This window comes from Alphaproteobacteria bacterium, assembly GCA_033344895.1.
Lineage (GTDB): Bacteria > Pseudomonadota > Alphaproteobacteria > UBA8366 > Aestuariispiraceae > Pacificispira.
This window is the reverse complement of sequence record JAWPMN010000001.1, coordinates 2,097,501-2,212,843: the sequence shown is the minus strand read 5'-3', so window position 1 is coordinate 2,212,843 and position 115,343 is coordinate 2,097,501. Positions and strand designations below refer to the sequence as shown.

Annotated in this window: 103 protein-coding genes, 2 tRNA genes and 2 rRNA genes (2 of these 107 cut by a window edge); 44 read left to right on the top strand and 63 right to left on the bottom strand. The window is 62.3% G+C overall.

Annotated elements, in window-relative coordinates:
- Both R8L07_10805 and R8L07_10800 read left to right on the top strand, forming a co-directional pair.
- Positions 1-522: the 3' portion of an arylesterase gene (locus R8L07_10805; protein MDW3206018.1), read on the top strand. 159 nt of this gene lie to the left of the window's left edge; only the last 522 of its 681 coding nucleotides appear in the window; the start codon falls outside the window, past its left edge; the stop codon is at positions 520-522.
- Between the two features lie 16 nt (positions 523-538).
- The gene (locus tag R8L07_10800; GenBank protein ID MDW3206017.1) at positions 539-1,684 is read left to right on the top strand and encodes an FIST C-terminal domain-containing protein; all 1,146 of its coding nucleotides are present in this window, start codon (positions 539-541) and stop codon (positions 1,682-1,684) included.
- Positions 1,685-1,706: 22 nt separating this feature from the next.
- Here the strand turns inward: R8L07_10800 and R8L07_10795 are convergent, their stop codons facing one another.
- Entirely contained in the window at positions 1,707-2,456 is a 750-nt protein-coding gene (locus R8L07_10795; GenBank protein MDW3206016.1) for a hypothetical protein, read from the bottom strand.
- 183 nt (positions 2,457-2,639) lie between these two features.
- On the opposite strand from R8L07_10795, the gene R8L07_10790 reads away from it, so the two are divergent.
- The 3 genes from R8L07_10790 to gabD all read left to right on the top strand — a co-directional run bounded on the left by R8L07_10790 (position 2,640) and on the right by gabD (position 5,953).
- On the top strand, positions 2,640-3,692 hold the full coding sequence (locus R8L07_10790) for an NADP(H)-dependent aldo-keto reductase (protein ID MDW3206015.1): 1,053 nt from the start codon (positions 2,640-2,642) through the stop codon (positions 3,690-3,692).
- A gap of 44 nt (positions 3,693-3,736) precedes the next feature.
- Positions 3,737-4,297: an RNA 2',3'-cyclic phosphodiesterase gene (gene thpR / locus R8L07_10785; protein ID MDW3206014.1), complete on the top strand. Its 561-nt coding sequence runs from the start codon at positions 3,737-3,739 to the stop codon at positions 4,295-4,297.
- Between the two features lie 204 nt (positions 4,298-4,501).
- Positions 4,502-5,953: an NADP-dependent succinate-semialdehyde dehydrogenase gene (gene gabD, locus R8L07_10780; GenBank protein MDW3206013.1), complete on the top strand. Its 1,452-nt coding sequence runs from the start codon at positions 4,502-4,504 to the stop codon at positions 5,951-5,953.
- Positions 5,954-6,189: 236 nt separating this feature from the next.
- Here the strand turns inward: gabD and R8L07_10775 are convergent, their stop codons facing one another.
- The 5 genes from R8L07_10775 to upp form a co-directional block, all read right to left on the bottom strand.
- The gene (locus tag R8L07_10775) at positions 6,190-6,684 is read right to left on the bottom strand and encodes a class I SAM-dependent methyltransferase (protein ID MDW3206012.1); all 495 of its coding nucleotides are present in this window, start codon (positions 6,682-6,684) and stop codon (positions 6,190-6,192) included.
- Positions 6,685-6,773: 89 nt separating this feature from the next.
- Complete coding sequence (locus R8L07_10770; GenBank protein ID MDW3206011.1) at positions 6,774-7,988, bottom strand: MFS transporter; 1,215 nt, start codon at positions 7,986-7,988, stop codon at positions 6,774-6,776.
- Positions 7,989-8,115: 127 nt separating this feature from the next.
- A complete protein-coding gene (locus R8L07_10765; GenBank protein MDW3206010.1) occupies positions 8,116-8,607 on the bottom strand; it encodes a DUF2937 family protein in 492 nt (163 codons plus the stop codon).
- A 94-nt stretch (positions 8,608-8,701) separates the two neighbouring features.
- Positions 8,702-9,484 carry a dienelactone hydrolase family protein gene (locus tag R8L07_10760; protein MDW3206009.1) on the bottom strand — a complete coding sequence of 261 codons (783 nt, stop codon included), beginning with the start codon at positions 9,482-9,484 and terminating at the stop codon, positions 8,702-8,704.
- A 92-nt stretch (positions 9,485-9,576) separates the two neighbouring features.
- The gene (upp, locus tag R8L07_10755; GenBank protein ID MDW3206008.1) at positions 9,577-10,227 is read right to left on the bottom strand and encodes a uracil phosphoribosyltransferase; all 651 of its coding nucleotides are present in this window, start codon (positions 10,225-10,227) and stop codon (positions 9,577-9,579) included.
- A 244-nt stretch (positions 10,228-10,471) separates the two neighbouring features.
- On the opposite strand from upp, the gene R8L07_10750 reads away from it, so the two are divergent.
- Positions 10,472-13,714, top strand: coding sequence for a hypothetical protein (locus tag R8L07_10750; protein MDW3206007.1), 3,243 nt, complete (start codon positions 10,472-10,474; stop codon positions 13,712-13,714).
- Between the two features lie 42 nt (positions 13,715-13,756).
- On the opposite strand, the gene R8L07_10745 is transcribed toward R8L07_10750, so the two are convergent.
- From R8L07_10745 to R8L07_10720, 6 genes are all read right to left on the bottom strand, one after another.
- Entirely contained in the window at positions 13,757-14,281 is a 525-nt protein-coding gene (locus tag R8L07_10745; GenBank protein ID MDW3206006.1) for a hypothetical protein, read from the bottom strand.
- A gap of 225 nt (positions 14,282-14,506) precedes the next feature.
- The gene (locus R8L07_10740) at positions 14,507-15,094 is read right to left on the bottom strand and encodes an amino acid synthesis family protein (protein MDW3206005.1); all 588 of its coding nucleotides are present in this window, start codon (positions 15,092-15,094) and stop codon (positions 14,507-14,509) included.
- Between the two features lie 39 nt (positions 15,095-15,133).
- Positions 15,134-15,997: a UPF0280 family protein gene (locus R8L07_10735; GenBank protein ID MDW3206004.1), complete on the bottom strand. Its 864-nt coding sequence runs from the start codon at positions 15,995-15,997 to the stop codon at positions 15,134-15,136.
- A 4-nt stretch (positions 15,998-16,001) separates the two neighbouring features.
- A complete protein-coding gene (locus R8L07_10730; protein ID MDW3206003.1) occupies positions 16,002-17,510 on the bottom strand; it encodes a 6-hydroxynicotinate reductase in 1,509 nt (502 codons plus the stop codon).
- Complete coding sequence (locus tag R8L07_10725; protein ID MDW3206002.1) at positions 17,507-20,263, bottom strand: molybdopterin cofactor-binding domain-containing protein; 2,757 nt, start codon at positions 20,261-20,263, stop codon at positions 17,507-17,509. Before R8L07_10725 ends, R8L07_10730 begins: the two co-directional genes overlap by 4 nt.
- Positions 20,260-21,126, bottom strand: a complete 867-nt coding sequence (locus R8L07_10720; protein MDW3206001.1) for an FAD binding domain-containing protein — start codon at positions 21,124-21,126, stop codon at positions 20,260-20,262. Before R8L07_10720 ends, R8L07_10725 begins: the two co-directional genes overlap by 4 nt.
- 432 nt (positions 21,127-21,558) lie before the next feature.
- On the opposite strand from R8L07_10720, the gene R8L07_10715 reads away from it, so the two are divergent.
- Entirely contained in the window at positions 21,559-23,313 is a 1,755-nt protein-coding gene (locus R8L07_10715; protein MDW3206000.1) for an EAL domain-containing protein, read from the top strand.
- Positions 23,314-23,392: 79 nt separating this feature from the next.
- Here R8L07_10715 and phaR read toward each other — a convergent pair whose 3' ends face one another.
- The gene (phaR, locus tag R8L07_10710) at positions 23,393-24,013 is read right to left on the bottom strand and encodes a polyhydroxyalkanoate synthesis repressor PhaR (protein MDW3205999.1); all 621 of its coding nucleotides are present in this window, start codon (positions 24,011-24,013) and stop codon (positions 23,393-23,395) included.
- 443 nt (positions 24,014-24,456) lie between these two features.
- On the opposite strand from phaR, the gene R8L07_10705 reads away from it, so the two are divergent.
- Both R8L07_10705 and R8L07_10700 read left to right on the top strand, forming a co-directional pair.
- Positions 24,457-25,752 (top strand): alpha/beta fold hydrolase, encoded by a 1,296-nt coding sequence (locus R8L07_10705; GenBank protein MDW3205998.1) that lies wholly within the window; start codon positions 24,457-24,459, stop codon positions 25,750-25,752.
- A gap of 146 nt (positions 25,753-25,898) precedes the next feature.
- A complete protein-coding gene (locus tag R8L07_10700) occupies positions 25,899-27,071 on the top strand; it encodes an acetyl-CoA C-acetyltransferase (GenBank protein ID MDW3205997.1) in 1,173 nt (390 codons plus the stop codon).
- A gap of 60 nt (positions 27,072-27,131) precedes the next feature.
- Here R8L07_10700 and R8L07_10695 read toward each other — a convergent pair whose 3' ends face one another.
- Positions 27,132-27,731 carry a TetR family transcriptional regulator gene (locus R8L07_10695; GenBank protein ID MDW3205996.1) on the bottom strand — a complete coding sequence of 200 codons (600 nt, stop codon included), beginning with the start codon at positions 27,729-27,731 and terminating at the stop codon, positions 27,132-27,134.
- 52 nt (positions 27,732-27,783) lie between these two features.
- Between R8L07_10695 and R8L07_10690 the strand changes: the two genes are divergently transcribed.
- The 13 genes from R8L07_10690 (at position 27,784) to R8L07_10630 (ending at position 37,674) form a co-directional block, all read left to right on the top strand.
- Complete coding sequence (locus R8L07_10690) at positions 27,784-28,197, top strand: DUF1330 domain-containing protein (protein MDW3205995.1); 414 nt, start codon at positions 27,784-27,786, stop codon at positions 28,195-28,197.
- Positions 28,198-28,303: 106 nt separating this feature from the next.
- On the top strand, positions 28,304-28,708 hold the full coding sequence (locus R8L07_10685) for an ACT domain-containing protein (protein ID MDW3205994.1): 405 nt from the start codon (positions 28,304-28,306) through the stop codon (positions 28,706-28,708).
- Positions 28,709-28,770: 62 nt separating this feature from the next.
- Positions 28,771-29,712 carry a nitrilase gene (locus R8L07_10680; protein MDW3205993.1) on the top strand — a complete coding sequence of 314 codons (942 nt, stop codon included), beginning with the start codon at positions 28,771-28,773 and terminating at the stop codon, positions 29,710-29,712.
- A complete protein-coding gene (locus R8L07_10675; protein ID MDW3205992.1) occupies positions 29,684-30,712 on the top strand; it encodes a histone deacetylase family protein in 1,029 nt (342 codons plus the stop codon). Before R8L07_10680 ends, R8L07_10675 begins: the two co-directional genes overlap by 29 nt.
- A gap of 168 nt (positions 30,713-30,880) precedes the next feature.
- On the top strand, positions 30,881-31,084 hold the full coding sequence (locus R8L07_10670) for a twin transmembrane helix small protein (GenBank protein MDW3205991.1): 204 nt from the start codon (positions 30,881-30,883) through the stop codon (positions 31,082-31,084).
- Between the two features lie 3 nt (positions 31,085-31,087).
- Positions 31,088-31,651, top strand: a complete 564-nt coding sequence (locus R8L07_10665) for a cob(I)yrinic acid a,c-diamide adenosyltransferase (GenBank protein MDW3205990.1) — start codon at positions 31,088-31,090, stop codon at positions 31,649-31,651.
- Between the two features lie 2 nt (positions 31,652-31,653).
- Positions 31,654-31,938, top strand: coding sequence for a hypothetical protein (locus R8L07_10660; GenBank protein MDW3205989.1), 285 nt, complete (start codon positions 31,654-31,656; stop codon positions 31,936-31,938).
- A gap of 7 nt (positions 31,939-31,945) precedes the next feature.
- A complete protein-coding gene (locus R8L07_10655) occupies positions 31,946-32,698 on the top strand; it encodes a hypothetical protein (protein MDW3205988.1) in 753 nt (250 codons plus the stop codon).
- Between the two features lie 177 nt (positions 32,699-32,875).
- Complete coding sequence (locus tag R8L07_10650) at positions 32,876-33,628, top strand: electron transfer flavoprotein subunit beta/FixA family protein (GenBank protein ID MDW3205987.1); 753 nt, start codon at positions 32,876-32,878, stop codon at positions 33,626-33,628.
- Between the two features lie 24 nt (positions 33,629-33,652).
- Positions 33,653-34,585, top strand: a complete 933-nt coding sequence (locus R8L07_10645; GenBank protein MDW3205986.1) for an FAD-binding protein — start codon at positions 33,653-33,655, stop codon at positions 34,583-34,585.
- Between the two features lie 192 nt (positions 34,586-34,777).
- The gene (locus R8L07_10640) at positions 34,778-36,436 is read left to right on the top strand and encodes a PAS-domain containing protein (protein MDW3205985.1); all 1,659 of its coding nucleotides are present in this window, start codon (positions 34,778-34,780) and stop codon (positions 36,434-36,436) included.
- 148 nt (positions 36,437-36,584) lie between these two features.
- Positions 36,585-37,202, top strand: a complete 618-nt coding sequence (locus R8L07_10635; GenBank protein MDW3205984.1) for a hypothetical protein — start codon at positions 36,585-36,587, stop codon at positions 37,200-37,202.
- A gap of 67 nt (positions 37,203-37,269) precedes the next feature.
- Positions 37,270-37,674 carry a rhodanese-like domain-containing protein gene (locus R8L07_10630; protein MDW3205983.1) on the top strand — a complete coding sequence of 135 codons (405 nt, stop codon included), beginning with the start codon at positions 37,270-37,272 and terminating at the stop codon, positions 37,672-37,674.
- Positions 37,675-37,685: 11 nt separating this feature from the next.
- On the opposite strand, the gene R8L07_10625 is transcribed toward R8L07_10630, so the two are convergent.
- From R8L07_10625 to R8L07_10615, 3 genes are all read right to left on the bottom strand, one after another.
- Positions 37,686-38,864, bottom strand: coding sequence for an ATP-binding protein (locus R8L07_10625; protein MDW3205982.1), 1,179 nt, complete (start codon positions 38,862-38,864; stop codon positions 37,686-37,688).
- 213 nt (positions 38,865-39,077) lie between these two features.
- Entirely contained in the window at positions 39,078-40,232 is a 1,155-nt protein-coding gene (locus R8L07_10620) for a hypothetical protein (protein MDW3205981.1), read from the bottom strand.
- A gap of 93 nt (positions 40,233-40,325) precedes the next feature.
- The gene (locus R8L07_10615) at positions 40,326-41,237 is read right to left on the bottom strand and encodes a LysR family transcriptional regulator (GenBank protein MDW3205980.1); all 912 of its coding nucleotides are present in this window, start codon (positions 41,235-41,237) and stop codon (positions 40,326-40,328) included.
- 117 nt (positions 41,238-41,354) lie between these two features.
- Between R8L07_10615 and R8L07_10610 the strand changes: the two genes are divergently transcribed.
- Entirely contained in the window at positions 41,355-42,833 is a 1,479-nt protein-coding gene (locus R8L07_10610; GenBank protein ID MDW3205979.1) for an MFS transporter, read from the top strand.
- Here R8L07_10610 and fumC read toward each other — a convergent pair.
- Both fumC and R8L07_10600 read right to left on the bottom strand, forming a co-directional pair.
- Complete coding sequence (gene fumC / locus R8L07_10605) at positions 42,830-44,227, bottom strand: class II fumarate hydratase (GenBank protein ID MDW3205978.1); 1,398 nt, start codon at positions 44,225-44,227, stop codon at positions 42,830-42,832. The genes R8L07_10610 and fumC overlap by 4 nt on opposite strands.
- Positions 44,228-44,402: 175 nt before the next feature.
- The gene (locus R8L07_10600; GenBank protein MDW3205977.1) at positions 44,403-44,963 is read right to left on the bottom strand and encodes a TetR/AcrR family transcriptional regulator; all 561 of its coding nucleotides are present in this window, start codon (positions 44,961-44,963) and stop codon (positions 44,403-44,405) included.
- Positions 44,964-45,010: 47 nt separating this feature from the next.
- Between R8L07_10600 and R8L07_10595 the strand changes: the two genes are divergently transcribed.
- A complete protein-coding gene (locus R8L07_10595; GenBank protein ID MDW3205976.1) occupies positions 45,011-45,538 on the top strand; it encodes a dihydrofolate reductase family protein in 528 nt (175 codons plus the stop codon).
- Positions 45,539-45,706: 168 nt separating this feature from the next.
- Here R8L07_10595 and R8L07_10590 read toward each other — a convergent pair whose 3' ends face one another.
- Both R8L07_10590 and R8L07_10585 read right to left on the bottom strand, forming a co-directional pair.
- Entirely contained in the window at positions 45,707-46,270 is a 564-nt protein-coding gene (locus tag R8L07_10590) for a hypothetical protein (protein MDW3205975.1), read from the bottom strand.
- A 946-nt stretch (positions 46,271-47,216) separates the two neighbouring features.
- Positions 47,217-47,306 (bottom strand) — tRNA-Ser (locus tag R8L07_10585).
- A 216-nt stretch (positions 47,307-47,522) separates the two neighbouring features.
- Here R8L07_10585 and R8L07_10580 point away from each other — a divergent pair.
- The gene (locus R8L07_10580; protein ID MDW3205974.1) at positions 47,523-47,852 is read left to right on the top strand and encodes a hypothetical protein; all 330 of its coding nucleotides are present in this window, start codon (positions 47,523-47,525) and stop codon (positions 47,850-47,852) included.
- A 32-nt stretch (positions 47,853-47,884) separates the two neighbouring features.
- Here R8L07_10580 and lepA read toward each other — a convergent pair whose 3' ends face one another.
- Together lepA and R8L07_10570 are read right to left on the bottom strand one after the other, a co-directional pair.
- Positions 47,885-49,690 (bottom strand): translation elongation factor 4, encoded by a 1,806-nt coding sequence (gene lepA / locus R8L07_10575; GenBank protein MDW3205973.1) that lies wholly within the window; start codon positions 49,688-49,690, stop codon positions 47,885-47,887.
- Between the two features lie 160 nt (positions 49,691-49,850).
- Positions 49,851-51,476 carry a diguanylate cyclase gene (locus R8L07_10570; GenBank protein ID MDW3205972.1) on the bottom strand — a complete coding sequence of 542 codons (1,626 nt, stop codon included), beginning with the start codon at positions 51,474-51,476 and terminating at the stop codon, positions 49,851-49,853.
- Positions 51,477-52,022: 546 nt separating this feature from the next.
- On the opposite strand from R8L07_10570, the gene R8L07_10565 reads away from it, so the two are divergent.
- A complete protein-coding gene (locus tag R8L07_10565) occupies positions 52,023-53,267 on the top strand; it encodes a mandelate racemase/muconate lactonizing enzyme family protein (protein ID MDW3205971.1) in 1,245 nt (414 codons plus the stop codon).
- On the opposite strand, the gene R8L07_10560 is transcribed toward R8L07_10565, so the two are convergent.
- Together R8L07_10560 and R8L07_10555 are read right to left on the bottom strand one after the other, a co-directional pair.
- Positions 53,264-53,722: a GNAT family N-acetyltransferase gene (locus tag R8L07_10560; protein ID MDW3205970.1), complete on the bottom strand. Its 459-nt coding sequence runs from the start codon at positions 53,720-53,722 to the stop codon at positions 53,264-53,266. The genes R8L07_10565 and R8L07_10560 overlap by 4 nt on opposite strands.
- A gap of 96 nt (positions 53,723-53,818) precedes the next feature.
- A complete protein-coding gene (locus R8L07_10555) occupies positions 53,819-55,408 on the bottom strand; it encodes a hypothetical protein (protein MDW3205969.1) in 1,590 nt (529 codons plus the stop codon).
- A 111-nt stretch (positions 55,409-55,519) separates the two neighbouring features.
- Between R8L07_10555 and R8L07_10550 the strand changes: the two genes are divergently transcribed.
- Positions 55,520-56,584 (top strand): COX15/CtaA family protein, encoded by a 1,065-nt coding sequence (locus R8L07_10550; GenBank protein MDW3205968.1) that lies wholly within the window; start codon positions 55,520-55,522, stop codon positions 56,582-56,584.
- Positions 56,585-56,605: 21 nt separating this feature from the next.
- Here the strand turns inward: R8L07_10550 and R8L07_10545 are convergent, their stop codons facing one another.
- Positions 56,606-57,061 (bottom strand): DoxX family protein, encoded by a 456-nt coding sequence (locus R8L07_10545; protein MDW3205967.1) that lies wholly within the window; start codon positions 57,059-57,061, stop codon positions 56,606-56,608.
- A 161-nt stretch (positions 57,062-57,222) separates the two neighbouring features.
- The gene (locus tag R8L07_10540; protein ID MDW3205966.1) at positions 57,223-58,947 is read right to left on the bottom strand and encodes a methyl-accepting chemotaxis protein; all 1,725 of its coding nucleotides are present in this window, start codon (positions 58,945-58,947) and stop codon (positions 57,223-57,225) included.
- A gap of 165 nt (positions 58,948-59,112) precedes the next feature.
- On the opposite strand from R8L07_10540, the gene R8L07_10535 reads away from it, so the two are divergent.
- The 8 genes from R8L07_10535 to R8L07_10500 all read left to right on the top strand — a co-directional run bounded on the left by R8L07_10535 (position 59,113) and on the right by R8L07_10500 (position 69,411).
- Complete coding sequence (locus tag R8L07_10535; GenBank protein MDW3205965.1) at positions 59,113-61,149, top strand: hydantoinase/oxoprolinase family protein; 2,037 nt, start codon at positions 59,113-59,115, stop codon at positions 61,147-61,149.
- Complete coding sequence (locus tag R8L07_10530; protein MDW3205964.1) at positions 61,146-62,825, top strand: hydantoinase B/oxoprolinase family protein; 1,680 nt, start codon at positions 61,146-61,148, stop codon at positions 62,823-62,825. Before R8L07_10535 ends, R8L07_10530 begins: the two co-directional genes overlap by 4 nt.
- Before the next feature lie 116 nt (positions 62,826-62,941).
- Positions 62,942-64,156: a glycine C-acetyltransferase gene (locus R8L07_10525; GenBank protein ID MDW3205963.1), complete on the top strand. Its 1,215-nt coding sequence runs from the start codon at positions 62,942-62,944 to the stop codon at positions 64,154-64,156.
- Between the two features lie 19 nt (positions 64,157-64,175).
- Positions 64,176-65,204, top strand: a complete 1,029-nt coding sequence (gene tdh, locus R8L07_10520; protein MDW3205962.1) for an L-threonine 3-dehydrogenase — start codon at positions 64,176-64,178, stop codon at positions 65,202-65,204.
- Positions 65,205-65,261: 57 nt separating this feature from the next.
- Complete coding sequence (locus R8L07_10515) at positions 65,262-66,815, top strand: trimethylamine methyltransferase family protein (GenBank protein MDW3205961.1); 1,554 nt, start codon at positions 65,262-65,264, stop codon at positions 66,813-66,815.
- Positions 66,816-66,918: 103 nt separating this feature from the next.
- On the top strand, positions 66,919-67,824 hold the full coding sequence (locus tag R8L07_10510) for a LysR family transcriptional regulator (GenBank protein ID MDW3205960.1): 906 nt from the start codon (positions 66,919-66,921) through the stop codon (positions 67,822-67,824).
- Between the two features lie 127 nt (positions 67,825-67,951).
- Complete coding sequence (locus R8L07_10505) at positions 67,952-68,239, top strand: UxaA family hydrolase (GenBank protein MDW3205959.1); 288 nt, start codon at positions 67,952-67,954, stop codon at positions 68,237-68,239.
- Positions 68,240-68,241: 2 nt separating this feature from the next.
- Entirely contained in the window at positions 68,242-69,411 is a 1,170-nt protein-coding gene (locus tag R8L07_10500; protein ID MDW3205958.1) for a UxaA family hydrolase, read from the top strand.
- Between the two features lie 271 nt (positions 69,412-69,682).
- On the opposite strand, the gene R8L07_10495 is transcribed toward R8L07_10500, so the two are convergent.
- From R8L07_10495 to R8L07_10475, 5 genes are all read right to left on the bottom strand, one after another.
- Positions 69,683-70,519, bottom strand: a complete 837-nt coding sequence (locus R8L07_10495; protein MDW3205957.1) for a hypothetical protein — start codon at positions 70,517-70,519, stop codon at positions 69,683-69,685.
- Positions 70,520-70,628: 109 nt separating this feature from the next.
- The gene (locus tag R8L07_10490; GenBank protein ID MDW3205956.1) at positions 70,629-71,222 is read right to left on the bottom strand and encodes a helix-turn-helix domain-containing protein; all 594 of its coding nucleotides are present in this window, start codon (positions 71,220-71,222) and stop codon (positions 70,629-70,631) included.
- 61 nt (positions 71,223-71,283) lie between these two features.
- On the bottom strand, positions 71,284-72,060 hold the full coding sequence (locus tag R8L07_10485; GenBank protein ID MDW3205955.1) for an IclR family transcriptional regulator C-terminal domain-containing protein: 777 nt from the start codon (positions 72,058-72,060) through the stop codon (positions 71,284-71,286).
- Between the two features lie 7 nt (positions 72,061-72,067).
- A complete protein-coding gene (locus R8L07_10480; protein ID MDW3205954.1) occupies positions 72,068-73,489 on the bottom strand; it encodes a glutamine synthetase family protein in 1,422 nt (473 codons plus the stop codon).
- Between the two features lie 25 nt (positions 73,490-73,514).
- A complete protein-coding gene (locus R8L07_10475; protein ID MDW3205953.1) occupies positions 73,515-74,846 on the bottom strand; it encodes an aromatic ring-hydroxylating dioxygenase subunit alpha in 1,332 nt (443 codons plus the stop codon).
- Positions 74,847-75,010: 164 nt separating this feature from the next.
- On the opposite strand from R8L07_10475, the gene pobA reads away from it, so the two are divergent.
- Positions 75,011-76,195, top strand: a complete 1,185-nt coding sequence (pobA, locus tag R8L07_10470) for a 4-hydroxybenzoate 3-monooxygenase (GenBank protein MDW3205952.1) — start codon at positions 75,011-75,013, stop codon at positions 76,193-76,195.
- A gap of 73 nt (positions 76,196-76,268) precedes the next feature.
- Here pobA and R8L07_10465 read toward each other — a convergent pair whose 3' ends face one another.
- The 11 genes from R8L07_10465 to R8L07_10415 all read right to left on the bottom strand — a co-directional run bounded on the left by R8L07_10465 (position 76,269) and on the right by R8L07_10415 (position 87,886).
- Positions 76,269-78,542: a hypothetical protein gene (locus R8L07_10465; protein MDW3205951.1), complete on the bottom strand. Its 2,274-nt coding sequence runs from the start codon at positions 78,540-78,542 to the stop codon at positions 76,269-76,271.
- Positions 78,539-79,639, bottom strand: coding sequence for a hypothetical protein (locus R8L07_10460; protein MDW3205950.1), 1,101 nt, complete (start codon positions 79,637-79,639; stop codon positions 78,539-78,541). The genes R8L07_10465 and R8L07_10460 overlap by 4 nt, the downstream gene beginning before the upstream one ends.
- Before the next feature lie 218 nt (positions 79,640-79,857).
- Positions 79,858-80,685: a 3-keto-5-aminohexanoate cleavage protein gene (locus tag R8L07_10455; GenBank protein MDW3205949.1), complete on the bottom strand. Its 828-nt coding sequence runs from the start codon at positions 80,683-80,685 to the stop codon at positions 79,858-79,860.
- Positions 80,686-80,727: 42 nt separating this feature from the next.
- Entirely contained in the window at positions 80,728-81,318 is a 591-nt protein-coding gene (gene pcaG / locus R8L07_10450; protein ID MDW3205948.1) for a protocatechuate 3,4-dioxygenase subunit alpha, read from the bottom strand.
- Positions 81,319-81,321: 3 nt separating this feature from the next.
- Entirely contained in the window at positions 81,322-82,023 is a 702-nt protein-coding gene (gene pcaH, locus R8L07_10445) for a protocatechuate 3,4-dioxygenase subunit beta (GenBank protein ID MDW3205947.1), read from the bottom strand.
- Between the two features lies 1 nt (position 82,024).
- Complete coding sequence (gene pcaC / locus R8L07_10440) at positions 82,025-82,429, bottom strand: 4-carboxymuconolactone decarboxylase (GenBank protein ID MDW3205946.1); 405 nt, start codon at positions 82,427-82,429, stop codon at positions 82,025-82,027.
- A gap of 227 nt (positions 82,430-82,656) precedes the next feature.
- Positions 82,657-83,415, bottom strand: coding sequence for an ABC transporter ATP-binding protein (locus R8L07_10435; protein MDW3205945.1), 759 nt, complete (start codon positions 83,413-83,415; stop codon positions 82,657-82,659).
- 8 nt (positions 83,416-83,423) lie between these two features.
- Positions 83,424-84,179, bottom strand: a complete 756-nt coding sequence (locus tag R8L07_10430; GenBank protein ID MDW3205944.1) for an ABC transporter ATP-binding protein — start codon at positions 84,177-84,179, stop codon at positions 83,424-83,426.
- A 2-nt stretch (positions 84,180-84,181) separates the two neighbouring features.
- Entirely contained in the window at positions 84,182-85,351 is a 1,170-nt protein-coding gene (locus tag R8L07_10425) for a branched-chain amino acid ABC transporter permease (GenBank protein MDW3205943.1), read from the bottom strand.
- A 5-nt stretch (positions 85,352-85,356) separates the two neighbouring features.
- On the bottom strand, positions 85,357-86,394 hold the full coding sequence (locus R8L07_10420) for a branched-chain amino acid ABC transporter permease (GenBank protein ID MDW3205942.1): 1,038 nt from the start codon (positions 86,392-86,394) through the stop codon (positions 85,357-85,359).
- 145 nt (positions 86,395-86,539) lie between these two features.
- Complete coding sequence (locus tag R8L07_10415) at positions 86,540-87,886, bottom strand: substrate-binding protein (GenBank protein ID MDW3205941.1); 1,347 nt, start codon at positions 87,884-87,886, stop codon at positions 86,540-86,542.
- 289 nt (positions 87,887-88,175) lie between these two features.
- Between R8L07_10415 and R8L07_10410 the strand changes: the two genes are divergently transcribed.
- The 4 genes from R8L07_10410 (at position 88,176) to R8L07_10395 (ending at position 93,319) form a co-directional block, all read left to right on the top strand.
- Positions 88,176-89,846, top strand: a complete 1,671-nt coding sequence (locus R8L07_10410; protein MDW3205940.1) for a short-chain fatty acyl-CoA regulator family protein — start codon at positions 88,176-88,178, stop codon at positions 89,844-89,846.
- Positions 89,847-89,945: 99 nt separating this feature from the next.
- Positions 89,946-90,314, top strand: a complete 369-nt coding sequence (locus R8L07_10405) for a response regulator (protein ID MDW3205939.1) — start codon at positions 89,946-89,948, stop codon at positions 90,312-90,314.
- Complete coding sequence (locus R8L07_10400) at positions 90,311-90,580, top strand: hypothetical protein (GenBank protein ID MDW3205938.1); 270 nt, start codon at positions 90,311-90,313, stop codon at positions 90,578-90,580. The genes R8L07_10405 and R8L07_10400 overlap by 4 nt, the downstream gene beginning before the upstream one ends.
- A gap of 21 nt (positions 90,581-90,601) precedes the next feature.
- Positions 90,602-93,319: an ATP-binding protein gene (locus R8L07_10395; protein MDW3205937.1), complete on the top strand. Its 2,718-nt coding sequence runs from the start codon at positions 90,602-90,604 to the stop codon at positions 93,317-93,319.
- Positions 93,320-93,351: 32 nt separating this feature from the next.
- Here R8L07_10395 and R8L07_10390 read toward each other — a convergent pair whose 3' ends face one another.
- Positions 93,352-93,828 (bottom strand): YbaK/EbsC family protein, encoded by a 477-nt coding sequence (locus R8L07_10390; GenBank protein MDW3205936.1) that lies wholly within the window; start codon positions 93,826-93,828, stop codon positions 93,352-93,354.
- Positions 93,825-95,417 (bottom strand): choline dehydrogenase, encoded by a 1,593-nt coding sequence (locus R8L07_10385; GenBank protein ID MDW3205935.1) that lies wholly within the window; start codon positions 95,415-95,417, stop codon positions 93,825-93,827. Before R8L07_10385 ends, R8L07_10390 begins: the two co-directional genes overlap by 4 nt.
- A 103-nt stretch (positions 95,418-95,520) precedes the next feature.
- On the opposite strand from R8L07_10385, the gene R8L07_10380 reads away from it, so the two are divergent.
- Positions 95,521-96,531 (top strand): NAD(P)-dependent alcohol dehydrogenase, encoded by a 1,011-nt coding sequence (locus R8L07_10380; GenBank protein ID MDW3205934.1) that lies wholly within the window; start codon positions 95,521-95,523, stop codon positions 96,529-96,531.
- Here R8L07_10380 and R8L07_10375 read toward each other — a convergent pair.
- On the bottom strand, positions 96,528-97,388 hold the full coding sequence (locus R8L07_10375; protein MDW3205933.1) for a TauD/TfdA family dioxygenase: 861 nt from the start codon (positions 97,386-97,388) through the stop codon (positions 96,528-96,530). The two genes, R8L07_10380 and R8L07_10375, sit on opposite strands and share 4 nt — an antisense overlap.
- A 167-nt stretch (positions 97,389-97,555) precedes the next feature.
- Between R8L07_10375 and R8L07_10370 the strand changes: the two genes are divergently transcribed.
- Positions 97,556-98,527 carry an MBL fold metallo-hydrolase gene (locus R8L07_10370; protein MDW3205932.1) on the top strand — a complete coding sequence of 324 codons (972 nt, stop codon included), beginning with the start codon at positions 97,556-97,558 and terminating at the stop codon, positions 98,525-98,527.
- Between the two features lie 77 nt (positions 98,528-98,604).
- Here R8L07_10370 and R8L07_10365 read toward each other — a convergent pair whose 3' ends face one another.
- From R8L07_10365 to R8L07_10310, 12 genes are all read right to left on the bottom strand, one after another.
- Complete coding sequence (locus R8L07_10365; protein ID MDW3205931.1) at positions 98,605-98,991, bottom strand: hypothetical protein; 387 nt, start codon at positions 98,989-98,991, stop codon at positions 98,605-98,607.
- A gap of 92 nt (positions 98,992-99,083) precedes the next feature.
- Complete coding sequence (locus R8L07_10360; GenBank protein ID MDW3205930.1) at positions 99,084-99,842, bottom strand: glycosyltransferase family 2 protein; 759 nt, start codon at positions 99,840-99,842, stop codon at positions 99,084-99,086.
- A 105-nt stretch (positions 99,843-99,947) separates the two neighbouring features.
- Positions 99,948-100,679, bottom strand: a complete 732-nt coding sequence (fabG, locus tag R8L07_10355; protein MDW3205929.1) for a 3-oxoacyl-ACP reductase FabG — start codon at positions 100,677-100,679, stop codon at positions 99,948-99,950.
- On the bottom strand, positions 100,676-101,113 hold the full coding sequence (locus tag R8L07_10350; GenBank protein ID MDW3205928.1) for a hypothetical protein: 438 nt from the start codon (positions 101,111-101,113) through the stop codon (positions 100,676-100,678). The genes fabG and R8L07_10350 overlap by 4 nt, the downstream gene beginning before the upstream one ends.
- Positions 101,110-101,892 (bottom strand): beta-ketoacyl synthase chain length factor, encoded by a 783-nt coding sequence (locus tag R8L07_10345; protein ID MDW3205927.1) that lies wholly within the window; start codon positions 101,890-101,892, stop codon positions 101,110-101,112. The genes R8L07_10350 and R8L07_10345 overlap by 4 nt, the downstream gene beginning before the upstream one ends.
- Positions 101,889-103,085, bottom strand: coding sequence for a beta-ketoacyl-[acyl-carrier-protein] synthase family protein (locus R8L07_10340; protein ID MDW3205926.1), 1,197 nt, complete (start codon positions 103,083-103,085; stop codon positions 101,889-101,891). The genes R8L07_10345 and R8L07_10340 overlap by 4 nt, the downstream gene beginning before the upstream one ends.
- Complete coding sequence (locus R8L07_10335; GenBank protein ID MDW3205925.1) at positions 103,082-105,382, bottom strand: MMPL family transporter; 2,301 nt, start codon at positions 105,380-105,382, stop codon at positions 103,082-103,084. Before R8L07_10335 ends, R8L07_10340 begins: the two co-directional genes overlap by 4 nt.
- Positions 105,379-105,951 carry a LolA-related protein gene (locus R8L07_10330; protein ID MDW3205924.1) on the bottom strand — a complete coding sequence of 191 codons (573 nt, stop codon included), beginning with the start codon at positions 105,949-105,951 and terminating at the stop codon, positions 105,379-105,381. The genes R8L07_10335 and R8L07_10330 overlap by 4 nt, the downstream gene beginning before the upstream one ends.
- Positions 105,935-106,840, bottom strand: coding sequence for a hypothetical protein (locus R8L07_10325; protein MDW3205923.1), 906 nt, complete (start codon positions 106,838-106,840; stop codon positions 105,935-105,937). The genes R8L07_10330 and R8L07_10325 overlap by 17 nt, the downstream gene beginning before the upstream one ends.
- Positions 106,837-108,456, bottom strand: coding sequence for an AMP-binding protein (locus tag R8L07_10320; protein MDW3205922.1), 1,620 nt, complete (start codon positions 108,454-108,456; stop codon positions 106,837-106,839). Before R8L07_10320 ends, R8L07_10325 begins: the two co-directional genes overlap by 4 nt.
- Positions 108,453-109,085, bottom strand: coding sequence for a hypothetical protein (locus tag R8L07_10315; protein MDW3205921.1), 633 nt, complete (start codon positions 109,083-109,085; stop codon positions 108,453-108,455). The genes R8L07_10320 and R8L07_10315 overlap by 4 nt, the downstream gene beginning before the upstream one ends.
- A gap of 6 nt (positions 109,086-109,091) precedes the next feature.
- Positions 109,092-109,361, bottom strand: coding sequence for a phosphopantetheine-binding protein (locus tag R8L07_10310; protein MDW3205920.1), 270 nt, complete (start codon positions 109,359-109,361; stop codon positions 109,092-109,094).
- A 179-nt stretch (positions 109,362-109,540) separates the two neighbouring features.
- Here R8L07_10310 and R8L07_10305 point away from each other — a divergent pair, with 179 nt between their 5' ends.
- A complete protein-coding gene (locus tag R8L07_10305) occupies positions 109,541-110,269 on the top strand; it encodes a YdcF family protein (protein MDW3205919.1) in 729 nt (242 codons plus the stop codon).
- On the opposite strand, the gene R8L07_10300 is transcribed toward R8L07_10305, so the two are convergent.
- Both R8L07_10300 and R8L07_10295 read right to left on the bottom strand, forming a co-directional pair.
- On the bottom strand, positions 110,262-111,611 hold the full coding sequence (locus R8L07_10300) for an NAD(P)/FAD-dependent oxidoreductase (GenBank protein ID MDW3205918.1): 1,350 nt from the start codon (positions 111,609-111,611) through the stop codon (positions 110,262-110,264). The genes R8L07_10305 and R8L07_10300 overlap by 8 nt on opposite strands.
- A gap of 194 nt (positions 111,612-111,805) precedes the next feature.
- Positions 111,806-112,054: an EF-hand domain-containing protein gene (locus R8L07_10295; GenBank protein MDW3205917.1), complete on the bottom strand. Its 249-nt coding sequence runs from the start codon at positions 112,052-112,054 to the stop codon at positions 111,806-111,808.
- A gap of 279 nt (positions 112,055-112,333) precedes the next feature.
- Between R8L07_10295 and R8L07_10290 the strand changes: the two genes are divergently transcribed.
- The gene (locus R8L07_10290) at positions 112,334-112,804 is read left to right on the top strand and encodes a hypothetical protein (protein MDW3205916.1); all 471 of its coding nucleotides are present in this window, start codon (positions 112,334-112,336) and stop codon (positions 112,802-112,804) included.
- 432 nt (positions 112,805-113,236) lie between these two features.
- Here R8L07_10290 and R8L07_10285 read toward each other — a convergent pair.
- The 3 genes from R8L07_10285 to R8L07_10275 all read right to left on the bottom strand — a co-directional run.
- Positions 113,237-113,313: transfer RNA gene (locus R8L07_10285), tRNA-Met, on the bottom strand.
- A gap of 42 nt (positions 113,314-113,355) precedes the next feature.
- Positions 113,356-113,471, bottom strand: a 5S ribosomal RNA gene (gene rrf / locus R8L07_10280).
- A 171-nt stretch (positions 113,472-113,642) separates the two neighbouring features.
- Positions 113,643-115,343, bottom strand: a 23S ribosomal RNA gene (locus R8L07_10275); it runs 1,037 nt beyond the window's last position.

The window sequence follows — 115,343 nt, the reverse complement described above, 5'->3', positions numbered from 1 at the left end:
GGTTACGGCCTGTCCAGGCAGGACAGCTTTCCGGCCCGGCTGGAAGCGGAATTGAAGGCGCGCGGTTATGACGTGCGCGTTGTGAACGGTGGCGTTTCCGGCGACACATCCAAGGCCGGGCTCGGCCGCGTGGACTGGCTGTTCGCGGAAAAACCGGATCTCATGCTGCTGGAACTGGGCGCCAATGACGGGTTGCGCGGTCTGCCGCCGGAACAGACCGAAGCGAACCTAGCCCAGATCATCGAGAAATCGCAGTCCGCCGGTGTCCCGGTCCTGCTGACCGGGATGATGGCGCCCCCCAATCTCGGACGCGAATACGGTGCGGCTTTCAATGCGCTTTATCCCCGGTTGGCGGAAAAATATGGCACGGCCTTCTACCCCTTCTTTCTGGAGGGCGTCGCCGCCGAGGCGCATCTGAACCAGGACGACGGGATGCACCCCAACGCCGAGGGCGTTCAGGTGATCGTGGAGCGAATTGCCCCGAGCGTCATCGAAGCGCTCGAATCCGGGAACGGATCGTGACGACGGGAAAGCCACAATGAGTGGCCCCATCCCCTTCATTGCCGCCCAGGCGTCCAGCGATTCCTGGCAGCAGGCCATCGGCCAGATTCTCCCCGTCCTGCAAAAATGTGGACCGGAACACCGACTGGGCCTGATCTACATGACCCCGGAATTCGCTTCCGAGTTCGCCGATATCGAGGTGCTGCTGAGACAGTCCACAGGCGTTCCACACTGGGTCGGCACCATCGGTTTCGGCACAATCGGCACAAACCGCAGCGGGTCGCTGGACGAATGCTACGGCACCCCGGCCGTTTCCGTCCTGTTGTGTCCGTTCGCGGAAGATGCATTCCGCATATTCTCCGGCGTACGTGGGGAATCCGACCGTATCAGCGCGACCCATGAAGAGTGGCTTGCGCAGTACGGTCCGCCGATGATCCTGGCACACGGCGATTCCGACAACGGCCTTCTGGGCGGGATCATCGACGATATCGTGCAGGAGACGGACGGCTTCCTGATCGGCGGGTTGAGTGTCGGTCACGGGAATGGATCGCAGGTCGCGGACGGCGCCGATGGACAGGGGCTCAGCGGCGCCATGCTGTCGCTGTCGGAACTGCCGATCCAGACTGCCCTGAGTCAGGGATGCAGCCCAATCGGGCCGGTTCACACCGTTACTGCCGGTGAGGAACATGCCATCTTCGAACTGAACGGGCGACCGGCCCTCGACGTCTTCAAGGAAGATATCGGCGAAATCCTGTCCCGCGATCTCAATCGCTGTGCCGGATATATTTTCGCGGCCCTGCCGGTCGCGGGATCCGACAGCGGGGATTATACCGTGCGCGACCTGCTCGCGATCGATCCCCAGCATCGTGCACTTGCAGTCGGGGCCAGCATGCGGCCCGGGGACGGAATCATGTTCTGCCGTCGTGATCCGGTCAGTGCGACCGCGGATATGCGCCGCATGCTGGGCGATCTGAAATCGCGAATCGGCGACCGGCCCGTGCGCGGCGGTGTCTATGTATCCTGCGCCGCCAGGGGGCCGAACCAGTTCAGCGATCCGGCCCTGGAAACCCAGTTGATCGAGGAGACATTCGGCGCTTTCCCCCTGACCGGCTTCTTCGCCAATGGCGAATTCAGCCGCGACCGCATCTACACCTATACAGGCGTCCTGACGCTGTTCCTTTAGCCGATATCGTTATTCCTGCTTGTCAGGAGGCTGCCGACAGTTTGAAGCGCGAGGAGCACGAATGACTGTCGATCCGGCCTTCCACGTTCAGACCGCTAATGGTGCCGGTCACCGCAAACCCCGACCCCTTCCCGAACAGATTCTCTTCGAAACTGAACTTTGACCCACTCACCTTTCCGGACATTGTTTCGACGGTACCGCCTGCCCCTGTGAAGTCGAATTCCAAAGTGATCACGCGGTTGTAGTAGCGCGCTTTGACCGGAAAGACTTCACCCTTCTCACAGACCTGAGGCCCTGGCTCATTGCCTTCGCTTCGAGGTGTCGCCCCTTCACCGATGAAGCGCCCGGCATAGGCCGATCCGCGCCCGACCGGCACCGGCTCCACGGCGTTGTCGGACGATTGCCTTTTGTTATGATTGACGCTGTACAGGCCGTCCGGTTTGCCTCGGCGCCAATCTCCAGGGCTGTCCCAGACGATCTGTTTGCCGCGGGCAAATACCATACACTTGGATTTATGCCGTTTTTCGCACTCGTAGATTATCTTGGTATCGGCGAGGGCCTCACAGTGGCCCTGGTAGTTCCAAGGACAGTAATAATAGAAAGACTTTGCGCCATCCTCGGTGACGGCGAAGCTCATCGGCGTCTCACGGGAAATATAATGATCGTAGTTGCGTAGGGCACCGTCGCTGAACTGGATCGGCCCGCTGCCGGTATAGCCGCCGCGGCAACCCGCAGCACCTAGAACAAGCAATAAAACTACGAAAATGCGCATACCTGCCCCCCCAATTTGATCATCATCAGATAATAATGAATGAACCGAGCAACTCAACCTATTCGGGCACCTCTCTTCTGATTTCCGGACTTTGCCTTTTCACAAGGCGTATGAACCCCATATCTTGAGAAAGGCCCCGCCGACACCGGGGCCATTTTCTTTGTACCGGAGGGGATCTTATCGATGCGCTACAACAAGCTGGGACATACCGATATCGACGTCAGTGTGATTTGCCTGGGCACCATGACCTGGGGCGAGCAGAACACCGAAGCCGAGGGGCATGCCCAGATGGACTACGCGTTGGATCGCGGCGTGAACTTCTGGGACACCGCCGAACTCTACGCCATTCCGCCCCGGGCGGAGACCTATGGCCGGACCGAGGAGATCATCGGCACCTGGTTTGAAAAAACAGGGCGGCGATCGGACGTCATTCTGGCGTCGAAAGTCGCAGGACGCGCCGGCCGGCTGCCCTATATGCGTCCGCACCTGCATGGCGGCGAAACCAGACTGGACCGTCAGTCGATCCTGGAAGCCTGCGACGCCAGCCTGAAACGGCTCAAGACCGACTATATCGATCTCTATCAGTTGCACTGGCCGGAACGGGAAACCACCTCCTTCGACTCCGTGACCTACTCCCACAATCCCGAGCAGGACGGCTTTCCGATCGAAGAGAGCCTGCGCGCACTGGAGGAACTGGTGCAGGCCGGGAAGGTCCGATATGTCGGCGTCTCAAACGAATCGGCCTGGGGGGTCATGGAGTTCCTCCGGTTGGCGGAAACAGCCGGACTGCCGAGAATCGTCTCCATTCAGAACCCCTACAATCTGCTGAAACGGGAGTATGAGTACGGCCTGGCGGAAGTGTCCTGCCGCACCGGGGTTGGCTTGCTGGCCTACTCGCCCCTGGCGATGGGAACATTGTCCGGCAAGTATCTCGACGGCGCCAGGCCCGAAGGTGCGCGCTTGACCCTGTTCAACGAATACTTCCCGCGATATCAGAGTGATAGGGCTGTCGAAACGATCCGGAAATACGTCGATGTCGCCCGCCGCCACGGCCTCGATCCGGCGCAGTTGGCGAACACCTTCGTCAACACCCGGCAGTTCACGACGGCGAACATCATCGGGGCCACGAATCTGGACCAGTTGAAGACCGCCATCGACACCGGAGACATGACCTTGTCCGACGATGTCCTGACCGACATCGAAGCCATTCACAAGGAGACGCCAATCGGGTATTAAGGGTGTGGGGTCGATTTTGACCCCATATATAGTGGAGGCGCGCCATGATACGGCTATTCGTCGCCCTGCCCGTGCCAGCGGATGTTCGGCACGTGCTGACCGGGTTGCAGAACGGACTGCCCGGTGCCCGCTGGACCGATCCCGAGAACTTCCACCTGACACTCCGCTTCATCGGCGAGATCGATTTCGGCATGGCCGAGGATCTCGCACACACTCTGATGCGGATCGATGCCCCCGGCTTCGATGTCACGCTGGACGGTCTCGGCTGGTTCGGCAACAAGCGAAAACCCAGTGCCCTGATTGCCAATGTCCGCAAAAATGACGGGCTTCTGCATCTCCAGCGAAAGATCGAATCCGCGGCGGTACGTTGCGGATTGCGGCCAGAAAGCAGAAAGTTCCATCCGCATATCACGTTGGGACGCCTGAAGACGACCAGCATCGACTGTGCGGAGCGTTTCGTCGCCGAAAGGCGGCTGCCGCGCAATCTGGGCTTCGATGCTGATCGGTTCGTGCTGTATTCCAGCTTCCTGTCGCATACCGGGTCGATCTACACGGAAGAGGCGGACTACCCGTTACGGTTCATGACCTACGCCGCCGCGGAATAGCGCGGCCCTGGAACTTAATACGCCCCGGACGCAGCGGCAACGTTGCGTCCGGTCCGGTGGTCACAGATCTTTCCCCGCCCCATCCCTTGCCATGCCTGCCTCGGCGGAGTACCGATTCCGTCCGAGATTTATCGCGGCGCGACCGAAAGACCGCCGCCACGCAAGAAAAGGGTGGACATCATGAATGAGATCAAGACCAAGGGCCTGAGCCTCAAGGACCCGAGCCTGCTGAAGCAGCAGGGTTACATCGACGGCCAGTGGGTCGACGCCGACAGTGGCGAGACCATCGATGTCACCAACCCGGCGACCGGCGAAGTTATCGCCACGGTGCCGAAGATGGGCGCCGACGAAACCCGACGTGCCATTGAGGCCGCCAACGCCGCCTGGCCGGCCTGGCGTTCCAAACTCGCCAAGGACCGCGCCGCGATCCTGCGCCGCTGGTTCGAACTGATGCATGAAAATGCCGACGATCTGGCGCTGATCATGACCAGCGAACAGGGCAAACCCCTGCCGGAAGCCAAGGGTGAGGTCGCCTACGGCGCCTCCTTCCTGGAATGGTTCGCCGAGGAAGCAAAGCGGATGTACGGCGATGTCATCCCGCAGCATCAGGATGACAAGCGCATTGTCGTCATCAAGCAGCCGATCGGCGTCACGGCCTTCATCACGCCGTGGAACTTCCCGATTGCCATGATCACGCGCAAAGCCGGTCCGGCGCTGGCCGCCGGCTGCCCCGCCGTCGCCAAGCCCGCGTCCCAGACGCCGCTGTCGGCACTGGCGCTTGCCGAACTGGCGGAACGCGCGGGCGTACCGAAAGGTGTTCTGTCCGTCGTCACCGGCTCGGCCGGCGCGATCGGCGGTGAGATGACCGGCAACCCGATCGTGCGCAAGGTTTCCTTCACCGGCTCGACGGAGATCGGCAAGATCCTGATCAAGCAATGCGCCGACACGGTGAAGAAGGTATCCATGGAACTGGGCGGCAACGCACCCTTCATCGTCTTCGACGACGCCGACATCGACGCGGCGGTTGATGGCGCCATCATCTGCAAGTTCCGCAACGCCGGTCAGACCTGCGTCTGCGCCAACCGGATCTATGTCCAGGACGCGGTCTACGACGAATTCGCCGAGAAACTGGCCGCGAAGGTCAAGGCGCTGAAGATCGGCAACGGTGTCGATGACGGCGTCGTCATCGGCCCGCTGATCGACATGTCCGCGGTGGACAAGGTCGAGGAACATCTGGCCGATGCGACGTCGAAAGGGGCGAGTGTCCTGACCGGCGGTCAGCGCCATGCACTGGGCATGTCCTTCTATGAGCCCACGGTCCTGGCCAATGTCACACAGGACATGATGGTATCGAAGGACGAGACTTTCGGCCCGCTGGCCCCGCTGTTCCGCTTCAAGGACGAGGATGAAGTCGTCGCCATGGCGAACGATACGGAGTTCGGCCTGGCCTCCTATTTCTATGCCCGCGATATCGGCCGCGTCTGGCGCGTCGCGGAACAGCTGGAATACGGCATGGTTGCCCTGAACACCGGCATCCTGTCGACCGAGGTCGCGCCGTTCGGCGGCGTCAAGGAATCCGGCCTGGGCCGCGAGGGTTCCAAGTACGGCCTCGATGAATTCTGCGAGATGAAATACATCCTGATGGGTGGCGTGTAGGCGCCTTATCCCCCTCTCCCTCCGGGAGAGGGGGGCACCGCCACGGTCGGGTGGGGGCATGCGGCACCGAGAGGTCGCCGCGAAGGCTTTTGCTTTCGCAGAAGCACGGCTAGGTTCAATGCGTGTCTTGGGCGCTTTGATTGGGCCCCAGCCTCCACCGTGTTCCTGCGAAAGCAGGAACCTTTCAATATCCGGCACAGACAGCTACCGCCATTGAGATGGCGGCAGTCGGGTCGTTAGCCCAGATAGCGGTAGATGTAATACCGCTCCGGATCCATGTCGGCGGGCTTTTCCAGTTCCACCGAACCGTCGACCGGCACCGGCTGGTCGCTGAGGATACGGGCCCCCGGGGCCAATAGCGGCTTGAGGGCCGGGGCCAGGATCGTGCGTCCGAAATCGATGCTGGCCGGTTCGTCGCCATTGCCGACATCGCTGTGAACCAGGATCGCGCGCGGCCCCAAATCTTGCGCGGCCCGTTCCAGCTGCTCGATCACATGTCCCAGATACAGTCGGTTGTCCGGCGGAATGCAGCCGGGATGCGCGCGGACTTCCCGCTCGAAGACATAGATGTCACGGCCCGGCATGTTTTCACGCAGATGGTCGTAGGTCCGGCCGTTGCCGAGCCCCAGCTCCAGGACGATGCCGTCCTTGTCCGCGACGTCCGCCATGGCGTCGTTGAGCAGCCGGCGCTGCGCATCCATCCGGCGGATGAAGGATTCCAGTCGTGACATGGGAAAAGACTCTCTCGGGAGGCGCGGGTTACGGGTCCCTATGTAGCCCGTCCTCCCGATTTGCCAAGTCACAAACCGGTCGCACCGGATCACGCGGGCTGGAGCTTGCGGTTATCTTCGATCGGCAGATGGACCAGGGCAGCGAACAGCCCAAGTGCGGCACTGGCGATCCACATCAGATCGTAGTTTCCGAAGCGTTCGATGAATTCCCCGGCCATGACCAGCCCGATGAAACTGCCAACCTGGTGGCTGAAGAACACGATGCCGAACAGCATGCCGACATTGGCGGGACCGTGCAGCTTGGCGACAGTCAGGCTGGTCAGCGGCACGGTCGACAGCCACAGCAGCCCGATGACCGCGCTGAACGCGATCAGCACGAATTCGGTGACCGGGATGAAAAGCAGCGCCAGGGCGGCAACGCCGCGCAGGAAGTAGATCATCGCCAGTGGATATTTCGGCCGGAACGACCCGCCGATCTGTCCGGCCACGATCGTGCCGATGATGTTGAAGGCACCAATGACCGCCAGTCCGTAGGTCCCGGTGCTCTTCGGCAGGCCGCAGAGGACCGCAAAATTCGGCAGGTGCACGGCGATGAAGGCCAGGTGAAACCCGCAGACGAAGAAGCCGGCGATGAGCAGCAGGAAGCTGCGGTCGGCCATGGCGCGGCCGAGCACCTCGCCCAGTGCCTGACCCGGCGCAGCAGCCGCCGCCACCCGTTCCGCCTCGGTCGGGCGGCTTTCGCGGCGTATCAGGACCGTCAGCGTCGCGGCCGCCAGACAGATCGCCCCCATGACCAGGAAAGCGTCGATCAGGCCGAAACTCTGCAGGAAAACATCGCTGAGCGGTGAGAAGACCAATTGGCCGAAGCTGCCCCCTGCCGTCGCGATGCCCAGGAAGAGCCCGCGCCGTTTATCGCTGGTGGTACGGCCGATCGCCGCCAGAATGACAGGAAACCCGATCGCGGCCTGGGCCATGCCCAGCGCAATCCCGGCGGATGCACCGAACAGCAGATAGCTGTCCGAATAGGCCGTAACCGCGAGACCACCGGCGTAGAGCACTGCACCGGCGAACGCCACCGGCGCCGCACCGTACCGATCCGACAGACGCCCGGCGAAAGGCTGCGCGGCCCCCCATACGAGATTCTGGATGGCGAGGACGAGCGAGATCGAGCTGATATCGAATCCGGTGGCTTCCGGCATCGCCGGCAGAAAGACACCGAAGGAGATGCGCGCGCCGAAACTGACGGCCAGCAGCAGGAACCCTGCCAGCAGCACCAGGATGGCATTGCGATCGTTCGTGGACATGGATCGGACTCCCAGTTTCGCGCGCGGTTCAGGGGTGATACGCCCCATTCCGTCCGGCGTCTCGCGAAATCTGCGCAAGAATATTTCGCCGTCAGGTCACGGGTGTCCCCTTGAAACGGCGCGCGGGCTAGGCCTCCCGCACCCTGCGCCACGGCAGCAGACTGCCAAGGGCGGCCGGCAGAAGGTATCCGATCATGAACCCGGCAAAGGTATGGACGGCCCCGGAAAACGAAATCGGCACGGCCGGCACAAAGGCCTTTGCCGTATTGGTCGCAATGTCGGGTTCCAGATGGAATGCCGTTTCCAGGACAATCATGTACCAGGGCGCATCGATCAGGCGCTGATAGGCGGCCTCCAGACGCTGCCGCCGCGCCAGGGTCGCCAGCATGGCGTCGCCTTCTCCGCGAACGATGTCGTCCGGATTACTCTGGAAGTGCCGGACATAGTCATAGCGATCCATGCCGGCCTTTTCCGCCCGTTCGTCCAGCGCCGCGATCTGAAGGGTCAGTTCATCCAGTGCCCCGCCGACGCGCTGGGTGTACTGCTGATGGAATTCCGGAAACTGCGACATCGCCACCGCGAACAGCAGCGCAAACAGGATATGCAGCTTCTTCAGCATCGGAACGGCCCCCACCCAATTCGACAGCGGGGATCATAGACCGACTCCGCCCCAGATTGCCAAGTGCTGCGTCACCACGTTTCGGACTGATGCCTCAGCTTTGCAGGTTCTGCGCCAGGAATCCGGTCGTCCGGTCCCAGGCCAGGGCGGCGTCTTCCTGATCGTAACGGGCACTGGTCGGGTTGGCGAAGGCATGATCGGCCTCATACCAGTAGACCGTCAGGCTCTTGCCGGCATCGGCCATCGCAGCAACGAAGCCGTCGACCATGGGTTTGTTGATGAACTTGTCCTCGGTCGCGAAATGTCCCAGCACCGGACCGGCCAGGGGAGCCAATTCCTCCGCCGTCTTGTTGACCCGGCCGTAATAGACGACCGTCGCATCGACGGGGCTCGCCAGGGAGGCATTCAACGACCATCCGCCGCCGAAACACCAGCCGCAAGTGCCGACCCTGCCTGTTCCGGCCTCATGGGTCTTCAGGAAATCCGTCCACATAGTGCAGGTCTCGACCGCGGTCTGCGGATCGTCGCCCACCTTGCCGATCAGGGCGCGCGCGCCGTCCGGATCGGTCGCGACCTCGCCATCCATCAGGTCGATGGCCAGCGCGATATAACCCTGGGCGGCAAAATCGGCCGCAACCGCCTTGATCTGGTCGTTCAGGCCCCACCATTCATGAATCAGCATTACCGCCGGGGCGGGTGTCGTCGCCGGCATCGCCAGGGATGCCGTGACCGTCTTGCCGCTAGCGGTTTCGCCCTGCAGGTCGGTCAGGCCCGCCGCCGCTGCGCGCGCCAGTTCGGGGTTCGCCAGTACCGTCGCCAGCGGCAACGTGCCCAATCCGGCGCCCATACCCTTGATGACATCCCGTCTTGCGAACATGACTTTCCTCCCTGATGACACAAGTTGCGGCCCGCAGTGTGCCGCCGTTCCGGGAAAGATTTAAGTCACGAATACGCGACGAAAAGGACCGGTCAGCGGGTTCCGAACAGCCGATCCCCCGCATCGCCCAGGCCGGGAATGATGTAGGCCTTCTCATTCAGCTTCTCGTCCAGAGACGCCGTATAGACCGCGACGCCGGGATGGGCATCGGCGAAGACCCGCATTCCTTCCGGGGCGGCCACAAGCGACAGGAAGCGGATGTTCTGTTCCTCCACGCCGCGATCGACCAGTACTTTCACCGCATGGGCGGCGGAATTGCCGGTCGCCAGCATCGGGTCGCACAGGATGAAGAGGCGGCCGCCCGGCTCCGGCAGATTCACGTAGTACTCTTCCGGCATCTTGGTATCCGGATCGCGATAGACGCCGATATGCCCGATCCGCGCCGATGGCATCAGTTCCAGCAATCCGTCGACCATGCCCAGCCCGGCCCGCAGCACCGGTACGATCGCCGGCTTCCGACCCGCCAGAACCGGCGCACGCATATCCTGCAGCGGCGTTTCGATGTCGACCTTGGTCAGGGGCACGTTACGGGTGATCTCGTAACCCATCAGAAGGGCGATTTCCTTCAGAAGGGTCCGGAACATGTTCGTCGGCGTGTCCTTCTTCCGAAGGAATGTCAGTTTGTGCTGCACCAGCGGATGATCGACGATGTGCAGGGAGGGAAAGTCTTTATGCGTGCGCATGGCGGCGGGCGCTCCTCTGGCTTTCCGGCGGCGGGGACGGCGCGGGCGGCTGGTCGGACTGAATGTAGTTGCGAGGCCGCAGAATAGTGTGCGGCGGCGGTTGGAACAATCGCGGAAATGCCCTTTTTACCCTGGCGGATGGTGCCGGTCCCACGGGTCGGGTATGGTGGTTTTTTATGGCAATCTGTGAAGAATCGCCGATTCTGAGGACTTATTCGCTGTTTCGTAAGGATCACATTCGCTGATGAGCGACGACAAGGACCGCGCCGCCGCCAATGCAAACGCTCCCGGCCGAGCCAAGGTGGCCCGCTTCCCGGGCGGCAGGCGGTTCGGGGATTCGGCCGTACCGGAGGATGTCCAGCGTCTGGCCGACAAGGCCCAGCGCCGCTCGCGGATCGTCGGGCTGGCGGCGGCGATCGTAACCGTCGGCTGGATCGCGATGGCCGGCAGCTACCTTCAGGAGCTCGGCGGTCTGCAATTGATCGACGTCCTGCTGCCCCATGAGATCGGGGCGATTGCCACCGGGTTCGTCTTCCCGCTGATTCTGTTCTGGATATTCGCTCTCTACATCCGGCGGTCCGAGGATGTCCGCATCCATACGGAAATGCTGCGCCGGCAGATGGACCTGCTGACCGTCCCGGTGGAACAGAACGATCTGCGGGTGCGGCGCGTCGCCGACATGCTGCGCGATCAGGCGGACCGACTGACCCAGGCCGGCGATGTGGCGATCGCCAATCTGGGCGACCTGGCGGATGCACTGCGGGAGACTACGGACCTGCTGGATTCCGCCGCTCACCGGGCCGAGGACAAGGCCAGCGACATGCGCAAGGGGCTGTCCGCACAGGCAGATCGCCTGGAAAGCGTCGCGGACCGCATGGAGCGACACCGGCGCGAGATCGAGGAATCCGTCGAGACCCAGTCGGAAACGCTGATGAAGGCGGCGACCAACGTCCTGGAAACCACGGATTCGGTCACCGCATCGCTGAAGATTCAAGCCTCGGACACGGTCGCTGCGTCGGAACGGGCGGCCGAGGAAATCCGCAGCATCGGCGATCTGTTCCAGGATTACACCGACCGGCTGACCCATGCGACATCCGTTGCGGAGAAGCAGAGCGCCGGCGCCCGCGACACCCTGGACGGCAGCATCAAGGCACTGGGCGACGCGTCCGACAACGCCCGGGAGAGCGCGTCCGCCATTGCACGCAATCTGAAGGAAGAGGTCGACCGGATCGGCGCCCGCCTGAAGGATGCCTTCGAGCGGCAGACCCTGGAGATGACCGGGTTCGCGGACCGCAGCGAAAGCCGCATCACGCAGTTGAGCGAGATCCTGACCCGGCAGGCCGGCCTGCTGGAGGAATCCGTCGCCCAATCGCTGGCCCGCCTGGACGAAGGCATGACCGAAAGCCTGAACCGGGCCACCGACCGCGTCGACGGCATCGCCGATTCGACGGACGAGACCGCCGCCCGCTTCGGCAGCCGTCTGGACGAGAGCGTCGGCACGGCGAAGGCCGATCTGGACAAGGCGCTTCAGCGCACCGAACAGCAGATCGAGGAAATCACCCTGTCATTGCGACAGCAGTCGGAAGACCTGACCAAAACGACCGACGGTCTGGCGACCCATTCTGACACCGTTCGCAGTTCCGTCGCCCGCCAGATGGAGGAGTTCACGGCCCTGATTGCCGCTCTGGCGGAACAGGCCGACGCGGTGAACGCGGAAAGCGACCGGCAGCGCAAGGGCCTTGCGGCGACATCCGAACAGGCGACCGCGCAACTGCGGGAAATGGGGGTCGCACTGCGCGAACAAGCGGGTGAGATCGCCAAGGCGAGCGATCTGGCGGCTGCCCGGTCGGAATCGATCCGCGCTTCCTTGCGTCAACAGGCCGGCGAACTGACCGCGGCGTCGGAGGCCACCGCCAAGCAGGCCAAGGAGATCGAAAGCCTGCTGGCCCAGCGCCTGTCGGCAATCAAGGACGCCATGGCGGAAGGCATGGAGACCCTGGACGATACGTTCGACCCGGCGATTGCACAGACCCGCGGCATGGTCGAAATGCTGAAGAAGCAGAGCCATTCCCTGCGCGAGGCCGCCGACTGGTCGGCCAGCCACGCCCAGCAGCTAGGCGAAGTGCTGACCAAGAATTCCAACGCCTTGCGCGAGGCGGCCGATCGGGCCACGGGCCAGATTCGCGAAATCCGGCACGGTCTGCAGCACGAGACGTCGGAGTTGGAACGGGTTACGGACAAGGCGAGTGGCGACGCGATCGCAATCCGCGAACGGCTGGCCGCCGATGCGGAGGCGCTGCGGGCGCTGGCGATTCAAATGGCAGAACAGCGCGAAGCGCTGGACAATCACGCGGAAAGCCAGGCGGCAACCCTGCTTGAAGCGTCGCGCACCGCCGTCGAGAAGGGCGGCGAACTGGACCGGATGCTGCAGGCGCGGGTCGAGGATATGGCGGCGATCACCGACGAGGTCTCCCGCCGCCTGACAGAGGCCGGCGGTCTGTTCCGCAGCGAGACCGGCGAGATGCGCCAGGCGACGCAGACGGCGCTGACCCTGCTGGAGCAGGTCGGTCAGACCTTCCACAACCAGGCCGAACAGCTCACCACCGCTTCGGTGCAGGCCGGAATGCAGATCGCCGACAATCGCGAAGCGCTGAAGCGTCAGGCCGACGCGCTGACCGGTGCGGCCGAGGCCGCATCACGCTCGCTGCAACTGATTTCCGATGCCTTCGCGCAGCAGGCGGAGGGGGTCGAGGAACGGACCGAACTGACCGCGGAGCGCGTCCGCGCCCTGATCGAGATGTTGCGCACCCAGTCCGGCGACATCGCCGCGGCCGGCGATCTCGCGAACCAGCAACTGGCCCTGGTCGGCCGGACGCTCAGCGAGCAGGTCTCGGCGCTGGAACGGGCGGCGGGGGCCTCCAAGGGACAGTTGAAGGACCTCGTCGACACCCTGTCCGAACGGACGCAGCAGATGATGAAGGCCGTCGACGAATCCGAAGTTCGCTCGTCGCGCGCCGCAGAGAAGTTCCAGGGCCAGGTCGAGCGCCTGACCGAGGCTTCGCTGCGCGCCGAGGAACAGTCGGAACAGATCAAGCTTCAGGAGGAGGAACAGCGCCGCGACCTGTTCCTGAAGACCGCGCGCTACATCGTCGAGGAACTGAATTCGATCTCCATCGACCTGACCCGCGTGCTGCAGGGCGAAGTGCCCGAAGCGGACTGGCGGCGTTATGTGAAGGGCGACCGGACCGTCTTCACCCGGACCCTGCTGCGCACCCGTCAGGCCTCCATCGTCAAGACGGTCATGGACAAGATCCGCCACGACCCGGACGCCCGGAAATACGTGCTGCGCTACATCGACCAGTTCGACCGCCTGCTGTCCGAAAGCGAGATCACCGACCCGGAGCACCTGCTGCACTCCACCTTCCTCACCTCGGATGTCGGCAAACTCTACATCCTCCTCTGCCGCGCCACCGGGCGGGAGGAGTGACAACGATCGACGTCAAGGTCGGGGCAGTTCAATGTTTTGCGGCTAACCGTCCTCAGCTACCACAAAACTGACGTTGCGCCCTTCCCTGTCACTGCCGACTGCAGAAAGTGGCTCGACGTCCTTCCCGGCCTCAATCTTTCCGGTTGCGATCAGGCCGTCCCGACAAATGACGCCCCAAGAGCCGCTTCTCCCGGCGTCGGCGCGGTTCAACTCGCCAAGACAAGCGCCACGAGACGTTGTCACCAGCTCCAAGCGCATTGCTTCTCTTTCCGGGTCAATACGGATGTTGCCGACGCCCTCTTCGCCCCCCCAGATTACATCCAGGTAACGATACCTCGCATGGTCGCTTTCCATGTCTTCGGCTGTAGGCACACTGATGCGACGCTGAGAATTGGTTCCCCAAACAATGTCCCGTCCAAGTGCGTAAATGAGGCATCGCTTGCCGGTTTCCCGTTCGCAATGATGGACGATGTCAATTGCTACCAGCCCCCTGCAGGCCAGGTTCGTCTTGAGCAAGCAGGTCACGCCATTGGCGTCGGAGCCATCCTCCGTGACCGCGAAACCCATAGGCACCTTCGCAGTCATATATCTCTGAAGCTTCTTCTGAACGTCCAAGGACAGTGTGACCGGTCCACTGCCTATCAGAGACGCCCCGCTATCCGGCCCCCCGGTCGACTGGCATCCCGCGGTGATGATACAGCCCAAAAGGACTGCAGCCAAAGATCGATACATGAATGCCCCCCTCTCTCAGAAGGGGAATGTAGCAAATGACGGGAGCGCCACAACCGGACACTACCTCTGGCCGTCGCCGACCGAGATCTGGTCCTGGGTCAGGCCGCCCATGCGGGCGTGGATGCGGCCGCCGTCGGTCATGGCAAGAACGAACATCAGTTCCTTCGCGCGCGGGGCGTCCGCGACCTGAACGGTGACGGTGGAGAAGTGGCTGCGGACATAGGCGGCGTTGATGTGGTGGATCGGCACGTCGAGGCTGGTTCCCGCAACACCGACCTTCTTGGACGACGGCACGATGGCCTTGGCATCGCCCAGCAGACGGCGCATCGCATAACCGCCCGGCACATGCCACAGCGCCCCGTGCTCCAGTTCCCCGTCGATCCCGACTAGCGAGCCCTTGCCATAGGCCTCGACCCGGTCCGCCGGGCAGTCCAGCGCCTTCAACAGTGCCGCTGCCATCTCGTCGCCCAACGGCTTCAGGGGCTCCATGCCTGCCTGCACATCCTCGACATAGCCGCCGGCATAGGGGTTGGCGATGATGGCGGCGGACCAGGCCACGGCGACCGGGCGATCCGGCGTCGGGCCGAATTCGTGGCGGATCTCCTCGCGATGGGTAACCAGTTTACGGATGGCGACGTCGAAGCTCATGGCGGTTTCCTCGGGCACTTGGTTTTTCGGTTTAAGTGGTCAGTCGGGAAAGTTCAGGGCGGGCGGCGCCAGCGCGCTCATCGCACCGACGATTCGGCTTTCCCCGCGTAGAAACAGGATTGCATCTTCGATGGCGCCTTCGCGGCGATAGGACTCGGCGCGGCTGACCCCGCTGTCCAGCGCCCGGGCCACGGCATCCATCCGCATATGGCCGACGGCGACGGTGACCGGACGATCCCCCAGATCGCTGTCCGGGTCCAGCGCACTGGCCGGTTTGCGTTCGATGGCGGGGTGATCGATGTCGACGGCGCTGGCAATCATGGTAGCCGCTGCATCGGCACTGGCCGCATCGCGCGCAAGCACCGTCACCGCATCCGCAATACCAAGGGAATGGGATCGGCCGGCCCGGCCGCTTGTGGCCACGCCGCGCACCGGGCTGGCGGCATCGATCTTCAGGCGCCCGCCCGCCGTCCCGCGTTCCAGATCGGAGATCAGGCCGATTTCCATGACCTGGCCCGGGGTCAGATGGAAGGCAATGTCGCCGCCATCATTGACATAGGCCTTTGCCAGACCGGCTGCACCGGTCATGGCCTCCAGCACGTGGTCCGCAACCGCTCCGGCCACGGCTGCCATGGGGGTCACGAAGGCATCACCGGGCAGGGCATTCACCGCGCGGTGCATGCGCCGCGCAACCGGGCCGGACGGCGCGGGTCCTTTCGCCTGCCGCAAGACCGGCAGTTCGGACACCAGCATGTCGAGCAGATCCGCAAAACAGGCCTCTGCGGCGGCGTAGGCGGCTTCCACCGCACCCGCGTCGCCGATCGCCTCCGCGATCAGGTCGATCGGTCCGTGTTGCAGATGCAGTCTGTTGCCGTCTAGCCGTGCCGCGGCAGGACCGGTCATGACGTCAATCGCCTCCAATCGGCCAGGGATTGGTCGCGGGCCAGGTCTCGGCACGCAGGGCGACCCGGCCATCCGTCAGATCGGCCAGCGGCACGATCGACCCGGTATGACCGCCCAGCCGCGCAAAGTCGTCGCGCGGCAGAGTGAATTCCAGCGGCGCCACCAGCGCCGGTGTGGGCACAGAGCCGAAACTGTTGTCTGGCATCCTCATGACGTCGACCATAACCGTGATCCCGCCACCGGGCCAGACGTAGCAGGGGGCACCGCCCATCGTGACCCGGGTAAGCGCATCGCGTACCGAGCGCGTCAGTCGGACCGGATTTTCAGTGACACCGGCGCGCAGACTGCCGCCGGCCCCGGCAACGAAGGCGACCGAGCACAGGGCGGGTTCGCAATTCTCCGCAATCCGGTCGACGACAATCTGCAGGGGCCCCGGCATTTCCTTCGGAACCGGGGTCAGGTCCCCGTCCAGTTCGCAATAGATCGCATCCTCGCCGGTCGTACTGACCATCAGCAGGCGCAGACCGGGCCAGGCGGTCTTTGGATCGATCTTCTGGATGATCGACAGCGGGTCGGTGATATCCGTCCCCCCCCAGCCGGATCCCGGCGCCGCGACCTGAAAGTACCGACCGGGGGTCGATTTCCGCCCGCGCACCCGGATGCCTGCGGGTTTCATGTCCAGATAGGCCCCGGCCTGATGCTCGCTCAAGACCCCGGTGATGTGATCGTCGACGACGATGACTTCATCGACATGACCGTGCCATTGCTGGGCGAAGATGCCGATGGTCGCGGAACCGCAGCCGACGCGCATGCGCTCTTCGGCCTCGCCATCGACGATCGGCGCTTTGCCGGCCTGCACAACCACCTTTGCGCCGCCTTCGATTTCCAGTTCGACCGCGTCCTTGTTGCAGAGCGACAGCATGGTGGCGCAGGTCACGACGCCTTCCTTCTTGGAACCGCCGGTCAGGTGTCGCACGCCCCCGAGGGACAGCATCTGAGAGCCGTATTCCGCCGTTGTGACATGGCCGACGGGTTCTCCATTGCACAGGACGCTGGCCTGTTCCGGACCGAGATGACGGTCGGTATCGATCTTCACCTTGACGGAGCAGTAGCTGAAAATTCCCTCGGTGACGACGGTGACGGTATCGACCCCCTGCCAGCGGCTGCCGACGATGAAGGGGGCCGGCTTGTAGTCCGGATAGGTCGTCGTCGCACCGATACCCGAAACAAAGACCGGCGCGTCGGCGGTCAGCTTACCGGACCAGTTTTCCCCATCCTTCAGAAAGGGGACCAGTTCGCCGGTTTCGTTCTCGACCGTCTTTCCCATCAGCACCAGCGGGTCGGTACGGACCAGGACCCCGCCTTCATTGGCGTAGCGGTCGCAGGCGCCGCTGCGCCCCTCGCGAATGCGGCACAGGACCGGACAGGCGTCGCAGCGGACGATATCCGCATCCTTTTCCTTCGGGTCGACCGGGGCGGCCTCTACCGCCGGGGCAACACGCGTTTCCGTCATTTCGAGGCCTCCCGGATCGCGTCCAGAACCCGGTGCGGCAGGGCCGGAACCCGGGTAATGCGTGCCCCCGTCGCGTGACGAATGCCCCCCAGAATGGCCGGCGCCGTCGGAATCAGCGCGGGCTCACCGATCCCCTTCGCGCCGAAGGGCCCTTCCGGATCTTCGACTTCGACCAGAATGCACTCGATGTCGGGCATGTCGCCGAAGGTAGGGATCAGATAATCGTGCAGGTTTTCCGTACGACCCGGTAGATATTCCTCCATCAGCGCCAGGCCCAGCCCCTGAGCGATACCACCGTGAATCTGCCCTTCGACCAGCGTCGGATTGACCGCGCGGCCGACATCATGCGCCGCCACCATGCGGCGGACCTTGACCGTCCCCAGCTCGATATCGACCGAGACCTCCGCAATCTGCGCCGCGAAGCCGTAGGAGATATAGGGAATGCCCTGCCCGTCGTGATCGAGCGCCGTGGTAGGGGGGTCGTAGGTGCCCTCGCCTTCCAGCACGGCACCGGACGGTCCCTCAGGCAGGTCTCGCAGGTCCAGATGGCGGACCGCGCCATCCGATTCCTCGATCCGCAACACGGCGCCGTCGGCGACGATTCTGGCCTCCGGCCCTGCATTGCCGCGCTTCAGGATTTCGGCGCGAAGGGCCGCGCCGGCGGCCTGTGCCGCGCGGCCGGAAACCAGTGTCTGCCGGGACGCGGAGGTCTTTCCGGCATCGTAGGTCAGGTCCGTATCCCCGGTGACCTGACGGATCAGGGAAACCGGAACGCCCAGCGCGTCGGCACAGATCTGCGGCATGATCGTATAGCTGCCCTGGCCGATATCGACCGCGCCGTTATACAGGGTGAAGACACCGTCCCGGTCAACCGTCACCCGCATGCGCGAGGGATTCGACATCGAGGTGTTCCCGCAGCCGTACCACATGCAGCCGATGCCGACACCGGTCCGGATTGGTCCCTTCGCCCCGGCATTGGCAGCCTCCGCGGCCGCACGCCAAGCCCGCCAATGCGGCCGAACAGCCTCCAGACATTCCGCCAGTCCGGAGGACGGGCCCATGACCTGGCCGGTGGCGGTGGTATCGCCTGGACGGATGGCGTTGATCAGCCGGAATTCCAACGGATCGATGCCCAGCTTCAACGCCAGATCGTCCATCAGGGTCTCGCCCGCGATCGCCCCCTGCGGCACACCGAATCCCCGGAAGGCGCCGGAAGGCGGGTTGTTGCTGTGCAGGGCGCGGCTGGTCGCCCGGACATGCGGCACCCGATAAGGCCCCGTGGCATGGACCGGCACGCGCCCTGCCACGGTCGGCCCCCAGGACGCATAGGATCCGGTGTCGAAATCGGCATGGAAGATCATGGACGTCAAACGCCCATCCCCGTCCGCCCCAAGACTGGCCTCGACCAGGGCGGGATGGCGCTTGGTGCTTGCGCGCATGGAATCCGGCCGTGAATAGACCGTTCCGACCGGCCTTTTCAGGAGCCAGGCCGCGACCGCCAGGATCGGTTGAACACCGACATCCAGCTTGCCCCCGAAACCGCCACCGCAGGTCGCGGGCACGATCCGAACATCGGCGTCGGTTATGCCAAGAACGTCGCGGACCTCCTCCTTGTCCATATAAGGCGCCTGGGTCGACGCATAGACTTCGATCCGGTCACCGATCCGAACCGCGTAACCGGCCTCCGGCTCGATATAGGCGTGCTCTACGAAGGCGGTGCGGAACCGGCCGTTCGAGGTCGCAACCGCTTCTGTCATTCCCGCTTCGGCATCACCGCGCACGACGCGGCCCCGGATCAGGGTGTTTTTCTCGGGCTGATCGGGATGCAGTGCCGGTGCATCCTCCGCTGTTGCCATCTCCATATTCGTGACGGCAGGCAGGGCTTCCCAGGAGATCGGGATATCCGAATCCGGTATCTGCTCGATCGTTTCGCGGTCGCCGACCAGCGCCAGGACCGCATCCCCGCGATACAGCACACGGTTTTCCGCCAGAACCGGCTGATCCTTGATATGGGGATAGATGCCGTAGCCGTTTCGGCCCGGAATATCCTTTGCGGTCAGCACCCGAACAAGGCCGGGCCATTTTTGATGAAGCGGTGCAAAATCCCCCAAAGTGAACCGCGCATGGGCATGGGGAGACCGCACGACACGAAGGCTGAGACAACCGTTCGGCCATTTGTCGGCACCGTAGGTCTCCCGGCCTGTCAGCTTGCCGCTCGCATCCATACGCGTAATGCGGCTGCCGACGGCATGTCCAGAATCGGGGTTTTCCGGAACCGGCCCGTTTCCGGCGGTATCCAGAACGGCTTCGACAATCTTCGTATATCCGGTACAGCGGCACAGGACCCCGCCGAGCGCGTCCATGACCTCCTGCCGCGGCGGGTTCGGAGATTTCGACAGAAGCGCCGCCGACGCCATGATCATTCCGGGTGTACAGATCCCGCATTGGGCCGCGCCATGCCGATCGAACGCATCGCGAAGGCGGTCGAGGATCGGATTGTTTTCCGCCTCCGCCGTGACGATTTCCGCACCCTCCGCCTGTCCGGCCGGAACCAGGCAGGCACAGACCTGCTCCCCATCCAGCAGCACGGTACAAGCCCCGCAATCCCCGGCGTCGCAGCCGATCTTTACCGACTGCACGCCCAGACCGTCGCGCAGGACGCGGCTCAGCCGTGTCTCGCCGGATTGGGAGACCCGGTGAGACACCCCGTTCACGGTCAGGGACAATGTGTCCTTCAGCGCGACGTCGCTCATGCCGCCTCCTTCGCATCGAAACGTGTGCTCAGATCCGTCAGCAGCCGACGAACCAGGATTTGTGCCGCCTGCCGACGGTAGTCGGCGCTGGCCCGGGGATCATCGATCGGGGTCAGATGATCGAAATGACCTGGATCGACCACAGCGGCGGGATCGTCCCGGATGGCTCTGCCGACCAGCGCCTCTTCCAGATCGGGCAGTCGGCGGGCGACCTCGCTGCAGGCGCCGACGGAGACCGCGGCGCCGGCAATCCGGTCCGCCGCATCGACCTCCAGAACCCCAGCGACCATTGCAATGGATATGACCAGGTAATGACGCGCCCCAAGCTTCAGGAAGGCGCCGCGCGAATTGGCTGCGGGCTTAGGAACCTCAATTCCGGTGACCAGCTCCGTCGCGTGCCGGGCGGTCTGACGGTAACCGGTCAGAAACGCCGACAGCGGCAGGCGACGCTCCCCGTCCAATCCAGCCAGGACGACCGTCGCGTCCAGGGCCATGAGCGGCGGGATGCCATCTGCGGCGGGGGATGCGTTGCACAGATTGCCAGCGACCGTGCCGCGATTCTGAATCTGCCGCCCGCCAACTTCCGCCGCGGCGGCCTTCAGCCCATCGAATGCCGCCGGAAGCGCGTCCGATTCCCGGATTTCCGACCAAGTGGTGTTCGCCCCGATCCGGATAATGTCGTCCCGGATCGAAATGCCGCGCATCCCTTCGATCCTAGAGACATCCAGCACCGGCTCCGCCGGCCCCGGCTGAACACGGGCTGGGAAATGATCCGTCCCCCCGGCAACGATACGTCGGTTTGAATCCGCGCTCAGAATCTGTAGTGCCTGCGCAAGGTCTGTCGGCCTTAGATATGTCCCCATCACGGCCATACTCCCGAAACCCTGTTATTGATTTTTGTTTGTGTACATATGAAGTGTGCGCCGGAATGTTCCGGCTCGCAACAGGGAATTCCTTTCATCCGCAAATGCCCGGTATCCGAATACTGACCCACACAACCCCGGTAACGATTTATTAAGTATAACAGACCAGTATCCTCGAACCATCGGAGCGAACGGGCTGGCACACCACCTCCAGGATCGATAAAAAATATCGCATCACGTGTAGTCGCCCAATCCTTCGAGCGATGCAGGAAAGTTTGAACAAACCTCAATAACACCTTGAAATTAATTATGAATAGGGGCACAGTCCCATCGGGTCGTTCTTGAGGACGGGAGATATTCGGGGGTGAGAGGGTCTAGGCCCTCTGTTTGTGTGCGTGATACATTCATGCAGTCCTTAAGGAGGGTGCCCGGTTGCCTAAGAACGGGTCGAAATCGCGGGAGTCCGATACACTTGCCGGGCTGGCTCTGGGAGCTTCCGGCGACCTGGGTTATCGCTGGAACCTGAAGGATGACCGGATCGACTGGTTCGGAAATCCGAAGATCGCGCTCGGCACCACCTCCTTCGATGAAATCCTGACCGGTGAGAACTTCGGGGAACGCATCAACCCCGAGGATCTGGCGCGGCGTCTGCAGGTGCTGAATCGTCATTTCGCTACCGGCAAGGCCTATGACTGTGAATACCGCATCCGCCGCAAGGACGGCGCCTTCTGCTGGGTACATGACCGGGGTGGCGCGGTTTACGACAAGTCCGGCGCGCCGGACTGCATGTATGGCACACTGCGCGTCGTTACCGGCCGCAAGCAGCAGGAGAGCCTGCTGGAACACCGGGCGAACTACGACGATCTGACCGGCCACCTGAACAAGGTCCGCCTGCGCGAGGCCCTGCAGAACGCCCTGTCCTATAATGAACGCTACAAGGTTTCCGGCGGCTATCTGGCGATCGGGATCGATAAGCTGTCGATGATCAATGACGGCTATGGCCACGAGACCGCCGACGCCGTGATCATCGGTGTCGGGCAACGGATCGAGCGCTGCCTGCGCGTCACCGACGTGATCGGCCGGATCGGCGGGGACCGGTTCGGCTGCGTCCTGTCCCATTGTGACGAACAGGGGCTTCAGATCACGGCGGAAAAAATTCTGGATTCCTTCCGATCGAGCCCGATCGAGACACCAAGCGGCCCCGTTCACATCACTGTTTCCGTCGGCGGAACGCAGATTCCGGGCTTCATCCGGACCGCCCTGGACGCCATGACCGGCGCCGAAAGCGCCCTTTCGGAAGCGAAGAACCAGGGACGAAACTGCTTCATCGCCTATCAGGTAACGGAAGAACAGCGCCTGCGTCAGCGCACCAATATCGCGTTGGGCGAGAAGGTCATGAAAGCGCTGGACGAGGGCCGCATTGTCCTCGCCTATCAGCCTGTCGTCGACGCCGGATCGCGGGAGATCGCCTATTACGAGACGCTGATCCGGATGATTGACGACGATGGCAAGATCGTCTCCGCCGGCCAGTTCATTCCGGTGGTCGAGAAACTGGGCATGATCCGCCCGCTCGACCTGCGGGCGCTCGAACTCGCCGTAACCGACCTGCGAAACCACAATGAGGTCCGCCTGGCGGTCAATGTTTCCAGCCTGACGGTGACCGACCCGGCCTGGCTGCGAACCCTGGTCAGCCTGATCAAGGGACGCCCCGACATCGCCAAGCGGCTCACGATCGAGATTACCGAAACCGCGGCATTGGAAGACTTCGACGTAACCGCGCGCTTCGTCAGCTCCGTCCGGGATCTGGGCTGCAAGGTTGCGCTCGACGATTTCGGGTCCGGCTATACCTCCTTCCGACACATGAAGTCGCTGACGGTGGATGTGGTGAAGATCGACGGCGCCTTCGTGACGGATGTCGCGACAAACCGGGAAAACCAGATGTTCATCCGAACCCTGCTGGGTTTGGCGGACGGGTTCGGATTGCAGACGGTCGCGGAATGCATCGAAACCGGTGAAGAGGCCGACATTCTGACGACAGAGGGTGCAGATTATCTGCAGGGCTGGCATTTCGGGAAGCCGGAGGTCGAACCAGAATGGCGGGTCGGCAAGAAGCCGAAACGCGGCGCGGCGCGGTCCGGACGTGCGACGAATGTCGTCTCTCTGCACGCCAAGGGCAAAAAGGCCTGACCGTCCCCGGGGAACGGTGACGGTCCGCTACGGCATCTGCCTCAGTTTTTTTTGAAACGACCGGCGGTGCGCCGACAGATCAGGACTTGCCCTCCTTCAGGGCCCGCAGCTGCTTCTGCATTTCCTCGACCTGTTTCTCCAGCGCCTCGACCTTTTCGCTGCCGGACCGGGCCTTCCCTTCGGTTTTTCCCGGCGCATCGCCTTCGCCGCCGAACGGCGAGAACATCTGCATGGTGCGCTCCAGCATGGCCATGTTCTGCTTGCCGATTTCCTCAAACGAGCCGAACGGGAAGACCGAGCCGAATGTCTCCTGCATGTAGTCCTGCATCTTCTCCTGATTTTCGGAGAAAGAGCGGATCGAGAAATCGAGATATTGCGGCAGCATCATGCGATGCATGTTGTCACCGTAGTATCCGATCAGGCTGCGCAGAAAGCTGATCGGCAGCAGGTTCTGGCCGTTCTTGCTTTCCTCTTCGACGATGATCTGCGTCAGGACGGCCCGCGTGATGTCTTCACCGGTCTTCGCATCATAGACCGCGAACTCGATACCTTCGCGTACCATCTGGGACAGATGATCCAGGGTCACGTAGCTGCTGGTCGCCGTATTGTAGAGACGACGGTTCGCGTACTTCTTGATCGTAATCGGATCGCCTTCCGTACCGGAGGACGATTTGCCGCTTGTCGGCTTTTCCTGGTTCATCTTACCAAACCCCGCTTGACCGTACGCTTCACCCCCGTTTCGGAGCGCGACGGACTTCCTTATGGTCAAAGTGTGCACCCGTCCGCGCTGCGGTGCAATAGGCGCATGTCGGTTTTCGCCAGCCCTGCTTTATGTCTATAGTCGCCGCATCATGACACGGACCAAGAACAGCAACGGGGGGCCGGACGGGCCCGAGGATTTTGCAGATCTGGCGCGGCGTTTCGCGGATTTGTGGCAGGATCAGCTTTCCGCGATGGCCGCCGACCCGGCGCTTGCGAAGTCAGTTCAGGAGTCCATGGCGCTGTGGCAGCAGGCAACCCAGGGGTTTCCAGGCGGCGGTCCGGCAGCGATGTCCGACCCGACCGCTGCCTTTCAGAATGCCGCTGCAGCATGGGCCGGAAATCTGAACCCCGGACCGGTTTCCGACGAAGGCAGGCCAGAGCATGAACACAGTACCGCCGAAGCCCCGCCCCGGCCCAAGACCGCTTCCGATCCATCTGACGGCGGCGAGCGGATACTACACCAGCTTGATCGCCGCCTCGCTCGCATTGAAGAACGGCTCGATCGCCTGGAATCCGGGGCTGGCGAAGGACGCGTCCGCGCTGACCGCGGACCTGACCGAAAGGCTGCAAAAAAGAGCAGCGCAAAGCGCGCGTCAACCAGACGCGGCAAACCGTCAAAATGACTTCACGCTAGCGGTAGAGCTTGAGGCGCGGCGACGGCTCGGCCGGATGCTGGACGGCATTCAGGCCTATCGCGCCCACCCCTATCACCGACAGGTCCCCGACCCCGATGTCCTTTGGCAGGAGGGCACGACGCGTTTGCTGGACTATCGACCGTTCCGCGCCGGACGTAGCACCCGGCGTCCCGTGGTCCTTATCCCGTCGCTGGTCAACCGCGCCCACATTCTGGACCTCCGGGAGGAACGCAGTCTGGCCCGGTGGCTGGCAGCACGCGGCCATTCGGTTTTTCTCGTCGACTGGGATTCGCCCGGTGCCGTCGAACGGGATTTCACGTTGAGCCATTATGTCGCCCGTCTGCAACGCGCCCTTGTTGTCGCCGCCGAACATGCCGGCACCTCTACGGCGGCCATCGGCTATTGCATGGGTGGACTTCTGGCCCTCGCCGCGGCGCAGGGCGCTGAAGACCATGTCGACGCCCTAGTCCTGATGGCGACTCCCTGGGATTTTCATGCTGACCGCCCCGATCAGGCCCGAGGACTGGCCGCCCTGATGCCTGTCATGGAGCCGACGCTCTCCGTTCTGGGGGAGATGCCGCTCGACATGCTGCAAACCCTCTTCGCGGCGCTTGACCCCACTCTTGCCCTGCGCAAGTTCGCCGCCTTTGCCGCGATGGACCCATGCGATGAGAATGCGACCGCCTTTGTCGCGCTGGAGGACTGGCTCAACGACGGGGTTGCGCTGGCCGCGCCCGTCGCCCGCGAATGCATCACCCACTGGTATGGCCGGAACACGCCGGGCAAGGGTCAGTGGCGGGTGGATGGTCGGCCCGTGCTGCCGGATAACTGGCGCAAGCCCGCCCTGTCCATCATTCCGGCTGCGGACCGGATTGTCCCGCCGGCCTCGGCCTCAGCGCTGGCGCATGCCCTGCCGCGGGGCATGGCGATCACGCCCAGGGCAGGGCATATTGGCATGGTCACCGCGCGTAGCGCGCCGGATCGGGTTTGGCGCCCCCTGGCCGAGTTTCTCGACGATCCGGACGCGCCGGCAAAGGCATAGTGCCGGTTCGGCCCGGATTGGACGGTTGATCCATCGCAATGCACCGGTTTATTGTGCGGCGCAACAATGGTTGACGAATGGGGGCGGCAGCGCCTTCGATGGCCGCACGCTTGCGGCATAACAACGTCTGACAGGAGGAACCCCAGATGACCGATATCGTTATTGCCAGTGCGGCCCGCACCCCCGTCGGCAGCTTCAACGGCGCGTTGAGCGGCGTTGCGGCCTCCTATCTCGGCACGGTTGCCATCAAGGAAGCCCTGAACCGCGCAGGCGTTGCGCCGGAAGAGGTCGATGAAGTGATCCTGGGGCAGATCCTGACGGCCGGCACCGGGCAGAACCCGGCCCGCCAGGCGGCGATCGACGCCGGAATTCCCTATGAGAAGACCGCCTATCAGATGAACCAGCTCTGCGGCTCCGGACTGCGCGCTGTTGCCCTTGGCATGCAGTCGATCATGGCCGGCGACGCCAGCATCGTCGTTGCGGGCGGTCAGGAAAGCATGAGCCAGGCCCCCCATTGCGCGCATCTGCGCAACGGCCAGAAAATGGGCGACATGAAATTCGTCGACACCATGATCAAGGACGGCCTCTGGTGCGCCTTCAACGGCTATCACATGGGCAACACGGCGGAAAACGTCGCCCGTCAATGGCAGTTGACGCGCGAAGAGCAGGACGAGTTCGCCGTCGCCTCCCAGAACAAGGCCGAGGCCGCCCAAAAGGCCGGCAAGTTCAAGGACGAAATCGCGCCGGTCACGATCAAGACACGCAAGGGTGAAACCGTCGTCTCCGAGGACGAGTATCCCAAACACGGCACGACCATCGACAACCTGGCCAAGCTGCGCCCGGCCTTCGACAAGGAAGGAACAGTGACGGCGGGCAACGCATCGGGCATCAATGACGGCGCGTCCACGGTCGTCCTGATGACCGCCGATGAGGCGTCCAAGCGCGGCATTACTCCGCTGGCGCGGATCGTGTCCTGGGCCACGGCCGGCGTCGATCCGGCGATCATGGGCACCGGCCCGATCCCGGCGTCACGCAAGGCCCTGGAAAAGGCCGGATGGTCCGTGGACGATCTGGACCTGATCGAGGCCAACGAGGCTTTCGCGGCACAGGCCCTGGCGGTCAACAAGGACATGGGCTGGGATCCGTCGAAGGTGAACGTCAACGGCGGCGCCATCGCCCTGGGCCATCCGGTCGGCGCATCCGGAAACCGCGTGTTCGTCACATTGCTGCATGAGATGATCAAGCAGGATGCGAAAAAGGGCCTGGCCACGCTTTGCATCGGCGGCGGCATGGGTGTCGCGATGTGCGTCGAGCGCTGATCGCGCAATAGTCCAACCAATTTCGGATCGCCCCGCCCTCTCGGCGGGGCGTTTCGCTTTTCAGGCGCATGGCGGCGCCAGCAGGACCTTGCGGGCGGCCTGTTTCAGTCTGGCCGTCGCCCGTTCCGGCGGCCAATTGCAGTCGCTTACCAGAAGGTCCCAACTCTGGACCGATATCGTGGTCCAGAGGTAGTCCGACGCCTCCGCAACCTCCCATGCGGGGTCAAGCCGTCCTTCCGCCCGAACGGTTTCAAGCAACTCAGCCAGGAAAGCGCGTAGCGCGTCCATGCGGTCGGTCCAGGCAGCGGCCGCATCCGCGTCCTGCATGCGTGTCCGGATCAGGACACTGGCAACGGGATGGATCCGGGGCACGAAGTCAAACCAGGCATCCAGGCAGGCGTCGAAACGGCTATCGGCATTCGATTGCGCCATGGCGTTGCCGAAGGCATCCCAGATATCGAAACGAAAATCGGCATGTCGGACAAGCGCCACCAAAAGCGCGCCGCGCGACGGAAAATGCGTATAGACCGCCTGGCGTGTCCTGCCCGCAGCGGTCGCGATCTCCGCCATCGAAACAGCGTCGCCCCGGGCCGAGACCAAAGCCCAGGCAGCATCCAGGATTTCTTCCCTCGTACGTTCAGCCTTTGATTTTTTTGACATCTGTCAATTTCTCATTATTTTACACGCGTCAAAAAAATACGGAGCGCCAACCATGAACGCAACCACTTCGATCGAAAGTCACATTGATGCCCTTGCCGCCGCATTCGGCGACGGCAGCGACGGCGCGGCCCCGACCAAGGCACAGTGGCGTCGGATACTGGACCGTCCTTCAGATCAGCCCGTCACATTGTTGAACCTGTTCAAGATTCGCGACCAGTCCGCGTTCGACCGCTACGCCGAAACCAGCATTCCTGCCATGCAGAACGCCGGCGGGAATTTTCTGATGATCGCCCCCTGCGCCGGTGCGTTTCTGGGGGAGGAGGAAGATTGGGACCTGATCGCAATCGGCAGCTATCCCGACCGGGATTCGCTGCTGCGGCTGTTTGAAAACCCGGTATATCAGGCGGCTTTTCCAGATCGGACAGTGGCATGTTCGAAGCAGAAGGTCGTGATCTGTAATACCTAGGCGGCCACCCGTTGTCGCCGGGTCAGCTCTCGCCGGGTAGTTTTCGCTTGGCCATGTCCAAACGGGACGGTAGCCATGAATCCAGCCAATTTTCGGAATCAGGGCAATGACCGGCGAGAGCGATCTGAGAAAACTGATTGTCGAGATGGAACCGACGCTGGATCCGCAGACATATGTCTTCGCGTCGGTTCCCTCCGATTTTGTCATCGCGGAAAAGCCATTGCTGCGATTTCAGGAGGACGAGGGCGACACGCTGATCCTGTCCGAAACCTCCGCCCGACAGGCCGGCCTGAACGATACCCGTCAGTTCAGACGCATAACCCTGAGCGTGCATTCAAGCCTGGAAGCGGTCGGTCTGACGGCCGCCTTCGCGCATGCGCTGGCGCGGCACGAAATCTCGGCCAATGTAGTCGCGGGGTATTTTCACGACCATATTTTCGTACCCGCCCCGGATGCGGACGCAGCCCTCGAAGCGCTGAAATCTCTCTCCCGCGAGGCAGGCGCCGATTGATATTTGCCCGCACGGGGATACGGGTCTAGGCTGTTTGTGATCACAATTTGAGGATCCAGACCATGACCGAGACCGTATCGATCACCCTATGGGCAACGAATATGGGCCGGACGCTTTCCGGACCGACGGAATGGCTCGACAGCCTGGACACCGTTGCAAAAGAATCGAAGGACTCCGGCAGCGACCTGCTTGTCGTGCCGGAATATGTCTCGGAAATCTGGCTGACCTATGCCGGGCCGGATATCGATGTCCGCAAGGAACCGGCCCGCATGGCCGAGGCGGCGGACGCCCTGCTCGACGGCACGCAGAAAATCGCGGACAAGCACGGTATTGACATCATGGCCGGTACCTGGCCGGTTCCGGACGGCAAGGGCGGGTTCAACAATGGCGCCCATCTGTTCACGGTCGGCGGGGACCGGCCTCTCATACAGCCCAAACTGTGCATGACGCCGCCGGAAAAGGACCCTGCCTCCTGGGGTATCCGCCCGGGTAGCGGCATGCGGGTGTTCGACTGGAATGGTCTGCGCTGCGCCATCGTCACCTGCCTGGATATCGAATTGCCGGCGCTCTCGGTCAAACTGGCGCAGACCGCACCGGACCTCGATCTGATCCTTTGCCCGTCCATGACAGAGCGGCTGTCCGGCTACAGCCGGGTCTTCGGTTGCGCAAAGGCACGCGCGGTCGAACTGATGACGACGGTCGCCGTTGTGGGCGCGATCGGCGCCACGCCACTGAAAGACCCGCGCCCGAACGTGTCCGGCGCGGCGGTCTATCTCCCCTGCGAGGCGGATCTCGGCTTTGACGGCCGGTTCGCCGAAATCGGGCCGTTCAGCGAAGCACCGAAAGACGATCCGCTGGGTCCGCGCCTACACGCGCGGGATATTCCCGTCGGAAAGGTCCGGAAACTGCGCGAAAATCAGCCGGAAGTATGGCCCGGCGCATGGTCGGCCGACAGTCTCGTGATGGAAACCGGCAATGCGGACCGTCTACAGCGATCGGCATAAGGCCTATCGACCGAAATTCGATATCGTGAACGGGGTCGTCACGGAGACGGCCTCGCCCTGGCGCAATGCCGAAATCGTCCTGGATGCGCTGCGCCGTGATCTGAATGCGGAGATACTGACCCCGGCCGATCATGGAAGGGCACCGATCGGATGGGTTCATGACCCGGCTTATGTCGCGTTTCTGGAGACCGCCTGGGACGAATGGGTGCGCGCCTATGGGGATGCCGGCGAGGCTCTGCCGCTGGCCAACGTCCAGCGCGGCATGCGGCAGGCGGTGCCGGAGACGATCGAAGGCAAGCTGAGCTACTATGCATTCGACACCGGCACACCGATCGGCCCCGGCACCTGGGAGGCCGCCTACTGGTCCGCCCAGGTCGCGGTGGATGCGGCACGGCGCCTCGCCGCGGACCGCGAAGCGGTATTCGCCCTTAGCCGGCCCGGCGGGCATCATGCCGGCTATGACTATTACGGGGGATACTGCTTCCTGGCGACGGAGAGCCTGGCGATAGAAACCCTGTGCCGGGAAGGCGTCGGCAAAATCGCGTATCTCGATGTCGACTACCATCACTGCAATGGAACCCAGGCGATCTTCTATGAACGCGATGATGTCCTGACGGTCTCGATCCATTGCGACCCGCGGCACGACTATCCCTATTTCTCGGGCTTCGCGGATGAGACCGGCACCAGACGTGGTGCGGGGTGCAACCTGAACATCCCGCTTCCACCCGGCACGACCTGGTCGGAATTCGACCCGGCGCTTGCCCGCGCGCAACAGGCCATCACCGATTTCGGCGCCGATGCACTGGTGGTGCTGGCAGGTGTCGACACTTTCGAAAAGGACAGCATCTGCAAGTTCGAGCTGGTTCTCGACGATTTTCCGGGGATTGGGAGGGCGATTGCCGACCTGGACCTGCCGACCGTCTTCGTGAAAGGCGGCGGGTATTGCGAAGAAGGCCTGGATCGTTGCGTGACCGCAATGCTGGGCGGCTATATGGCATGACGCCGATCCCTGCTACACCGGACAAGCCGCGCCCCGGTCCCGCGGCGGCGGGGTGAGCAATTGGGGTCAGGACGCTGTCCAGCGCCTGTCCATTCCAAATCGCGACGGGGTGTCGCGCATCGTGCTAGGCTCTTTCCGAAGGGCCCGTACCGAGCTAAATGAGTCGACATGACAATATTTGCAATCATCCTGATGGTCATCGCCATGGTCGCAACGGTCGGAATCCTGTTTACCGGGATCATCGCCATGGCGCGCGGCGGCGAGTTCAACAACAAATGGGGCAATCGCCTGATGCGCTATCGCATCCTGGCGCAGATGATCGCGCTGGCGATGTTCGCGGTTGCCCTGGGTCTGTTGCGCAGCGGGAGCTGACCATTGGTCACACTGTCGAAGATCTATACCCGCGGCGGCGACGCGGGACAGACGTCGCTGGGCGACGGGTCCCGCCGCGCCAAACACGATCTGCGGGTCGAAGCCTACGGAACCGTGGACGAAGCCAACGCCGCCATCGGCATGGTGCGTCAGCACACAACGGGCGAGATCGACGACCTTCTGTCACGCATCCAGAACGACCTTTTTGACCTGGGCGCCGACCTTTGCACGCCGGAGGGAACGGAACGTCGTTCCAGCGCCCTGCGCGTCGAAGCCAGCCAGGTGAAGGCCCTTGAGGACGAGATCGACCGCTACAACGCGTCCCTGGAACCGCTGAAGAGCTTCGTTCTGCCGGGCGGAACGCCGGCGGCGGCCTATCTGCATCTGGCCCGCACGGTGACCCGCCGCGCGGAACGTCTTGTCGTTGCGTTGGCCGAAGCGGAAACGGTCAACCCGGAATCGGTGAAGTATCTGAACCGGCTGTCGGACCTGTTTTTCGTTTTGGGACGCTATGAGAATGACGGCGGCAAGGCCGATGTTCTTTGGGTCCCCGGTGCGAATCGCTGACCATGGATAGCGGGCTCATCGAACTGGCGCAGATGACCATTCTTGGGCTGTTGGCCCTGTGCTGTGTCATCGGCGTGGCGCTGCAATTTTTTGCCTGGCGGCATCTCAAGCCCGGCATTCCGAGATTCGGCCACAAGGACTCCCTGTTCAAGAAGAAGGCCGAATACTACACCGACGAAGGCCTGCACTATATCGAGCTGCAGAAGCGCGTCATGTACGTCATGTTGGCCCTGTTCTTCCTGTTCATCGCCTCGATCGAGTTCTCGGCGACCGAGCCGCCGCAATAGGGCGGCCATGATCCTGGAAGCACTGGAGTACCTGACCACGCCCTGCCCGACCTGGGCGCGGCGTCTCGGCTATCTGTCTGAAGCCATCGCGATACGGCACCGGTCCCGGCGTTGCGCGGCCGCTTGGGCGGACCATCAGCGCAATACAAGAACCGCCATTCTGGACACCCTCCCGGAGAATTGCGGTACCGCAGTGATCCTAGGGGCCGGCCAATGCCTGGACGTACCGCTGGATGCCCTTTCCGACCGCTGCGCCCGGGTCGTCCTGATCGATGCGGTGCGGTTGCGGGGTCTGTCCCTGCCCGCCAATGCGGAGTATCGTCTGATGGATGTCCAGGGCGCGGCGGAGAAACTGTTTCGGGGCCAATCGTTGTGGGAACGGCCACAGAGTGCGCTGCAGGCCTTCGAGGACGCCGATTACGTCGTCTCGGTCAACCTGATCTCTCAACTTCCCATCCTGCCATTGCGGGCGATCGCAAGACGCAATCTGTCGACACCGATCTTCGAACATGGCGTCTCCGGCCAGATCATGCGGGACCATGTGCGCGACCTGAAAGCTCTGCCCGGCAAGGCCGTCGTGATCGGGGACGCGCGACGAACCCACCGCAACCGGAAGGGCGACATCGTCGACGCGGAAAACCTGGCTGCACAGGCCCTTCTGCCCGCGCCGGAACGACACTGGACCTGGCCCGTCGCACCGGTCGGAGAACGCCAGGACGGCCTGTCGACGGAGACCATTGTCGGTGTCTGGGTAGTTTGATCTTTTGCGCCCCGATGTCGCAAAGCGGCGCAAATTCGGCCCTTCCACGCTTGACCGGGTCACTGTGGCCTCCTAAACATCCGCTTCGATACTGCGTGGGCTCCCTTCTCTACGGTGGGGGCCTCCGATTTGAGGGGCTGATGCCCGAGCGTTCAAACGAAGAGGGAGCGCGCCGCAATGAAGGTCTTGGTGCCGGTTAAGCGCGTCGTCGACTACAACGTCAAAATCCGTGTCAAAGCGGACCAGACGGGGGTCGAGACCGCGAACGTGAAAATGTCGATGAACCCATTCGACGAAATCGCCGTCGAACAGGCAGTTCGCATGAAAGAGGCCGGTCAGGCCGAAGAGGTCATCGCCGTTTCCATCGGCCCGCAGCAAAGCCAGGAAACCATCCGCACCGCGCTCGCCATGGGCGCCGACCGCGGCATCCTGGTCCAGCACGATGGCGAAGTCGAACCGCTGGCCGTTGCGAAGATCCTGAAGGCCGTCGCCGAAGCCGAAGGCCCGGGCGTTGTCCTGTGCGGCAAGCAGGCGATCGATGACGACGCCAACCAGACGGCACAGATGCTGTCCGCGATGTTGGGCTGGTCCCAGGCGACCTTCGTATCCAAACTGGAAATCGGCGACGGCGAAGCCACCGCGACCCGTGAAGTCGACGGCGGCCTGGAAACCATCAAGGTCAAGCTGCCGACCGTTTGCTCCGTCGACCTGCGCCTGAACGAGCCGCGCTATGCGTCGCTGCCGAACATCATGAAGGCCAAGAAGAAGCCGATCGACACGAAGACCCCGTCGGATCTGGGCGTCGACCCGACCCCGCGTCTGCAGACGATAAAGGTTGTCGAACCGCCGCCGCGTCAGGCCGGTGTGAAGGTCGCCGACGTGGCCGAACTGGTTTCGAAGCTTCGCAACGAAGCCAAAGTCATCAGCTAAACCGCACCGAAAAGGAGAAAGCAGATGGGCATTCTGGTCATCGCGGAACATGACGGTGCGGAAGTCAAACCGCACACCCTGAACACCGTTGCCGCGGCACAGGCCGCCGGTGGCGACATTACCGTTGCCGTCATCGGATCGGGCTGCAAGGCCGCCGCCGACGCCGCCGCCAAGATTGCGGGCGTCACGAAGGTCCTGTTGGCCGACAGCGGCGAATACGAAAACCAGCTGGCCGAAGCGATTGCCCCGGCGATCGTGAAAATGGCCGACGGTTACGACGCGATCATGGCCCCGGCCAACACCTTCGGCAAGAACGTCATGCCGCGGGTCGCGGCCCTGATGGACGTTCAGCAGATCTCGGAAATCTCGGCGGTGCTGGGCGACAAGACCTATGAGCGTCCGATCTATGCCGGGAATGCCATCGCGACGGTGAAATCGGCCGAGAAGGTCGATGTCCTGACCGTGCGCATGACGTCCTTCGACGCCGTCGAAGCCGAAGGCGGCAGCGCCGCCATCGAAGAAGTCGGCGGAACGGGCGCGCAGGACCTGACGTCCTATGTCGGGCAGTCGGTCACCGAGAGCGACCGGCCGGAACTGACCTCTGCCAAGATCGTCATCTCCGGCGGTCGCGGCATGCAGTCGGGCGACAACTTCGCCATGCTGGAGAAGGTTGCGGACAAGCTGGGCGCCGCCGTCGGCGCCTCGCGTGCGGCGGTCGATGCCGGTTTCGTCCCGAACGACTATCAGGTCGGCCAAACCGGGAAAGTCGTTGCACCGGATCTCTACATCGCGGTCGGCATCTCGGGCGCGATTCAGCACCTGGCCGGCATGAAGGATTCGAAGGTTATCGTTGCCATCAACAAGGATGACGAAGCCCCGATCTTCCAGGTCGCCGATTATGGATTGGTCGCAGACCTTTTCGAAGCGGTCCCGGCCCTGGAGGCTGAGCTCGGCTGACCCGGCACTTGCCTTGATTTTGAAGAGGGGGCGGCCCGACGGGCCGTCCCCTTTTTGTTTGTCCTTGCCCCCGCTTGGCCGTTAACGTTTTAGATACGCAGCCAGATCTACGATGCCGGCAGGGTGACCGGGATCGGGACCGGGCGCACGCAGTATGCCGCACATGACACGAGTGCGGTCGAGGTGGGGAAGATGACCGCGGGACGGGAAGACAGGCATGAAGGCCCGGCCGAAGACTCGGGCCCGATCCTTCGGGATGTCATCGAGCATCTTCACCAGGGCCTGAGCTATTTCGATCAGAACCTGAACCTGGTTTGCTGCAATCGCCAGTATCTGCGACTGCTGGACTTTCCTGAATGGATGGGAGCACCCGGCACGCCGGCGGAGACATTCCTGCGCTACAATGCCGAGCGCGGAGAATACGGTCCCGGCGACATCGACACGCTGGTCCGGGAACGCCTGGAGCTCGCCCGCCGCTTCGAACCTCATCGGTTCGAGCGGCGGCGTCCCGACGGGTCCGTTCTCCTGATCGAGGGAAATCCCGTCCGTGCCGGTGGCTTCGTGACCACCTATACCGACATCTCGGCACTCCGGAATTCGGAGGACGAACTGAAACTCGCCAATGAGGCACTGGACGAGCGGGTCCGGGCCCGTACCGCCGAGCTGGTCGAACGGGAGCGGGAACTGAGCGACAAGACCGTTATCCTCGAAACGGTGATGCAAAGCGTGACCAACGGCATCACCATGGTGGACAACGACCTGAACGTTCTGCTGGCCAATGCGCGCGTGCTCGAGATGCTGGACCTTCCCGCCCGGTTCGCGACCCCCGGGACGACGTTTGAAGATATCATCCGGTACAACGCCCTTCGCGGTGAATACGGACCCGGAGACCCCGACGAGCAGGTAAGGGTCCGTCTGGAGGCCGCCCGCCGGTTTGAGCCTCATTCCTTTGTCCGCGAACGCCCCGACGGCACCAAGATCGAAATCGTTGGACGCCCCGTGCCTGGCGGCTTCGTGACAACCTATACCGATGTGACGGAGCAGAAGCGTGCCGAAGTCCTGCTGCGGGAAGCCAATGCCGAGCTGGAACGCCGGGTCGAGGAACGTACGAGGGAGCTGACCGAAGCCAAGGAACGCGCCGAGCGCGCGAACCGGGCGAAATCGAACTTCCTGGCCCAGATGAGCCATGAGCTCCGGACACCTCTGAATTCGATCATCGGCTATTCCGATGTCGTCCGACAGGAAATGTTCGGGCCGGTCGAGAACGACAAGTACCGGGAATACATAAACTCCATTCACTGGTCCGGCAGTCATCTTCTGGAACTGATCAACGACATTCTGGAAATGGCCCGCATGGAATCCGGCAAGACCGATATCACGGACGAACCGGTGGATCTGAAGGAGGCGGTGCAGACGGCACTGGTCACCGTCGCGGAACGATCCGAAGCGAAGAGTCAGGAACTGGAATCCGATCTGAGCCTGTATTCGGGCCGGATTCAGGCCAATGCGAGACGGCTGCATCAGATGCTGCTGAACCTGTTGTCCAACGCGGTGAAGTTCACCCCGGAGAACGGCCGGATTCTGGTTTCCACCCGGCGCCGCAAGAATGGTGGCATCACTGTATCTGTAACGGATACGGGCCCGGGAATCCCGGAAGAGGACATCGCCAGGATCATTGAACCCTTTACACAAGTTCGAACGGGGCGTGCCAATCAGGAAGGGACCGGATTGGGATTGTCGATCGTAAACGGCTTGATCGGCGAACATGGTGGCCGACTGTCGGTCCACAGCACCTTTGGCGAGGGAACCCGGATGGACCTGGATTTCCCGCCGGCACGGACATTGGATTAGGCTCGTCTGGCGACAATCCAGAACCCTTGAATACCATGCGGAGGGTTGAAGGCGCATTTGATGTCGATGGCCATTCCGCTTGCATTCATACTTCGAGCCTCGCTATCACTGTTACCGTGACATTTTTTGGGGTTATCTTCTGGGTGGCATGGCAGTTCCTTACAATCCCATAAGCTTTGCGGACATTCAGGTTGAGGCAACCCGTCTGGCGGCAGGCGACACATCCACCATTGATGCCTGGTTCGCGTCGACCGACATAAGCCGGCCCGTCATTGTCTGGGATCCGAACCGAACGGACCTCGTGACCGATCCGATCGTCTTTCTGTTCGACTACTGGAAAGCCCGCGTCCCGGAAGGCGAAGTCGGAATGCGAGCAAGCGACCTGGCTCCTTTCGATCTGGTTCCTGCGCTGGGTTACATCATCCTTCTCGAGATTTTGGATGGTGGACGGGATTTCCGGTATCGCCTGTTCGGTTCGAAGATCGCGGAGATCGCCAAATTCGATTCCACGGGATTGCGCATTTCCGAGACCAAGGCGCATCCCCTTATGAAGGCCTTTTTCAGCACGGTCTACGACGCCGTTCTACAGAAACGGAAGCCGATCTATACCGAACACAACCCGCCGCCAAACCTGACGATCGCGACCTGGCATCGGCTGGTGATGCCCCTGCACGATGGCAACGGAACGATTACCAAGTTTCTGGTCGGTAACGTACCGACGCCCTATCATGAACCCGAAGTTCGAACCGCCAAGATGTTCGACTAGGGTCGCGGCGAACCCCATATATGACGAAATGTCAGTTCGTTGCAGACCCAACTGGAGAGGATGAGGCATGACAAAGAAACTCAACAAGAGTGCCGCCGATCTGGTCGCCGCCGCCCGTGACCGCATTGAAGAAATCAGTTCCACCGACGCCATTGCCATGGCCGATGACGAGAATGTCCTGATCGTTGATCTGCGTGACATACGCGAGCGGCAGCGCATGGGATATATCCCCGGCAGTTTCCATTGCCCCCGCGGGATGGCCGAATTCTGGGTCGATCCGGAGAGCCCGTATTTCAAACCCGAATTCGGACAGGACAAGCTGTTCCTGTTCCACTGCGCGTCCGGTTGGCGTTCGGCGCTGACCGTCGCGACCCTGCAGGATATGGGCATGGAACGCGTCGCGCATATTCGGGACGGCTTCAAGGGCTGGTCCGAAGCCGGCGGCCCCATCGTCGCGCCGGAATCGGACTGAACGACCGGCCGCTATTCGGTGCGGACAGCATCGAGCGGCAGAACGATCGTGACCGTCGTGCCCTGGCCGACCTTGCTGGCAAGGCGGATCGAGCCACCATGCAGATCGATGAATCGCTGCGCAATCGGCAGACCCAGCCCGGCCCCCTCGACCGAAGAGGCCAGCGCCTGGGTCAGCCGACCGAAGGGCTGAAACACGCGCCCGATCTGGTCTTCGTCGAGGCCGATACCCTGATCGCGCACGCTGAGGTGAAGTCCGTCGTCGTCAAGGTCCGCCCGAACGCGGACCATACCTCCGGCAAGTGAATATTTGACGGCGTTCGACAACACATTGATGAAGGCCTGCATGACCTTCCGCCGATCGGCGTATAGGCCGACCGGCACCACGGCTCCGTCCAACTGCAGGTCGATGTCTCCCCGGTCGGCGATGGTTTTCATCATGCTCATGCATTCCCGGATCAGATCGCCCAGATCGAAAACCTCACGATTGATCTCCAGGGTACCGGCCTCGACCTTCGCAAGGTCCAGAACATCTGAGATCAGCGCCAGAAGGTGATGTCCGGATTGTCGGATATCCGCGAGATAGCGGAGGTGGCGCTTGTTTTCGACCGCACCGAATACCCCCATCTCCAGCGCTTCCGACAGACCAATGATCGCATTGAGCGGGGTTCGCAATTCGTGGCTCATCTTGGCCAGAAAGGTCGACTTCGCGATGTTGGCGGCCTCGGCGGCGGCGCGGGCATGCTCCAGCGCCAGGGTTGTTTCCTTCAGCTCGGTGATGTCGGTCGCGAATCCGGCAATGGCACCGCTGGGCGTCCTGATCTTCACGATGCGAAACCAGCCGCGATCCCGATAGAACCTGTCAATGGGTGTGCCGTCCGCCTCACGCTGCGCCCGAAGTCGGTCCTGAATGTGGGCTTCCATTTCCTCGGGCGGAACAGTCAGTTTGGCGGATTCACGGATCAGATCGGCGTAATCGATGCGGCCGCCGGGTGTTTCTCGCTCAAGCTCGGGAAACGCTTCGCCATGTACCCAGCGATAAAGTTCGTTACAGGCGATGAGCTTGTCATTTTCGTCGTAGACGGCGACCGGTCCAGGAAACTCCTGGATCGACTCGCGCAGAATTTTGGCATCCCGCTCATGCAGGGCCGCCTCGACCGCCTCCAGCTTTTTATTCGCCCGTTGCGACAATGTGGTTCCGCCTCGCAGCGTGTTCGCCCTGCGCCGAAGCCTATTGCCATTCGGGTCTCAGGACGCACCGGCACACCGACAGCCGATTGGCATGTCGCCAGCTGGCTCTCTCCAGAATTACAAGAATTTCTTTAGAAAGGGTGAACTCTCGTGCGGTGGTTTTATTTCACGAACCATTTCTCCCCCGGATCGCTCGCGCGGGATGGCACCCCGTTAGAGTGCGATCTGCTTGTCGTTGGACCGGGCCCGAAGAATGGCATCGCAGACCTTCAGCAGGCGTTCGTTGACCTCATAGTTCAGTCGCATGCCCGTCGCGGCTTGCATATACCGCTTCCAGGTGCCGATCACCTGCGCCAGCACCCCGTTGCACCCGCCGAGAGTCCAATAGTACTTCTCCGCTCCCATCAGGAACTTCTGGAACTCCTTCGGCTTGTCGTGATCGATGAAGTCCCGGTAACTCTTCTGATAGCGGTTCAGAATCAGCGAAATGTTGTTGCTGACATTCAGGATCTTCGACGTGACCGACTTTCGGAACATGTCGATCTGCTGCTTCTCCTGGGTCGAGAGTTTGGCATAATCGCTGGGAGTCGAGGCGTCGCTTTTCAGCCAGGCAACGAGTTTACGCGAATCCGACTGGCGCTGATTGAACTCGTTGTCGAAATAGGCCACGCCTTTCCACGCGGAAAAGACCTTGGGCGCATCCGAAATGCCGATACCGAACGCCGCGATGAAATGGGCGCCGGTTTCTGCCTGCGGATCCCAGATCGTCTCCAGGAACTGCCGTGACGAGTTCTCGATTCGGCCTTCGTGATTGAGATTCAGCGCCTTTGCCACAATCGGCTTCAGCTTGGCCTGGATCAGGCCCCGGACCTGCTGAGCATCCTCTTCGGAAATCGAAACATAGCTCGGGTCGATATCGGTTCCGGCCAGATCGAAAGCTTCCTTGACCAGAAAGGGATCGAAGGAGGGGCAGTTCTCCAGAATCCCCAGTTTCTCCAGATCCGGCTGACGGACCGACTTTTCGATCTTGAACCCCAGATACCGCTCCGACATTTCCGGAAACTTGTCGTCGTCCATGAAGATTCCAAAGCCGCCCAGGCGCACATCCTTGGCATCCTTGGGTACAAAGATGGCAGTGCGGATCGGCTTCTTCTCGGACTTGTCCGTCAGAAACTCTTCCAGTCCCGGGATAATATTCTCGCTGGGAGCCTGCGCCGCGTCGAAATTCGGATACTTGAATATGATTGTGGTGTTCAGCGTCTCATTCTCGAAAAGGCGGTCTTCCTTGGGGAGTTCCCGGGACAGTTGGTTAACCTTCAGGGCAACGCTGGGGGACGCAAAGATAACGGACTCAAGGGTGGGATTCATTTGGGGCTCACGGTCGACAAGGTGGGGGCCGCAATCTGCAGGGAATCCGTTGAGTATTCGTTAAGGAATGAAGGGAATTTTTTGGGATTCGCCTCAAATGCCGGGCACCGGTGAGCCCCCCGTGCAGACCTGCCGGACACAGTCCCGCAGCCAGCGATGCGGTGGGTCGGCCTCCATGCGGGGATGCCAGAAAAGCGACACGGTGATTCCCGGCATCTCGAAGGGCAAAGGGAAAATCTCAACACCGTCCCGCAGGGCCGCCGTCTGCCGCTCCGGCACGATTGCGATCAGGTCGGAGCCGCGCACAATGGCCAGGGCACCCGCAAACTCCCCGACGGCGGCGGCGATCCGGCGCGCATGACCGGTCGCCGCCAGCAGCACGTCGACCCGGCTCCCCTCCTCTCCACGCCGGGAGATCGCAACATGCCGACCGTCTGAAAAAAGTGAGGGTGTCATCCTGTCCCGCAGGATCGGATGACCCTTCCGGACGGCCCCTACGAAACGATCATGAAACAGGGCCTGCGCCCGAATCTCCGGCCCGGTCTCAGGTCCGATCACGCCGGTATCCAGATCGATGAGGCCGTCGCGCAGCGGGGCGCTGTCCTTGCCGGACTTCGGTACGAAACGCAGCCTGACAAACGGCGCGTCCCGCGCAACACGCGACAGCAGCGCCGCCCCGAAACTTTCCACAAACCCGTCGCGGACCCGAAGGGTGAAAGTCCGGTCCAGGGACGCGAGATCGGGAAGCTCCTGCTGGCTTAACACGCCTTCCGCTTCTTCGACCAAGAGGCCCACCCGGGATCGCAGTTCAACTGCGCGGGGTGTCGGGACAAGCGCCCTGCCGGCCCGAACCAGAAGCGGGTCCCCGGTGGTTTCCCGCAACCGGGTCAACGCCCGGCTCATTGCCGAAGGGCTGAGCCGCATGCGCCGTGCGGCACCGGCGACGCTACCTTCCTGCAACAGGGCATCCAGGGCGGTCAGGAGATTCAGGTCGGGGCGCGCCATGGTCATGACTTTCGTTAATTGCGTTTGGCGCAACATCAAACTGCATTTCATGCGCGTTCCGCAACACACGAACACCCGCTATCTCTGCCGCAAGCTCGAACGCGATGGAGAACGACAATGAAGAATCCAGCCGATGCACTCCCGGAACACGATTGGCACCCATCGGAGCGGAGCACCGCCTGGACCATGATTTGCCTGTCCATGGCCATGCTCAGCGCCTCTATGGGCGTCAGCATTCCCAACGTCGCCCTTCCCATCCTGGCCGAAACCTTCCGGCAGCCGCTCGACATGGTTCAGTGGGTCGTCCTGGCCTATCTGCTCGCCCTGACCGTCTCCATCGTCCTTGTCGGGCGGTTGGGCGACAGGGTCGGACGGCGGCGGGTCTTTATGGCCGGATTGACGCTCTTTGCCGCCGCTTCCCTGGGCTGTGCCCTTGCCGGAACAGTGTGGCTTCTGATTGCCGCGCGTGTCCTGCAGGGAATAGGCGGTGCCGTGCTGATGGCGCTCACGATCGCCATGGTGCGCGACGCGATTCCGGCAGCCCGCACGGGACGGGCCATGGGAGTACTCGGCACGATGTCGGCGGTCGGCACCGCCCTGGGCCCATCCCTGGGCGGTGTGCTCCTCCAGGTGTTCGGCTGGCAGGCCCTGTTCGTCGCCCTTGTTGTCCCGGGTCTCGGGGCCCTGCTTCTCGCCCGGCGCGGTCTTCCCGCGAACGTCCCCGCCCCACGACAAGAAGCCCGGCCGGACTGGCTGGGCGCCCTGTTTCTGGCCCTGACCCTGACGCCCCTTCTGATCGCGGTAACCGGAAGTGTCGACCGGCAGGGCACGGGCCTGCTCGTGCTCGTCGGAATGTCTGGATTGCTGCTTTTCCTGCGCACGGAGGCTCGCAGCAAGGCCCCGATTGTTCCATTATCCGCATTCCAAAGCGCCGCCCTGTCGGGCGGCATGACCGCCAACATCATCGTCTCCGCCGTCATGATGACCACCCTTGTCGTGGGGCCGTTCTATCTGGCTCTGGGGCTTGATCTGCAACCGGCCCTGATCGGTCTGGTCATGGCGGTCGGACCGGCACTATCGGCGTTCAGCGGGGTACCTGCCGGGCTCGCCGTCGATCGGTTCGGTGCAGGCCCTGCGCTGATCGCCGGTCTGGCGCAGATGTCCCTTGCCGCAATCGCCCTGGCATTCCTGCCGGGTCAGTTTGGGCTGGCAGGCTATCTCTTCGCGATCGCTCTGCTGACGCCGGCTTACCAACTGGTGCAGGCCGCCAACAACACGGCGGTCATGACTGCCGCGGGAGAGTCCGAACGTGGCGGCCATTCCGGGCTTTTGAGTCTGTCCCGCAATCTCGGACTTATGACCGGCGCATCGATCATGGGTGTCCTCTTTGCCCGTGCGGCAGGAACTGTCGACGGTACGCCGCCCTCCCCGGAAGGCGTGCAGACCGGCTTGGAGGCGACATTCGGGATCGCCGGGTTGCTCATCGCCGCCACGGCCCTGCTGCTGGTCTTCCTGCAGGGGATCGGAAAGAGGCGATCCGTGTCGGGCCAGCAACGCCCGACGCCGCACGAAGGAAACCCGCCCCGACGCGGCTAGTCGCCGGGCCCGATCATACGCTCCGGCCGAACCAGTTCGTCGAATTCCGCCGCGCTGACATAACCCAGGCGCAATGCCTCTTCGCGCAAGGAGGTTCCGTTCTTATGCGCCGTCTTCGCGATCTCCGTCGCCTTGTCGTAGCCGATGGCCGGCGCCAGCGCGGTGACAAGCATCAGGGATCTTTCCATCAATTCTGTAATATTGTCTTCATTGGCCTCGATTCCCGAAACGCATCGGTCGGCGAAGCTTACGGCGGCATCGGACAACAGCCGGATGGACTGCATCATCGCCTGGGCCATGACCGGCTTGTAGACGTTCAGCTCGAAATGTCCCTGGCTGCCGGCAAAGGACATCGTCGCCTGGTTGCCATGGACCTGGGCGCAGACCATGGTCATTGCCTCGCACTGGGTCGGGTTGACCTTCCCCGGCATGATCGAAGACCCCGGCTCGTTCGCCGGCAGGGCGAGTTCGCCGAGACCGGAACGCGGTCCCGATCCCAGGAAGCGAATGTCATTGGCAATCTTGAAAAGCGAAACGGCGACCGTATTCAAGGCACCATGGGCGAAGACATAGGCGTCGTTGGCCGCCAGCGCCTCGAACTTGTTGGGCGCCGTCCGGAAGGGCAGGCCCGTCAGTCTGGCCACTTCCGCGGCGAAGGCCTCTGCAAACCCTTTCCGGGTATTCAGCCCCGTCCCCACGGCGGTGCCTCCCTGGGCGAGATTGTACAGCCCTTCCAGTGCCGCCTCGACCCGCTCGATCCCGAAGGCGACCTGCGTCGCATATCCGCTGAACTCCTGCCCGAGGGTGAGCGGCGTGGCATCCTGGGTATGGGTGCGCCCGATCTTGACGATGTCGACCCATTGCTCCGATTTCGCCGCCAGCGCTTCCTTCAGATGCTTCAGCGCCGGGATCAGGCTCTGCCGGATTTCACTTGCCGCCGCGATATGCATTGCGGTCGGGAAGGTATCATTCGAGGACTGGCCCATATTGCAGTGATCGTTGGGGTGAACCGGATCCTTCGAGCCGATTTCTCCCCCCATCAGTTCGATCGCCCGGTTCGCGATCACTTCATTTGCGTTCATGTTGGTCTGGGTCCCGGAGCCCGTCTGCCAGACGACCAGAGGAAAGTGATCGTCGAAACGCCCGTCCGCGACCTCCCCCGCGGCCTGTGCGATGGCCTTCGCGCGCTCCGAATCCAGTTGGCCCTGCGCTTCGTTGACCCGCGCCGCCGCCTGCTTGATGACACCGAGCGCATGGATAAGGGGCCGCGGCATGGTCTCCCCGCCAATGGGAAAATTAATCAGGGAGCGGGCGGTCTGCGCGCCGTAATACCGGTCGGCGGGCACGTCGAGCACGCCAAAGGAATCGGATTCCCTACGGCTGGACTGGGTCATGAAATTCTCCCGATGGAATGAACGGGGGGCGGTCGACAACTGACCTGCCCTGGAAGGCTCTTTGGATATTTAGGCATTTCCCACACGGTTTGAAGCCGCACCCGTGGGATTCTCGTAGGCAGGCCCTGTTGCTAGAACCTGCTCGCCGAAAGTGACGCCGCCCCAGATTGATCGATTATATGTCCCGGTCGTCCAGCCAACCACGCAACAGGGTCCTGATCGCCGCTTCGGCGGTATCGTGCCGGATAAAGGCCCACCACGTATGTGCCCCCTGCCAAAGGCACGCCATCTGCCAGCCCAGGCGATGCGCTTCGGCTGGATCATTCGACAACCGACGGCCTAACGCCTCGGCAAGCCGGTACCCCCAGGCGGCCCCGCGAGCGCGCAGGACCGGGTCGCGTAAATCCTCGCGCAACAGCAACAGACCGTCCGTCGCATTCCGCTCAGCGTGTTCCGGCGGCATCAGTCGCATCAGGAGGTCGATCGCCCCCTCGGGCGTGACCGGCTCCGCCGCATCCGCTGCCGCCGTTGCCTCATCCAGTCGATCCCAGGCACGCAGCAGAACAGCCCGGATCATGGCCTCCCGATCACCGTAGCGTTGCACCAGGGTCGACGGCGAGAGGCCGCAGGCCCTGCCGGCGCGGCCGAAGGTCAGGTCCGCGGGTCCGACCTCCATGACGGTCTCCAGCAGAATGTCCAGAACGCGCTCGTCGGAAATCGTCTTGCTTCTTGCCATGCAGTTTTATAAACGAACAGTCATTTATTAATCAAGGAGAAGAAATCTTGGCGCGCATTCTCGGCTATATCGCCGCCAGCCTAGATGGCATGATCGCCGCAGAGGGGGATAACCTCGACTGGCTCTTCAAGTACGACGGCATGGAAATGGGCGAGCATGACCATCATGCGTTTCTCGAACGCATCGGAACGGTGGTCATGGGCCGCGGCACCTATGATTTCATCGACAGAGATCCCTCGCCTTGGCCTTATGGCGGGCAGCGCGTCATTGTCGTCACATCGCGGCCCATCGAAGATTCGAAAGGGGCGCTGCAGACACGCCAGAATGTCGACGCCCTGATTGCGGAACTCCGTGGGTTGGACGACGGCGACATCTGGATGCTGGGCGGCGGAAAGCTGCAAATGGCGTTCCTGGAACGCGGCGCACTGGACGAGATCGAAATCTACGTCATTCCCGAACTGGTCGGCGGCGGGAAACCGCTCTTCCCTTTGACCGGATATCGGGCCAGCCCGACCCTCGTCAGCGCCAAGGAAATCGACAAAGGCTGTGTGAGACTGCATTACAGGTTCAATTGAGGTCGGGCAGGTTGCCAGGGCCCTCCACCGCCGACGGCCGACAACCAGGGGCGGACGATCCGGGGATCGCCATTCAGAATGCATTCGGGGTCACCAAGCCCTTGATGGTTCGGAACGCCGCGCCTGGTCGGCATTTCGACACCGGAAACCGGTTGGTGTGCTCTGGCGTCAGTTCACGTCGAGCCGTTTGATACGCTTGGCGCTTGCGGCGATGGTCGGGTTTCCCATCAGCTGATCGTAGACCTGATTGTAGCCCTTGATGAATCCGGGCGTCGCCTCTTTGGGGTTCAAGATCAACCGCCTTTTGCCGGACCAGTTGTTTGCGGGAATGTTGAAGATATGCACTCCGCAGTATGTCGAATCATACGGTGCGGCAAGCCAAGGATCGCGCGCAGCGCCGAGCTGGTGCCAGTGTGACCGGGGCCGCAGGACTTCATACACCTCCGTGTAAAGATCCTGATATTTTTTGGGGATGCGGCGGGAATCACCGAACACCTGCAGGAAAAAATCCAGTGAAGCCACCCACTTCCCGAAGGCTTCGGAGATACCCTTCTTCGCCGCACTGCGGTCCTGCAACAGAATTTGACGGGATGCGTCCAGATTCCGACCGTAAAGCATCATCGTGTCGAACAGCAGTGTCTGAGCCTGATGAAAATTCTGCATCTGTTGCTCCTGCTGCCTCTGATAGGCAACAGGATTGGCCTCTTCCCAGGGAGTGAGCCGGCGCACCATTCAAGACGTCCTTTCATTGGTTGCAAGCCATCGCGGCATCGAAAGAATTAGCATGAATTGCGGCGCCGTAAATTCTCTTCGCTGCGGCGTATCCTTGCCGATGTCAGGGCTTACCCCCCAGAGGATTCGTGCCGGTAGGAGGGCAGGGCCCGCGCCGCACAGCGACTTCCAGGATCGAAGTGGGCTGCGACAACTCATCGCGTAAAACCGCCTCCGAGCCTGTCACGGTGGCCTGCACTCGCCAGAGGCGGGCTTTCTGATCCGATTCAGTGATGCCCCAGGTCGATGATGCTCGACCGAACTGATCCCAACGTGACCCTTGGTGCGCCTGGATTGCATAGAAACATGTGGGAAACTCCGGGTGAGTGAATGCCGCGGTCGCAAGCGTCCAGACAAACGAGCAGCGAAGTGCGCGCGTACGGAGCCGAGGGAGCACCTGAAAGGGTGCGAGTTCCGGATCGGATGCCCTCAGCCTTTTGGGCTGCTTGCCCAGGAAACAAACCTTTTCAGGCGTCGGCCCGCGGGAAATGGTCCCCGGACCAATGCATTTACCTGCCTGTATTCATGCCGCGTTCATGCCGGCCAGTTTCCCGACAACCGTCGCCAAAGACCTAGCCCCAACACGTTGAGCGCGCTCGATTAACATCTCGTTTGGGATGATCTCAGAACTGCCGATTCCAAATCCATCGTCAGCCGGCACTCGAGAGCGTTCGTCGCCTGGCAATGGTCGGGTCGATGGTTGATAGGGCGCCCCAAACCTCGGAAAGAGGTTAGATCATTTGTCACCCATCGCCTGAAATGGACGGTGTCGCGCTGCAGGACGACAAGATGGGTTCCGAGCGCCCCCATTCACGATTACTCCTGCATCGGGTTTCTGTGCCGCCACAGGAGGTCACCAAAGTCCGTCTACTGCAGCGCTAGGATCGCAAATGATCATTCGAGGCACTGGCGGAGAGAGGGGGATTCGAACCCCCGAGGGGCTTCCACCCCAACACGATTTCCAGTCGTGCGCCTTAAACCGCTCGGCCATCTCTCCGGATCGTCATCCCGGCTTGCGGGATGCGGCGCCTTTTTGAAGGCGGCGGAACATACCCAATGCTTTCCCGGCGGGCAAGAGGCGGAATGCCGAAAAATGACCGCCGCTTCCGGCCGATTTCCGGTCGAAATTCGATCGAAATCCGGGACTTTGGTTTGCGGAATAAATCATGATAGGGTCCTTGCCGAATCAAGACCTTACCATGGGAGGCGCCGCATGGCCGTCCTTCGCTTTCTTGGCCGGCTGTTCACGCTTCTCGCCCTCTTCCTGCTGGGACTGGGCATCTATATCTGGCTGGACGGGCGCGCCACGGACAAGGCGGGGCAGGTCTGGTTCGAGACCAGCCAGTTCACCCTGAACTACGCCCAGGTCATCATCCAGCGCCATCTCGGTCTCGACCGGTTCTGGTTCGACAGCGTGCTGCCCTATCTCCAGCGGCCGGCCTGGGAGGCCATACTCTGGGCCGTCATCGCATTGCTGATCGCCGGCGGCATCCTGATTTACCTGGGTCGAAGCCGCCGGCGTAGGACCGGAGGCTTCAACTAGGGCTGACGCCTGCCGACGCCGGCCAGCAGCGATCAGTTATCCCCCATCTTGAGGGCTTCCAGGAAGGCGGATTGCGGGATTTCGACCTTGCCGAACTGCCGCATGCGCTTCTTCCCTTCCTTCTGCTTCTCCAGCAGCTTGCGCTTTCGCGTGATGTCGCCGCCGTAGCATTTCGCGGTCACGTCCTTGCGCAGCGCCCCCAGCGTCTCGCGCGCGATCACCTTGCCGCCAATCGCCGCCTGCAGCGCGACCTTGAACAGCTGCCGCGGGATCAGGTCCTTCAGGCGCGAACAGATGTGGCGGCCGCGGTATTCCGCCTGGCTGCGGTGCACGATCATGGCCAGCGCATCGACCGGATCGCCGTTGATCAGGATCGAGACCTTGACCAGATCGCCTTCACGATATCCGGTCATCTCGTAATCGAAGCTGGCATAGCCGCGGCTCACCGATTTCAGACGGTCGTAGAAGTCGAACACGACCTCGTTCAGCGGCAGGTCGTAAACCACCATGGCGCGGTTGCCGACATAGGTCAGTTCGCGCTGTTCCCCGCGCTTTTCGGTACACAGCGTCAGGACCGGGCCCAGGAACTCGTCCGGCACCAGGATCGTGGCCTTGATCCAGGGTTCCTCGATCGTGTCGATATGGGTCACGTCCGGGAAGTCGGCCGGATTGTGCAGGTCGATCCGATCACCGTTGTTCAACGAGATCTGATAGACCACCGACGGTGCCGTGGAGATCAGGTCGAGATCGTATTCGCGATTCAGCCGCTCCTGGATGATTTCCAGATGCAGCAGGCCCAGGAAACCGCAGCGGAAGCCGAAGCCCAGCGCCGCAGAGGTCTCCATTTCCGAATGGAAACTGGAATCGTTCAGCGCCAGCTTCGACATGGCGTCGCGCAACGCCTCGAAATCCGAGGCATCGACCGGGAACAGGCCGCAGAACACGACAGGCACGGTCGGCTTGAAGCCCGGCAGCGGCCGGTCCGTGGGCCGCTTTTCCTCCGTGATCGTATCCCCGATCTTGCAATCCGCCACGGCCTTGATGCCGGCGGTGATGAAGCCCATTTCGCCCGGACCGAGACTGTCGACCACCAGCCCCTTCGGCGTGAACACCCCGACCCGGTCGACGTCATGGGCCGCGCCGGTGGAGAGCATGCGGATTTTCTGGCCCTTCTTGATCGTGCCTTCGACCACACGAACCAGGGTGACGACACCCAGATAGGCATCGTACCAGCTGTCGACCAGCATGGCGCGCAGCGGTGCGGCCGGGTCTTCCCTGGGCGGCGGCGGCAGGCGCTGAACGATCGCTTCCAACAGATTGTTGACCCCAAGCCCGCTTTTGGCAGAGATTTCCAGCGCCTCGGAACAGTCGAGCCCGATGACGTCCTCCACTTGCCGCTTGATGCGTTCGGGCTCCGCGGCGGGCAGGTCGATCTTGTTCAGGACCGGCAGGATTTCCAGGTCGTTGTCCAGTGCCAGATAGACGTTGGCCAGGGTCTGCGCCTCGACCCCCTGGGAGGCGTCAACCACCAGCAGCGCGCCTTCGCAGGCGGCAAGCGACCGGCTGACCTCATAGGAGAAGTCGACATGGCCGGGCGTGTCCATCAGGTTCAGCGTATATTGGATGCCGTCCTTGGCCGTATAAAGCAGACGCACGGTCTGCGCCTTGATCGTGATCCCGCGCTCGCGCTCGATATCCATGGAATCGAGCACCTGTTCCTTCATCTCCCGGTCGGTCAGCCCGCCACACAGCTGAATCAGCCGATCGGCCAGGGTCGATTTGCCGTGGTCGATATGGGCGACGATGGAGAAGTTACGAATGCGGCTTTGATCGGTCATGTCTGGATTTCGATTCGAGCAGGGGCGGCTTCATCGCGCGCCCGGAATGGCGCGCAAAATAGGGCCGGCGACCGCAACTGGCAATCCTTGTGACGGACCGCCCCGGTGGGGCCGGTCCCCCGGACCGAATCCACCGCAAGGCAGACAATCGATTACCGGCCTATCCGTTGGAAATCTCGGCGACTTCGCCATGGCGAACGACCCGGTTCCGCCCGGACTGCTTGGCGTGGTAGAGCGCGGCATCGGCCCTTTCCAGCAATATGTCCTTGCTCTCCACGTCCGCGTCCAAACCCGCGACGCCGAAACTGCAGGTAACGCGAAATACCTTCCCGTCGGCGGCAAATTCCATATCGGCGATTTCGCCGCGGATCCGTTCCAGGAAGCTCATGCAGGACGCCTCGGCACTTTCCGGCAGGGCGAGACAGAACTCCTCCCCGCCGAGGCGGGCCAGGATATCGGAGTCACGGATTGTCGATTTCAGATGCGACGCCACGCGTTTCAGGACTTCGTCCCCCGTCGAATGACCATAGGTGTCGTTCACCGACTTGAAGTGATCGAGGTCCAGCATGACCACTGTCAGGTCATGCGCATGTCGTTTCGCGCGGCCGAACTCCTGAGCGTAGCGTTCATCGAAATGGCGACGGTTCCGCAGACCGGTGAGCGGATCTTCCGTTACCAGATTCTCCAGCATCCGGTTCGCATCGTTGAGTTCCCGGGTACGTTCCTCGACCTTGGCCTGAAGCGACTCATTCAACTCCTTGAGCGCCTGCACCATGAAGGCGAAATGCGTCGCCAGATCCTTCACCTCCCGCCAGCCGCCAAGCTCCGGGGGTGGGTCAAAGCGCCCCTTGGCAACCTTCGACGTATGGGCCCTCAACTTCTCGATCGGCCCGGACACGAAAACCGACAGCAACACACCGACACATATCGCGACCACAATAATGATCACTTCGGCAACCAGGATCAGCGTGTCGTTCCGGCTGACGAGGCTGCTGACCTCCGCCTCGTTGACCTTTGCCACCAGCCCCCAGTCGAGCCCGGGAATGTAGCGCGTGGACGCCATGACGGGCGTTTCCAGATAGTCCGGCGCATTGGCCATCAGACGCTCATTGCCCAGCAGGGCCTGGGTGATCGGGACGTCCAATCGTTCCTTCGACACCGTTCGGTTGAAGGCTGCCGCGTGATCATATTTCAGCGGCACGGCAAACAACGCGTCACCGTTCTCGTCACGCACCGCGACCAGCCACTCTCCCGTTTCGCCCAGCCCCGATCGATCCCGGACCATATCCGTCAGGAAGTTCGAATAGAATTCCAACCGAATGAAACCGACGGTCTCGTGGTTCAGGATCAAGGGTGCCGTGCTGACCAGAACGATGTCCGATCCGGCGCGCTGCAGGGTGATCGTTTCCTTCGCCGAACGGGGATCGAGCGCCAGTTCCCCGTCTGGATCGGCTCCGCTGCCAGCCACGAATACGCCCTGACGGTCGTAGACCTGTATCTCCTTGATCTGAGACAGACCGTGCTTGGCGTCATTCAGGATCTGGCGAATTTTTGTGACATGCACGGGATCGCCGTCCTGGTTCCAACGGCCCAGGCTGATACGCATCTGGGTGCGGCTGGAAACCAGGGCCGTATTGTCTTTGAACCGCTCTACCGTCGCCAGGACGCGTTTCTTGGCGATCAGGGACAGCGACGAAAGATGGTCCTCAAAGAGTGCGCGATAATGCGCACCGGCCGTCTGGTTCAGATACTGAAGGCCGACGAAAAGAGGTATGCAAGACAGCAACACAAATATAAGTATAAGGAGATATTTTAGCTTCAATGCTACCTCCACGACAATAAATTCAAGTCGGAATCATATATTACCGCAAATTGTTACTGGTCGCGACATTGAATTCGGATTTTTTATTCTGATGGAATCATCGCCATATAACGTCAGACATCGAGGTTCTTGTCGTGGGGCCAGACTGTTCTGTCACATGCTTTCAGGTCTTGCAGCGACTGTTTCGGACACCCCCTGGGTGGGCGAGCGTATCGCGACTGATGTCCTGAGAAATCCAGCGGGACCGGGCTTCCGTCCTCACGCAGTCGCGCAAGACGCCTCTCTCGTCAGAAGCCAAGATCATTGCATTGATCTGATCAGTAATCGCGCATTGCTTCGACGGACCATTCCGGTCTTCGGCCTCAGCAGCGGCGCTCATCGCCGTGATGGCTCTCGGATGCAACCACCACAGCACCAACAAATTCAATCGGGCCGGCGATCGCGGCTTGCCGGTCGCACTGGGTCTGTTACCGTGCGCGCAAACAAGGTCGGGAACGGAGCCGAGGCACCATGAAGCTCAAGGATATCGAAACGTTCGTCACCGTGCCGCCGACCGGGATCGGCGGGTCGTTCTGGGTTTTCGTGCGGCTGACGACGGACACCGGTATCCAGGGCATCGGCGAATGCTATGGCATTCCAGTTTCGGGCGACATTGCCTGCCGCATGGTGGAAGACACGTTCGAACGCTTCTTCGCCGGTGAAGACCCGCATCGGGTCGAGACCCTGTTCCGGCGGGTCTATTCCGCGGGGTTCACCCAACGCCCAGACGTCACCATGATGGGCGTCTTCAGCGGCCTGGAAATCGCGGTCTGGGATATTCTGGGCAAGGCGCACGAGCAGCCGATCCACAACCTGATCGGCGGCCGCTTCCATGACCGTATCCGAACCTACAGCTATCTCTATCCGAAGCATCTGTCGCCGCCGGACATGGTCTGGAACGGCGCCGGCACGGGCGATTGCTATCACGACCCTGCAGCTGCCGCGGAGGCGGCACTGAACTATGTCGAATTCGGCTTCACCGCTATCAAGCAGGACCCGGCCGGCCCCTACAGCTTTCAGGGCGGCCGAGAGCTTTCCATGACGGAGCTGAGCCGCAGTGAGGCCAACGTGAAGGCGATCCGGGAAGCCGTCGGCGACCGGGCGGACATCCTGTTCGGAACCCACGGTCAAATGACCACTTCATCGGCGATCCGGCTGGCGAGGCGTCTGGAGCCTTACGATCCCCTGTGGTTCGAGGAACCCTGCCCCCCGGACCAGATGGAGGGTATCGGCAAGGTCGCAGCGGCGACCTCCATCCCGGTTTCCACCGGTGAGCGCCTGACCACCAAGATCGAGTTTCACCAGGCCCTGAAAGCCGGTGTGTCGATCCTGCAGCCGGATATCGGCCGCAGCGGCGGTATCTGGGAAACGAAGAAGATCGCGATCCTGGCGGAGGCCTTCAACGCGCAGATCGCCCCCCACATCTATTGCGGGCCTGTCGCCCATGCGGCAGCCGCGCATCTGGCTTTTGCAACGCCGAACTTCCTGATTCTGGAATCCATCCTGACGGACTTCCACGCCGCGGTCGTCAGGAAGCCGCTGGCCTGGGAAGCCGGGTACATGCCGGCACCGACGGAGCCGGGTCTGGGGCTGGAACTGAACGACGAGGTCATTGCCGCGCATCCCTACACCACAGGCGGGCGCCTCCATCTGGAAATGTGCCAGACGGCGCTGGATTCCGGCAACACTCGGACGGTTGGAGAACTCGAAGGCTAACGCCCCGATAGGTCGCGCATAAAGCGACGGCCCGATCCGAAACGGGTTGGAATCTCGCCAAGCGCCTTGAACCCGACGCGAGTGTAGAAACCTCCGGCGTCGCGATTGCCGATGACATGCAGGCTATTCGCACCGTGTTCCCGGGCCCGGGTTTCAGCGGCGCGGATCAGGGCGCGACCGATCCCGGCCTTCCAGTGGTCCGGATCCACGAACAACCCGTCCAGTTCGACCTGACCGTCCGGGCGCACGAACATCGCCGCAAACCCCAGCGCCGCGCCGCCCTCTTCCGCGACGATGACATTGCCGGCCTCGAACTGTCCGGGTGGAATGTCGATGGCGTCCGGATGCGCCAGAATCGCCTCCCGATCCTCCGGATTCGCATGCGAGGCACGTCGCTGCAATTCAATCAGTTCGTCCCGGTCTTCAACGCGCGCGGTGCGCAGCCTCAACGCCATGCCGGTCTCCACATTCAGGGCGGGTTTTCCGAAGTTCAGAAAGTGTCACGGCAGCCGGACTTCAACCCCTGGCACCTGCACGGATACCTGACCGCGCTAGAAACCGATCAGGTCGATCATCAGCGATGGAACCGGATCGTGTTTCCAGGTCTCACCACCATCCCTGCTGTAATAGAACTCTCCCAATTGATCGGTTGCATAAAGCAGGCTGCCGTCGGCGGCGTAGTCGATCCAGGTCAGGAAGGGATTGGGCATTTTCGGGCCGCGCTGCCACGTGCTTCCACCATCCTTCGTGCGCGTCAGATAGGTCCACCCCTCGGTCAGACCGGATTCCATTTCCAGGGCCGCGCCATGACTTTCATCCCGGAAGGCGGGCATATGCGTCGACCGGCTGATCGTGTCCGATTCCCAGGTAACGCCGCCATCAGCGGTCAGATAGGGATTCCAGACGATGAAACGTTCGAAGATGCCGCGCAGCCTGCCGTCCCGGGAGGCCCGCGCCCGGCTGACCGGTCCCGGCATGTCACGGACCTCCGACCGGCCCGTTTCCGTATCGTAAACGGCCAGACGCGACTGCGGCAGCGTCGTCAGCAACAGCGACCCGATGCGATGCGTACGCAGGCGCTGCGGCGTACTGCCATAAAACCGCCCGGGGGCGGCGAATTGGAAGGACTGAACCGGCTCCCATTGATTCAGATTGATATCGGATCGAAGCAACGTGAACCGGGTGTCGCGATAATGCGTCAGATAGACCCCGCCATCGGGCATCTTGTGGATGTCCCGCACCACGCCGTAGGGAATCGGCGACCGGATCTGGGCCCAGGCCTTCCCCATATCCGGCGAGATCCTGAGCATCCCCATCTCGCCGCCGACCAGCAGGGCGCCAGGTACGATCTCGACAATCGCCTCGACGGACCGGTTCACACCCAGATCGACGCGGCTCCACCCGTGCTCCGGGTGCCAGAAGCGGATCTGGCCCAGCAACGTTCCAAAGGCGATGCGTCCATCGGATAGCTCCGTCGGCGCGAGGAGCCCCAGACTGCCGTCACGAACTTCGTCGTATAATCCCTGCGATATGACCGGCGGAACATGGGCCTCGCTCCAGCCCAGATAGCTGTCCGGCCTCATCGCAACATCGGACAGGCCGGGATAAAGGGCCTGCAGCACCTCCGGCAGCCCTTCCGCGACCGGCGTCGGATCATAGGTCAGGTAGGACGTCCGGTATCTCGAGAGGACGTCGACCCGCGGCCCCGTCACCACTTCGACGATCGACCCCAGATAGGTGATGCGGCGGGCCTCTATCGCGAAGCGCCCGAAGGAGTCGTTGGGCGTGCCGGTGGCATTGGAGATGGTTCCCGCAAAGGACGACAACCGGTACTCCCCCGGTGGCACCGAACCGATGTAGAGCGCCGATCTCGAAAGCCCGTCGGTTACGTCGGTCAGGGTGAATGTCTCCCCTGTCGTCGTCTCTTCGATGATCGCGAAGTCCCAGGGATCCTGATACGCAATCGGTCCCGGGCCATTGGATACGAACCGGAAGGCAATGATGCCATTTGCCGGATCGTGGCTGGCGGCGGTCTTGAGGCTGGCCGTCTGGCAGGCGGCGAGCAGACACACTGCAAGGAGGACGACCAGGGCCCGCGTTGCCGGAACCGTTTCCTTCGTTGCCTTTTGCATCGTCCCCATTCCGCCGTTTCCCCGGTTCCCCAGCCTCCTGAAACAGGACTATACCAAATCTCCCGCCGCGACGCCCGGTCGCGCTTTCCCAACCGCGTGCCGCGCGGTATCTAGCGTTCCATGACAGAAACGCTTTCCCCCTCCGCCCGGCCGCGCGCCGTCGGCCTGTGGCTCTGCGCCACCGCCTTCATGGTCTTTGCAATGATGATCATCGGGGCCATCACGCGCCTGACCGAAAGCGGTCTCAGCATGGTGGAATGGCGTCCGCTGATCGGCGCCCTTCCGCCGCTGAACGAAACGGAGTGGGAGCGGGTCTTCGCGCTCTACAAGCAGACCTCGCAATATGCGCTGATGAATTCGAAGATGACCCTGGCGGAGTTCAAGGACATCTTCTTCTGGGAATGGTTCCATCGGCTTTGGGGGCGATTGATCGGGCTGGTCTATGCCCTGCCCTTTTTCTGGTTCCTGCTGCGCCGGCAGATTCCGGCGGGCTACAAGCCGCATCTCTGGGCGTTGCTGATCTTGGGCGGCCTTCAGGGCGTGATCGGCATGTGGATGGTACAGAGCGGTTTCGTCGACCGGGTCGAGGTCAGCCAGTATCGCCTGGCCATCCATCTCGGCATGGCGTTCTTCATTCTCGGATATACGGTCTGGCTGATCCATGGCCTGTTGTGTCCCGTCGAGCCGGGACGCCGAGCAGTGCCGCGGGGCTTCCGGCGATTGGGCGCCTATGCCCACGCGGTCATGTTCTTCACCATTCTTTATGGCGCACTGGTCGCCGGTCAGAATGCGGGGTTCATTTACAACGATTGGCCGACCATGGGCGGTCAATGGTTCCCGGAAGGTTACTGGGACGATCGCTTTGGCTGGGCCAGTCTTTTCGAGACCCTGGAAGCCGTGCAGTTCAACCATCGCCTGCTGGCCTATCTGACCGCGATGACCGTCTTCGCCCTATGGCTCTGGTCCTGGTTCATCGAGTTGCCGATGCGGGTGCGACTGTCGGTCAACATTCTGACCGTCGCGGTCTTTTTCCAGATCTGCCTCGGTATTCTGACGCTGCTCAGCGTGATCTGGTTGCCGCTTGCCGTGATGCATCAGGCCGGCGCGGCGATCAGTTTCTGCGCCGCGCTGTGGTGCCTGAAAGAATTGCGCGGCGGAAAGGAAGGCCCTTCCGCCGCGCGATAGACCGATACCGGTGGCCGCCGATCAGAACTCGCGGCCGATGGCCCGGTCGACGGAGAGCTTGCCGCCGCCGCGCACCAGGAAGACCAGGGCCGCCACGGTCCAGAACAGCGGGAACTCGTATCCGCCATCCGACCAGAAGAACCCGTTTCCGGCGTGGAACAGCGTCGCCTGGGCCATGAAACCGACGATCAGGGCGGCAACCGGACGGGTCAGGAACCCGGCCGCCAGTGCCAAACCGCCGAAAAACTCGACCAAAGCCACGAACAGTGCCAGCGGGTAGCCAGGCGTGAACCCAACGCTTTCAAAGAATTGCGCCGTTCCTTCCAGCCCGCCGCCGAACAGCTTGCCGTAGCCGTGCGGGACCAGCAGCAGGCCGGTCGTGACACGCAGCAGCGGTTCCATATACGGCGACAGAACGTCGGTGATTGGTTTGGCGAGCGGGATGAACCGCTTGGTATCAGTGGTGAAGTCGGACATTTCAAAGTTCCCCAGTTGTCTCGTAGCTGTGCATTTCGTCCATGCAGGCTTCCCGCCGCATGATTGAGCACAGATAGCTACGCCCCCTGAGTGAACAAAGTGGGTCGCTAGAAATTCATTGTATCCCAAAACGCACCAATTGGCGTTGACCGACCGAACGTCTACGGCTTGTACCCGAGCCGCAGGTTGCCCCATTGCCGACCACGCACCTTGATGGGAACGGTCAAATCCTTCATCAGCACGAATGTGCCGCCGCCCATATCGCGCAGATAGCTCTGCACGAGGAAGTCCTGCTTGTTGGCCCCGGCGGCGCGCCCGGTTCGGTCTGAGAAAATCCGGCGGTTTCGGCAGTTCGCGGCGTTCCATACCGGATCGTCGGGCTTCTGCGGCTTTGAGTATTTGTTGTTATGGGTCGGCAGATAGCCGTTCTCGTCCACCGCCGCGCAGAAGGCGACCCGTTCGTCGAAATTCAGCACCGGCTCCTGGAATTCAGGCAGGACCTTGTCGGTAAAGGCATTGTAGGCCGTCACATGCTGCAAAGGATTGGAACCGGCGACCTCTCGGTAGTTTCTGTCGAACAGATCCTCCATCGATATCTCATTGGCCTGCACCGCCTGTTCGAACCGGGCACTGATCGCGGCAGCGGTGCGGGTGCAGACATCGATGAATGGCTGGTCCATGGCGATATAGCTCTCCATGAACGCGTCGATCCGGTCAGCCTCGCTGGACCGGAAGGTGGCCCTCGTCGCATCCTCTGACGACAGGGTGATCCCGATCCGCCCCAGGGCCGGCAGGGACAGGCTCCCCTCCGCTCCCGGCGGTAACGAAGTCCCCTCCGCTGGCAGAACACGCGCACTTTCGCGACGCAGGTCGCGGATTGTGACGGCATGATCACCGCTTTCCAGAGACAGCATTCCGTACAGGTCGACCGGCACCCGGGGCAACCGGGTCGACTTCCGCTCCTTGGTATCGGCAATCGCGGTTCGCAGCCGGCTGCGCAGGTCCTCCAGGCGCTCGTGTACCTTCTGCGCCAGTTCCTTCTGCGTGACCGCCTGCCCCGATGCGCTCTCGACCTCGGAGGAAACTTCCAGCACGGCCTCGCTCAGCGATGCGGTGCCGACGGCGGCTTCCTGGGCGTTGCGCCCGATCTCCGCAATCGCCTCCTGCTGCTGGGACACGACGTTGGTGGATTCCTCGGAATATTCCTCGACCGCCCCGATGGCTTCGGCGATGCTTGCAATCGCCCGAACCACGGAATTGCTGACTTCCTGAATTTCCTCGACCTGTTCCGAGATGTCCTTGGTCGCGTCAGCGGTCTGTCCGGCCAGTGTCTTGACCTCGTTCGCAACGACGGCGAACCCCTTGCCGGCCTCCCCGGCCCGCGCGGCCTCGATCGTAGCATTCAGCGCCAGAAGGTTGGTCTGGCTGGCAATGTTCTGAATCAGTTTCACGACATCGCCGATCTTTGTCGACGCCTCCGACAAGGTCTGAATGATGTCGCGCGCATTCTGGGTTTCACCCACCGCCTTGCGGGCCTGATCGCGGGTTCGTCCAACCTGATCCTCAATGACTGACGCGGACGCCGCCAGTTCCTCCGTGGCGGCCGCAACGGCATTCACGTTGTTCGATGCGGAGGTCGCATCGCCAGTCAGCCGCTGGGTCAGGGTTTCGATCCGAACCAGCGTGCCGGCGATATCCCCTGATACCTCGACGAGCTCGTCGGACTGTGCCTCGATCTCGACCGTGGTTCCGTCGACCTCGCCCTGCAGCGCGTCGGCGAGGGTCAGCAACTCGCGCCGCTGCCAGAACGACAATCGCTCGATTTCCAGCAACCTGTCCTTTTCGTCCCGTCTGTCCCGCGTTTCCTCAACCTTACCATTCAACATTTTTATCGGTCTCCCAATTCGACCATTCTGATCTCCCTCCTATGAAGGATGCAGAAAATGTAAAAAAAGTTAAACGGCGCAGTTTGTTTGTATACGAATGAATTGACCCTGATCCGTAGCAGTGTCAGGGTTTCTCCAAATCATAATACATAACAGGACAGGACGATGGTCAGGATCGTTGGTTGCGATGTCGGCGGCACATTCACCGATTTGATTCTCTTGGATGAAGCAACAAACAGCGCACGGATCGCAAAGGTACCGACCACGGTCGAGAACCAGTCGGCCGGCGTTCTCTCAGCGCTCGACAAAGTAGAAGTCGGGATCAATTCCATCGACGGGATCGTGCACGGCACGACAGCCACCACCAACGCATTGCTGGAACGCAAGCTGGCGAAAACCGGCCTGATCACGACAGCGGGATTCAGAGACATCCTGGAACTCGGCCGCCGGACCCGGCCCAGCGCCTATGGCCTGACCGGCAGCTTCCTCCCCCTGATACCACGTGAATTGCGGCTGGAAGTGCCGGAGCGTCTGGATGTCGACGGGAACATTGTCACCCCGTTGGACGAAGAGGCGGTGCGAAAGGCTGCCGAGGCGTTGCGCGACATGGGGTGCGAGTCTCTGCTGATTCATTTCCTGCACGCCTATCGCGACCCGTCCCATGAGCAGCGGGCAAAGGCAATCGCCCTAAAGGTGTGGCCCAATCAGTACGTTACGGCAGGGCATGAGGTCCTGTCGGAGTTTCGGGAGTATGAACGCGGTGTCACCGCGGCCGTGAATGCGTCGGTGCAGCCGATCCTGGAGCGGTATCTGGCCCGCCTGCTGGACGGGTTGCGCGGACGCGACTACGAGCGCGATCTGCTGGTCATGCAGGGCAATGGCGGCACGGTCTCTTCCGAGGCGATTTGCCGCATGGCTGTGAACACGGTGATGTCCGGCCCGGCCTCCGGCGTCATGGCGGCGGCGCGGACCGGTGAGGCCGCAGGAAGGCCGTCACTGATCACCTTCGATATGGGCGGGACATCCTGCGATGTCGGCCTGATCAAGGACGGCACGCCGCAGGTGTCGAGCGAGTTGGAAATCGAATACGCCATGCCCGTCCATGTGCCGATGGTGGACGTGCATACGATCGGCGCCGGGGGCGGATCGATCGCGCGGATCGACGCCGGCGGCATGCTGCGCGTCGGCCCTGAAAGCGCCGGCGCAACGCCCGGCCCGATCTGCTACGGTCGCGGCGGCACGCAGCCGACGATCACCGACGCCAATCTGGCGCTGGGGCGCCTCAACCATGAAAGGCTGCTGGCGGTCGAGGGTGCGCCCGACATCGAGGCAATTCGGGCACGGATCGGCGAGGTCATCGGCGAGCCGCTGGGGCTCAGCTGGGAAGAGGCCGCCGCCGCCATTCTGCGAATCGCCGACGACCGCATGGCCGGTGCGGTCCGCATGGTGTCGCTGAGTCGCGGACACGATCCGCGGGATTTCTCGCTGTTCGCCTTCGGCGGCGCCGGGCCGCTGCACGCCGGTGCGATTGCCCGTGAACTGGGCATCCCCACCCTGTTGGTTCCGGCCCGCCCGGGCATCACCAACGCCCTCGGCTGCGCCGTCGCCGACCTGCGCCATGATTTCGTGAATACGGTCAATCGGCCGCTGGACGGGGTCGACATGGATCTGGTTCGCCGCACGCTGAGCGATCAGGTGACGGAAGGGAAGACCCGCCTGGCCCAGGACGGCGCCGGAACCGGCGAGGTCCGGACCATCCATACCGCCGACATGCAATTCATCGGGCAAAGCCATCTTCTGTCCGTCCCGGTAGCGTCGCCCGATGTCACGCGGGAGGACCTGCAGGCCGCGTTCGAGGCCGTCTACTGGGATCGGTTCGAGGTCAAGCTGCCGGAGATCAAGGCCAACCTGGTCAATCTGAACACCGCCGTCATCGGCCCGCGCCCGGCGCTGGATCTGGGCCTTCTGCTGGATGCGCCTGTCCCACGGGGCGACGCAACACGGCCGGTCTGGTTTGCCGAGACCGGCTGGACCGACACGCCGATCGTGCCCCGGGCCAGCCTGCCGCCGGGCACCGACCTGGCAGGGCCGGCCATCGTGGAACAGCTCGACACCACCATCGTCCTGTCCCCCGGCATGCGGGCGGAGGCAGATGATATCGGAAACCTGATCGTCCATGTCGGAACGGGAGACGGTGCATGACCCAGGAACTTGATCCGGTCACGCTGGGAGTGATCCAGAACGGTTTGCAGCAGGTCTGTAACGAGATGGACCTCGCCTTTTGCCGCGCGGCTTTTTCCCCCGTGATTGCTGAAGCCATGGACCGGTCCGACGGAATCTATGCGGCCGAAGACGGCGCCCTGATCGCACAGGGCGACCTGGGGCTGCCGGTCTTTGTCGGGACGATGCAGTACGGCACGCAGGCAGTGATCGAGCGTATCGCCGATCCGCAGCCGGACGATGTCATCATCTGCAACGACCCGTATCTGGGCGGGACCCATTTGATGGATGTCCGCTTCTATCGGCCGTTTTTCTATGACGGCGAGCTGTTCTGCTGGTTGGCCAATACCGGGCATTGGCCGGATACCGGCGGCATGGTCCCCGGCGGATTCTCCGCCCGCGCGACGGAAGTCGAACAGGAGGGCCTGCGCATCCCGCCGGTGAAACTGTTCAAGCGCGGCGAGCTGGATCCGGAGATACTGGCGATCATCCAGTCCAACATCCGGATTGCCGATCAGCGCATCGGCGACATCAAGGCCCAGGCCGCGGCCCTGAAGATTGGCGACAAGCGGCTGACCGCCCTGCTGGATCGCTATGGCAAGGATACGGTTGCCCGGGCGATCCAGGAATTGCGTGACCGCGCGGCACGCCTGATGCGCGCCACCATCGCGGAGGTTCCCGACGGCACCTATTACGGCGAGGCCTTCGTCGATTCAGACGGGGTCGTGGATGAACCGCTGAAGATCGCCATGTCGGTCACGGTCGCCGGTGACGAGATGACCTTCGACATGTCGGGGTCGTCCCCGCCCTGCCGTGGGCCGATGAACAGCGTCATCGCGACGACCCGGTCTTCGATCTATCTGGCGATCAAGCATGTCTTCCCGAATGTGCCGCTGAATGCCGGAACCTATGAGCCACTGAAGATCATCGATCCCCGGGGAACATTCCTCTACGCCGAATATCCGCGCCCGGTATCGGGCTGTGCGGCGGAGGTCAGCCAGCGCATTGCCGAGGCGGTTTTCGCCGCCCTGACCAAGGCCATTCCCGACCGTCTTTTCGCCGCCCCGGCCGGATCCAGCGGCAATTTCGCCCTTGGCGGACACGATCCCGAGAAAGGCCGTTCCTATGTCATGTATGTCATTTCCGGGGGCGGCTATGGCGGTCATGCCGGGGGCGATGGCCTGACGAATGGCTGTTCCACCATCGGCATTTCAAAGTCGCAGCCGATCGAGGTGCTGGAGCAATACTATCCCGTCCTGTTCGAGCGCTACGCCCTGGCTGAAGGGTCAGGTGGCGCCGGGGAACATCGCGGCGGATTCGGCATCAATTATCGCGTCCGGGTGCGACGCGGCGAGGCCCGGGCCTCCATGGTCATGGATCACGGCCGTACCGGTCCGCAGGGCGTTCTGGGCGGAGCCGATGGCGGTCCGAACCGGGTCCGGTTCGAATTCGCCGACGGCACGGTTCATGTCCCGGCCCACCTGTCGAAAGAACAGGACATCACGGTGCGCCCCGGCGATATCATCGACGTCTGCACACCGGGTGGCGGTGGTTATGGCGATCCGTCCAGACGATCGGCGGAACGGATCGCGGATGATCGCGTAAAGGGCTACTACGGGGACAAGGACCCGGCCGGGATTTTCGGCCACCGCGACTGATCGGCACCATTTCAGATTCGTGTTAGGCTGTTGCGACAGGGACGGCCCAAATCGCCATTGACTCGATATTCCGTTATCCTGTACGAATTCCTGGATATTAAATATCGGAGGAAATCATGAGTCATGCGCCAATCGGACAATCGCTGGTGACGGCCGCCCAGGCGGCCCTGGATGCGATCGAGGCCGAAGGACTGACCAAGCGCGAACGCACCATTACCGGCCCCCAATCCAGCGAGATCGACACGCTGGATGACGGCCGCGCGAGCCATGTCATCAATCTGTGCGCCAACAACTATCTGGGACTGGCGGACGATCCGCGCCTGATCGCGGCCGCGAAGGCAGCCCTGGACAGTCACGGTTTCGGCATGGCGTCGGTGCGATTCATCTGCGGTACGCAGGATCTGCACCGGACCCTGGAGAAGCGGCTGGCGGAATTCCTGCGCACCGAGGACGCAATCCTGTTCTCCTCCTGCTTTGATGCGAATGCCGGAATCTTCGAAGTTTTGCTGGGCCCGGAGGATGCCATCATTTCCGACGCATTGAACCATGCGTCGATCATCGACGGCGTTCGACTGTGCAAGGCCCGGCGGCTGCGCTATGCCAACAATGACATGGCGGAGCTGGAAGCGCGTCTGCAGGAAGCGCAGGACGCCAAGCTGCGCCTGATCGTCACCGACGGCGTCTTCTCCATGGACGGTATCATCGCCAATCTGCCGGCGATTTGCGATTTGGCCGAAAAATACGATGCCACCGTCATGGTCGATGACAGCCATGCCGTGGGCTTCATGGGTCGGCGCGGCGCAGGCACGCCCGATCATCACCGCGTAAGCGACCGCGTTCAGATCCTCAGCGGCACCTTCGGCAAGGCGCTGGGTGGCGCGTCCGGCGGGTACATCGCCGGGCCGAAACCGGTTGTCGATCTGCTGCGCCAGCGGGCACGGCCCTACCTTTTTTCCAACGCGCTCGCCCCGGCGATCTGCGCCGCGACGCTCACGGCGCTGGACCTGCTGGAAGGGGGGGCGGAACTGCGCGACCGCCTACGGGCAAACGCCAAACGCTTCCGCGCCGGCATGACTTCGGAGGGCTTCGATCTGGTGCCCGGCGAGCACCCGATCATTCCGGTCATGACAGGGGACGCCGTCCTGGCGACGAAACTGGCCGCCGGCCTGATGGAGGAAGGGATCTACGTGACCGCATTCTCCTATCCCGTCGTGCCCAAGGGGCAGGCACGGATTCGGACCCAGATGTCGGCCGCTCATACGCCGGACCAACTGAACCGAGCCGTCGACGCCTTCACCAAGGTCGGCCGGGCCCTCGGGCTCGTTTCCTGAAGATCGAAAGGACCTCCCCATGCGTGCGATCTATAAATCGAAGCGGGAAACCGGCCTGTGGATGGGATCCGCGGATGCCCCGAAACCGGGACCGCGCGACGTTCTGATCCGCGTCCAGCGCGCCGCGATCTGCGGCACCGACCTGCATATCTACAACTGGGATTCCTGGGCGCAGAAGACCATTCCCGTCCCCATGATCGTCGGCCACGAATACTGCGGCATCGTTGAAGCCGTTGGCGAGGAAGTCACCTTGGTCAAGGTCGGCCAGCGCGTCTCCGGTGAAGGGCATCTGGTCTGCGGCCACTGCCGCAACTGCCGCGGCGGGCGGGAGCATCTGTGCATCAACACGGTTGGCGTCGGCGTCAACCGCCAGGGCGCCTTCGCGGATCTTCTGACCATTCCGGAACACAACGTCTTTGCCGTGCCGGAAGACATTCCCGACGATGTCGTCGCCATACTGGACCCGCTGGGCAATGCCGTGCACACGGCCCTGTCCTACGATCTGGTGGGGGAGGATGTGCTGATCACCGGGGCCGGGCCGATCGGCCTGATGGCCGCCGCCGTCTGTCGCCATGTCGGCGCCCGCCATGTCGTCGTCACCGATCTTTCCGAAGACCGCCTGCGTCTGGCCGAAAGCATGGGCGCGACGCGCGGCGTCCGCGCGGACAAGGAGCCGCTGAAGGATGTCATGCGCGATCTGGGCATGACGGAAGGCTTCGATGTCGGTTTGGAGATGTCGGGTGCCGCACCTGCGATGACCGATATGATCAACGCAATGAATCATGGCGGCAAGATCGCGCTGCTGGGTCTGTTTTCCAAGCCGGTCGAAATCGACATGACGGCGGCCATCTTCAAGGGGCTGCAGTTCAAGGGAGTCTACGGGCGGGAGATGTTCGAGACCTGGTACAAGATGGTCGCCATGCTGCAGACCGGTCTGGACGTGACACCGGTCATCACGCATCGTCTGCCCTTCGAGAAGTTCGAGGACGGATTCGCGGCGCTCAACTCCGGACAGGCCTGCAAGGTCGTGCTGGATCTCGCCGCGTAACCGCCCCCGATCTGAGCCCCGACCGCCGCCCGCGCCGCCGTAACGAAAGGACATTGCATGGCCCGAACCCGTCCCGGACGCACGAACCGGCGTCAGAACCGCGAACAGTCCGCCGCCGCAGCGGCCGGTCTGCACCAGTTGCCCTGGGGCCAGCTGACCTTCGCCGATCGGCCGATCGATCCCTTGGACGAGGAAGGGGTGCAGAAGGTCCACGACGCCGCGATGCGCGTTCTGGAAGATATCGGGATCGAGTTCCTGAACGACGAGGCGGTGGAAACTCTGCGCAAGGCGGGCTGCACCGTCGGGGCAAACGGTCAGAACATCCGCTTCGACCGTGACTGGATCATGGCCCAGACCGCCAAGGCGCCTTCCAGCTTCACGATCACACCGCGCAACCCTGCGCGCGAGATCGAATGGGGCAATGGCAAGGCCGCGTTCGGCATGGTGGCCAGCCCGCCCAATTCCATGGACCTCGTCGGCGGGCGCCGTGTCGGCAACCGCAAGGACTATCAGGACCTGCTGCGACTGTCGCAAAGCTTCAACTGCATCAATTTCAATGGCGGTTATCCGGTCGAGCCGATCGATATCCACGCCTCCGTACGCCACCTGGATGCGGTCTATGACCTGCTGACCCTGACGGACAAGGTGCTGCACGCCTATTCCCTGGGCCCTGAACGGGTTGAGGACGCCATGGAGATGGTGCGTATCGGCGGCGGGCTCACGCATGAGGAATTCGAGGCGAAGCCACGGATGTTCACCAACATCAACTCCTCGTCACCGCTGAAGCATGACTGGCCGATGCTGGACGGCGCGATGCGGATGGCCCGGCGCAATCAGCCGGTGATCATCGCGCCCTTCACCCTGGCCGGCGCGATGGCACCGGTGACCATCGTCGGGTCCGTCGTACAGCAGATCGCGGAGGCGTTGGCCGCCGTCGCCCTGTTGCAGGAAATTCGACCGGGTACCCCCGTCGTGATGGGCGCTTTCACCTCCAATGTCGACATGAAGTCCGGCTCCCCTGCCTTTGGCACGCCGGAATACATGCGTGCGATGCAGATTTCCGGGCAGATGGCCCGGTTCTACGGACTGCCCTGGCGTGGCTCGAATGCCAACGCGTCCAATGCGCCGGACGGACAGGCGGTCTGGGAAAGCCAGAACTCCCTGTTCAGCGTCCTCAGCGGCCACTGCAACGTCATCTTCCACGCGGCCGGCTGGGTCGAAGGCGGGTTGAGCGCCAGCTTCGAGAAGGTCGTCATCGATTGCGAGATGATCCAGCAATGGATGTACTATCACCGACCGGTGAAGGTGGATGAAGGCGAACTGGCCGTCGATGCGATCCGAGAGGTCGGCCCCAACGGGCATTTCTTCGGCTGCCAGCATACGCAGGACCGCTATCGCGACGCCTTCTACAATCCCTTCCTGTCGGACTGGCGAAACTTCGAATCCTGGGTCGAAGCCGGCGCTCAATCCGCGCATGAGCGGGCGCACCATCTGTACAAGCAGATCCTGCGCGAATACGAGGCACCGCCGATTGACGAGGCGATCCGCGAAGAGCTTCAGGCCTTCATTGCCCGGCGCAAGGAAGAAGGCGGCGCGAAGACGGATTTCTGACCATTCGGCACCGGGCAACCTGCCATAAAATTAGAAAAAATTTGCCTGTGGGCTCGCATGGGGTAACGTTCTTCATCGTTCCTTACGCCCGCGTTGTCCCATCATGTCCATCCGCCGTCTCCGCATCCTGATCGCCGTCGCCGAACGTGGATCTTTCGCGGCCGCGGCGGACATGATGCTGATCTCTCCCTCCGCCGTCAGCCAGCAGATGGCGAAACTGGAGGAGGAGCTGCGGACGGAAATCTTCGACCGTCGCAAGCGCCCGCCGGAGCTGAACCGCGACGGCTATGCCCTGGTGCCGAAGGCGAAGGAAGTCGTCGCCGCCTATGACGCGATGATCCGGTCCGCACAGGACGAGGACGCGCCATCGGGTGAACTGGTGCTGGGGGCCATCCCGACCACCCTGACCGAATTGGTGCCCCGGGTTCTGAAGCGCATGCGCGAGACCTATCCGTTGCTGCATTTTCGTGTATCGCCGGACCTGTCGGCGGAACTGATGACCCAGGTCGACCGGGGCGCACTGGACGGGGCGATCATTTCGGAACCGGTGCGCCTGCCGGGCAACCTGACCTTCCACGCGGTCGCCCTGGAACCTCTGGTTCTGCTGGTGCCGAAAGAAGTCGGTGGCGATGACCCGGAATCCATTCTCTCGGCACACCCCTTCATCCGCTTCACCCGGCGCGCCTGGACCGGGCGGGACATTGACGACTGGCTGCAGGCACGCAACATCCGCGTCCGCGAAATCATGGAGCTCGACCGTCCGGAGGCGATCGCCATGATGGTGCATCATGGACTGGGCGTGTCCATCATCCCGGAACATTGCGTCCCGGAACCGATCTCTGCCGGGGTCCGCCGGTTGCCGCTCGGCCCCACGGCACGCCCCAGAGCGATCGGCCTGATCCGGCGTCGCGACAGCATGAAGGCGCGTCCGCTGGATCTCCTGACCGAAGAGCTGGAGCGTGCCGCCGGGGATCGCCCCCACGCAAATCCAGCAACCGAGGTTGCCTGACCGGCATTCGAAAGAATTGCTTTCGATAGATTGCAGATTTTCTCGCTGTATCGCGCGGTTTTGTTACGCTAAGCCTGAGCCATCGCCCTGTAGAGTGGGTTGGAACACTTATCGAGGAGACGCATCGATGGCGGGACCGGATTTCCTGGTCCACGACGCGGCGGATACCGTCGGCGTTGTCGTGGTTGAAACAGCCGAGGCCGGAAAAGACCTCAAGGGGCTGGTGATGGAAACGGGCGAGAGCCTGACCGTCACATCCCTGGACACCATTCCGCTGGGTCACAAGATCGCGCTGGGCGACCTGTCCGTCGGGGACACCGTCCTGAAATACGGGCACGACATCGGCAAGATCGTCGCCGCCGTGAAGAAGGGCGGCCACGTCCATACCCAGAACCTGAAAACGAAGAGGTGGTAACGATGGCTTCCCGCAGCTTCAACGGATACCGCCGCGAGAACGGGCGGGTCGGCATCCGCAATCATGTCGTGATCCTGCCGCTGGACGACCTGTCGAACGCCGCCTGCGAAAAGGTGGCGAACAATATCGACGGCTGTCTGGCCCTACCGCACCATTACGGACGCCTGCAATTCGGCGCGGATCTGGACCTGCATTTCCGCACCATGATCGGCACCGGCAGCAACCCCAATGTTGCCGCCGTAGTCGTCATCGGGATCGAACCGAAATGGACCGGACGCATCGTTGAGGGCATCGCCAAGACCGGCAAACCGGTCGAAGGTTTCGCGATCGAGGGTCAGGGTGAAATCAACTGCGTCGCCGCCGCCTCTCGCAAGGCGAAGGAATTCGTGCAATGGGCAACGGAACTGCAACGCGAGCCCTGCGACCTTGGAGAACTCTGGGTTTCCACAAAATGTGGAGAATCCGACACGACCTCCGGCCTGGCGTCGAACCCGACTGTCGGTAACTTCATCGACAAGGTCGATCCGCTGGGCTGCTACACCTGTTTCGGGGAAACGTCGGAACTGACCGGTGCCGAGGAAATCTGCGCCCAGCGCGCCGCGACTCCGGAAGCGGGCGAGAAATTCATGAAGACCTGGCAGGCCTATATGGACGAGGTCATCGAGCCGCATAAGACCTCCGACCTGTCGGAAAGCCAGCCGACGGCGGGCAACATTGCCGGCGGCCTGACCACGATCGAGGAAAAAGCCTTCGGTAACCTGCAGAAGATCGGCAAGAAGACGAAGTTCATCGACGTCCTGGAGCCGGCCGAAGCGCCGGCCAAGGGCCCGGGCCTCTACTTCATGGACACGTCCTCGGCGGCGGCGGAATGCGTCACCCTGCAGGCGGCGGCAGGCTTCGCCGTGCATCTGTTCCCGACCGGCCAGGGCAACATCATCGGCAACCCGATCGAACCGGTGATCAAGCTGACCGCGAACCCGAAGACCGCGCGCGAGATGGGTGAGCATGTCGATCTGGACTGTTCCGGCATCCTGCGCGGGGAGATGACTTTGGACGAAGCCGGCGACGCCCTGATCGACATCACGATCCGCACCTGCAACGGCCGCCTGACGGCTGCCGAAGCCTTGAAGCACCGCGAGTTCGTGATGACAAAACTGTACCGGAGCGCCTGATCGCAGGCTTCGGATCTAACGCGGGGAGCTCAGAGGTTTCGTGGAGGACGCTGAGGGACAATGAGGGTCTCAGCGTTCTCCGCGTTCATTACTCACGGTGTCCCATCGTGTTCCTGCGAAAGCAGAAACCTTCCTCGGTTCGGCATGGCTTCACAGCCTCCGTCATTTCAGCGCAGGTGGAAATCCAGGGGCGTCGGCGCGTTTCCCCCCGCTATTCCCAGCCCCCCGCCTTCACGGGGAGACGGATGTGCGGACCACGCTCCTGCGAACTTCAGGAGGGATCCACCTTTGCCACGTCTGCCAGTTCGCTCCGAAGGCGGCGCATCATATCCGCCACCTGCTCCGTCAGAGTTTCGACGGCATCGGCGGCCGCCGCCTCCGCGCGCGTCTTCTCCGCCGATCCTGTGTTGGAATATGTAGACAGGCTGGCGGAATCCCCTACTGCGACGGCGTTTCCGTAGGTATAGCCATTCCGGACATCCAACAGGATCGCCTGAGCGAAGCCCTGCCCCTCGATCAGGTTCGCCGGTACCAACGCCATGCCGATCAGGGTCACGTTCAAGGCACTGAGCGGGGTCGCGCTGTTCTTGGACTGGCCAAAGGATTCGTAAACCAGCACGGCGTCCAGATGCTGACGGGCCGAGGCCAGTCGGATACTGCGCATGGCCTCCGCCAACCTGCTCCTACCTTTGAGAGAGCTTGCCTCTCTCGGGTTGGAATCGGCCACTCCCGCCACAAGCGGGCTCACCGGCACAAACTGCCCGAACTCGGGGCCGAGCGATTTAGCCGCCCCCAGCCAGGCCGCGCCATGTCCCGCCGGGACCGGGCTTAATTGGCCGTTTTGAATGTAGGCCAAGCCGATGCGCGCCGGAAACCGCAGCTGTGGTTCGACATTCGCCGCCAGCGCGACTTCCTCATCCACCGACAAGGGCCGCAAGACATCATTCCCGTCTGCATCCTTTGTGAACCGGTCCGACAATGGCGTTGGCCCACCCGGGTACTCTTCCAGATATGTCCGCCCGGATGTGGTCTGAGTCTCATAGGTCGCGCAGGCCGAAAGAAAGCCTATAAGCGCCAGTGCTGTGAACCGATTGGAAAGTACCGTCATTGCCCTGCCCTCCGTTGAAATTCGCGAGGCACGATCTTTCCAGAATGTGGGCAATATGTGGCGCGACCGGGGCAATCCCGAGCGCTAGACAGGAGGTACTGCGACGATGCTAAACCGGGCCGGCGTCGAACTGATGCGGCAGGGCGACCAGCAGCATGGCGCGGGACGGGCCGGCGGCGGTGTTGAGAATGCTGTGCGGGCGGTCGGCGTGATAGCGCAGCGTATCGCCGGCCCGACCTTCGACACGCATATCGCCGACCTCCACCGCGACGGAGCCATCCAGACAGGTCAGGTGCTCATAGGTGCCCGGCGCATGGGCGTCGGACACGAGGGCACCGCCCGTCTCCATCCGCATCTCGTACCATTCCACGGGCAGGACGGTGCGGAACGGGCTGAGCATGTGCAGGGTGACGAGGCCGTCCCGGCTCTTGCTGGTCGGCATGGAATAGGCGTGAACATGTTCGATGACGGGCGCTTCCGGCGCGGCACCGTCGATCAGATCCGACATCTCCAGCCCCAGCGCCTGCATCAGGTTCCAGACCACAGCAAAGGTCGGGTTGACCGACCCGCGCTCGATTTGGCTCAGCATGGATTTGGACACGCCGCTGCGCTCCGCCACCTGTTCCAGGGTCAGGCGATGGGCCTTGCGCGCCTTGCGGATGAATTCGCCGAGCCGTGGCGGCGGGATCAGACCGTCCTTCACCGGAAAACTCCGTACCGTGATTGCGGTTTCCAGTATATCGAACGGGATTCCGTCCGGAAAGTCAGCCGAGCGCCATGCCGGCGTCTCGTGCTGCCTCGCGGAGGGCCGGCACATATTGATCGATCATCGTCTTCACGGACACGCGGCCCTTGTTGACGACGACGTTGAGCGCGCCGACGGCGTGGCCGCTGGCGCCCGGCACCGGCACGGCGACGGACAGGGCACCCAGCTCGTACTCTTCCTCCGTCACCGCATAGCCGCGGTCCGCCGTCCGCCCGAGAATGACCTTCAGCGCACCCCGGTCGATCACCGTGTATTGCGTTTCGGACCGCGGCGCGATCACGGTAAGCAGCTGTTCGCGCTGATCCGGCGAAACATGGGCGAGATAGGCGCGCCCGATCGCCGTTGCGGCCATGGGCAGGCGCGCGCCGATCGTGAATCGGGTGGAGAACAGACGATCCTCGCAGATCGCATGGGCGACATAGACCATGTCGGGTCCGCTGGGCAGACCGAGAGAGCAGGTCTCGCGCAGGGTATCGCTGACCCGGCGCAGGATCGGATTGACCCGTTCGCCGATCTCGCTGGAGCGCAGGAAGGAAAAGCCGAGCGTCAGGATTTTCGGGGTCAGGCTGTAACGGCCGCGATTCTGTTCGGCATAGCCCATCGCCTCCAGCGTACGCAGGATGCGCCGGGCGCCGGCCCGGCTGAACCCGGTCAGCGTCGCGGCCTCGGCGATGGTCATGCTGGGCGCATCCGGACCGAAGGCGGCGATCAGCTTCAGCCCCTTGGCCAGGGTCTGGACGATTTCGCCGTCATTCTCGTCCGGCAGCGCCGGCATGGCCGTATCAGTAGATTTCGAAATATTCACGCTGTTCCCAATCCGTCACTTCCGCGAAGAACCGCGCGACCTCCGCCTTCTTGAGCACCGTCAGATAGTCGACGAAGGCGTCGCCGAATGTCCGACGATAAAAGTCGCTGACGGCAAAGGCGTCAATCGCCTGCAGGATCGTGCGCGGCAGCAATTCGCCGTCGGCATAGGGTTCCTCTGTCGGCGGCGGCGGCGCGGCCTGTCGCCGAATGCCGTCCAGCCCGGAAGCCGCCTGGGCGGCGAGGCACAGATACGGGTTGGCCGCCGGCTCCGGCGCACGGTTTTCGATCCGCGTCGCGGCATCCCCCGCCGCGCCGACCACGCGCAGCATCGCGCCCTTGTTGTCCAGGCCCCAGAGGATACGGTCCGGTGCCAGGACGAAGGGACGGTAGCGCTTGTAGCCATTAATCGTCGGCGTGGTCAGCAGGCAGCTCTCCGCCGCCCGGTCCAGCATCCCGGCCAGGAACCCGTATCCGGTATCCGACATCACCCGGTCGGCATCGGCGAAGACATTCGCCCCATCGGCACCGATCAGCGACTGATGCACGTGCCAGCCATTGGAGAAAATCTCCGGCAGGGCCGGTCGGCACATGAAGGTCGCGTGATAGCCTTCGCGGCGCAGCGCCTGCTTGACCGCACTGCGGAACAGCACCGTCGCATCGGCGGTGGCCATGCCGTCCTGAGGATGGAAGGTCGCCTCCACCTGGCTGGGGCCGAATTCGACCTCCAGGCTGCGCAGCGGCAGGTTCAGCCCGGCGCAGGTCCGGCGGATGATCTCGAAGATCGGGTCCAGCTCGTCGGCGCGGCTTTCGGTCAGATACTGATAGCCCCGCGTCGTCAGCGACGTGCCGAAGGGGGCCGGGGGATGGCCGGCATCGGCATGGGCCAGCTTCGCATCCTCCAGCTTCAGGACAGTGAATTCCAGCTCCAGCCCGGTGCGATAGGTGAACCCGGCATCAGCCATATCCGCCAGCACCCGGCGCATCAGACTGCGGGTACAGAAGGGCAGCGGCGTCCCGTCCTTCAGGAACAGATCGCACAGCAGCCAGCCGGTCGTCGGCGCCCAGGGCAGGACCTGGAACGTCTCCGGATCGGGCAGCATGACGATATCGCCCGCCCCTTTCAGCCCGGGCAGGTCGTAGCCGCCTTCCCTGGTCCAGACCGGAAAGACGGTTCGGTGCGACGTATCCTTCAGCAGAAGGGTCGACGTCATCGGACAGCCGCTGTCCAGCGCCCCGCGCAACCCGTCCACCGGCAAGGTCTTGCCGCGCAGCAACCCGTGCTGATCCGCGAAGGACAGCCGGACCGTCTCGATCCCCGCCTCGGCCGCGCGGGCCAGGACCTGGTCCACCCGGTCGCGCCGCCCCTGCGGGTCCGGCACTTCGAAATGTACAGTCATCGGAACCTGTTCCCCCGGCCTGCCGCTATTCCGCCGCGGCCGCCGGCTTCGGCGACCAGGGGGCAGCATCGCGCCGCGCACGGTCGCAGGCAAGCCAGGCGTCGGACCAGTCATCCGGCGCCGCCACCGTATCCACCGCGACCGGCCCTCGGATCGCCGCCGGTCCGCCCTCGGTATCGTTGATCGGCAACACGCCTTCGCCCTTGCGCACGGTCTTGATCGCACGCAGCAGCATCCGGCGATAGGCGGCGATGGCCACATCGGTCTGGCCCAGATGTTCCCTGGTCCGGTCCTGGATCGGGCCGGGGGATTCGACCGCCCACTGGTCGTGGACATTGATGTCGTCGCCCATGCCGGTATAGGTCCGCATCTTCTGTTCGACCGGGTCGTAGCCGTAGCCGTTCCGCTTCCCGACCTTCGGGATGTAGTCGGGCAGTTCATAGAGTTCCAGCCGCTGTTCGCGCATCTTCGCGTGGTCGACCGGCTTCCCGAAACTGGTGAAGATCGCATACCAGTAGCAGGTCTCGTCATCGACCGGGACATGCCACTGAGTGATCGTCATCTCGTTCGACATTGGGATGGCGATGGCCTGCGGGAAGATCTGGTTGGTCACCCGGACATGCATCGCCTCCCCGTTCAGGTCGCGCAAGGCGGTGATGCGAAGGCCGTAATCCGTCGTCTCGACCTCGATCTTCGGGCGCGGGAAGTCGCGCAGCACCCGGGTCATCGGAATGTCCGTCCCGCCGACATAGTCGCGGAACTGCTTGCCATAGCCCTCGGCCGGGTCGTCATCCTCCAGATAGCGGTGCAGGAAGGAGGCATGCGCCGGGTCGATCCCGACCTCCAGCGCCTGCAGCCAGTTGCTTTCGATCAGCCCCTTGAAGGCGAAGGTATAGGCCTCCGGCGCGGTCAGGCAGTCGATCTCCGGCAGCGCCGGCGCTTCCCCCTCGCCCAGATAGGCGAAGACGATGCCGTTGCGCGCGATACAGGGATAGGCCGTCGTGCGGATCCGCTCGGCCAGCGTGCTTTCTTCCGGTTCCGCCGGGGTTTCCTGACACTGGCCGTCCGTCCCGAACTTCCAGCCGTGGAACGGGCAGCGCAGCCCGCCGTCTTCCAACCGGCCATAGCACAGATCGGCGCCGCGATGCGGGCAGTGCCGGTCGATCAGCCCATAGCTTCCGTCGCCGTTCCGGAAGGCGACCAGGCGTTCCCCCAGCACCGTAACCGGACGTACCGGGCGCGGCCCGTCGAATTCCGCCGTCAGGGCAACGGGCTGCCAATAGCGCCGCAGCACCGCCCCCGCCTCGGTCCCCGGTCCGGTACGGGTCAGGGTCCGGTTCATCTCCTCGCTGATCATCGTCAAACGTCTCCCGGCTGGTGGGTTTGTTCGATATACGAACGTGTGTTCGATAATCAGTATGACGGAAAAATCTTTGCCTGCAAAGAGGGTCCGTTTCTAGGGCCGGTCGGGGGGACGCCCTATACTCTGTCCGACCATCCGGAACCTCGAGGATCAGAGAGATGAGCAAGACGCGGCGCACCCAGGTCGGCATCGTCGGCTGCGGCCCGGCGGGATTGCTGCTGTCGCAATTGCTGCATGTGAACGGCATCGACTCGGTGATCCTGGAGCGCAAGGATCGCCGCTATGTCGAGGGACGGATCCGCGCCGGGGTCTTGGAACAGGGCACGGTCGACCTGCTGCGCGCCGCCGGGGTCGCCGACCGCCTCGACCGCGAGGGTCTGGTCCATGGCGGGATCGAGATTGCCGGGGCCGGAGAGCGCCGCCGCATCCCGCTGTCCGATCTGACCGGCGGCAAGGTGGTCACGATCTATGGCCAGACCGAGGTCACCAAGGACCTGATCGCCGCGCGGCTGGCCGCGGGCGGCGAAATCGTCTTCGAGGCGGAGGATGTCCGGCCGCTGGATTACGACACCGACGTCCCGCGCCTGACCTATCGCAAGGACGGCGAGACCGTCGAACTGGCCTGCGATTTCATCGCCGGCTGCGACGGGTTCCACGGCGTCTGCCGCGCCAGCCTGCCCGAGGACGCGATCCGGACGCTGGAGCGGGTCTATCCTTTCGGCTGGCTCGGCGTTCTGGCCAAGGCCCCGCCCGCCTCGGACGAGCTGATCTATGCCCATCACGACAACGGTTTCGCGCTGTTCAGCATGCGCTCCGCCGACATCTCGCGGAACTATCTGCAATGCCGCCCGGACGAGGACCTCGGCCAATGGCCCGACGACCGGATCTGGGAGGAGCTGCGCCTGCGGGTCGGCGACAGCGACGGCAGCCTGGTCAACGAGGGCGAAGTGCTGGAGAAAAGCGTCGTGCCGATGCGCAGCTTCGTCGCCGAACCGCTGCGCCACGGACGCCTGTTCCTGGCCGGGGACGCCGCCCATATCGTGCCGCCCACCGGCGCCAAGGGCCTGAACCTCGCCGCCTCCGACATCCACTATCTGCACCGCGCCCTGATCGCCCATTACAAGCACGGCGACGACAGCGGCCTGGACAGCTATTCCCAGACCGCCCTGGCCCGCATCTGGAAGGCCGAGCGTTTCTCCTGGTGGATGACCAGCCTCCTCCACACCTTCCCCGACACCCGCGCCTTCGAAAACCGCATGCAACTGGCGGAAATCGAATACCTGCTGGAATCAAAAGCCGCACAGACGAGCCTGGCGGAAAACTATGTGGGGCTGCCGTTTTAGGGGAGGGTCCTTTGAGTGAAGGACATAGACAATTTGAGCGGGCCCTAATATCCTAGATACTAGGTTCATCAGGTTAACTTGCCGAATACCTTAGCTCAACAACCTCGCCTGGTAGCCATTTGCAATCTTGGCTGAATCGAAAAACAAGCTTACCTGCCTCAGCTTGTATACCGTCTACAAACTCCACATCAACGGCGAGTCCTCCATCACGCGGCGCATAAATAACTCTAGCCAGTAAATCAGAACTAAAAAGAAGCGCCCGACCAGAATCAAATGAAAATCGATAAACATCCACTTCATTCACAGTCCCCATATAATACCCTGATGATATACTAGTTTTTCTTTCTATACTTATTCTAGATGGCAAATCATCCCGCCTGGAGAACCAGGTTTGCATCCAATGTGGATCATCCCAATCACGCACGAGTAAAATTGGGCGCTTGCCCACCGAAAGCATTGATTGAGCTGCCGAATCCATGACCTTTAGAAACTCTAATTCGCTCTCTATCTCAATGATTTGTCGAGAGAGTCTAGAGAAACTGCCCCATACACACCGGCACGCATATTCAGCCATTGCCTCACTTGTAAACTCCCAGATATTCGATGGCCCATCGGCCATTGGCGGCTCGGTAAGCAATCCTTTTTCGATTCCACCGATCGAGTGCTCCCGCTCAATGTATTTGCCAGGCACCATGGAAATCTCATAATCACTAAAAAGGTCGATTCCAGATAGTTTCATTGTAAGCGCTTGATGAACTCGCTCCCGCACAGCTTCAATCTTTGCGATAGAAACGGCTCGACTCTTCAGGCGTTCCCGTCTCTGCGCATCGATTGACTGTGATATTTCATCGACTATGTATTGAAGTCGATTAGACGCCTCTTCCAATCGCAAATCTGGATTCAGAGCCAATGCACCCCGGCCAAGGTATTCCAAACGCGTGGACCTCAAGGCGGAGCTAAACTGTTTTAAATCGTACAACACGTTCCGCAGAGAAAGGTCGCCGTCAGGGAACAACTCTTCCCGTGCCGTAACTTCAGTTATAGAATTGACTGTGTCGGAGTCGCCATGAGTAGCAAGCTGACCAAGCATGCAGGATAGCCAAGGGAGCATTAAGTCTGTACGCTCGCTGCGAGTCGATGGGGTGTAGACCCTCCCCGGAATGACCCTTCTTTCAGTCATAGAATCAAGAGAAGCTACGAGTTCATCCAACCAATTGCCATATCCAGAATTTTTAAATCTAGGGCCGGACGCATAGATACGAAAAACTTGGTGAAAAAATGGACGGAACCCCAATTCGCGAGGTTCACGAAAATCGTCCTCATCATCGACTGATCTATTCAATAAGCGATGAACCGTCCTAACAGCGATGTCTGATTCCTGCTTGCGCTCCAGATACCATCCTAAAAACACACCAGAAGCTACGGTTATCGTATCTGCTAAGGCATTACGCAAAATTTCCGAAAATACACCTGACGGGGTAGGAGGTGGCAGGTACTGGTAGCGTGACAGGGGTCCCAACCTATCCAACGCATCACCCCATTCCAGATCAAGAATTTCTGGCGTCAAAAGGGTCGTAATCAAGAGATGTTCAGTATCAAATTTATACTCAAAACTGCCGAACCAACGGAGCAGTGTTTCACAGAAGTAATCCACCCCTACTTCATCTTCATTCCAAACCGCAACCGCCAATAAATATGCCGTATTTTTCATATGCCGATTCAAAAATGGCCAACTTAATGAATACCCCTCCCAAATATCAGACTCAGGAACATCTTTAGTTCGCCACTTGTACATCAAAGAAACATTTTGTCCTACACTTTCCCATGAACCAACCAAGTTTTCGAGAACATCTTTATAGGCTTTTTCGTCTGAAATGACGCCACGATGGAGCAGTTTTTCTTCAGAATAGCGCGAAATATGGTAATCTCTTCGTTCCGTGACCCAACGTTCAAGTTGAAGAACAAGGATATTTACGAGATCAAGAAGTTTAACAATCACCTCTGGCGCTCGGTGGCGGGCATCCTGTGGCAGCAACCGATTTGGCACGTGTACCAAATGAACAATGAAGTCATTCTCCCGTCCGATGAACTGGGCGGCGCGCTCAAAGAGACGTCTATACTCTTGAATCCACTCTGCATGCAGAGAGCTCCAATAGCCGATCTGGGCAAAGCTCATCGCCGCCCCTGTCTCGTCTCGCGTTTCGTAGGCGTCGATTAGGAAACGGTGGAAATCTATAAGTTCGTCCAACGCGCTTCTAAAACTGGTTACAGCCAAGCGATCCATTTGGGAGAGCGCTTTGTCGACCAGTTCTTCAAGCATGTCGGACGGTGTGGGTTGTCCTTTCATGGGTAAGCACGCCCGAACCGAAAACTAAGTCGGATCACGAATTTCTCGACTTCGCTAAGAGAAGCGCCTCCATTGCGCCTACAGATAACCCCACCTTCGGGTAACGAGCGGTCTAATTCCGGGCAAAAAATGAGAGTGGGCCCAAGCATGGAATGACGCTCATCCACAACTATCGCGCCAGTGCGCTTCAACCACCTGCGAACCGCCCAACCAAGCGGCCTCGTCCAAACGTCTATGAGTTTCTTCCTTCCAAGATTTGGAGATGCGACTTCCACCACCCCCCATTCTCCAGCAATTGGACTAAACATTAGTGTCGGCTCTGTACCGCCCGGAGGCTCCTTCGCAATGCCGCCTTCTAAGGATGTGCTAAGGTTCAAGTACAGTGCTGTAGACAGTCTTTCTCTCAGATCATTAGGTATCGATACCGAAGCTGCAAATCGACGACGCAAATACGCACGTTCTACAGGCCTCATAAAACGGAGGCTTGTCAGAAGAAAATGCCATAGCGCGGCGAAATTCAGTATCAACCAAAAAAGATGTATTGAAGTCAAAACAATCTTAAATAAATCGGATGGCGTTCCGTATCCAAGCATGTGAATACTGAACTGTGCGGGCCAAAGGAGTTGCGTGGAGAGGACCATTACTAATGCAATACCACTGGCTCCGATACGATATGTTAGCGTCTCACTGTAATAAACTTGAACATCCGAGACGGTGCTTGAGGCGTCTTCACGCTGAACGATCAAGGTAACAAGCCCCACTGCTATCGGAAACAAAAGACCGATCATTACGGCCTGTGCACCAAGAAAATATCCCGTTACGTCTTTCAGAAGTGAAGAGATAGTACTATCGTAGCTCCACGCCGGAATTCGGATCCCCCACCAATCTGAAATTAAAACTTCCAAAACAACAATAATTGACACAATACCGACGTAAGGAATCAAAAATCCAAACAAACTACGCTCGCCGTAAAGGAGCTTCAGTACACGCGTCCATAATGGATATCGTGACGATCTAAGCGCCCAATTCTTTCGCTGATGTTCCGCAATCTCCCCTTCTACCCTGTCACGCAAGCTGCCGAGGACTATTCTTCTCATCTCGCGCCACACAACCGTTCCAATCTGGCAGCGTAAACTCTATTGAGGTGCTACCCCCTGATTAACTGTGCCTTAATGCAACCTGCCTACGACAGCCCAAAGTTCCGAAAAAATTTGGATTGCAACAAAGGATATACTATCTCCTGGATCGAGGGTAGACGTCATTCGAAGAATCTTCTGCTAGATTCAACATTCTCATGTTGTAGCTTTAGCCGCCACTAAAGCCCCAAAATTCCCCGCGCTTCCGCGACGCTCGCCGGGTGGCGGTCGTACTTGCCGCAGAGATCCGCGACGCGGGCGACGAGTTCGGCGTTGCTGGCGGCGAGGCGGTCCTTGTCGAATTTGATGTTGTCTTCCAGGCCGGTGCGGCAATGGCCGCCGAGTTCCAGGGCCCAGTGGTTCATCTGGAGCTGGTGGCGGCCGATGGCGGCGGCGGTCCAGGTGGCGTCGGGCATCAGCTCGCGCAGTTCCTTCAATTCGAATTCCAGCACCTCGCGGCGGACCGGCAGGGCGTTTTTCAGGCCGGAGACGAACTGGACATGGGCCGGGGCCTCGATCTCGCCGCGGTCGACCATGTCCTTTGCGGCATAGAGCATGGCGAGGTCGAAGATCTCGATCTCCGGCTTCACGCCGTTCTGCTTCATCGCGGCGGCCAGGTCGCGGACCAAATCGGGGTGGTTCTCATAGACCATGGACGGGAAATTGACCGAGCCGGTGGCGAGCGAGGCCATGTCCGGCTTCAGATGGATCATGCTGCCGCGCGAGGACGGGTCGCGACCGCGCCCGCCGGTCGAGAACTGCACGATCATGCCGGGGCAGTGTTTGCGCACGCCCTTCAGATAGGCGTCGAACTTCGCCGGGTCGGAGGAGACGGACTGGTCCTCCTCATTGCGCATATGGACATGGACCAGGGTGGCGCCGGCCTCGAAGGCCTCCTGGGTGGATTCGATCTGCTCCGCGACCGAGATCGGCACGGCGGGATTGTCCTCCTTCTTCGGGACGGAGCCGGTGATGGCGACGGTGATGATGCACGGCGTGCTGCTCATGGGGCGGTTCCTCGAAGTGTTGGGCGATTTTGCATGCGGGGGTCAGACGTCGAAGAAGACGGTTTCCGCCGCGCCCTGCAGGTGAATGTCGAAACGGTAGACCACGCCGCGATCGGTCTCGTGGCGCGTCGCGATCAGGGTGCCGCGCCGCGGCTCTGGCACGGCGGCCAGGACCGGGTCGGCCTCATTGGCCGCCGCCTCGTCCGCGAAATAGATCCGCGTATAGGCATGGGACAGAAGCCCGCGCGCGAAGACGATGACGTTGATATGCGGCGCCTGACCGTCCTCGGCCGCGCCCGGCTTGACGGTCTCGAAGATGAAGCGCCTTTCCCGGTCGGTGCCGGTGCCGCAGCGCGCGAAGCCGGTGAAGGCACTGTTGGCGGCCGTGTCGGTGCCGGGATAGCGGCCCTGGGCATCGGCCTGCCAGATCTCGATCATGGCGTCGTCGACCGGATCGCCGTTGCCGTCCAGCACCCGGCCCTCGACCAGGATGCGCGGGCCGCCGGCGCTGTCCAGCCCGCCGACCGTGGGATGGGCGATGCTCTTCAGCGGATAGCCGTATTGTTCCGGCGTCAGGCCATAGGCGAAATACGGGCCGACGGTCTGGGAAGGGGTCTGTCCTCCGGATGTCATGGCTCAGCCCTCCATCGGTGTCGCCGCGCCGCCGCGCAGGACGATGTCGAAGCGGTAGCCCAGGGCATAGGCCTCCTGGGTCACCTCGATGTCGAAATCGGCGACCAGGCGGTCGCGCACCGGTTCCGGCGTCGCCTTGAAGATCGGATCGAGGTCGAGCAGCGGATCGCCGGGGAAATACATCTGCGTCACCAGGCGCGTGGCGAAGCTGGGCCCGAACAGCGACAGGTGGATGTGGTTCGGACGCCAGGCGTTGAAATGATTGGGCCAGGGATAGGCGCCCGGCTTCACGGTCAGGAAGCGGTAGACGCCGTCGGCATCGGTGGCGCAGCGCCCGGCCCCCAGGAAATTCGGATCCAACGGCGCGTCATGCTGATCGCGGCTGTGGACATAGCGGCCGGCGGCATTGGCCTGCCAGACCTCGACCAGCGTGTTCGGCACGGCACGGCCGTTCTCGTCCGTGACGCGGCCGGTCACGATGATGCGCTCGCCCTGCGGCTCACCGTTGACGCGGCCGTTGCGGGTCAGGTCGGCATCGTCGCCGAAGACGAAATCCTTGCCGAAACGCGGGCCGGACAATTCGCCGATCCCCGCCGGCAGGGTAACCAGCGGCTGGGTCGGGCCGCGCAGGCCGGTCGACTTGTAGCCGGCATCTCGATAGGCGGGATGGCTGGCCCAGTCGCGCGGGCTCAAGGTGTCGGACATGTTACGCACTCTCCTCCTCTGCCATGGCCGCGAGCTCCCGCTTGACGATCTTAATCGCCCGGTTGGCGGCGGGAACCCCGGCATAGACGGCGACATGCATCATCACCTCGCGCAGATCCTCCGGGGTCGCCCCGGTATTGCGCGTGGCGCGGACATGCATCGCCACCTCCTCGTCGTGACCCAGCGCGGCCAGCAGCGCCAGGGTGACGATGCTGCGTTCGCGCCGGGTGAAATGATCGCCGGCCCAGACGGTGCCCCAGGCGCCTTCGGTGATGAAGGACTGGAAGGGCGCGTCGAAATCGGTCTTCGCCGCCTCGGCCCGGTCGACATGGGCGTCGCCCAGAACGGAGCGCCGCACCGTCATGCCGGTCTCGTGTCGCGCGGATGGTTTCTGTTTTTCAGCCATGCCCCAGAATATCTCAGCCCGGGTCCGACGCTCAAACCGTTCCCGCGCTCAACACCTGTTCCCGGCCACAGAACACCGATATCCGAACACATTGTTCGTAATTCGAACCATTGCCGCCCGGGCGATGGCAAAAAGAAACCCGGGACGGATATCCGTCCCGGGTCGCCAGCAAGTTTGTGAGGCGACGGCGGTTCGCGACCGCCGCACCACAGGCACATCTTCCGCGATCAGATCGCGAGGTATTCCTGACGCAGTTCGGCATTGTCCAGGACGTCCTGGGCCGTCCCGTCGAACACCACCTGGCCCATGTCCAGAATGATCGCCCGGTCCGCCAGATGCAGCGCGGCGATGGCATTCTGTTCGACGATGATCGTCGTCATGCCGTGGCTCTTGATCTCCTCCAGCGTGCGTTCGATCTCCTGCACGATGACCGGGGCGAGGCCTTCATACGGCTCGTCCAGCAGCAGCAGCTTGACGTCCCGGGCCAGCGCGCGGGCGACGGCCAGCATTTGCTGCTCCCCGCCGGACAGGGTCACGCCTTCCTGGTTGCGGCGTTCCCCGAGGCGCGGAAACAGATCGTACAGACGTTCGATCGACCAGCCGCGCGGCTCCGCGATCTGGGCCAGCTGCAGGTTCTCCTGCACCGTCAGCCCCTGAATGATCCGCCGGTCTTCCGGCACCATGCCGATCCCGACCCGGGCAGCCTGATAGGCGCGCATCTCATGCAGCGGCTGATGATCGAGCCAGATTTCACCCTGGCGCAGTTCCGGATCATCGACCCGGGCGATGGCCCGCAGCGTCGAGGTCTTGCCGGCGCCGTTGCGGCCCAGCAGGGCCAGGATCTCGCCCTCGCGGACATCGAAGCTGACACCCTGCACGATGTAGCTTTCGCCGTAATAGGCATGCAGGTCCCAGCACGAGAAATAGGCGTGGTTGCCGCCCTGACCGCGCACACCCTGAACGCCGGGGGCGGTGGGTTTTTCCATCGTGTCGCTCATAGATGCGCCCCTCCGAGATAGGCTTCCTGGACTTTCGGATTGCCCTTGATGTTCGCGGGCACGTCCTCAGCGATGACCGTCCCCTGGGCCAGCACCGAAATCCGGTCGGCCAGGGAGAACACGACATGCATGTCATGCTCGATCACGATCTTGGTGATGCCACGTTCGCCGATCCGCTTCAGCAGATCGATGGTCGCGTTGGTGTCGGCGCGGCTCATCCCCGCCGTCGGCTCGTCGAGCAGCAGCAGCACCGGATCCTGGACCAGGCACATCGCCAGTTCCAGCCGCCGCTTGTCGCCGCGCGACATGCTTGACGCGATCTTGTTGCGTTGCTCCGCCAGGCCGACATCCTCCAGAATGTGCAGCGCCTTGTCCCGGATTTCGCCTTCCCGGTCCACATCGCGGAACGGGTTGAGGCGGAACGCCCCGTCGCGGCGGGCGAAGGCCGGGATCATGACGTTTTCCAGCAGCGACAGATCGGTGAAGATCTCCGGCGTCTGGAACACCCGGACCACGCCGGTCTGGTTGATCTCGTGCGGTTTCAGGCCCAGCAGCGATTTGCCGTTGAACATCACCGACCCGGTATCCGGATCCAGCCGTCCGACGAAGCAGTTCAGCAGCGTCGACTTGCCGGCCCCGTTCGGACCGATGATCGCGTGAACGGAGCCTTCCTCCACATCCAGGTTGACGTTGTTCAGCGCCTTGAGACCGCCGAAGTTCTTGTTGACGTCTCTGACTTCCAAGATGCCCATGGTTATTCTCCCGGCGCCGGCGAGGAATGACGCCCGCCTTCGGTTTCTTTCTTCGGCGCAACACCGGTCCGGCGCGCGATCAGCTTGCCGATCCTTGACAGACCTTCCGTCACACCGCCCGGCAGGAAGATGACGATCAGCATGAACAGGATGCCCAGGCTGAGGTGCCAGCCTTCACCGACGAACAGCGACGTCACCGACACGACCGGCTCAATCAGGCCGTCCGGCAGGAAGCTGAAGATGTTCGCCAGCGTCTGATCGTTGAACGCCGAGAAGATGTTCTCGAAGTATTTGATCAGGCCGGCCCCGATGATCGGGCCGATGATCGTGCCGACACCGCCCAGGATGGTCATCAGGACGACCTCCCCGGAGGCGGTCCACTGCATGCGCTCCGCCCCTGCCAGCGGGTCGATGACGCACATCAGCGCCCCGGCCAAACCGGCATACATGCCCGAAATGACGAAGGCCGCCAGCGTGTAGGGCCGTGTGTTGACCCCGGTATAGTTCAGGCGGTTCTGGTTGGTCTTCACCGCCTTCAGCATCATGCCGAAGGGCGAGCGGAAGATCCGCATGGCAATGAACACCGTGATGATCAGCAGAATGGCGCAGAAGTAGAAGCCGGGCATGCCCTGCATCTGGAACCCGAAGATATGCGAGATCAGCGGCCCCGTGGTCTCCACCGTCTTGTCGTCGAAGATGCGCGGATCTTCGTTCAGGACGCGCAGACCGGTCTCCCCGTTGGTGATCGGGGTCAGCACCGAATAGGCGAGGTTGTAGCACATCTGGGCGAAGGCCAGCGTCAGGATGGAGAAGTAGATCCCCGAACGGCGCAGGCTGATGAACCCGATGACCAGGGCGAACAGCCCGGCCGCGATGACCGACGCGATCAGCGCCGGGATCGGGTTCATGCCCAGAAGCTTGAACGTCCAGACCGCGGTATAGGATCCGACACCCAGGAAGGCGGCGTGTCCGAAGGACAGGTAACCGGTCAGCCCGAACAGGATGTTGAAACCGGTCGCGAAGATCCCGAAGATCGCGAAACGCTGCATCAGGTCGGGATAGTTCGCGCCGAAGGGGGCGAGCCACAGCGGCATGGTGAACACCGCGACGGCGAAGAGTGCGATCAGGACCAGATCGCCCTTTTCCGAAGATTGCGAAATGAATTTCATCATTGGCCTTACTCCATCACACCCTTGCGTCCCATCAGGCCGCGCGGACGAACCAGCAGCACGATGATGGCGACAAGGTAAATGATGATCTGGTCGAGGCCGACGATGCCGACCTTGGACAGGACATCCCGGACGGCGGTCATCGACGCGAAGGACTGAAGCACGCCCAGCAGGAAGCCGGCCGCAACGGCGCCGGGCAGACTGCCCATGCCGCCGACGACGACCACGACGAAGGACAACACCAGGAAGTCCATCCCGATATGGTAGTCAGGCGGCAGGATCGGGGTGTACATGACCCCGGCCAGACCGGCGACCACCGCCGCGATCCCGAAGACGATCGTGAAACGCCTGTCGATGTTGATGCCCAGCAGTCCGACTGTCTCCCGGTCGGCCATGCCGGCCCGGACGACCATCCCGAATGTCGTAAATTGCAGGAATGCGAAGACCCCCGCGATCACGACGCCGGAGAACAGCAGATAGACGATGCGCCACCACGGATAGACCAGGGCACCCGGATCACCGAACAGCGCGCCGATATCGGCCGCGCCCTGAACGATGGACGGGGCGTCCTGTTGGATCGGGTTGGCGCCGTACATCGCCTTGACGATTTCCTGCAGCACGATGGCAAGGCCGAAGGTCACCAGAATCTGTTCCGCGTGCGGGCGCTTGTAGAAGAAGCGCACCAGTCCGCGTTCCATGATGATGCCGACCATCAGCATGAATGGAATGGCGATCAGGATCGAAAGCGGCACGGAATAGTCGATGATGGTCAGGCCGAAATCGCCAAACCATTCCTGTGCAAAGGGTGTCCTGATCTCAAGCGGTGTGCCCCAGGCCGTCGTTTCGGTCTCGGAGAGCACAACCTTTTCAAGGGTCAGGGCCTGATTGATGGTAACGGCGCAGAACGCGCCCAGCATGAAAAGTGCGCCATGCGCGAAGTTCACGACGCCCAGCGTCCCGAAAATCAGCGTCAGACCCAGCGCGATCAGCGCATAGGCCGCCCCTTTGTCGAGGCCGTTGAGCACCTGTAGGAGTATCGCGTCCATGGCGACAGCCCTCCCCTAGTAGCGACGATTGTTCTCAAACAAATTCGCGGTCACCGTGTTTCCCCCGGAACCCCGCGACCCGGGTCGGCGACCGTCCCGATGGATCGGAACGGTCGCCTTGCCGGAATGCTCTGGGATCGATCCCTTAGCCCGCGTTGCAGGCCCCGAGATCGCCCTTGAACTCATCCCCGTTCGGGTCGTAGGTGACCTTCTCGGCCGGGACTTCCTGAACGACTTCCAGAAGGTCGAACTGGGAGGTCGGGTTTTCGTTACCCTTCACGACCAGAACCTTCTTGAAGCACTGGTGGTCGTCGGCGCGGTACAGCGTCGGGCCGTTGCCCATGCCGTCGAACTCGAAGCCTTCCAGGGCCTCGACGATGGCGCAGGGGTTGAACGAGCCGGCACGCTGGGCGGCATCGGCGTAGAGCAGCGCCTGCACGTAGCAGGTATGCGCGGCCTGTGACGGCGGGAAGCCGTACTTCGCACCGAAGGACTTCACGAAGGCCTGCGAGCCTTCATCCTGCAGCGACCAGTGCCAGTTGGTGGACCCGAAGATGCCCTTCACGTTTTCACCGGCACCCTGGGCCATCAGGCGGGAATACAGCGGAACGACGATTTCGAAGTTCTTGCCGTTGACCTGCTTGTCGCGCAGACCGAACTGCACGGCCTGGGTCAGCGAGTTGACCATATCCTTGCCGTAGTGGTTCAGGATCAGCACGTCCGCACCGGAGTTCAGAACCGGCGTGATGTACTGCGAGAAGTCACCGGCACCCAGCGGCGTGCGGACGGCATTGACCGTCTCCCAGCCGATGGCTTCGGAATACTTCTTGATCGATCCTTCCTGCGACCAGCCCCAGGTGTAGTCGGCGGTCAGGTGGTAGGCCTTACGGTCGTTGCCGTAATTGGCTTCCATCACCGGGCCCAGCGCGGCGCCGGACATTTCGGTGTTGAAGAAGTGGCGGAAGCCGTTGCGACGACGGTCCTTACCGGTCGTGTCATTGGAGTGCGTCAGGCCGGCCATGAAGATGACCCCCGCTTCCTGACACAGCGACTGCACGGCGATCGCCACACCGGAGGACGAACCGCCGGTAATCATGATGGCGCCGTCTTTTTCGATCATGCGCTTGGCCGAGGCGCGCGCCGCGTCCGATTTGGTCTGGGTGTCACCGGTGGTGAACTCGACCTTCTTGCCCAGGACGCCGTTCCCTTTCAGCTCCTTGGACGTGAAGGTGTTCAGCATACCGCCGTCGCCTTCACCGTTCAGGTGCTCGACCGCGAGCTGATACGCGCGCAGTTCGTCCGCGCCCTCATCGGCATAGGCACCGGTCTGCGGCACGTTGAAACCGAAAGTAACGGAACTGCCTTTCGGCTCGTTCACATACGCACTGGCACCCTTGGTGAAGAAATAGGGAGAGGCGAATGCCGCCGCACCCATGGCTGCCGTCCCTTTAAGTAGGGTCCGGCGGTCAATCTTGGACTTGAAGCCACCCATGTTCGTTTCCTCCTAGATATCGTGTCTCGTTCGCTTTCCCGCCCCCCGTTGGAGCTGCCGTGAGCGGGCGAGTCCGAGAGCGGCTGCACCCTCGGCCGCCCCTCAAATGGGACGCGCAACCGGGGCGCAGAGGCATTTGTAAATTAACTTTGTAAAAAATTCAATAACTCATTGACATGTAACGATTTTTCTGTAAAAATTAAACATCAAACAAAACATTTCCTGTCAATTTTTTACGCTGCACCGCACAAAAGCGAAATTTTCGAACGGGTTACGGATCACGCGCGCAATGAACGAAAAGGCCGAAAATCATCCCCAACCTGCCGCCGCGGCCCGACCGCCTCGCCGCCAGACCGGAAGGGGCGCAGAAATTTCCCGCCCCGGCGGCCAGGCCGCGATTGGCCTGAAGATCCGCGACCGACGCACGAAACTCGGCATGACTCAGACCGAACTCGCGGAACGTCTTGGCATCTCCGCCTCCTATCTGAACCTGATCGAACGGAACAAGAGAAACATCGCCTCGCGCCTGATGCCTGGACTGGCGCAACTGCTGAAAGTCGATGTGGAATGGCTCGACGGGGAATCCGAACGTCGCCTGGCGCAGGAGCTGCGCGAACTGGCTGGAGACCCGGTTCTGCGCAACTTCAATCTCGACGCCACCGCCTCCGATCTGGTGGCCCGATCCCCGGAATGGGCCCAGGCCATCGTCGCCCTGTACCGGGCCTATATGAACAGAAGTCAGACCGTCGCCGCCCTGTCCGACAGGCTCAATCAGGACCCCTATCTGGGCGATGCGGTGCACACCATGCTGACCAAGATCACCGCCATCCGCTCCGCGGCGGAGATCCTGGAAACCGTGCCGGACCTGAATGAGCCGGAACGGTCACGATTCCAGTCGGTATTGTTCAAGGAAAGCACCAACCTGTCCGGCATCGCCGAAGGCATCGCACAGTTTTTCGATACAGCCGATACCGACACCGCCGCCATGACCCCGGCGGAGGAAGTCGACGACTTCATCGTGGCCTGCGACAATTACATTGCCGAGCTGGAAGACGCCGCCACCGCGTTAAGCGGGGAAGTCGACCCTTTCGGCCCACCGTCGGATTCGAGGCTGATCGACTATCTAGACCGGCGCCTCGGCGTGACCGTGCGCTTCGTGCGCGAAGCCGGTATGGATCTGGAGAAGCTGTGGAACCAAGTTCACTACGACGCGGAAGCTCGTGTCTTCAGCATTCTGGAGAGTGCGGCCGGATCCACCTGCCGGTTCCAGCTCGCCCGACTGGTCTGCAGGCTGCGGCTTGGGGACACGATCCGGGGGCTGGCGAAGCTATCGCCGCTGCTGCGCAGCGCGGAATCCCGTGAAAGGGCCGCCGGCGCCATGGCTTCCTACGCCGCCGCCTGCCTGCTGATGCCCTATGACGCGTTCAGGACAGCGGCGGAAGACGCGCGCTACGACGTTGAGTTCCTGGCCCGAAAGTTTGGCGCCAGCTTCGAACAGGTCTGCCACCGGCTGGTTTCACTGAAGCGTCCGGGATCGGAGGGCGTGCCTTTCGCCTTCATGCGAACGGATCCGGCAGGTTTCGTCACCAAACGCATGCCACTGTCCCGACTGCCATTGCCGCGATACGGCAACGCTTGTCCGCTCTGGGCCGTCTACAATGCATTCCAGACTCCCGGTGCGATCTGTCGGCAAATCGCCGAGTTTCCCAACGGCGAACGTTTCCTGTTCGTCGCCCGGGCGCAAGGAAAGGTGCAGTACCGTTTCAACGCGCCTCGGCACCTGGTCAGCGTGATGATCGCCTGCGACGCGCTCTATGCGGACCGGACCATCTATGCCGACGGCCTCGACCTGACGGCGTCCGGACTGACGGTCCCGGTCGGGCCGAGCTGTCGCTTGTGCGCGCGGCGCGCCTGCATCTACCGAGAGGAGGCCCCGATCCAGGATGCTGCGGCGATGTAACGCCATTGAGCCCATTGCGTCGAGAAAGACCCAGGGGTACGGTCGCTTCAATAAGTCGAGAAAAATCGACACGCGATGAATGTCTGGGAGGGAACGGCCGTGCCGACGCGGGTTCTGATCGCGGAGGACGAACCGAACATCGTCGAGTCGCTGAGCTTCATCCTGAGCCGATCGGGCTGTGATGTGGCCTCCGCACCTGATGGGGAATCGGCACTGAACAGCATCCGCGGCGATCGCCCCGACGTGGTGATCCTGGATGTCATGCTGCCGAAGATGAACGGTTTCGAAGTCCTGAAAACAGTTCGGTCCGACGCCGAACTCAAATCGATTCCAATAATCATCCTGACCGCGAAGGGGCAGAGTCAGGACCGGCGCATGGCCGAAGAAATCGGCGCCGACGCCTTCGTCACCAAGCCCTTCTCAAACCAGCATATCATCGACACGGTACGGGAGCTGGCCGGCGGATGAGGCGAAGCGTTCGATCTGCCTCCACCATTCGAAAGGCGCGCGATATCGCCGTCGTTATTCCGGTTGTCTGTACCTTCCTGATTATGCCGCCCCTGATTCACATCGCATCCGGGGCCGGCAGCATTTTCGGCATTCCCGCCGTCGTGGTCTACCTGTTCGGAATCTGGATCGCCGCGGTCGCCCTGACCGCCTGGAACTCCCGACGTCTCGACACGCCGGATCACGAAGACGCCTTCCGCATCGACGGCAAGGACCTGCCGCCCTGACGGCGGCCCCGGACCCGCGCGATGCTTTCCGCCAATCTCGTCTTCGCCGTTTCACTGGGCTATGTCGCCCTGCTGTTCTTTGTCGCCTATCTGGGTGACAAGCGCGCCCGCGCCGGTCAACTGGGCCTGTTTCAGTCGCCGATCATCTACACCTTGTCGATTTCCGTCTACTGCACGTCGTGGACCTTCTACGGGGCGGTCGGGTCGGCCGTGCGCAGCGGCATGGAATTCATCACGATCTATACCGGGCCGACCATTGTCTTCATCGGCTTCTGGTTCCTGCTTCGCAAGCTCGTGCGGATCGGCCGGGTGCACCGGATCACCTCGATCGCGGACCTGATCTCGTCGCGATACGGCAAGGGCGAAAGCCTCGCCGTGCTGGTTACCCTGATCGCCATCGTCGGCTCGACCCCCTACATCGCGCTGCAGCTCAAGGCCGTGACGACCAGTTTCCAGGTCATCAGCGGCGGCGGTTTCGCCAATCCGGATCAACCTGTCTTTGCCGATCCGGATTACACGATGGCGTTCTGGATCGCCGCCGGCATGGCGGTTTTCACCATCGTGTTCGGTACCCGAAACATCGACGCGAACGAGCGCCACCACGGCGTCGTGGCCGCCATCGCCCTGGAGGCGCTGGTGAAGCTCTTCGCCCTGATCGCGGTCGGATTGTTCGTCGTCTTCTATCTGGCGGACGGTCCGTCCGAAATCTTCTCGCTGGCGCCGCCGGGGCTGCTGAACACCGAGGAAGTGTTCGGCCCGCGCTGGATCACGCTGACCTTCCTGGCGGCCACGGCGGTCATCTGCCTGCCGCGTCAGTTCCAGGTAACCGTGGTGGAAAATGCGGATGAGCGGCATCTCTACACCGCATCCTGGATGTTCCCGCTGTATCTGCTGCTGATCAGCCTCTTTGTCCTGCCCATTGCGATTGGCGGCCTGACCTTCCTGCCGGAGACCGCAAATCCGGACATGTTCGTCCTGACATTGCCCATGGCAATGAACCAGGATCTTCTGGCACTGATCGCCTTTCTGGGCGGTTTCTCCTCCGCCACCTCGATGGTCATCGTCGCCTGCATCGCATTGTCGACCATGGTGTCGAACCACGTCGTCATGCCGCTGGCGTTGCGCCTGCCCTGGGTGGAGATGAAGGCGAGCGGCGATGTGCGGCGGCTTCTGCTGATCAGTCGGCGCACCAGCATCTGTCTGGTCCTGCTGCTGGGCTTTGTCTACTTCCGTCTCAGCGCGAAATCCGACGCCCTGGCGGCGATCGGCCTGATCGCCTTTGTCGGGGTCGCCCAGTTCCTGCCCAGCATCATCGGCGGGCTGTACTGGCGACAGGCCTCCGCCAAGGGAGCCTTTGCAGGGCTGCTGGCCGGGTTCCTGATCTGGCTCTACACGCTGTTCCTGCCCAGTTTCCAGGGCGAGTTCCTGCTGCCGCTTTCCGTGATCGAGAACGGGCCCTGGGGTTTGAGCTACCTGCGTCCGGAATCATTGTTCGGCATGGACGGCATGGATTCTCTGGTCCACGCCCTGTTCTGGAGCCTGTGCCTGAACACGCTGATTTTCGTCATTGTCTCGCTGATCTTCGACCCGAAACCACTGGAACGGCTGCAGGGGGCATTGTTCATCGATGTCTTCCGCACCCCGGCGGACAATGAGGCACGCTTCATCCGCCGTTACGCCGCCAGCAACGACCTTTTCGTCGTCGCCCAGCGCATTCTGGGCACGGAGTCCGCCTATCGGGTGTTCAGCGAGTTCGCCCAGAACCAGGGGGTGCCGGGCCACCTGCCGCGTGCCGATGACGAGTTCATCGGCCATCTGGAACGCGAACTGGCGGGCAGCGTCGGGGCTGCGACCGCCCGTGCGATGATCCTGCAGGTGGTCAAGGGCGAGACGATCAGCCTGGACGAACTGATGAAGATCGTCGACGAGACCCAGCAGGTGATCGACTACAGCCGCCAGTTGGAGGTCAAATCCCACCAGCTGCAGCAGACGGCGCGGCAATTGCGCGACGCGAATGAACGGTTGAAGCAACTTGACGTTCAGAAGGATGACTTCCTGAGTCAGGTCAGTCATGAGTTGCGCACGCCGATGACTTCAATCCGCTCCTTCGCACAGATCCTTCTGGATACGCCCGATATGGACGAGAAGGAAACCAAACGCTTCACCGGGATCATCCTGGAGGAAAGCCAGCGCCTGACGCGGCTTCTGGATGAAATTCTGGACTTGGCCCGGCTGGAGGGAGAGCAGGCGACCTGGGAGTTGCAACGCATCAATGCGTCCGAGACGCTGGAGCGCGCGATCGCCACGTGCCAGGGGTTGGCGTCGCAGACGAATGTAGAGTTGGCGTTCCAGGACGACGCCCGCGGCGCAATCATCGAGGCAGACGACGATCGGCTGCGACAGGTCTATCTCAACCTGATCACCAACGCGATCAAGTACAATACTGCGGAGACCCCGGTCGTTACCGTCCGCAGCGCCATCGAGGGAAACCGCTACTGCCTTTATGTCGAAGACAACGGGGGCGGGATCCTTCCGCAGGACCGGGAACGAATCTTCCAGAAATTCTCTCGCGGCTGGCGCCAGTCCAAGGACGGACGCTCGGGCACCGGGCTTGGCCTCGCCATCAGCTGGCAGATCATGCAGCGGTTGCGCGGCAATCTGGAACTGCTGGCGGAACGGCCAAGCGGCGGCGCACAGTTCAAGGTAACCTTGCCGCTTCAGGACCGGGCTTCAGACTAGACCAGGATCGGCGCAGGCTGTCCGTTCCGGACCTAACGCTTTGCCAGATCGGCGTATTCCCCGCCGGTCAGGCGCGCCAAATCGTCCGGTGTCAGCCGAAAGACCGCGTTCGGCGCACCGGCAGCCGCCCAGATTTCGGAATAGGCCTTCAGATCCTCATCCAGATAGATCCGCATTGCCGTCGCATGCCCGACCGGCGACACCCCGCCAATCGCATAGCCGGTGACCTCCCGGACGAAATCGGCGTCCGGACGGCGTATCTTCTCGCCGACGAGGTCCTTCAGTTTCTTCTCATCCACGCGGTTGATACCGCTGGCGATGACCATGATCGCGTCGCCGCTGCCCTTGCCCTGGAAGACCAGGGATTTCGCGATCTGTGCAACCTCGCAGCCGATCGCGGCCGCGGCCTGATCCGAGGTGGCGGTGCTGGTCTCGAATTCCAGGACCTCGAACGCGTCGCCCAGAACCGCCTGAACCCGCATGGCCGTCTTGCCGGTCGCCCGTTTCATGCCTGTTTCCCCCGGATCATGTCCGATGCCTTTTCTGCAATCATGATTGTCGGTGCGTTCGTATTGCCGCTGATCAGCCGCGGCATGATGGAGGCATCGACAACGCGCAGACCATCGACCCCGCGCACCCTCAGTTCCGGATCGACGACAGAAGCCGCGTCACCGCCCATTCGGCAGGTGCAGGTCGGGTGGTACAGGGTCGCCCCGGTCGCCCGGGCATAATCCAGAAGCGCCGCATCGTCGTCGCAATCCGGACCGGGCGTCAGTTCTGAATCGATGTAGGGGGACAGCACTTCCGTTTTCGCCAGCGCGCGCGCCAGACGCATCCCTGCAACATGGATTTCCCCGTCCAGTGGATCGGCGAGGAAGTTCGGCTGAATTTCCGGTGCCGCATCCGGGTCCGGCGACACGGCATGCACATGCCCCCTGCTTTCCGGGCGCAACTGGCAGGGCCCGATGGTCAGCCCGGGAAACTTGTGGAACTGGCGCTTCTTGGCATCGGCAAAGGTCGCATGCGCGATGTGATACTGAATATCCGGCTCATCGAGGTCCGGCCGACTTTTGGCGAAGCCGACCACGATTCCGGCCGGCATGGTCAACGCCCCCCGGTTCCGAAGCAGGTATTTGAACAGTTCGCCCATCAGCGGCAGGCCGCGCGTCAGCCGGTTCAGACTTTCGGCATTCTTCAGACGCCAGGTCAGGCGCGATACGTAATGGTCCTGCAGGTTCTCCCCGACCGCCGGCAGATCGTGCACGAGGGGAATTCCAAGGGACTGCAGAACCTTTCCGCTGCCGACGCCGGAGAGCTCCAGCAGTTGCGGGGACTGGACCCCTCCCGCGCTCAGGATCACCTCTCTGCGGGCATGGATGGTCCGGTCCTGGCCATTTTTCCGATAGGTCAGTCCGCGTGCCCGTTTCCCGTCGAACAGCACCCGGCGCGCCATAGCCCGGGTCTCGACGGTCAGATTGGCTCGATTCCGCGCGGGGTCCAGATAGGCCTTCTTGACGCTCCAGCGCCGCCCGTTCTTCTGGGTCACCTGAAAATAGGAAAAGCCGGCCTGCTGTTCCGCATTGTAGTCATGGTTCGTGGCATACCCCAACTCGCCCCCGGCATCGATGACGCGGTCCAGGATCGGATAGCGTTCGGTTGGGTAGGTGACATTCAGGGGTCCGCCGGTACCGTGCCAATGATCCGGCCCCTGCTCGCGATGCTCCGCCCGTTTGAAATACGGCAGGACGTCGTCAAAGCTCCACCCGGTGCACCCCGATTGAGCCCAAGTGTCGTAGTCGCGCGCCTGCCCCCGCACATAAAGCATGGCGTTGATCGCACTGGACCCGCCCAGCACCTTTCCGCGCGGTACCGGCAGCGGCCGGTTGCCCGTCGCGGCATGCGGCGCCGTCTCGAACAGCCAATTGATCGCCGGGTTCACCATGGTCCGGATGTAACCCGCCGGCATGTGAATCCAGGGATTGCTGTCCTCCCCCCCGGCCTCGACCAGGCACACGGTAGAGCGGCCGTCCTCGGTCAGGCGGTTTGCCAGCACGCAACCGGCGGAACCACCGCCCACGATGACATAGTCGAACTCCATCTCCCCGGACCCTCACTATTTTTGTTGCCGCAGCTTGAAGTGCGTCCGTTGAAATGTCGAGATGGCGCGACTGCGACAAAGAGGGAGTAGGACCGTGAAAGCGATGCGCCTGGAAAACGACTGGGGATTGGACAACATCCGGCCGGTCGACCTGCCTGACCCGGAGCCCGGTCCGGACGAGGTTCTGATCCGGATGGAGGCTGTGGCGATCAATCCCCGGGATGCGATCCTGATGCAGGGCGGATACGGACGGCGAGGCGGCAATCCACCGCTGATACCGCTTTGCGACGGGGCCGGAACGATCATCGCCATGGGAGAGAGGGTGAAGGGTTTCGAGGTCGGCGACAGGGTCTGCCCGAACTTCAGCCGCACCTGGCAGGATGGTCAGATCGGCGAACGGTCCATGGAGGGCGGGCATGGCGGTCCGCTGGACGGGACAATGTGTGAACTCATGGCCATCCCCGCAAATTGCGTGGTGAAAGCGCCGCCGCATATGTCACCGGAAGAGGCGGCCACCCTGCCCTGCGCCGCCGTGACGGCCTGGAACGCCGTCGTCGAGCAGGGACGGGTCAAGGCGGGCGACACGGTACTGATCCAGGGTACCGGAGGCGTCTCCCTGTTCGCATTGCAGTTCGCCAAGATGCAGGGGGCGGAAGTCGTCCTGATTTCCTCCAGCGACGAGAAGCTGGAACGGGCCCGACCGCTGGGTGTCGATCATGCGATCAACTACTCGACCGATCCCGACTGGCACAAGGCGACGCGCCGCCTGACCGGCGGTCGTGGCCTGGACCACATCGTCGATATCGGCGGCGGCGGCACACTGGAAAAGTCCGTGGCCGCCATTCGACCCAGCGGCACGATCAGTCTGATCGGCGTTCTCGGCGGATCGGTGCCGGCTATCCCGCTCGGTCGGGTCGTCACCCAGAATGTCCGGCTTCAGGGCGTCACCTGCGGCAGCCTGAGAATGTTCGAGGATATGGTTGCGGCGATGGCGCTGCATGAAACCCGCCCGGTGCTGGACGACAACCGGTTCGAGTTCGAGGACCTTCCCGGCGCATTGGAACGGCTGCTGAAAGGCGGCCATTACGGCAAGGTCGTCTGCCGCTTCGGTTAGGCCGCCCGAACGCCGTCGAGACCGTCGACAGCCCGCGCCGTCACACACAAGCTGTCGAGCTTTCGCGGTTGTTCGTAGGGCCAGGGCGACCCACGGTGCAGGGTCGCCCGCTCGTCCCAGATCAACACATCACCCGGCCGCCAGGCATGGGAATAGATAGCTCCGGACGGGGTCATGGCAGCAAGCAGGTCATCGATCCAGGCCCGCCCCGTTCCACTGTCCATCCCCACCACCTCGAAGGCGTGCGATGCAATGTAGAGCGCTTCAGCACCGGTCACGGGATTGGTCCAGACCGCACGCCAGGTTTGGTCCGGCCATTTCGTGAACAAGGCGCCCTTCGCCAGATCCGGATCGACCTTCGCACGCGAATGCGCATAGCGATGGCGAAAGTACGTGCCTCTAAGTCGGGCACGTGTAGCCGCTGGCAGGCGGTCATACCCCGCGCGGGTGGACACGAATTCCGTGTTGCCGCCCCGATCCGGTAGCACACGCGCCACCAGGATGTTCGCCAGTGCGGGAACCGGCAGAAACGTACTGTCCGTATGCCACAGGAAATTGGCCTGGAGGTTGAGCAAGCGATGGTCTGTCGCAGTCGATACGACTGCCCCGTCCTCCGTCAGGTTGGTGACCGGGCTGATCTTGGGTTCGGGGCGGTCGTGCCGATCCTCGACCGGCCCGAACAAGCGTGCCAGCGCCATGTGGGCCGTTTCGGTGAAGCCCTGGTCGCGAAACAGCAGAAGCGAATGACGGTCGAACAGATCGCGGATGACAGGATAGAGTTCCGACAGCCTGTCCTCGGTTAACGCGAGACCGCGTATCTCGACCCCGAAATCCGGGTGAAGCGGTACCAATTCCATCGCCGGCATTCCTCTGCCTTCCGCATTTCGACATCAATCCTTCACCGCATTTTGCGAACGTGGTGTTCTGCATGCGGCATGGTTCGCTCCATTCCACTTGCCTTAACAATATACCGCCCCATTTCGATGTTAGCGGGAAAACACACCACTTAAGGGGAGACATCGGCATGTTCTTTGGGAAACAGGTTGGCGGCGTGCTGACGGGCGCCGTTATCGGTCTTACCGCGCTGGCGGCACAGGCGCAGACCGTGGCCGTCACTCCACTGGGCAGCCACGATGGCGAATTCTGCAAGTTCGACCGTGCAATGCTGTTCGTGGACCCAGACGGCACACGAATTCTCTATGATGTCGGTCGCACGGTCGCCGGCGCGGACGATCCGCGTCTTGGCGACATCGATGCCATCCTGGTCAGTCACATGCATGGCGACCATGTCGGCGACCGTCATATATCGGCGGTCAATGCGGGCACCTGCGACAGTCCGGACATTTCCCAGGTCGTCCTGCCCAACACGAACACGGTCAACATCGCGCTGGCCAAGCAATCCGCAATCGTGACCGGCAGCGAAATGCCGAAATTCTTTGCCGGAAAGCTCAAGGCGCTGGGCGGCGATCCCGGCAAGTCTCAACTGGTACGCTTCGGTGCCTCCCGAAAGGTCGGCGGTGTTACGATCACCACGGTACCGGCTGTGCATTCAAACGGCATTGCCGGCGCCATGATCGGCGGCGATCTGGGACATATGCTGGATGAATCCGGACTGACGGCCTATGCCGGACCACCGACCGGTTATGTCCTGACCTTCAGCAATGGGCTGGTCGTCTACCTGTCCGGCGACACCGGCGTAACCGCAGAACAGAAAATCGTGGTCGGGGAGCAGTACAAGGCCGAGCTCGCCGTGATCAATATCGGCGATACCTTCACCACCGGACCGACCGAGGCCGCCTATGTGATCAACGATCTGATCCGGCCGAAAGCGGTCATTCCGTCCCATGCGAACGAGGTCGCGACTGAGGGGGGCAATCCGGTCGCGGGAACCCGCACCGATGCGTTTCTGAAGGCCGTTTCCGTGCCGACCTACCTGCCGCTCAGCGGTAGAACGATGGAATTCGACGGCGACGGCGCCTGCAGCAGCGGGTGCTGATCGCGACGAGGGCCGGAAAGAGAACGGGGGCGGCCCGATGAGCCGCCCCCGCTTCCATTAAGGCGATGCGTACCGGATCAGTAGACCGAGCTACGTGCCGTGATCGCATTCTGAAGATTCTGGATCCAGCCATTGTAGTTCGAATGGATCTGGGTGCCGTCATACTTCAGATTGTTGCTGTCCTTGTACATGATGCTGTAGCGCGTCGTGTCGAAGGTGATGTCGATCACCGCAAGATGCGTGCGGATCGGCAGACGGCCCACAATGTGGCCGGGACCGTCATCCGCCATCTGCCAACCCAGGCTGGCACCGGCGGCCTTGATCATGTCGGACGCCGCGGTCACGCTCGGCGCTTCCTTGGTAAACAGGGCGTTTTCGACGTTGTAGACCGGGGCCGTGCGACAGGCCGCCAGGCCGCCCGCGATCAGAAGAACGAAAAAGATCCGTGCCACGTTGCGGTACATATACCATCTCCTTTTACAAACTTTGGCTGCGGCTAAGGTGTTTGATTTGATCCGCCCGGACAAGCCGGTATCGAGATACCAACCAACAGAGTCTACGCAAACAGAGACCGATAGAGTCCCATCGGATACATTCCGCGCCGGATCAACGACCACGCGACCATCAACACGATCCGCGTAATGTCCCGACCGGGCCGGAAATGGCTGGCGCGGAATGCGACCGAGTCATAAAGCGCCGGAATGTGAACGGACGTGCTGAGATATCCACGCTGAGCGGCACGGATCAGAATTTCGCTTTCAAAAACAAATCCGCCATAGCTCAGGGACGACAGATCGAGAGCACGCAGCAGGCCGATCGGATAGTACCGGAACCCGCTTTGCGAATCCGAAATCCGGTGACCGGCGGCCCAGGAAATCCAGAAATTTGCAATCCGGTTCGCGATCAGCCGCGCCCGAGGAAACTTCGCCCCGTCATGCAGCCGGCTGCCGATGACGACGCGGTCCCCCGCCGCACCAGCGGCCGCCAGCGTGGCAATATCTTCCGGTCGGTGCTGACCATCGCCGTCAAGCGTCACGACACCGTCGACTTGCATGGCCAGCGCCTCGCGAAAGCCACAGCGCAGGGCGGCTGCCTTGCCCATGTTGCGGGGCAGCCGAACCAGACGAACGGGCAATCCGGCAAGCTGGGTCGCGGTATCGTCCGTGGATCCGTCATCCACGACGATCACATTGGTCGTCGCGTTCAATGCGCCGACCGCAATCGCCCGGATTGAGCGCTCTTCATTGTAGGCAGGAATGACAACGGCCAGCGCTTCACCCGGTCGCGCGGCATCGGAAAACTCGGTCTTTCGCATAGAACAATTTCTCCCCGATCCCCTGCCGGCACACTGCCCCAAGCATCGGTTCACTTCAAGTATCGAGTCGCCGGAGAACAGCAGAAATTCTGGGAATTCCCGGTATCAGAGTACGCCGCCATTGACGGACACAATTTGCCCAGTGACATAAGACGCGCCGGGTGAGCACAAAAACCCGACCACCTCCGCCACTTCCTCGGGCCGCCCCGCCCGTTGCATCGGGACCAGTGCCTTGATCCGCTCCGGCGGGAAAGCGTCACGGACATCCGGCGTATCGATCACCCCCGGGGCCACCGCGTTGACCGTTACGCCCCGCGTCGCGACCTCCAGCGCCAGCGTCTTGACCGCGCCGTGCAGCCCGGCTTTTGCGGCGGCGTAAGAGGCCTGCCCCCGGTTGCCCATCAGTCCCGACAGCGACGTCACGGCGACAATCCGTCCCCAGCGCGTGCGCATCATCGGCATGATCAGGGGGCGAGCGACATGAAAGAACCCGTTCAGGGAAACATCGATCGGTGTCTGCCAGTCCGCCATAGTCATGCCCGGGAACGGTGCGTCCGACGTCACCCCGGCATTGCTGACCAGAACCTGGTAGGCCCCGCCTTGAAGGGCCTGCTGCAAGGCCGTTTCCGTAGCAGCCGCGTCGGTCACATCGAAGCCCAGCGTATCCGCTGCGCCGCCATCCGCCTCAATTTCGCGCCGAAGGGTTTCCGCCGAATCCCGGCTGCTGCGGTAGTGGATGGTGACGTGATAACCGTCCGCCGCCAGACGGCGGCACAGCGCCGAGCCGATGGCCCCGGCACCGCCCGTCACCAACGCGCGTCGCCGCTTGTCCGTCATGCGTCCTCCATGTCCAGCAGGCGAACCGTCAGCCGGCCGGTGGCAATTTCTTCCGTCATCGGTGTGTCGCGATACAGCCGGAAGGTATAAAGCAGCGCCGCCGGATCGGCCATCAACCGCGTCGCCTCGACCAGGATCGGCGCGTCTATCCCGGAAAGATCGTCAATCGTCAGCCGGACATCCTTCAGGGCGGCGAGGAAACCGCCGGGCACGGCCCCATCGTTCAGAGAACCGTGGACCGCCGCCGCCTGCGCGGCGTACTCGCTGACAGCCGTCGACGACAGCTGTCCGTCCCGCCGCAACGGATTATCTGCCCGGCGATGACTGAGGGTTCGGCACAGGACCTTCTGCGTGTCCCAGGATACCACTTCGTCCAGCAGAACCATCGCCCCGGCATGCGGCACCAGATCGGCAAGGATGCGATCCCGGTTCATGCCGACACGTCCACCGACAGGAAATAGTCGTTGCCCGCCTCCAGCACCACAGGTTTCGGGTCGATTAGGCTTTCCAACAGCGGCAATGCGCGTGCGGCCGGGCAGGTCTGCCACAAACCATGCAATTCCGTCCTGGCCGGTGGGTCCCCGGGACCCTGGGCGCAACCGGAAACCGTCAGCAGCGGACCGGACGCATCGGCCGCATCGGGCGTCAGAACCAGTCCGACGGCAAACGCGCCAAGTGACGGGCGTGTTTCGCTCAGCGGCGGCGGAAAGGGATGGTCTGCGGCGACGAGCAGCACCGGACGCTCGAACTGCACAATGGTCAATGCGGCCTTGAGAAGCGCCGCACCGAAACTGCCCTGCCCCCCGGCCAGACTGGTCGAGGCCCGATGGTTTCCGGCGCCGATGCTCCAATAGCCCGCCATCGCATTATGAACGGAGTTGTGAAAATGCGTCGGCGAAACGGAGCGTGCCGGTGTCCGCAGCGCCGCCATGACCGCATGGGTCACCGCGCCGTCCCCCAGGGCGCTGGTGAAGACGCAATCCGTGGCGTCGCGCGACATGCCGGAATCCTCGCACGCGCCCTCTGCGACGCCCAGCGCCAGGCGCACCAGACGGCTCACCCGCCGCCGTTCATTGGCCGAAAGGATCGTGGGCGACGGAATGGAGAGAGATTGCGGCTCCCAGGGCGCCTCACCGGTAAGGACGCGCCTCGCATGGCCCCAGTCGCTCAAACCGGACCCGATCGCCGAAATGCCCGCCACGCGCATTCTCATGGCCTGTCCTCGCGACTGAACAACAGGCTGCAATTGTTACCGCCGAACCCGAAATTGTTGGTCAGGACGTGGACCAGATCCGCCGGGACGGTGTCCGTCAGCGGTCGGCAAAGGGCATCGGGGTCCAGTGTCTCCAGATTGAGGTTCGCCGGGGCAATCCCTGCCTCAAGGGAGATCAGGACGATCGCCGCCTCCACCGCACCGGCCGCGCCCAGTGTGTGCCCGGTCCACCCCTTGGTCGAACTGCAGCGCATGTCGGGTCCCAGCACATCCGCAATGGCGCGATCTTCCACCCGGTCGTTCAGAAGGCTGCCGGTGCCGTGCATGTTGACATAGCCGATCTCCGCCGCGGTCAGCGCAGCCCGTTGCAATGCCTGCTCCATCGCCATGCGGGCGCCCAGGCCTTCCGGGTGCGGCGACGACATGTGGTGCGCATCGGAACTCTCGCCAAAGCCGGTCAGGCGCAGGGCCGGCCCATCGTCGCCATGCTCTCGCTCCAGAAGGGCGAAGCCTCCCGCCTCTCCGATGCAGATGCCTTGCCGGTCCACATCGTTGGGCCGACAGGGGACCGGCGACAGCAGTTGCAGGGCGTTGAAACCGCGCAGCGAGGTTTCGCACAACGTATCGACACCGCCGACGATTACCGCATCACACAGTCCGGCCTGGATCAGCTGCGCACCATCGATAAAAGTCTTGGTACTGGACGCACAAGCGGCAGAAATCGTGTAGGACGGACCGCGAAGGTCCAGACGCCTGCGAACATACTCGGACAGGGAATACAGATCCTGGGATTTCTCGAACTCGAATTCCGGCGGCAGGGGACCTTCGCCAGACCATTTGAGAAACGCATCCTCTCCGCTGGCGATACCGGACGTGCTGGTCCCCAGGACAACCCCGATCCGTTCCGGACCATAGCGTTTTCGCGCCGCCGCCGCCCTGGTCTCGAAGCCGTCCTGGCGCAGGGTCAGCTCCGCCAGCCGGTTGTTGCGGCAGTCGAAGGCTTCAACGGCGTTCGGCACCGCCACCATGTCCAATCCGTCGACACGCCCAACATAGGTATCCAGCACACCGACCGGGTCCTCATAGCGGGTAAGCCCGCCGGTTTTGCTGATCAGCGCCGATTTCAGCGCATCCCGACCGCGCCCGACGGCACTGACACAGGTATAGGCGGTGATGAAGGGCTGAAAGGTCACGTCGATCTGGATCCGCCAGCAAGACAGAGGGTGAGAACGAAACTCAGGAGCGCGCCGATTGCGACGGTCGTTCCAATCGCGCTCAGGACCGGAATGGAAGACGTTGCCAGTACCGCAAAGACAACCGTAGACGTCCCGCAGCAGGCCGCTACCGACCGGAATCCGTCGATTCCGTCCTGATCCGACGCTGAGTAATCGGGAAAGAACAATGCATAGTCAACCCCGATGCTCGCGACGAGCAGCAACGCCAGCAGATGGAACAGGTTCAGGCTGACCCCCGCGGCCAGCAACAGCGCGGCGGTCAGTGCCACAGCCCCGGCGGGGGGAAGCAGCACCCGCCATAGTCGGCGGAAAGATTGCAGCCCGACCGCCAGTACGGCAGCGCCGATGCCCAGCCCGACCAGCAGCAAGAAAGTCGCTTCGGCCCGATAGTCTCTCACGATGTCCTGCGCCACCGCCGCAAGGTCGACGAGGCGAGCCCCGGCAAGGTCGTCCATCGACAGGTCGATGGGCGGAGTCAGGGGAACCATCGCCGCCCAGCCATTGTCGGTTTGCCACGGGAAGGGATACAGCAGGCCAAGCGGCCCGGCGCGCAGATCGTCCGGCAGAAGGGGCTGGGCATGCTTCTGGTTCTCGATATCGGCAAGGAACGGGCTCAGCACCGATGGCTCGACGGGCAAATCCGAGACCGCGCCGGTCAGGGCCTGGCGCAGGGTTTGCTCCGACGGCATGTCAGCCTGCCGCGCGCGCTGCTTTGCCTCCGGAGGCAGCAGGCCAGCCACGGCCGGGTAGCCGCCGAGACGCCCGGCTTCGATCGCGACATCCAGCCGTTCCAGCGTTTCCGGCCATTGCGCCAGAACGTCCTGTTCGGTGTCCCCCTCAATGACCAGGGCGCGCCGGACATCGGGCAAATGCAGGGCCTTGCGCAGCGCGCCGTCCAGGGCACGCGCATCGCCATCCGCCACGCCGATACGGGACAGGTCGGTTTCCCAAACCGGTTCCGGTCTGAAGAACGCGGCAGCCGTGATGACAAGAAAGCCCAGTGCCAGCAGACAGGCCATCGCGAGGCGCGGGCGGCGAAGACCGCGCAGCCGGGTCCAGATCACATTGCTGTAGATCGGCCGGCCGGCATATGTCCTGTCCGCCATCAGGACCGGGAGGACATAGCGGCTGACCGCCAGAGAAACGGCGACCCCCGTTGCGGACAGAACGCCGATCTGTGCCAGTCCCGGAAAGCTGGACTGCGTCAATGCCAGAACCCCGACCAGGGTCGTCGCCGCGCCGACGGTCATGGGGCGGGCAATGCGCTGTGCCGCGACCGTGGCGGCCTCTCCCGGACGTCGATGACCGAACAGATGAATTGGATAGTCGACGGCGACCCCGGCGAGGACCACGCCGAAAGTGATGGCAACGCCATGGACCGACCCGAAGACCGCCTGCGTGATCAATATGCCGCTCAGAACGCCCAGGCCGACCGGAATTCCGGCCAGCAGCAGCAAAGCCCCACTGCGATACATCAGCAGCAACAGCGCCGCCACCGCCACACTCGCGATCAGGGTCAATCGCATCATGTCCGCGCGGATCTTCTCGCTGGCACGCAACGCAAACACACCGGGCCCGCTGACCTCCGCCGACAGGCCGGGCCAGTCCACCCGTTCCGCGGCCAGCGCGGTGTTCAGTGCATTGATCGCCGTTGCCTGTGCCGCCGTATCGCCGGCGCGCGCGGAAAACTGGATCAGCAGCAGGGCGCGTCCGTCCGAATCCATCCAGACGCCATGACGGCGCTCGGGACCCAGGCCGGCCGGCGGCATCGGTATCACGGCGCGATACCGTCCGACCGGATCGCGGGGAAAGATATCTCGTGTCGCCCATCCCGCCGCGCCGGCCAGCCCGGCCAGTTCCGCCCCGATCGCCCGCTTCAATGCGGGTTCGGAAAAGTGGTCGCTCTCAAACTCTGGGCCCAGCAGATATCGATGGGTCAGCAGATAGTCCCGCAGTTGGGGGTCAACCCACGGTCGACCGTTGCGCACGAAAGCGACAAGCGGATCCGCCCGCAGCCCCCTGACCAGACGGTCACTGATCCTCGCGATGTCGCCTTCGGACGGGCCGGACAGGCGAACCATCATCAGTGAGCCGGGACGGTCGAAGCCGGCGGCCAGGGCCCGGCTTTCTACATTTCGGCTGTCCGGCAGGAAGAAGGACAGATCCGTGACGACATTCGTTGTTTGGACGACCAAAATTGCCAGCATCACGGCGACGAACGCTGTCGCGCCCCATGTAGCCGCTAGCCGTCTCATTCGTCGTCATGCAGCAGGGTCATGGTGCTGCGATCGCCATCCGTCGAACGGATGTCTATCGTTTCGATACGATCGTCCGCCCCCTGCAGCACGATTTCCTCGACCGCTTCCGCGACCGCCCCCGGCTTCGGCGACAGGAATATCGACCATCCATCGCGATCCCCCTTCAACGCGATATCGAACACATCTTCGGCAGGACCGAAGCGGCCGGTCAGCCCGGCCTGCAGTGCAGCGGACAGGCCCCGCAGCATGGGGTGGTCGTCGACGTCGTAGCTTTGCCAGCCATCCTCGGATTCCACCTCCATGTTGGCGCCATCCAGAATCAGACTTTCTCTTTTCGGCGCGACGACATGCTTTTCGATGCGGTCTCCATGGCGGGCGACATAGCCGGTCGAAACAAGTGGCGAAGAGAGGTAAGCAACCGTTCGTTCTTCGCGGAATCCAACCCGGCCTTCGGTCGCATTGCCCAGGGCTTCGCCGAGTTCCGACAGCCCCCAGTCCGACGCCCCTGCGACAGCGGACCAGCAGATCAACAGGACTGCGACACTCGCCCTAATGCCAGAAATCATAGAAGTTGAACCAGTTCCCGGGATGAGCCCGAACCCATCTTTCAAGTGTTTCCACGTAACGCGAGAGCTCCTGTTCGATGGCGGAGGTCTTCCCGCCCCTTTCCCGTCGCACCCGCTCTGCGAGGTACCGGAACCGTATCATATAGCGATTGCCACCCTGGTACACGCCGGCAAACATCACCACCGGCGCCCCCGTCACAGCGGCCAGAATCCAGGGTGAGATCGGGAATCCCGCCGGGGCGCCGAGGAAGGGTTGACGCAGCGTCTTGTCCCCGGCCGGCACCCGGTCGCCCAGTATACCGATGGCCCCACCGTCACGCAGCCATTCGCCGACCCGCAACATGCTTTCCGGCCGTCCCAAAGGGATAACCGTGTCCGCCAGTTCCGGATTGATCCGGTTCAGGGCGGCCGCGACCCGGCCATCCGGCCCCTCATGCATCAGCACCTTGAGACGCAGATCCGGCCGCTTGCGGGCCAATGCCCGCATCGCGTCGAAACTGCCGAAATGCGCCCCGACCAGAATGGCGCCGCGCCCGTTCTCGACCGCCTTGTCGATGGCGTCCAGTCCATCAAACTCCAACCGAAACACGTCGAACCGGTCGGTCAGGAAAAAGACACGATCCAGGATCGTCGCAGCAAAGCTGTGGAAATGACCGTAAACCGCCCCGATCCCGACAGGCCGGTCGTGGACCCGGGACAGAAAGGCGGCCGAATGGCGCCGCGCATTCGGCGCCATGATCACGAAATAGAGACTGATCGGGTGCAGCAGGAACCGGGCCGTCCCCCGGCCGATATTGCGGGCAACCCAGACAATGAAGCGAATTAGAAACGGGCTGCCGCGTTCGGCGCGGCCGGCCCATTCGCTCGGTCTGTTCGTCGCCCCATTCACGCTGCCTCCCCGCGGATCGCGACCTTTGCCGACAGAATACGTCTGTCCCCCGACTTGCATTCCAGTGCAACCCTGGTCCCGTCGCCGATTGCCCGCTTGGCGACCGTGCAGCGTTCGCCGGCGCGCAGAACATCGTGAAACCGGACCGACAGCAGGACCTCGACGGACCTCAGCCCAGCGGCCGCAATCGCATGATCCAACGTCACAGCCCCCGGAACGATTGGATTTCCCGGAAAATGCCCGGGCAGAGCTGGATGTTCGTCTGAGATCGTGAAGGCCGGTTCCTGCAGCAAAATCGCAGATCCGGCCTCCTCCTCGATCAGCGCACGCACCGTTTCCACCTGGACCTTACCCACGGCCGTTCTTGGCAGATCGTCCAAGAAGGCTACGCGCCGCGGGACAAAGACCGATGGGACGCGCTGACGCATGCCACGGCGAATGTCATCGGCGGAAGTACCCGGCTCCGCAACCACGGCCGCGACGGGCCGCGCGGCGGCGGTATGCCCCTCGTTCTGTTCGGCAGGCGGCAGCACGACCCCGTCGCGGACCATAGGCAGGTCGTTCAACGCGGCGGTCAGCCCTGCCAGGGAGGCGCGCTTGCCGGCGACCTTCAAAAGATCGCGGTCCCGCGCAACCAGTCGGAAACCGGTCTCCGTCGGCTCAAGCCGGTCGTTCAGCACCAATCCTTCGCCCAGAAACGCCCCGCGCGCCGTAGCTTGGCCATCGGTTTCTATGGTCAGCCCGACATCCAGGCGCGGGCGAAAATCCTCCCCCAATGCTGTGCGTCGGGTTGCCAGCATCCCGGTTTCCGTACTGCCATAGACTTCGAGGATCGGCCCGCCGAGCAGGTCTTCTCCCCGGGCGGCAAGGTCTGCATCCAGCGGCGCCGTCGCGACGACCGCGCGATCGATCGGGGGCGGGCGTTCTCCGGTCTCGACCAGGGCGCGGAGATGCAGGGGCGTCAGAATGAGGACCCTTCGATCGGGAACGGCCTGCAGCGCCCGGACGATATCCGCGGCGAAGAAGGGACGCGCGTCCAGAACCGATACGGTATCCGTGCCAAGCGGCAACAGCACACTGGATTCGAAGCCGAACATATGCTGTCCGGGAACGGTGACGACCATGCTCACCGGCCCTTCATCCGTTCCCAGAATGCGTCGCCAGGCTGCGGCACCGGCGTCAAAGAAGCTTCGGTCATGGCGATGCGCAACCGGCTCCCCCGTCGATCCGGACGTGTAGAGCGTGACGCCGCAATCCTTTCGCCAGACCATGCTGGTCCCCGCAGCGGCCGCGCCGAACAAATCGTCGGTCACCCGCAGGCATTCCACGCCGTTTACATCGGGGTCGTGGGCTGACAGCAGAACCACGGCCGATCCGTATCGACCGAGCACCGAACGAATCGCGCTGCGGGCGTCATCGGGCGGCAGGATGATCTCTCGCCCAGCCTGCTGGCCCGCGACGACCGCCGCGAAGAGATCCCGACGGCGGCTGCAGAGCGGCATGATCGGTCCGGGCGCCGCCGCCGCGAGACGGTGCGCCAGTTCCGCGCCCGCCGCGAAGATTTGTTCGCGCGAAACCGGCCCTTCGTCGCTGAGAATCAGCGCCGGGCCCGTCACGGTGCGATCCAGGTCTTCGGGCTCAACAGGGTGCGCATCGTTTCCACCGGCGAATTGCCACCGATATGGCGAAAGACGATGCCGCGATAGGCATGTTCGCCCAGGAAGAAGGAGACGCAGATCAACGGCATTGCGATGTTCACGCTCCAGGACCATGTCTCCGGCGTCGCCATGAGGCCAAGTCCCGCGGATGCAATCGTCAAGGCGCCCAGCAATACGGTCCAGAGGATGGTGAGGATACGGGTATAGCGTTCCAGTTCGGTCGGGAACCTGTCCCTGTGCAGGCGGCTGAACCGGCGGATCAAAGGTTCATGGCCCGGCAACAAGGTGCGTCCGAACATCCAGGCAAACCATCCGTGGATCAGAATGGGCGGCAAGGCGACGATACGCGCCATGTCAGGCTCGGCAAATACCGCCAGAATCTGCGCCGCCGCCAGGGTTGCCGCCACACCGGTCAGGATCCAGAACAGGCCCCGCGCGCCCTGTGTCAGCGCAACCAGAATCGCGTTGATGCCCACGGCCGCAGCAAGACAAGTCAGGGCATAGAGACCGAAGCCATAGACGATGCAGAGGTGAACGCCGGCAATCGTGAGGACGGGAATCAGAAGCCGCAGAATCTGCAACACCATCGCCCATCATCCTCCGCGGTTGGCCTCGATCGCCTCCGTCAACGTGCGCAGCGAGCCGAAGATTTTCTGAATCTCGGGATCGTCCGACCGAATGGTGTAGTTATAGCGTTGCGAGATTTCCAGGGAAAGTTCGAGCGCATCGATGGAATCGAGCCCCAAGCCTTCCCCGAACAGAGGTTCGTCGGGATCGATGTCCTCGGGCGAAACATCCTCGAGATGCAGGGCCTCAATGATCAATTCCGCGACTTCTACCTGAAAGGCCGACTTTTCCGACACTTACCTTCCACCTTTTCAACTCATCTTGCATCCGGCTCTACGTGAGGAGAGCGCGCCGCAGATCGAAATTCTTATTGAAATTCTGGGATTACGACCGTGCTAATTGCCTTGGCGTTAGATATGACAAACCATCGATAGGGGCAAGTGAGAAGGGGGCGGAGCTTCGGCTCCGCGAAACCATGGCCGACGCGTTCGGACCCGTTCATGACGTCTCGAAAAGCGTGCCGTCCCGCTTCGGCCGATTGCGCAGCATGGGGCCGGACGGCCTGGCAATGCTGCTGGCCTCCTGCGCCGGCATCGTCCTGACGGGCGGAATCAGCCTGCTGCTCTGTCTCGCACGGGTCGCGCGCCACGCCGCCAAGACACCGAGTACGGTCGAACCAGCGCGGCGGGTCAGGCCCCCACCGACAATCCTTGTACCGGGAGTCTGCCTTGCATCCGACGGATCGCCGGTTCCGGATTTCAGGGCGCGCCTGTCCCGTGCCGCCACCTTTCCCGACGGACAGATCATCATTCTGGGCGGAGCCACACGGCCCGGCGCCGAATTGAGCGAAGCCATGGCCGGCCGGCAATGGCTGCAGGCGCAGGGCACCCCCGACGACCGTATCCTCTGCGAGGAAAGCTCCCGAAATACGCTGGAGAATCTCCGCGCCGCCCGCGGTCATTTCACGGCCGAAAGTACGGTGCCGATCATTGTCTCGAACCGGTATCACCTGGCCCGGATAGACGTCCTGGCACGCGGGCTCGGCATGCGCCCCACACTCTGCGCCGCCGAAGCTCAAATGATTTGGAGCGCGGCATTCTGTTCCAGACTGCTGCTGGAGGCATTTTTCATTCATTGGTACTTTGTCGGCCGGTCGCTGGCGCGCCTGTTTCGCCGGGAGCGGATGCTGGCCCGCGTCAGCTGAATGGGGCTTCGTGTTCCTCCAGCCGGCCGCGATAGACGCCTCCCCGGCGCCAAAGAAGGGCGCTGGTCACCCAGTAGACCGCCCGAAACAGCATCAGGCGCGGCCAAAGAACGGTTCGACCATAGACATCGCCTGAGAGGACCGAAATCACCGCGGCACGCAGCGAGAACCTGTTTGTCGGGCGTGTGAACAATGTCCGGAAGGCCGGGCTGGTGAAGCGGTAGATGAACCAGGAAAAAACCCGCAGGCCGCGCTTCACCCGGCGTTCGTAGCGGCGGCGGTAGCGGGCCTCCCCTTTCGGGTCCTTCAGACAGCTTTCGACCGCATCGGCGGCATATTCGGCGCCCTGCATCGCCAGATAGACGCCGCTGGAAAAGACCGGATCGATGAAGGCATAGGCATCGCCGACCAGGAGAAAGCGCTCCCCCGACATGCGCGTCGACCGATAGGAAAAATTGCCGGTACCCTGGACCCCGTCCCTGGCCCGGGCCGCCTGCATCCGTTCGGCCAGTCCGGGCGTCTTGCCTACCGTCTCGAAAAACAACGCCTCCAGGCTGCTGCCCCGATCCTTCAGATAGCGCGGGTAGCAGACCATTCCGACGCTGGTGCAGCCATCACGAAGCGGAATGACCCAGAACCATCCCTGGTCAAACCAGTAGATACTGATATTGCCGGCCTCCTGCCCCGGGCGCCGGGCAACACCGTCAAAATGACCGAATACTGCGGCGCTGGCATGGCGCGGATCGCGTTTCTTTAGCCCCAGCTTGCGGCTCAGGTAACTGTCCCGGCCGGTCGCATCGACGACCCAGTCGGCATCAACAATCACCGCCTGGCCGTCCCGGGACACGGCCCGGGCAGTGACGCCATCGTCCCGTATCTCGAGATCGTCCAGACGCGTCTCCTGAAAGACTCGGGCGCCGATACGTTCCGCATTCTCGATCAACATATGGTCGAATTCGGAACGGCGGACCTGAAACGCGGTGGGCTCGTCCGGCCGGAGGGCCTCGCAGAAATTGAACACGACATGGCGGCTGCCATCCGGGACCGAGAAGTCTGCCCCTCGCTTCAGAACCCCGATCTCCTCCAACCGGGTCTCAAGCCCGAGCCGACGCAGAATCGGGATGTTTCGGGGCAACAGGGATTCACCGATGTGAAACCGCGGATGCCGTTCCTTTTCCAGCAGCAGAACGTCGATACCGCGTTCCGCCAACAGCGCCGCAGTGGTCGATCCTGCCGGGCCGCCACCGATGACCAGAACGGAGCATCGTTCGCTGTGAACAGATGGCGCGCCCTGCGCGCTGTCCAGGTCGTCTGATTGGGGGCGAATGACTGTCTCGGGCATGTGCGTCTCTGAATTGGGTTAGGTGACCCGACAGGCAGCGCTCTCCCGAAGCAGCGCCGATCGGTTACGACCGTTTTCTAGCCGATGGTGCAGTCTTGTGCATCTTCGATTTCGGCGAATGCCGTGCGCACAAAAAATGCCCCCGCCAAGCGGCGGGGGCAGTCGTCAGTCATGCAAATGTGATGCGTCGCAGGTTATTCCAGCGCGATCGTGCCGGCCGCGGCAGCCGCCGCGAATTCGTCGGCACTGACCGAGCCGTTCGCGTCCGTATCGGCGGACGTGAAGGCGTCACCGCTGAGCGACGGGAAGGCTTCCTTGAATTCTTCGGCGCTCATCGCACCGTCACCGTTCATGTCGGCAGATTTGAAGACCGCTTCGTCGGCGTGGGCCAGAGACGAAGTCAGAAGCGCTGCTACCGCGAGCGCGGATGCGACACGTTTCATTGCCGCAATTCTCCACTTTTACAGGTATGCCGGCATCGTCCTAGTCGATGCCGCGGGCAGGAACCGTCCCGCCCCGCGCGAAGAATTGGGATGTCCCGGGAGGACCTGCAAGAGGGAGAGGAGCCCCGCCCTGAAATATTTTTTGGCCCGTGTCACAAACCGTGTCTTGGCCCCCTTGCGACGGACTGAAACACCGTTCGACGCGGTCAGGGCCGCCAACGGGCCCCGCCAAGACATCCGCCCCCGTTCGCGCCTCCGCGCGCCATTGACCCAAACACCATGCCGGTCGACAACAGGGGCAACAAACATCTCAAGCGGGAGTCCCCGGTGCAGGGCATCTCCTTATTTGCGGCCACTGCGACCCTTGTGATCACCACCCTTGGTATCACCGCTCCTTCCCTTCGGAAGGCCATGGCTAAACCGTGCTGCGACCCGGCTGGTCCGTTTGCCGCGGCGGACACCTCGCCGCGCCATCCCACCAGATGTGAAACCAATTCAGACTGGATCGACCGTGTCCCCGATCATGACGGGCGGTTGAACATGGCAATTCCAGGCAGGCTTACGCATGTCGGAAGCGACGGCGCTCTGGCCTATCTGATCATGTGTCCCGAGGATCAGGTCCAAGTCCTCTGCATTGCGTATCAGACCAACGGGATGCAATCTGGCGACAACGTCACCTTCAGCGGCGGCTACGATCGGCTAGGCAAAAGTCAGATCGTGCTCGACCCCTGTCTGGCGCATCGGAACTAACAAAGGACGCCGACGGCCATGCCTGACAGGCGCATTGCCCAAATGATCCATCTTCCAGCCAGGTATGGGCCAGGCCTTGCGGCGGCACTGCTGCTCAGTGCCTGTGTCACTCTGGCCCGCCCTTATGAGGAGGTTGGGTCGGGTTCTGATTTTGTGTTGTATCGGGCGGTTTCGGGAGGATCTGGTGTCGCGCCTGTTGGACAGCAGGTCGGGGCTGCGGCGGCGCGTCATTGCGCGGGTTTTGGGCGCGAGGCGGTACTGGAGGAGCGTTCGGAGAGTTCCGAGGCGCTTTATCTACGCTATTCCTGCCGTGTTGTTGGGTCGGATTAGCTGCGCCGTCCCCTCCTTTTGGGTGTCTGGGGATCTGCTTTGTATTTGCTTCCTAAAGCAGAAGCCCCGCTCGGAGGAACGGGGCTATGGTATTTGTATGCTTGGTTGCGGGGGCAGGATTTGAACCTGCGACCTTCAGGTTATGAGCCTGACGAGCTACCGGGCTGCTCCACCCCGCGTTGGGGTTGGGTATTGGATCATGGTGTTGGTTCCCATGGAAGACTTGGCGGCGACCTACTCTCCCGCGGCTTAAGCCGAAGTACCATTGGCGCAGGAGGGTTTCACGGCCGAGTTCGGGATGGGATCGGGTGCTGGGCCCTCCGCTATGGCCACCAAGTCGTCGATGGGAACCAAGAGGAAGTATTGAAGCGTTTTTGAGTGTTTTGCGTGATGGCCGGATCCATTGGATTGGACGGCGTCTCTCGCGAGATTGTCTATTTTGATTTGGTGCCCACTCGCCTAAGCGTTCGGGTAGATCCTGTTTGGGATTTACCGTCATGCGAAGGGGAGATGGAAGCCATTCGAGCAATTAGTACCGGTAAGCTTCACGCATTACTGCGCTTCCACACCCGGCCTATCGACGTGGTGGTCTACCACGGCTCTCAGGCGAGACCTGGTTTTGAGGGGGGTTTCCCGCTTAGATGCCTTCAGCGGTTATCCCGTCCATACATAGCTACGCGGCAGTGCCACTGGCGTGACAACCGCTCCACCAGAGGTATGTCCATCCCGGTCCTCTCGTACTAGGGACAGATCCTCTCAAGTCTCGAACACCCACGGCAGATAGGGACCGAACTGTCTCACGACGTTCTAAACCCAGCTCACGTACCTCTTTAAATGGCGAACAGCCATACCCTTGGGACCTGCTCCAGCCCCAGGATGAGATGAGCCGACATCGAGGTGCCAAACACCCCCGTCGATGTGGACTCTTGGGGGGTATCAGCCTGTTATCCCCGGAGTACCTTTTATCCGTTGAGCGATGGCCCTTCCACGCGGGACCACCGGATCACTAGGACCGACTTTCGTCTCTGCTCCATCCGTCGATGTCGCAGTCAAGCGAGCTTATGCCCTTGCACTCGTCGAGCGATTTCCGACCGCTCTGAGCTCACCTTCGCGCGCCTCCGTTACTCTTTGGGAGGCGACCGCCCCAGTCAAACTACCCACCACGCAGGGTCCCGGACCCGGTTTCACGGGCCGCGGTTAGACAACAAGAGCGTCAAGGGTGGTATTTCAAGGATGACTCCACCGAGACTGGCGTCCCGGCTTCAACGTCTCCCACCTATCCTACACATGACGGTCCTGTTGCCACTGCGAAGCTATAGTAAAGGTTCACGGGGTCTTTCCGTCTGACCGCGGGAACTCCGCATCTTCACGGAGAGTTCAATTTCGCTGAGTCCGCGTTGGAGACAGTAGGGCAGTCGTTACGCCATTCGTGCAGGTCGGAACTTACCCGACAAGGAATTTCGCTACCTTAGGACCGTTATAGTTACGGCCGCCGTTTACCGGGGCTTCAATTCGACGCTCTCACATCTCCTCTTAACCTTCCGGCACCGGGCAGGCGTCAGACCCTATACGTCGTGTTAGCCACTTCGCAGAGCCCTGTGTTTTTAGTAAACAGTCGCCACCCTCGTTTCCGTGCCCCCTCACACTGGTTGCCCAATGCAAGGGCCCCCTTATCCCGAAGTTACGGGGGTATTTTGCCGAGTTCCTTCAACGCGGTTCTCTCAAGCGCCTTGGTATACTCTACCATCCCACCTGTGTCGGTTTCGGGTACGGTCTATTCTCGAGGCTATTTCCAGGGACCGCTTCATCGCCCGTCCAATCCGATAAGGACGAACAATCACCACGATCCGTCAACTCCCGAGAGGCCCAGGAATATTAACCTGGTTCCCATCGACTACGCCTTTCGGCCTCGCCTTAGGGGCCGGCTCACCCTGCGCGGATTAGCCTTGCGCAGGAACCCTTGGGATTTCGGCGAGAGTGTTTCTCACACTCTTTATCGCTACTCATGTCAGCATTCGCACTTCCGATATCTCCAGGACCCCTCGCGGGTATCCCTTCACAGACCTACGGAACGCTCCGCTACCACTCCATTAAGGAGTCCGCAGCTTCGGTGTACGGCTTGAGCCCCGGTACATCTTCGGCGCAAGGCGGCTTATTTAGACCAGTGAGCTATTACGCTTTCTTTAAACGATGGCTGCTTCTAAGCCAA

Coding starts and splice junctions, on each gene's coding strand:
- R8L07_10800 (MDW3206017.1), top strand. CDS start 539: ATGAGTGGCCCCATCCCCTTCATTGCCGCCCAGGCGTCCAGCGATTCC.
- R8L07_10795 (MDW3206016.1), bottom strand. CDS start 2,456: ATGCGCATTTTCGTAGTTTTATTGCTTGTTCTAGGTGCTGCGGGTTGC.
- R8L07_10790 (MDW3206015.1), top strand. CDS start 2,640: ATGCGCTACAACAAGCTGGGACATACCGATATCGACGTCAGTGTGATT.
- thpR (MDW3206014.1), top strand. CDS start 3,737: ATGATACGGCTATTCGTCGCCCTGCCCGTGCCAGCGGATGTTCGGCAC.
- R8L07_10775 (MDW3206012.1), bottom strand. CDS start 6,684: ATGTCACGACTGGAATCCTTCATCCGCCGGATGGATGCGCAGCGCCGG.
- R8L07_10770 (MDW3206011.1), bottom strand. CDS start 7,988: ATGTCCACGAACGATCGCAATGCCATCCTGGTGCTGCTGGCAGGGTTC.
- R8L07_10765 (MDW3206010.1), bottom strand. CDS start 8,607: ATGCTGAAGAAGCTGCATATCCTGTTTGCGCTGCTGTTCGCGGTGGCG.
- R8L07_10760 (MDW3206009.1), bottom strand. CDS start 9,484: ATGTTCGCAAGACGGGATGTCATCAAGGGTATGGGCGCCGGATTGGGC.
- upp (MDW3206008.1), bottom strand. CDS start 10,227: ATGCGCACGCATAAAGACTTTCCCTCCCTGCACATCGTCGATCATCCG.
- R8L07_10750 (MDW3206007.1), top strand. CDS start 10,472: ATGAGCGACGACAAGGACCGCGCCGCCGCCAATGCAAACGCTCCCGGC.
- R8L07_10745 (MDW3206006.1), bottom strand. CDS start 14,281: ATGGGTTTCGCGGTCACGGAGGATGGCTCCGACGCCAATGGCGTGACC.
- R8L07_10740 (MDW3206005.1), bottom strand. CDS start 15,094: ATGAGCTTCGACGTCGCCATCCGTAAACTGGTTACCCATCGCGAGGAG.
- R8L07_10735 (MDW3206004.1), bottom strand. CDS start 15,997: ATGACCGGTCCTGCCGCGGCACGGCTAGACGGCAACAGACTGCATCTG.
- R8L07_10730 (MDW3206003.1), bottom strand. CDS start 17,510: ATGACGGAAACGCGTGTTGCCCCGGCGGTAGAGGCCGCCCCGGTCGAC.
- R8L07_10725 (MDW3206002.1), bottom strand. CDS start 20,263: ATGAGCGACGTCGCGCTGAAGGACACATTGTCCCTGACCGTGAACGGG.
- R8L07_10720 (MDW3206001.1), bottom strand. CDS start 21,126: ATGGGGACATATCTAAGGCCGACAGACCTTGCGCAGGCACTACAGATT.
- phaR (MDW3205999.1), bottom strand. CDS start 24,013: ATGAACCAGGAAAAGCCGACAAGCGGCAAATCGTCCTCCGGTACGGAA.
- R8L07_10705 (MDW3205998.1), top strand. CDS start 24,457: ATGAACACAGTACCGCCGAAGCCCCGCCCCGGCCCAAGACCGCTTCCG.
- R8L07_10700 (MDW3205997.1), top strand. CDS start 25,899: ATGACCGATATCGTTATTGCCAGTGCGGCCCGCACCCCCGTCGGCAGC.
- R8L07_10695 (MDW3205996.1), bottom strand. CDS start 27,731: ATGTCAAAAAAATCAAAGGCTGAACGTACGAGGGAAGAAATCCTGGAT.
- R8L07_10690 (MDW3205995.1), top strand. CDS start 27,784: ATGAACGCAACCACTTCGATCGAAAGTCACATTGATGCCCTTGCCGCC.
- R8L07_10685 (MDW3205994.1), top strand. CDS start 28,304: ATGACCGGCGAGAGCGATCTGAGAAAACTGATTGTCGAGATGGAACCG.
- R8L07_10680 (MDW3205993.1), top strand. CDS start 28,771: ATGACCGAGACCGTATCGATCACCCTATGGGCAACGAATATGGGCCGG.
- R8L07_10675 (MDW3205992.1), top strand. CDS start 29,684: ATGCGGACCGTCTACAGCGATCGGCATAAGGCCTATCGACCGAAATTC.
- R8L07_10670 (MDW3205991.1), top strand. CDS start 30,881: ATGACAATATTTGCAATCATCCTGATGGTCATCGCCATGGTCGCAACG.
- R8L07_10660 (MDW3205989.1), top strand. CDS start 31,654: ATGGATAGCGGGCTCATCGAACTGGCGCAGATGACCATTCTTGGGCTG.
- R8L07_10655 (MDW3205988.1), top strand. CDS start 31,946: ATGATCCTGGAAGCACTGGAGTACCTGACCACGCCCTGCCCGACCTGG.
- R8L07_10650 (MDW3205987.1), top strand. CDS start 32,876: ATGAAGGTCTTGGTGCCGGTTAAGCGCGTCGTCGACTACAACGTCAAA.
- R8L07_10645 (MDW3205986.1), top strand. CDS start 33,653: ATGGGCATTCTGGTCATCGCGGAACATGACGGTGCGGAAGTCAAACCG.
- R8L07_10640 (MDW3205985.1), top strand. CDS start 34,778: ATGACCGCGGGACGGGAAGACAGGCATGAAGGCCCGGCCGAAGACTCG.
- R8L07_10635 (MDW3205984.1), top strand. CDS start 36,585: ATGGCAGTTCCTTACAATCCCATAAGCTTTGCGGACATTCAGGTTGAG.
- R8L07_10630 (MDW3205983.1), top strand. CDS start 37,270: ATGACAAAGAAACTCAACAAGAGTGCCGCCGATCTGGTCGCCGCCGCC.
- R8L07_10620 (MDW3205981.1), bottom strand. CDS start 40,232: ATGAATCCCACCCTTGAGTCCGTTATCTTTGCGTCCCCCAGCGTTGCC.
- R8L07_10615 (MDW3205980.1), bottom strand. CDS start 41,237: ATGGCGCGCCCCGACCTGAATCTCCTGACCGCCCTGGATGCCCTGTTG.
- R8L07_10610 (MDW3205979.1), top strand. CDS start 41,355: ATGAAGAATCCAGCCGATGCACTCCCGGAACACGATTGGCACCCATCG.
- fumC (MDW3205978.1), bottom strand. CDS start 44,227: ATGACCCAGTCCAGCCGTAGGGAATCCGATTCCTTTGGCGTGCTCGAC.
- R8L07_10600 (MDW3205977.1), bottom strand. CDS start 44,963: ATGGCAAGAAGCAAGACGATTTCCGACGAGCGCGTTCTGGACATTCTG.
- R8L07_10590 (MDW3205975.1), bottom strand. CDS start 46,270: ATGGTGCGCCGGCTCACTCCCTGGGAAGAGGCCAATCCTGTTGCCTAT.
- R8L07_10580 (MDW3205974.1), top strand. CDS start 47,523: ATGGCCGTCCTTCGCTTTCTTGGCCGGCTGTTCACGCTTCTCGCCCTC.
- lepA (MDW3205973.1), bottom strand. CDS start 49,690: ATGACCGATCAAAGCCGCATTCGTAACTTCTCCATCGTCGCCCATATC.
- R8L07_10565 (MDW3205971.1), top strand. CDS start 52,023: ATGAAGCTCAAGGATATCGAAACGTTCGTCACCGTGCCGCCGACCGGG.
- R8L07_10560 (MDW3205970.1), bottom strand. CDS start 53,722: ATGGCGTTGAGGCTGCGCACCGCGCGCGTTGAAGACCGGGACGAACTG.
- R8L07_10555 (MDW3205969.1), bottom strand. CDS start 55,408: ATGGGGACGATGCAAAAGGCAACGAAGGAAACGGTTCCGGCAACGCGG.
- R8L07_10550 (MDW3205968.1), top strand. CDS start 55,520: ATGACAGAAACGCTTTCCCCCTCCGCCCGGCCGCGCGCCGTCGGCCTG.
- R8L07_10545 (MDW3205967.1), bottom strand. CDS start 57,061: ATGTCCGACTTCACCACTGATACCAAGCGGTTCATCCCGCTCGCCAAA.
- R8L07_10540 (MDW3205966.1), bottom strand. CDS start 58,947: ATGTTGAATGGTAAGGTTGAGGAAACGCGGGACAGACGGGACGAAAAG.
- R8L07_10535 (MDW3205965.1), top strand. CDS start 59,113: ATGGTCAGGATCGTTGGTTGCGATGTCGGCGGCACATTCACCGATTTG.
- R8L07_10530 (MDW3205964.1), top strand. CDS start 61,146: ATGACCCAGGAACTTGATCCGGTCACGCTGGGAGTGATCCAGAACGGT.
- R8L07_10525 (MDW3205963.1), top strand. CDS start 62,942: ATGAGTCATGCGCCAATCGGACAATCGCTGGTGACGGCCGCCCAGGCG.
- tdh (MDW3205962.1), top strand. CDS start 64,176: ATGCGTGCGATCTATAAATCGAAGCGGGAAACCGGCCTGTGGATGGGA.
- R8L07_10515 (MDW3205961.1), top strand. CDS start 65,262: ATGGCCCGAACCCGTCCCGGACGCACGAACCGGCGTCAGAACCGCGAA.
- R8L07_10510 (MDW3205960.1), top strand. CDS start 66,919: ATGTCCATCCGCCGTCTCCGCATCCTGATCGCCGTCGCCGAACGTGGA.
- R8L07_10505 (MDW3205959.1), top strand. CDS start 67,952: ATGGCGGGACCGGATTTCCTGGTCCACGACGCGGCGGATACCGTCGGC.
- R8L07_10500 (MDW3205958.1), top strand. CDS start 68,242: ATGGCTTCCCGCAGCTTCAACGGATACCGCCGCGAGAACGGGCGGGTC.
- R8L07_10495 (MDW3205957.1), bottom strand. CDS start 70,519: ATGACGGTACTTTCCAATCGGTTCACAGCACTGGCGCTTATAGGCTTT.
- R8L07_10485 (MDW3205955.1), bottom strand. CDS start 72,060: ATGCCGGCGCTGCCGGACGAGAATGACGGCGAAATCGTCCAGACCCTG.
- R8L07_10480 (MDW3205954.1), bottom strand. CDS start 73,489: ATGACTGTACATTTCGAAGTGCCGGACCCGCAGGGGCGGCGCGACCGG.
- R8L07_10475 (MDW3205953.1), bottom strand. CDS start 74,846: ATGATCAGCGAGGAGATGAACCGGACCCTGACCCGTACCGGACCGGGG.
- pobA (MDW3205952.1), top strand. CDS start 75,011: ATGAGCAAGACGCGGCGCACCCAGGTCGGCATCGTCGGCTGCGGCCCG.
- R8L07_10465 (MDW3205951.1), bottom strand. CDS start 78,542: ATGAAAGGACAACCCACACCGTCCGACATGCTTGAAGAACTGGTCGAC.
- R8L07_10460 (MDW3205950.1), bottom strand. CDS start 79,639: ATGAGAAGAATAGTCCTCGGCAGCTTGCGTGACAGGGTAGAAGGGGAG.
- R8L07_10455 (MDW3205949.1), bottom strand. CDS start 80,685: ATGAGCAGCACGCCGTGCATCATCACCGTCGCCATCACCGGCTCCGTC.
- pcaG (MDW3205948.1), bottom strand. CDS start 81,318: ATGACATCCGGAGGACAGACCCCTTCCCAGACCGTCGGCCCGTATTTC.
- pcaH (MDW3205947.1), bottom strand. CDS start 82,023: ATGTCCGACACCTTGAGCCCGCGCGACTGGGCCAGCCATCCCGCCTAT.
- pcaC (MDW3205946.1), bottom strand. CDS start 82,429: ATGGCTGAAAAACAGAAACCATCCGCGCGACACGAGACCGGCATGACG.
- R8L07_10435 (MDW3205945.1), bottom strand. CDS start 83,415: ATGGAAAAACCCACCGCCCCCGGCGTTCAGGGTGTGCGCGGTCAGGGC.
- R8L07_10430 (MDW3205944.1), bottom strand. CDS start 84,179: ATGGGCATCTTGGAAGTCAGAGACGTCAACAAGAACTTCGGCGGTCTC.
- R8L07_10425 (MDW3205943.1), bottom strand. CDS start 85,351: ATGATGAAATTCATTTCGCAATCTTCGGAAAAGGGCGATCTGGTCCTG.
- R8L07_10420 (MDW3205942.1), bottom strand. CDS start 86,394: ATGGACGCGATACTCCTACAGGTGCTCAACGGCCTCGACAAAGGGGCG.
- R8L07_10415 (MDW3205941.1), bottom strand. CDS start 87,886: ATGGGTGGCTTCAAGTCCAAGATTGACCGCCGGACCCTACTTAAAGGG.
- R8L07_10410 (MDW3205940.1), top strand. CDS start 88,176: ATGAACGAAAAGGCCGAAAATCATCCCCAACCTGCCGCCGCGGCCCGA.
- R8L07_10400 (MDW3205938.1), top strand. CDS start 90,311: ATGAGGCGAAGCGTTCGATCTGCCTCCACCATTCGAAAGGCGCGCGAT.
- R8L07_10395 (MDW3205937.1), top strand. CDS start 90,602: ATGCTTTCCGCCAATCTCGTCTTCGCCGTTTCACTGGGCTATGTCGCC.
- R8L07_10390 (MDW3205936.1), bottom strand. CDS start 93,828: ATGAAACGGGCGACCGGCAAGACGGCCATGCGGGTTCAGGCGGTTCTG.
- R8L07_10385 (MDW3205935.1), bottom strand. CDS start 95,417: ATGGAGTTCGACTATGTCATCGTGGGCGGTGGTTCCGCCGGTTGCGTG.
- R8L07_10380 (MDW3205934.1), top strand. CDS start 95,521: ATGCGCCTGGAAAACGACTGGGGATTGGACAACATCCGGCCGGTCGAC.
- R8L07_10375 (MDW3205933.1), bottom strand. CDS start 97,388: ATGGAATTGGTACCGCTTCACCCGGATTTCGGGGTCGAGATACGCGGT.
- R8L07_10370 (MDW3205932.1), top strand. CDS start 97,556: ATGTTCTTTGGGAAACAGGTTGGCGGCGTGCTGACGGGCGCCGTTATC.
- R8L07_10365 (MDW3205931.1), bottom strand. CDS start 98,991: ATGTACCGCAACGTGGCACGGATCTTTTTCGTTCTTCTGATCGCGGGC.
- R8L07_10360 (MDW3205930.1), bottom strand. CDS start 99,842: ATGCGAAAGACCGAGTTTTCCGATGCCGCGCGACCGGGTGAAGCGCTG.
- fabG (MDW3205929.1), bottom strand. CDS start 100,679: ATGACGGACAAGCGGCGACGCGCGTTGGTGACGGGCGGTGCCGGGGCC.
- R8L07_10350 (MDW3205928.1), bottom strand. CDS start 101,113: ATGAACCGGGATCGCATCCTTGCCGATCTGGTGCCGCATGCCGGGGCG.
- R8L07_10345 (MDW3205927.1), bottom strand. CDS start 101,892: ATGAGAATGCGCGTGGCGGGCATTTCGGCGATCGGGTCCGGTTTGAGC.
- R8L07_10335 (MDW3205925.1), bottom strand. CDS start 105,382: ATGAGACGGCTAGCGGCTACATGGGGCGCGACAGCGTTCGTCGCCGTG.
- R8L07_10330 (MDW3205924.1), bottom strand. CDS start 105,951: ATGATTTCTGGCATTAGGGCGAGTGTCGCAGTCCTGTTGATCTGCTGG.
- R8L07_10315 (MDW3205921.1), bottom strand. CDS start 109,085: ATGGTGTTGCAGATTCTGCGGCTTCTGATTCCCGTCCTCACGATTGCC.
- R8L07_10305 (MDW3205919.1), top strand. CDS start 109,541: ATGGCCGACGCGTTCGGACCCGTTCATGACGTCTCGAAAAGCGTGCCG.
- R8L07_10300 (MDW3205918.1), bottom strand. CDS start 111,611: ATGCCCGAGACAGTCATTCGCCCCCAATCAGACGACCTGGACAGCGCG.
- R8L07_10295 (MDW3205917.1), bottom strand. CDS start 112,054: ATGAAACGTGTCGCATCCGCGCTCGCGGTAGCAGCGCTTCTGACTTCG.
- R8L07_10290 (MDW3205916.1), top strand. CDS start 112,334: ATGCCGGTCGACAACAGGGGCAACAAACATCTCAAGCGGGAGTCCCCG.